Raw genomic sequence first — 113,720 nt, forward strand, 5'->3', positions numbered from 1 at the left:
AATCACCTCTGTTCAAGCGCGTCGTATGGGCGACAGCGACGCCGAAAACGTAACCGAGGATAAAGCTGCGATTATACTCGGCTTTGAAGATGGATCCTTTGGCACGATCCATTATCTGGCCAATGGCGGCTCTTCCTTTGCTAAAGAACGTATTGAGGTCTTTGCTGGCGATGGAACTCTCCAACTCGATAACTTCCTCACCCTGCGGGGGTTTAATTGGAATGGCTTCAAGAAAGACAAGCTTTGGCGTCAAGATAAAGGGCAGGATGCGTGCTCGGCGGCATTCTTGCGCGCTGTTGAGGAGGGTGCTCCAGCACCAATCCCAGCGGGGGAATTGTTCGAGGTTGCCAAAGTTTCCATCGATGTAGCTGAGCTTCTACGCGCCCAGATATGAGCAAACTCGCACTATTGCGGACATACGCGCGTCTGGGCGTTACCAACCTGGTCCGCGTAGGAGCGTACCGGATTGGATTGCGGACAGGTCTGCATCCGGTTCTAAAAATCAAAGCGGAAGTTGCAACTGGCCGGTTTTTTCGGACTTCCAAGCGAACCGAACTGGCGCCTGCCCCCAATCCAGATTGGGACGATGCAATTTTGCGATTTGGCTGGCATCGCGAGGCGTTGCCTGACGGGCCGCCAGCGTGGTTTCACAATCCGTTTGCGGAAGCGACTCAACCAGATGCCGCTGATAACTGGTGGGAAATCCCTGACTTTGCCGCGAACGATATCAAGGGTTTGTGGGAGTTATCCCGTTTTGATTGGGCGGTGGCATGGGCTACGAAGGTAACGAGCGGAGACGTGGCGGCGCTCACCAGGCTGAATGAGTGGCTTGCCGACTGGGCGTCATCGAATCCTCCTTACAGAGGCCCCAATTGGAAGTGTGCTCAGGAAGCTTCTATACGGGTCATGCATCTGATAACGGCGTCCATGGTGCTCGGTCAGACGGCGTCGCCTGAAGTAGGCTTGATCAGCCTTGTGAAAACACACCTTGAGAGGATCGCGAGAACAACCTCCTATGCCATTGGCCAGCAGAATAATCACGGCACGTCGGAGGCAGCTGCGCTCTTTTTGGGTGGTGGTTTCCTAAACGGTTATGACGAACGGGCGGCTCATTGGGAACAGCTGGGCCGGGAACTGCTCGAAGAGCGTGCTGTTAGCTTAGTCGCGCCAGACGGCAGTTTCAGCCAGTATTCAGTGACATACCACCGTGTGATGCTCGATACTTATTGTTTGGCTGAGGCGTGGAGGCGGCACCGTAGACTTCCAGAATTTTCAGATAGCCTGAAGACGAGGCTTAGCGCAGCGACGCGCTGGCTTGAGGCGATAACAGTCGCGGAAACGGGCGATGCACCCAACATCGGAGCCAATGATGGGGCCCGTCTAATCCCGCTCACGAATTGCGATTATCGCGATTTCAGGCCTAGTGTGCAGCTTGGTGCAGCTCTATTTGCGGGGCGTGATGCTTTTGGCGATGGACCTTGGAATGCAGCCCTAGATTGGCTCAATGTGAAGCGCGCTACAAATCGCGAAGCGCAGTCGAGCGTTACATTTGACGACGGCGGCTATCATGTACTTCGCGCTGGTGGTGCGCTCGCTGTGCTGCGCTATCCGCGCTTTCGATTCCGTCCGAGTCAGGCTGACGCCCTCCATTTGGACTTGTGGCACGGCGGACAGAATATTCTGCGGGATGCGGGTACCTTTAGCTACAACGCGAAAGGCTCTGAATGGTTTGGCAGCGCGGCTGCTCACAACACCATCACCTTTGATGCTCGTAATCAGATGCCTCGCCTGAGCCGCTTCTTGTTTGGCGATTGGCTTGAGACGGACAGCGTAGAGCCGGTATCGATAGGGTCTGATAGAACGGCGGCTGGTGCCAGTTACACTGACAAGTTTGGCGCGCATCATCGCCGGCAAGTGGAACTGACAGATAAAGGTCTAATCTGCCGCGACAATATTTCAGGAGATTTCGAAGAGGCTTGCCTACGCTGGCGCTTGCATCAGGCCGAGTGGCGCTTGGATGGTAATTGCGTATGCGTCGATGATACTTCGCTTTGTATTCGAGTTGAAGGCATACCGCACGTGCTTCCAAAGCTCGGAGTTACGCAAGAATCACGCTATTATCAGCTCAGCGAAGAGGTGCCGCAGCTCTCGATCACTGTTACTGGGCCAGCAACAATCACTACTGAAGTCTCTTTTTGACCATGCATATTTTGTATTTCCACCAGTATTTCACCACGCCTCAGGGGTCTGGCGGCACGCGCTCGTATGAAATGGCGCAAGCCATTCTGCGTGAGGGGCATAGTGTGACTATGGTTTGCGGCGGAGTCGCTGGAGGTAAAACCGGTTTGTCTGCCTCGTTTGAGGCTGGGCGTCGCCGCGGTGTGGTGGACGGTATTGATGTGATCGAGTTCGAGCTCGATTATGGCAATCATATGGGTTTTGCTCAGCGGGTCCGCGTATTCCTCAAGTTTGCATTTGCTTCGATCAAGGTCGCCTTGCGTGAACCTGCTGATCTTGTCTTCGCCACTTCCACCCCGTTGACGGCAGGAATTCCGGGAATTGTGGCGCGCTGGCTAAAGCGAAAGCCGTTTGTGTTTGAAGTCCGCGATCTTTGGCCGGAACTGCCAAAGGCTATGGGCGTGATCACTAATCCGATCGTTCTATGGCTGATGTCGATCCTTGAGTGGGTGTCCTACCGCAGCGCGGATCGCTGCGTTGGGCTGTCGCCAGGAATCGTCGAGGGCATTGCCGCGCGTGGCGTCGACAAATCAAAGATCGCGCTGGTACCGAATGGCTGCGATCTGGATTTGTTCAAAGGGCAAGTTGCCCCCTGGCGCCCCGAAGGTGTCGGTGACGATCAACTGCTCGCGATCTTCACGGGAACACATGGACCCGCCAACGGTCTCGACGCGATTCTGGATGCAGCAGTGGCACTAAAACAGCGCGGACGAAGCGATATCCGCGTCGCCTTAGTTGGGCAGGGCCGCGAAAAGGCTCGGTTGATGGAGCGTGCGAAACGAGAGCAGCTTGATAATGTGCTGTTTCTCGATCCGGTTCCAAAGACGCAGCTTACCGGCCTCATGGCTGGCGCTGATCTTGGGTTGCAGGTTCTGCGCAATGTGCCAGCTTTCTATTTTGGCACGTCGCCGAATAAGTTCTTTGATTACATATCTGCTGGCCTGCCGGTGCTCAACAATTACCCCGGTTGGCTAGCCGGTCTGATAGCCGAAAATGGATGCGGCTTTGCCTTGCCGCCAGAGCAACCTGAAGCGTTCGCGGAGGCGCTAATCAACGCCAGTGAAGATCGTGCAGCACTTAGAACTCAAGGTGAAAACGCAAGATCTCTGGCTGAGCGCGAGTTTTCGCGAGCACTGCTGTCGCGCAAATGGGTTGCTTGGGTTAGTGAAGAGCGCAGTCTTCCAGACCTGTCGTCTTGATTGTGGTGAAATGGAATCGGACATATGAAACGTTTTTTTGACATCATTGCGGCCCTTTCCGGGCTCCTTATTTTGTTGCCTGTGCTTTTCATTGTTGCCTTGCTGATTGCGCGTAAGATGGGGCGGCCAGTTTTGTTCCAGCAAGTGAGGCCAGGGCAAGGCGGAAAGCCGTTCAATATGGTCAAATTTCGCACGATGCGTGATGCGCTAGACCAGGGTGGCAGTCCGCTACCTGATGCCGAGCGATTGACTGGGTTTGGCCGGTTCCTGCGGTCGAGTTCGCTCGATGAGCTGCCAGAGCTTTGGAATGTGCTGCGCGGCGAAATGAGCCTGGTGGGGCCGCGCCCTCTACTTATGCAATATCTGCCGCTCTATTCACCCGAGCAAGCGCGCCGTCACGAAGTGAAACCGGGCGTGACGGGTTGGGCGCAGATCAATGGCCGCAACGCTTTATCGTGGGATGAGAAATTCGCCCTCGATGTATGGTATGTCGACAATCGAACGTTTTGGCTCGATCTCAAAATCATCTTTAGAACTATCGTGAAAGTTGTCCGAAAGGACGGCATTAGCGCTGCGGGCGAGGCAACGATGCCCCCATTTACTGGAGCATCCGAATGAGGATTTACCTTTCTCGGCCGCACATGTCTGGCCACGAAGAGACCCGTGTAGCGGAGGCATTCGCATCCAATTTCATTGCGCCAATCGGGCCCCAATTGGATGAGTTTGAGGCTGTGGTTTCTGATTATCTTGGCGGCGACAAGCACTGCGTTGCGCTTTCGTCTGGTTCAGCGGCGTTGCATCTCGCTCTGCGTCTGGCGGGCGTGGGCGAAGGCCATGAAGTTTGGGTTTCTTCCATGACTTTTGCTGGAGGGGTGTTCCCGGTGAACTATCTCGGCGCGCGGCCGCGGTTCTTCGATCTGAGTCCGCAAACTTGGACAATTGACTCCAAACTTTTGGCGCAAGAGCTTGAGCAGGCAGCGAACGAAGGACGATTGCCGAAAGCTATAGTACCTACAGATCTGTACGGCCAAAGTGTTGATCTAGAGGCGCTAGAGGCGCTGGCAGTCCAATATGATGTGCGGTTGGTGGTGGATTCTGCGGAGAGCCTGGGTGCATCCCATGGTGGCGGACGAAAAGCGGGAACAGGCGGGGATGCTGCGATCCTCTCGTTCAATGGAAATAAAATCATCACGACATCTGGCGGCGGTATGCTGGTCACTCGGCATAAAAGCTGGGCCGATGAAGCGCGCTTTTTGGCGACGCAAGCACGTGATCCTGCGCCTCATTATGAGCACTCGACCTTTGGCTATAATTACCGATTGTCGAATGTCTGCGCCGCAATTGGCCTGGGACAGATGCAAGTTCTGGGCGAACGGGCCGCACGGCGCAGGGATATTTGCCGGCGTTATGTCGATGCACTCAGCCGGCCTGGAATAGATTTTATGCCGGAGCCGGACGGCGCCTATTCGACCCGCTGGCTTACTGCACTGACTATCGACCCTGAGCTCGTGGGATTGACACGTGAGGACGTGCGTCTTGGCCTGTTAGAACATAAGATCGAGGCTCGCCCGCTTTGGAAACCGATGCATATGCAACCGCTCTATAGGGGCGCTACCTATCACGGTTCTGGAGTTGATGAGCGTTTGTTTGCCAATGGGCTATGCCTGCCCTCAGGCAGCGACATGACTGACGAACAGCAAGATGAGGTGATCGAACGTATTCTTGTAATGTTTGCGGCCAAGACCTAAGCTTAAGTTCAATTGAGCGCCCAAAAACCTTGGTCTACGCTACTCTGAATTGACTGCTTTTTTCGGCGCTGCTTCGCCGTCAGGCTGGTGATCGAACTCACTCACTAATTGGCCAAGCAGAGCGATGCAATCTCCGCTTGTGGTGGCTGTCTCGAGGCTCTCTAAATGCTGGTTGAATTCGGCCCACGGCAAAAAGTGCTCATGCGCCATCTTAATCCGGTCATGCCTGGTGCTTTGAGCATCGTTACCGATCAGTAGTTCTTCAAACAGTTTTTCACCCGGCCTGAGGCCAATTTCGGTGATTTCAATATCGCCAGTGGGATCGTCTTCGTCGCGGACCTTTAAACCCGACAGCTGGATCATCGTCTTTGCCAGATCAATGATCTTCACCGGTTTGCCCATGTCGAGTACGAACACTTCGCCTCCCTTTGCTAGACCGCCTGCTTGAATGACTAAATTGGCCGCCTCGGGGATAGTCATGAAATAGCGGGTGATGCGCTTGTCAGTCAGTGTAATGGGACCACCAGCAGCAATTTGACTGCGAAACAGTGGCACGACTGAACCGCTTGAGCCCAGCACATTGCCAAACCGGACCATTGAGAAACGCGTGTCGGTCCCTTTGGCTGCGTAGCTTTGTAGGATTTGTTCAGCGACCCGCTTCGTTGCACCCATGACATTGGTCGGGCGAACAGCTTTATCCGTACTAATCAGGATGAAATCGCGCACTTTGGCTGTGATAGCGGCTTTCACAACTTCGTGTGTGCCGAGCACATTATTACGTACGCCTTGTACAGCATTGGCCTCAACCAATGGCACGTGTTTGTATGCGGCTGCGTGATAGACGGTTTGCGGCCGGTGCTTCGTAAACACTTTGGAGAGTGCTTCCGGATCGCTTACCGAGCCTAGCACTGGCACAACCTCAAGTGATTTTCCAAGATCGGTTAGCAACCCACACAGTTCACGCTCAATTGCGTAGAGCGAATATTCGCTCATCTCGTAAAGCACGATTTTACTGGCGCTTTGAGCGACGATCTGACGGCACAGCTCGCTGCCGATTGAGCCTCCTGCACCTGTTACCATAACACTACGGCCAACAATAGTTCGACCGAGTAAGACTTCATTAGGGGCAACAGGTTCACGGCCCAACAAGTCCTCAATCTCAACGGGACGGGTATCGCTCAGCGAAACTTGCCCGCCGACAATATCCCGTGCTCGAGGAAGAATTTTCACTTCAACCGGATATTGCCGAAGTCGATGAAGGATTTCGCGTTGGCGGCGGCGCGAAACGCCTGGCAACGCGAGCAGGATGTCAGTGACGTCTCCCTTTGCGATGACGCGTTCCAAATCGCTACTGGCATATACGCGGTCACCGTCGAGGCGTTGACCGGCCAAGCGCGTGTCATCGTCAATATAGCCAACGGTTTGCATTTGCGGATCGGAGCGAATTGAACTTGCTAGCTGTTGGCCAGCTCGTCCTGCGCCATAAATCACCACTCGTCTGACCTCACCACTATTGGTTCTGCGATCAAGGATATCGATAAAGAAATAGCGAGCTGCGATGCGTGAACCGAGTAGCAACAAGAAAAAGGTAAGCGGTTGCAAGAGACCCATGGTACGCGGCACACCTGATAGGCCGTACACCATAAATACACCGAACATTGCCGCGGCATATGCGCTGAATGCCGGCACGATTGTGCGCATCATACCCACGCCAGCATAACGAAATATCTGATTATAGACGCCAGCAGACCAGAAGATCGGTACCATCAACACCAAGCCGCCAACCAGCAGAGTACGTATGGGTTGAGAGAATAGCTCCCACTGACCAATGCGCAAAGAATAGGCGATCAAAACCGAAGCAAGCAATAAGGTGAGATCCAGCCCAAATACGAGCATGCGCTTTCGGGCTCGCGACCAAGTCGAGAGCTGCTTCAATATGCCAACTAATAGGGCGATGAGTATTTTCATAGCTTTTGGACGCTCTATCTCGCAATTCTCAAGCCACCAAAAACGTCGCCTACACCTTGCTTATGACGCATGCAAGAAAGCGAACGCCCCAGCGAATTGGTAGACCGTAGGTCTTCTCCCCTTTCTTGTGCCTGCAATATCTGTAATGCGGACTCCATGATTTTCGCTCAACTTTGCAGGTCCATACCCAGGTGAATCGTTCTGTCGAAAAGAGCCGCTCATCCAAGTTGGGCCATACTGCTCCCTTAGTTTGGCTGGGCTTGTTCGCCTTTGTGGTGATTATGCTCGGCGGAAGCTCGCGCCCTGACGCGGTTCAAATTGCCGCGCTGCGTCCGTTGGCGGCGTTGTTTTTGATTCCAGCTCTGTTCGCGTTGAAATCTGAAGACTTGCGTGAAGCGAAAGCGCTTGTCGTTTTTGTTGGGCTAGCCGCGCTTTGGATCGCGTTTCAGCTTGTACCGCTGCCTCCCTCTTTGTGGGGGGCGTTGCCAGGTCGTGATTTGGTTGCGAACCTTGATCAACTAACCGGCACTGGGAGATGTTTGGCGTCCAATCGCATGGGTGCCAAGTCGAGGTTGGAACTCGCTTGCGAGCCTCATTGTGCCACTCTCTGCTTTGTTGCTCGCGTTGGCGATGCGGCCTACCTTGCGCATGCTATTGCTCATAGTCGCCTGCATCGGCCTGCTCGATGCCTTACTGGGTTTAGCGCAGGTTCTCACTGGGCGTTCGAGTCCGCTCTATTTTTACGCCATCACCAATCGCGGATCACCTGTAGGATTGTTTGCTAATGAAAACCATTCGGCGGTCTTTTCTGCTTTGGCACTTCTTGTCATAGCGCGGCTGTGGTCTTCTGCCGCAAAAGCAAGTGAACCGATCTGGCTACGCCTAGTTTATGCGCCTGCATTTATCGTGATCTTGCTATCAATTTTGGCGAGTGCTTCGCGAGCTGGTTTGATAACTGCCAGCCTTGCATTGCTTGCCTCATGCTTATTGGCGTGGTTGGCGATGTCGTCGAGACGTCCGACTAAACGCTCACATGAGATCGAAAAATGGCTGGCAAATCACCCTAGAACACTACTGGTATTGTTTGTTCTTCTGATCGTGGGGTTGTTGACGGCGTTTTATCAGCTTGATCGAGCGCCTAGTCTCGAGGGTGTGCTTGCCCAAGACAACTTTGGAGGCTTGCGAGCAAGTCTATGGCCGGTTCTCACCCTTATGATTCAAGAACATGGTGTTTTAGGTGTTGGATTTGGCTCGTTTGAAGAAGTCTATCATATCTATGAGCCTACAAAGATGCTGATGCCAAGTTATGTCAACCAAGCCCACAATGATTGGGCGCAGTTGATTATTGAGGGGGTGTTCCAGCAGTTCTGTTGTTGGTGGGGATCTTGGGTTGGTCAGCTTTGTCGGTGCTGCATTTTTTGCGTGGTGCAGAAATCTCGCTAGCAGCCGTCGTCTTCTGGGGGGCGTTGATTGCAATCTTAAGTGTTGCCTCGTTGGTCGATTATCCTGTTCGGACACCCATTTTTCAACTTCTCACAATCTGGCTTATGGTTTCGCTTATGATTGAAAGGCGTTCTCCTGACTAATTCCCTTTTTGGATGCCACGGGCCGCTCAACAGAGCAATAAAAGCGGTCAAAAGGTTAGAAAAACGGTTGGTAGGTAGTCAAAATGCGGTATGGCGATCGAGCAATCTTCGAAGGCAACCATGATTTCTTTTTTAAGCATGCATTTGCGGTAGGTGCGCTGGTTTTGCTCAGCGCTTGCGTAACTGATCGAACGTTTGGTGCCGCACCTGGGGTCGAAGTGACTGAACTTGAGCGATTGCCTGCTCCAACGCTCGACTTGTATTATACCATTGGACCGCAAGAGACATTGGAGATTCAGGTCGTTGGCGCAGAACCGTTAAGCGGTAGATTCCTCACCGATGAGCAAGGCGATCTGTCATATCCGCTGATCGGCAAAGTCAACGTTGGCGGTCTTCACCCGAGCGTCGCCTCAAAACTCATTGCGGACGGGCTACGCGACAAATTTTTACGTGACCCCCAAGTTCGTGTGATCCCTGAGGAGTTTACCCGTCCATCAATCTCGGTAGGCGGCCAAGTCGATAAACCGGGTAGCTATTCTGCAGTTGGTAAGCCAACTCTTTTGAGGGTCGTCAATCAAGCAGGTGGTCTTGCGCAATATGCTCGGCTCGACGATGTGCTGGTTATGCGTACCGTCGATGGGCAAAGGTATATTGGTGTATTCAATATCGCAGCTATTCAGCGCGGCAACTACGAAGATCCGCTGCTTTATGCGAATGACATTGTTATGGTTGGTGACAATCCAGAGCGCAGGAGACTGGATAACATTCTTCAGTTTGCGCCGCTTTTGACCTCCGCTGCTATCGTAATCGACCGATTGGGGCGTTGATCATGAACAACATGATAGATTCTGAGATGGCTGCGGCGCGGCCAGCGTCACATAACAGTTCTGGTTCTTATGAGGATCGCGAGAGTTTTCATCTCGACCTTGAGCGTTACCTGATTGAGGCGCGCGCGCTGAAGTTTTGGATTGTCGGAATCTTTGCCTTAGGCCTGTTGGTATGCCTGCTGGTGACTTTGCTCTCGACAAAGCTCTATCAAGCTAATGCTAGGATCGAAATCACTCAGGTTGCAGCCAATGTGACAGATATAGATCCACTTGAGAACGATGTTCAGGTCTCAGAACTTCAATACCTTAACACACAATACGAATTGCTTGAATCACGCTTTATGGCAGTTCGCGTTATGGAGGTTGGTAATCTGCTGCGCGATGAAGAATTTTTGGAAGTTTTCGACCTTCTAGAAGGAGACGAATTTTCGCAGAGCTTCGTTCAGGATCTTTTGCTCGAGAACATTAGTATCGAGCCAATCACACAGTCGAGCTTGGTTGATATCGGTTTTTCAAGCTCGTCAGAAGAGTTATCGGCACGTATAACCAACCTTTGGGCTCAAGAGTATATTGCTGCCAATTATGAAAAGCGCTTTGGGGCCAATATTGAGGCCCGTGATTTCTTGAGTGAGCAGATCGACGAGCTTCGTGAGCGACTTTCAGTCTCTGAGCAGGAACTGGTCGACTATGCGAATGCAAACCAGATTTTGGTCTTGGAAGGGGTGGATTCCGCGGCTGGTTCTGACACCGCTAGTCAGACACTTCTTGCGGCTGACCTGACGACTCTCAACCAAGCTCTAGCTGGCGCGGTCACGGATAGAATTGCTGCTCAAGCAGCCTTGACCTCTGGCGATTTTTCGGGACAGAATGTCAGCAATCAACTCAGATCAGAACTTGCCACCTCTGAGGCCGAATTGGCTCAGTTGCTTGCGATTTTTGGACCTGAGTACCCCCCGGTGCTTGAAAAGAAGGCGCAAGTTACCTCGTTGCGCGATTCGATCGCCTCAGGCGCGCACGCGGCTTTGCAGGCCGCTACCATTCGTGAACGAGATCTGCGCGCGCAGCTAGACCGTGCGAAGTCACGGTTTGTCGGACAACAGGATCAGGGTATACAATATGGCATCCTAAAACGTGAAGTTGAAACCAACCGCGAGCTTTATGATGCCTTGCTACAACGCTTTAAGGAGCTTGAGGCCTCGGGCGCAGGCCAAAATAATATCAAACTGATAGATATGGCAGGTGTTCCTGAGGAACCTTATGCGCCATCACCTGTGCGTAATGCCTTGATCGCGCTTCTAGCCAGTCTCGCCTTGGCGGCTGGACTCGTCTATCTTCGCGTGATCTTAAGCCAGACTCTGCGCGATCCACAAGATGTGCCGCGTCGCTTGGGTATTCCTGCGCTTGGTATCATTCCAAAGATTCGTACCGACGAAATCGCTGCTGAAATTCTGTCGCGTTCGTCGGAATTGAACGAGGCTTACAAATCGGTAAGAACCAATCTCACATTCTTGACGCCGCAAGGCGCCCCGCGCGCTTTAATGGTGACGTCTTCTGTGCCCGCCGAAGGTAAGAGCATCTCCTCAGCCGCCTTGGCAACGAGCTTTGCGCAATTGGGCAAGCGAACTTTGCTTATTGATGCCGATTTGCGGAACTCGAAGCTGGCAGATACGCTTGGCGTTACGGGCCATGGAAAAGGTGGTCTTGCGGCCTTGTTAACCAATGAGGCGTCTATCACGGAAGAGGCCATCGGATTAGAGGATTTTGGCTTCGACTACGTTCCAATAGGGCACAAGCCGCCCAATCCAGTCGAATTGCTTGCCGGTTCGCGCCTCAAGCAATTAATTGACCAGGCTCGCGATCAATATGAGCAAATTATTATTGATGGTGCACCAATGCTGTCGCTTGCTGATGCAATCGAGCTATCGCGTGCAGTCGATGGCGTAATCTACGCAATCGAATCTGATCGGGTAAAGATGCGTGCGATTGAAAGTTCACTCGACCGGCTACGCCGCACGGGTGCGCAAGTGTACGGTGCGTTGATTACCAAAGTTGATGAGAATAACGCGGCATACGGTTATGGCTACGGTTATGGCTACGGCTACGGTAGCACTGACGAAGCCGAGGGTACTGGTCAAAAAGCCTGATGGGCAAGCGGCCTATGAGCTCGAAGAAGTGGCCCAAGTTAATTGGTGTCTCAACGCTTGCACTCGCGCTTGCCGTCGCGCTTACTTTGCAGGCCGCCAGTGGTGTCTTGTCCAAACCCTCCCCAGAATTAGCAACGAAACTCTTTTCAGCGAATGGTCAAGCTACTGAAAGACTGGCTTTCCAAACCTTCAAAAACGGCATCACTGATCCGACAGAGACACACGCCGCCGCTACTGCTGCTGCAACGCAGGCTCTGGCCGCCTATCGCGCAGATGTTTTGACGCCGCGAGCACTCGCAATCCTGATCATGGCTGAAGCAGACGACCAGGCACGTCGAAAGATGCTAAGGAGCGCAGCTCAAATGAACAGACGCGAGGCATCTCTGCAGTCCTTGGTCATCCAAGATGCGCTGGCGAATGATGAATACTCACGCAGCATTGATGCGCTCGATCAAGTCCTTCGGGTTCACCCAGAGTTGAGAGAGGATTTCTTTCCAATTCTTGGAGATGCGCTGGCACAAGAGGAGACTATTCCGCTGTTTGCTGAAATGTTGGATGGCAGCTCAGACTGGCATGAGCGGTTCCTGTCGTATGCTATCACCCAGCCCACGCTGCTACCAAATGTGGCTGTGCTTCGGCCTCAGATCACTGTTGAAAATGAAAACCTCGACCGCCGGTTGATCTTTGGATTGGCAGGTCTTGGAGATTTGACCGCCGCTCAAGAGGTGCTGAAAGCTGCGACTGGGCGAAACAGCACTCTGGCCAGTCTTGGAACACTGGATTGGCGGGCGGATTTTGCGCCGTTTGATTGGAGTTTTACAGACAAAACAGGGCTGCGTGCCCAATTGAGTCGCAATAAAGCAGAACTCGAACTGTTTGCACGACCTGGCCGGGGTGGACCTTTGGCAACGCGCCTATTGGCTGCGCCCGACGCGCCGTTTTCGATCACAATTGATCACCGTGTCGCACAGAAAGAGCAGGCACGTGACGTCCGTTTGCAACTAATCTGTAGCGGAGAAACCACGCCCTTTCTTGACGAGCGCTTTGGCGATAGCCCGCAAACGTTCGAGATTAATGCTTTGGGTGAAGGATGCGACTATGTTGCCCTTGCGTTGGTTGGACGCGCTTGGTCAGGCCGAAGCCCCCTTAACGCTGCTATTCGCTCAATTGAGATCACTCAGTAGTAGCCGTTATCCTGCCGCTCGCCTCATGACACTGTAATATCAGGCGCATCTTCTTGTTTCATGCCGACCACGTGATAGCCGGCGTCCACGTGCTGGACCTCGCCGGTTACGCCGCTGGATAGGTCGGACAGGAAATAGAGCGCTGATCCGCCGACCTCGTCGATGGTGACGTTGCGGCGCAGCGGCGCATTATACTCATTCCATTTAAGGATATAGCGGAAATCACCAATCCCGCTTGCAGCCAGCGTTTTAATCGGTCCCGCACTGATCGCGTTCACCCGGATACCGGCTGGCCCCAGATCATTGGCGAGATATTGCACGCTGGTCTCCAGCGCCGCCTTGGCCACACCCATCACGTTGTAATGCGGGATGACCTTCTCCGCGCCATAATACGTCAGCGTCAGAATACTGCCGCCCCCAGAGCCGTCTTCTTGCAATGGTGGCATCATTTCTGCCGCGCGCTTGGTAACGGCGACCAGTGAATAGGCCGAGATGTTCATCGTCATCAGGAAGTTATCGAGGCTGGTGTCGACATATTTGCCGCGCAGTTCCGATTTGTCGGAAAAGCCGATTGCATGCACCACGAAATCCAGCGTGTCCCAGCGCTGTTTGAGTGTGTCGAAGGCGCTATCGAGCGAGGCCATATCCGACACATCGCACTCAAACACAAAGTCGCTGCCGAGCTGTTCAGCAAGCGGTATAACGCGTTTTGCCAGCGCATCACCCTGATAGGAAAATGCCAGCTCAGCGCCTTGCTCAGCCAGTTGCTTGGCGATGCCCCAGGCAATCGACTTGTCATTCGCCAGGCCCATAATCAGCCCGCGCTTGCCCTGCATCAGACCCTGACCAGCCGTTCCCATCGCATCCTCCTTGTCACTCTTTATCTGCGTCTTGCGCGCCGCCGTCCTCGCCCACAGGCCTGCTGTCACTGTCAGGCTCTGCGAGGGCCGCATTCAATTCCGCGCCGATCACCAGCCCTAGCCCCACCAGCCAGAAAAAGAAAAGCGCGATCATGATCCCGGCAAAACTGCCGTAGGTGAGATTGTAGGTGAAAAAGCTGCGTAGGATCGGTGGCAGCGCGCTGGAGACGCCCAGCCACCAGACAGCGGTGAACAAAGCGCCGGGCCATTTGGGATACGCCTTTGTGCGGTAGGCGGCGGGCGTCAGCGTGTAGAACAGCAAATAGAGCGAGCCGAACAGGCCAAAGGCGGGGATAATGCGCGACAGGCGCAAAGTGCCCACCGCCTCGGTCAATTGCGGGAAGCGCGCATCGATCACCTGTTGGGCCGCGCCAATTGCGACCTGCGCAAAGAGCGAAACCATCAGCAGCACGACCGCGCCCAGTATCAATCCGGCGGACAGCAGGCGGTATTTCCAAAATGCATGGCTGGCGACCGTGCCATAGGCGCGGCGCAGAATGTCGCGAATGGTTTCAACCAGGCTGGATACCGTCCACAGCGCAATCCCGGCGCCAATCCACAACAACCAGCCGCTGCGCGCGCCCATCGTATTGTTGGCGACCGGCGCGATAGTGTCAGCGACGATCGGCGGCATCGCGTTAAGGACGGTTGCGATCAGCCCAGCGCTGTTTCCCTCGCCGCCAACCAGCTCAAACAAAGCCGCGCCAAGGATAAAGAACGGGAAAATGGCCAGCATGGACAGATAGGCAAGATTCCCGGCGTGGATAAAGCCATCATTATATGTGCCGATTACGGTCCGTTTCACGACTGTGAATGCGCGTGAGCCCGGACCAAGCACGCCCAATACTTTGCCGCGCACTGATAGAGGTGCCTCGTCAGTGCTCATCAGCCCTTGAGTGTCAGCCTGAGCGTTGAGGCAGGCGCGGCGCGCCTCTGGAGAGAGCGAGCGCACCTCGCGTATGTTGTGATCGGGGAGGCCTGACTGCGCGCGCATGAGTTTACGACCTAATGATCACAGGCCAAATTTCTCACGCGGTTTGTCTGGATCGCTCCAATCGCCGATCTTGTCGGACAGGGCATCAAGATCTTCGGGCAATTGGATCTCCAGCGTCACCAATTGATCGCCTCGCTTGCCGCCTTTTTTGGTCCAGCCTTTACCGCCCAATCGCATAATTGTGCCGCCATTGGTGCCGGGCTTAATGGTCAGCATCACCGGACCATCGACCGTCGGGCATTTGACCTTTGCGCCGCGGATCGCCTCATCCAGAGTAAGCGGCAAGTCCATGCGGATATGATCGCCATCGCGGCGGAAGAACGGGTGGCTGCCGACCTCGACAATCACCAGACCGTCGCCTTTGCCGCCGGGGCCATCGTGACCCTTGCCCCTCAGGCGCATCTGTGTGCCGTCTTCGACGCCGGCGGGCAATTTCAGATCAATCGTCTTGCCATCGGCAAGGGTGATGCGTTGGTCCACGCCCGCGGCGGCATCAATGAAGGGAACAGCCAAGCGATATTGAATGTCTGCGCCTTTTTTGGGTGGAGGCGTGGGGCGTGCGCCAAATCCGCTACGCCTTTGCCCGCCGCCCATTCCGCCTCTAGGTCCGCCGCGCGGCTTTCCACCGCCAAACAGGCCTTCGAACAGATCGCCAAGGTCCATATCGTCTGGGCTGAACCCGCCAAGGTCATCCGCACTGTAGCTGCGCCGTGCGCCGCCGCCGCCAAATCCGCCTCCTGGGCTGCCACTGAACCCGCCAAAGGGGTTTGTGGGGTTGCCCTCCATATCAATTTCGCCGCGATCAAACTGGGCACGTTTGGCGCTGTCAGACAGCAGATCATACGCCTTGGTCGCATCGGAAAAGCGCTCCGAGGCTTTGGGATTGTCCTTGTTGCGGTCAGGATGAAGCTCTTTGGCGAGCTTGCGATATGCGCTCTTTATCTCCTTTTCGGAGGCGGTGCGGGCAATGCCAAGGGTGCTATACGGGTCAGCCATCGCGTATTAGCTAAGTGTAACAGTCCCCCGGCGCAAGCGTGCACGTGCGCTTGTCCTGAGTGATGCCAGAGGCGCATGGCGCTTGGCCTACCTTTTTGATGTAAGTTCTGAATTTCACTGGGCCGTGTATTTATTGCGATGAAAGGCAATAGAAAACGCGTCGACCAAGTGAATGTTAACCATCATTCACTATATTGTAATGTAAGCTGCACAATAGCGGTTTCGTTATTTCTAAATAAGGGTCACTCAGATGATTAAGAAGAATGTTTTTGCAGCTTTGGCTGTTCTCGGCCTGGCAAGCGCACCAGTGATGGCGCAGGTTGCTGCACCGGTAGAAGCTGAAAGCGAACTGGGCGGCGGCAGCGCTGGTATTGTGGCTGCTGGCTTGATTGCTGGTATTATCGCAATTGGTGTTTTCGCCTTTGCTGACGACGATGATGCGCCAGTTAGTCCATAACACGCTTTAGCGTTTTAAAGATTGTCGGCCCGGCCTCCATTGCGGAAGTCGGGCCGTTTTCATTTGCGTATGAGAAGCGCGTTTCGCGCCTTTGCGGCATTGCGCTTTCCTACTTGCGTGCGGGGCTGTAATTCTCGTTGCATGATGGCCCAAACATCCCACATGATTGCCATGCGAAGTGGTACTGTTTCTAGACTGGCGAGGCCGAGAGGTTTTTGCCTCTGGACAGTGTTCCAGGTGTTCCAAGCGTGGCTGAGGTGCGGTGAAGCGAGTGGGAAGTGCAATGAGTGATATGGCTTTGAATGCAGCGCAATTGGCGGATAGCGCGATCCCCTCTGGCGCGGATCCCTACGCCCTGTTCGACGAGTGGTTTGCGCTTGCCAAAGCGAGCGAGCCGAACGATCCCAATGCGGTGGCAATAGCGACTGCGAGCGCTGATGCTGCGCCATCGGTCCGGATGGTCTTGCTGAAAGAGCATGGGCCGCAGGATGCACCGGCCGAGATCGGAGGCGGCGGCTTCACCTTCTACACCAATACACAAAGCCGAAAAGGCAGCGAAATTCTCGCCAATGCTCAGGCGAGCATGCTGTTTCATTGGAAGAGCCAGCGCCGCCAAATCCGTATCGAAGGGCGCCTTTACGAGGTGACGCCTGAGCGCGCCGATGCCTACTTCCACTCGCGCCCGTTCAAGAGCCAGGTTGGCTCTGCCGCCAGTGAGCAGTCACGCCCGCTCGCCAATAGGCAGGCCTATGTTGATCGCGTTGAGCAATTGCGCGAGGAGCACGAGGCAGACGGAATAGTGCCGCGTCCGGCGCATTGGACTGGCTTTACGCTGGTGCCCAGCCGGATTGAGTTCTGGCTCGACCGCGACAATCGCCTGCATGACCGCCGCCTGTTTGAGCGCATGCCAGCGGGCGGCTGGTCCGACACACTGCTCTATCCGTAAGGGGCCACGTAATGACGCAGACAATACCCTATTGGCATGTTGACGCCTTCGCAGCTGACGCCTTTGGCGGCAATCAGGCTGCGGTCATGGTTCTGGATGAGTGGCTGCCCGACGATGTGCTCGTCAAAATTGGCGGTGAGAACATGTTTGCGGAAACCGCCTTTGTGGTGCGCGATGAGACTGGTGAAGCAGATTGGGAGCTGCGCTGGTGCACGCCAACCTATGAGATCGCGCTGTGCGGCCACGCGACCTTGGCGGCTGGTCACGTGCTGCTGTCTCATCACGAATGGGGAGGCGAGAACGGCGGGCGCGATGCCGTCACCTTCCGCACGCGCAAGTCAGGCATTCTTGAGGTTAAGCGGGCAGGCGAGGGCTACGAAGTGGCGCTACCCGCGATCCGGACCGAGCCTCGTCCGCATCCGGAGGCGGTCAGGATGCTCGGCGCAGAGCCGCTGCTCGTCCATCGTAATGACACGCTTTACAATATCTTCCTCTATGAAAATGAAGCGCAGGTCCGAGCACTGAAGCCTGACCTGAAAGCGTTGGGCGCTCTGGGCGTGGACCAGTTCGATTGCACAGCGCCGGGCGACAACAGCGACATTGTGAGCCGGGTGTTTGTGCCCGGTGCAGGCGTGGATGAGGACAGCGTAACCGGCTCGGCTCACGCAGCGCTGACGCCGTTCTGGGCCGAGCGGTTGGGCCGCGACAGCTTCACCGCGCATCAGGCATCGGAGCGCGGCGGTGACCTAACTTGTCGGCTTGATGGGGAGCGTGTCTGGCTGGGTGGGCCATGCGTAACCGTGGCGGAGGGTGTGTTCTACGTTTGAGTGTCTTGTCCGCGTGTTGTGCCACCCGCTACCTAGGCCAGCGTGACTAACGCACGGGATACAATGCCAGCACATCGGCGGCTTGTTCAAGCATCGGCGGGCGTTCCTCCGATGTGGAATGGCCGAGGCGGACCAGAGTCACTCGTTGCTCCGGTGATACAAGTACATATTGGCCCATATGCCCGATCAGCGAAAACAGGCTAGCGGGCGCGCGGTCTGGAAACAGCGGATGGGGAAGGCCGCCGCTTGCATCGCCCATCGGGCGGTTGAGCCAGGTTTGCAGGCCGTAATGCGGGCTCGCTGGGCTAGGGGTGACCATCGCCTCGACATAGCGGCGCGGGATCAAGCGCTCGCCATTGGGCGCGCGGCCCTTGGCGCGCAGGAACTCGCCAAACTTGGCCCAATCGCGCGCGGTGGCATGCATCAGGCTGCCGCCGATCATCGTGCCAGAGGCGTCGAACTCCAGCACCATTGAGTCCATGCCGAGCGGGTCAAACAAACGCTCACTCAAATACTCACTCACTGCCTTGCGCCGCATATCTGGATCATCGCTCTCGGTCAGCGCGCGGGTCGCGATATCGGCGAGGATCACGGTGGTGTTGGATGAATATTCGAAGGTCTCGCCCGGCTCCGCCTCAAGCGGTTGCTCTTTCGCCCATCGCGCCATGTCGTCGCGTCCATCGAGGAACAGCATGCGCACCTCAGAGGATTCGTACGGCGGATCGCCAGCCTCAGTATGGCGCAGTCCGCTGCGCATCTGGAGCAATTGCCGCAAGGTGATCTCCGCGCGCGGATCGCCGGGGCGCTGCCACATGGGCACTGGCGCGGCCTCGTCCAGGCGTAAACGTCCATCTGCGACCAGCATGCCGACCATTACTGCTGTTACAGTCTTGGCCATGGACCAGCTGATATGCCGGGTTTCTGCATCGTAACCCTCGCCATAGCGCTCTGCGGCGAGCTCTCCATCCGCCATAACTACGACGGCGCGGGTCTCGCCGATCCCTTCGGCATTGAACAATTCGTCGACCTCGCGGGCTAGCTCTTCGCGCGGGGCACCAGCTTGTTCAGTGACTGCAGCCAGGGCCTCGTCGCTGAGCGGTGCGGGTCCAGCTGGCGGAGCGTCGCCGCATGCGGAAAGCAGCATCAAAGGGGCTGACAGAAGCGCAAGAGCAGCGTTAGAGGGGATGTGACGCACAGACATTTGACACTCAATTCCCCAAGGATCACGGTTTAGCAATGGCAAATTCAACGCGCCCGCGCGCCAAGCGAACATCGCGAGTGGGACTGTGGCTTTTCCTCCTCATCATTGTCGCTTTGGCGGTCACGGCATGGATCTATCGCGAGCCTGTGCGCGGCTATGCGAACGCCGGTACGACCTACGCTGCGCGGATTGCCTGCTCATGCCGATTTGTGGCGGGGCGCAGCCTGGAGGATTGCAAGAAAGACAAGCTTGCCGGGATGGAGCTGATCACTCTGGTCGATAATGTTGAGGTGAAAAGCGTAACCGCGCGCTTCCCATTGATCACCGATGCAACTGCGACCCACCGTGAGGGCTATGGTTGTGTGTTGGAGAAGTGGGAGGGCTGAAAGCAGCTCACCTAATTCTAAGCTGCCGCGGTTGTCCCATCAATCCAGCCGCCGCCGACCACTCGCTCTCCGCAATAGATCACTGCGGCCTGGCCGGGCGCGACGCCAAATTCTGGCTCGGCAAATCGGATGGAGCAGGTCGCGCCATCGCCCAGCTCACCGATCAGCTCAATCGACACAGGTTTGGCAAGGCTGCGCACCTTCGCGGTCAGCGGAGCGTCTGGCAGCGGACCAATCCGGTTGGTCTCAATGACCTTTGCCTCGCTCACCGCCAGCATGACTTTCGGGCCGACGCGGACTTCGCGGCTGTCAGCGTCCAGGCCAACGACATAGAGCGGCTCTGGCTGTCCGCCGATATCCAGCCCCTTGCGCTGGCCAACAGTGAAATGGACGATCCCCTTGTGCATGCCCAGGGTCTCGCCAGTTTGTGCGTGCACAATGCCGCCCGGAATGCCGCCTTCTGGCCGCAGCGATTTCACGATCTTGGCGTAATTGCCATCCGGGACGAAGCAGATGTCTTGGCTGTCAGGCTTCGCCGCATTGCGCAACGCCGCCGCTTCCGCAAGCTCGCGCACCTGCGTCTTGGGCAGACCGCCCAGCGGAAAACGGATATAGTCCAATTGCTCCTGCGTGGTGGCATAGAGGAAATAGGATTGATCGCGTGAAGGATCGACCGCACGATAAAGCTCCGGCCCGCCGCCTTCCATTATCCGCCGGACATAGTGACCGGTGGCGAGGCAGTCAGCGCCCAGCTCGCGCGCCATGCGAAACAGATCGGTGAATTTGGGCCCCATATTGCAACGGATGCAGGGCACCGGAGTGCGGCCTGCCAGATATTCATCGGCGAACTGCTCGACGACGTCTTCGCGAAAGGCGCTTTCATGATCGAATACGTAATGGGCAATGCCCAGACGATCGCACACCGCTCGGGCATCTTGAATGTCATCACCAGCGCAGCATGCGCCTTTGCGGCCCGTCGCAGCGCCATAATCATAAAGCTGCAGTGTGATCCCAATCACTTCCGCGCCCGTATCCGCGGCCAATGCCGCGACCACAGAGGAATCGACTCCGCCGCTCATCGCCACGACGATGCGCGATTCGCTCGCTGGTTTCGGCAAGTCGAACAGGGCGGCGCTATCGAGCCCGAAGACCGGACCGGCATCAAGAATTGTGTTTTCAGTCATTGCAGAGGGCGCCTTTACACCCGCTTTGCTGCGGGTTCCAGTGCTTTGCGAGACCCGCTCCAGGGCCGGGCGACGGGCTGAAACGCGCACCGCGAGAACTTGCGAATACTTGAATGCGCACCCGCCAATAGTCCTAAGAGCAGGTAAATGTGAGTTTTACCTCATGTTGACATGCTTGCCTTAGAGACGAGCGAATGTTCGAAAACGTTTCACCGATTCACAGCGCTCAGATGCAGGCCGAGCTGGCTGCAGCTGGCATCGCCGTGCCGACATCGCTGACCCTGATCGACGCCGGTGCCAATGGCATGGACGATGATCGGGCTGGCGATGCTCTGCGTGCAATCGGATGGAATGAACTGACCGCACGGATCAACGCAGCGCATGACCTTCGCGCCGTATTGCGCCGTGATGCGGTTCATGGATCTGTTAGCGTCGCGAGCTTTGGAGATGCGGCAGCAAGTTATTTTGCTGCGATTGGAGAAAGCGAACGGCCCGTTAACCCTATTGATTTAGAGGGTTGCAAAGCCTCAGCCACTATAAGGCTTCAACACGAAGAGAACGCGGTAAGAGGCGATCGAGAGACTATAAATGATTGAAAATCAGGACATCCGCCCCGCGCAGGTCATTGGTCCACTTGGTGAACCATTGACAATTGATGACTTGCCTTCGCCCAAAACGAAGCGTTGGGTTGTGCGTCGCAAGGCTGAAGTCGTGGCTGCAGTTAACGGCGGTCTCTTGACCATTGACGAAGTGCTGGAGCGCTATGGGCTGACTCTGGAAGAGTTCGCATCTTGGCAGCGCGCGGTTGATCGTTCGGGCATGCAAGGCCTGCGGGTGACCCGCATTCAGCATTACCGCGACCTCTACGAGCGTCAGCTTAAATACTGACCTTTAGACGCGCGCTCCTGAGCCTTTTCCGGGGCCAGATTCGCACAAACTTGTAAAACCTCCTAGCATCCTGTCGTTCTCGCGCTTTAAATAGCGCGGGACGCAGTGGATTCGCGCCTTGGCCGGATCGCTGCTGATAAAGAAAACCTCAGGAGGGATCATTATGGGTTGGATTATTGCTCTTATCGTCGGCGGCGTGGCCGGTTGGCTCGCTAGCTTGGTTATGAACCGCGATGCTTCAATGGGCATCTTTTGGAACATTGTCGTGGGCTGTGTTGGCTCGGTGGTCGGCAATGCAATCGTTGGCCCGCTTTTGGGCATTAGCGGTAGCGTCCAAGAGTTCTCATTGATCGGTCTGGGCGTTGCTGTTGTCGGCGCCGTCGTGCTGCTCGGCATTGTTAACCTGATCAAGCGTGGCAGCGTGCGCTAAAAGAGCCACGGTCAAATAGCATTATTGGAGCGGGGTAGCGGTGGCTGCCTCGCTCTTTTTCGTGTGTGCTTAGGAACTTATGCGTCATGCCGCTCGTCTATGCTCAAAGTCATCAGTCGAACCGCGCATTGCCCGATAGCTTACAGCGGCGTATGAGGGATTGCACAAGGTGACTTATGAGTATAACACACCTGTGCGATACACTTGAGGTTTAGCCATGAATTACGAAAGTTCCATCACTGCAGAGGCTGCCGATAGCGTGCCGACGGACTTGTCTGGCGCCGCTGCGGATAAGTCGCGCGTGTCGCGCCCAGTGGTGCTGATCGGGATCGGGATCATTGGCTTGCTACTGGCCATTGCCGCCTATGTAGTGCTGACCTCTGACGACGGTGTGGGGGCGGGCGATGACAATGCTCAGGCGCCGGTCGTAACCGTGGTTGCGCCGGGCAAAACCACTGTAGAAGGTGTGATCTCTGCGCCCGGCACTTTGGCCGCGCGGCGCGAGATGCCGGTTGGTGTGGTTGGCGAAGGCGGCCGAGTTGTCTCCGTTCCAGTGGATGCGGGTGATTGGGTGCGTCAGGGCCAAGTGCTAGCCGTGATCGATCGTTCGGTCCAATCACAGCAGGCTCAGGCGCAATCGGCCCAGATCGGCGTTGCCAAGGCGGATGCGCAATTGGCCCAGGCCAATCTCGACCGTGCGTTGCAATTGGTTGAGCGCGGATTTGTTTCCAAGGCTGACGTAGATCGCCTTACCGCAACCCGCGATTCTGCAAATGCCAGGGTTCAAGTGGCTGAGGCGCAATTGCGCGAGCTGCGCGCGCGGGCCGCGCGTCTCAATATCGTCGCTCCGGCGGCGGGCCTGCTGCTTGAGCGCAATGTTGAACCGGGACAAACGGTTTCTGCTGGCACGCCAAGCCTGTTCCGGATCGCGCGTGGCGGCGAGATGGAAATGCTCGCTCAGCTGAGTCAGGAACAAATCGCAGTTTTGGGTCAGGGCGTAGCGGCCACTGTTGTTCCAACCGGATCGAGCAAGAGTTTCACGGGTCAAGTGTGGCAAGTCTCCCCGGTTATCGATCCGCAAAACCGCCAAGGCATCGCGCGCGTTGCGCTGTCTTATGCGCCGGAATTGCGGCCTGGCGGCTTTGCCACGGCGGAAATCAAAAGTGGCACTGTAGTCGCCACGATTTTGCCAGAGAGTTCGGTCTTGGCCGATAGCGAAGGCAGTTTTGTCTACATCGTCAGCGATGAGAAGAAGGCCGAGCGACGTTCAATCAAAACTGGCATGGTAACACCTGATGGTATTGTCGTGACTGAAGGATTGAATGGCAGTGAGCAGATTGTGCTGCGCGCCGGCGGCTTCCTGACCGAAGGCGAAGCGGTCTCGCCCAAAATGCTAGAGGATAGCTAATAGCCATGGGTTTTCGGAACATCTCTGCTTGGTCAATCCGCAATCCAGTGATTCCGCTGGTTGCGTTTACCGCAATGTTCTTGGCGGGCTTGCTCAGCTTTAACAAAATGGATGTGGTGAATAACCCGGACATTGAATTTCCGGGCGTGAACGTCACCATTTCTCAGCCCGGTGCAGCCCCGACTGAGATTGAAAACCAAATCACGCAGCAGGTCGAATCTGCGGTGCGGTCGCTTAGCGGTGTGCGCAACATTTCTTCTACTGCGCGCGAGGGAAGCTCGAACACTTTCGTCGAGTTCGAGCTTGGCATTGATCCCAATGTAGCTGTTGCTGAGGTTAAAAATGCGGTCGATAGCACGCGCGGGAACCTGCCCGATGGGATTTTAGAACCGCGGGTTAGCAAGGTCGACATTGCCGGCGGTTTCCTCGGCATTTACGCCGTTGAAGCGGACGATATGACGATTGAACAGCTCAGCTGGTTCATCGATGACACCGTTTCAAAACAATTGCTGTCTGTCGAAGGCATGGCTGAGGCTGGCCGCTGGGGCGGGGTAAACCGCGAAATTGAGGTCATTCTTGATCCGGCGCGGCTGTCCGCGCTCGGCGTCACAGCCAGCCAAATCAACCAAGTGCTACGTCTCGACAATGTTGATGCGGCTGGCGGCATGGCTGAGATTGGCGGCGCGCGGCAATCGGTGCGCGTATTGGGCAATACCGAAAGCGCGTTCGAATTGTCGCAGCGCCAGATCCGTCTGAACAATGGCACGTCGATCAAGCTGGCCGACGTGGCCCGCGTGCGTGATGGCTATTCTGAGCGGACCACGATCAGCAAGGTGCGTGATAAGGAGGTCGTGAACTTCTTCATGTCGCGCGCGAAAGGCGCATCTGACGTCACGGTCTACGAAGAAGCGCTGACCATCATCGATCAGATTGAGGCGGAGAACCCCGGGGTGAAATTCATCCCGCTGTTCAACACCGTCAAATACACGAAGGACCAATACACCAGCTCGATCTCCGCCATGGTGGAGGGGGCTGTATTGGCTGTTGTGGTGGTGTTCTTCTTCCTGCGCGATTGGCGCGCGACGATGATCTCATCGATTGCGATCCCGCTGTCGGCAATCCCGACCTTCTGGTTCATGGATCTGATCGGCTTCAACCTCAACCAAATGTCTTTGCTGGCGCTCGGCCTAGTCGCGGGGGTCTTGGTTGATGATGCCATTGTTGAAATTGAAAACATCGTCAGACACATGCGAATGGGCAAATCTGCCTATGAAGCATCGATTGATGCGGCGGATGAAATTGGCCTGCCGGTGGTCGCGACCAGCTTTTGCATCATCGCGGTGTTCTTCCCCGTTGGCTTGATGCCGGGCATTACAGGTCAGTTCTTCAAGAACTTCGGCCTGACAGTCGTGATCGCGGTCTTAATGAGCTTGGCCGTGGCGCGGATGATCACACCGATGCTTGCCGCCTATTTCCTGCGCGCAGAAGGGCACGCCGCGCATGGCGAGGGCAAGTGGATGGATCGCTATATGCGGGTCCTCAATTGGTCGCTCGATAAGACCAAGATGCTGGAGCGCCGTGAAGGCGTGGACGCTCCGCGTTATCGCTGGCTCTATGTGCTGTCCTTGCTGCTCACAGTCTTTGCATTGCTTGCGGCGTCGGCGGCCGGTTTGTTCATGAGCTTTAGCATCGTCTCGGGCCTCGACATTCCTGCCAAGGTTGGCGCGCTCGTTTCCAGCGATCCAAACTCCTTCGCATTCGGGCTGGTTTCGAAGGTCTTTGAGCTGCTGTTCCTGACCCTGGGTCTTGCCGTCGGCTTTTTGGCCGGTTGGGTGGTCTTCAAACTCATCCAATTGCTCAGCCGTTTCAGCAGCGGACAGTTTTCGCACAGCGTGAAGTACATGACCGCGCGTTTCTTCGACCACCGGGTTTGGATGCTGGGCGTTGGATATTTCGCGCTGCTGCTGACCATTTTGTTGATGCAGCAAACGCCGTTTCAGGCGTTTCCAGACATTGATGATGAGAATGTTCGGGTTGAGATCGAGATGGTCCCTGGCACGACGCTGGCGGATACCGAGCGCGTAACCGATCAGGTTTCTGCCTTGATGTATGCGCAAGATGATGTGGAGCTGGCGCTTGAGCGAGTGCGCGAAGGCCAAGCGACCATGTTCGTCACCTTGAAGGAAGATCGCTCAAAAACCTCGGTCGAATTCACCCGCGATCTGGCTCCCGAGCTTGCCCGTATTGCGGATGCGCGTGTGCGCTTCCAAAACGATAATGGGCCCGGTGGTGGCGGCAGCGGCCGCGACTTCACCATTATGTTGGCGGGTTCTGACCCGGCCTTGCTCAATGCCACTGCTGCGCAGGTCGTCGAGGATATGCAAAAGCTCGACTCGGTCGTTGCTCCGCGTATCAGTGCTGACATCCCTCGCCCGGAAATTATCATCCGTCCGCGCCAGGAACTGCTTGCGGATCTCGGTGTATCAACTGTTGCGCTCAGCCAAACCATCCGAATTGCAACGATGGGCGAGATTGAGCAGAACTCCGCGAAGTTCTCACTGTCTGATCGCCAAGTGCCGATTTCGGTTCGATTGCCGGCCTCTTCCCGCGAAGATTTGACAACACTTGAAAACCTGCCTGTTCCGACAGCGAGCGGCGGATCGGTGCCGCTTGGCACTATTGCTGATATCTCGTTTGGTTCGGGGCCAACCTCTATTCAACGCTACAATCAGAACCGCCGTGTTTTCATCGGCGCTGACTTGGCCTCTGGCTTTCTACGCGGCGATGTGAATGCGCAGATTGAACAGCTGCCAACCCTGCTTGATTTGCCAACTGGTGTCATCCGCGATTCCATTGGCGCAGCTGATGTAGAAAAAGAGCTTGCTGACAACTTCAAGATTGCCATTCTCGCAGGCGTTCTGCTTGTCTTTGCGGTTCTGGTACTGCTGTATAAACGTTTGATGAGCCCGCTGGTGAATATGACATCACTGGCCCTTGCGCCATTGGGCGGAATTTTCCTCGTCTGGATCGTGGGGCAGCCGCTCTCTATGCCGGTGATGATCGGTATCCTGCTCTTGCTTGGAATTGTGTCGAAAAACTCGATTCTCTTGATAGACTTTGCGATTGAGGAAATGGCCGACGGCACCGATCAATTCAAAGCGATCATGGAGGCGGGCCATAAGCGTGCGCAGCCGGTTGTGATGACGACAGTCGCAATGACCGCTGGCATGGTGCCAACGGCGCTGTCGCTGTCGGGTGATGGCGCATGGCGCCAACCCATGGGCGTTGTGGTGATTGGCGGCCTGATCCTGTCGACGGTCCTGACGCTGCTGATCGTTCCAGCTGGTTTCAGTCTGGCTGATAGCTTTGAGCGGCGCGCTGGGCCTTGGATGCGCCAACGCTTCCTTACCTATCGTCCCGGAGATGAAGATAGCAGCAACACCCAAGCGGTGTCTGATGTGCCTGAGGCGGGCGGCGAGCCTAAGCCTTCGGCGACTCCGGCAACCCGTTTGCCGCCCGGGGCAGAGCCTGCCGAGTGAGTGATCTCGCGCTAATGCCAGCCACAGTGTTGCAAATCCCAGCGGCATGCTAGGCGCGCGGCCATGTCTGATGCTCAGCCAATTCCACTAAAGTTCGGCGGTGAAGCGCTGACTGAGGACCGTGCGCGGCGTATGCGCTGGACAGCGACCGGGCTGCTTGCGGCGATGGCGCTGCTGTTTTTTACGACGCATCCCTATGTCGAACTGCATCCGGCATGGGGCTATGTGAATGCCTTTGCTGAGGCTGCAATGGTCGGCGGCTTGGCCGATTGGTTCGCGGTCACCGCTCTGTTTCGCCACCCGTTAGGCCTGCCGATCCCGCACACGGCGATTATCCCTGAAAACAAAGACCGCATTGCTGACACTATGGCGCAGTTTCTCCAGGAGAATTTCCTGACCCCGGCGGTTGTGGCGCGGCGCATGGCGGGCATGAATGTCGCGCGCGCGGTGGGCGATTTCCTGGTGGCTCCGGCGCGCACGGAGGATGGCCCTGACCCTCGCTCCCGCATTACGGGAGGGGCCGCCGAATTGCTGGCCGAAGTGCTCGAATCGCTCGATCCTGACCGGCTTGGCAACCAAGTGCGCAGCGGGCTGGGCAACCAATTTGCCAAGATTGATATCTCGCCGCTAGTGGGCCGAATGCTCGAAAGCGCAATCGCCGATGGGCGCCACATGCCTTTGATGGATGGCTTTATCCGATGGGCGGGTCTGACGCTGGAGGATAATGAAGAGACGGTGCGCGAGGTGATCCATGCCCGCGCCAATGCGGTGCTGCGCTGGACCGGCCTTGACGAGCGGATTTCTGGCTCTGTGCTGGATGGCCTCTATAAACTGCTGGCGGAGGTTCTGGTCGATCCCGAGCACCCACTGCGCAGTAAGATTGAAGAGGGGCTGGCGAAGCTTTCGCAAGACTTGCAGCATGATCCCGACACCCGTGAGCGCGTCGAGAGCATGAAGCGCGACCTCATCGAAAATCCGGCGGTGGCCGAATGGTGGATGGGCGTGTGGGAGCGCATTCGCAGGTCACTTATCCGCCGCGCGCGTGAAGCAGACAGCGAACTCGGCAATGAAATGCGTAAAGGTCTGTCCGAGCTTGGCAGCGCGCTTAAACAGGATGAGCGCTTACAACTTCAGATCAATCGTTTCGCGCGGCGCACTCTGGTGGGCGTTGCGACCCGCTATGGCGGTGAAATTGTGACTCTGGTGTCTGACACGGTGAAACGCTGGGATGCGACAACGATTACCGGGCGGATCGAAAGCGCGGTCGGGCGCGATCTTCAGTTCATCCGCATCAACGGCACTTTGGTGGGTGGGCTGGTCGGTATGACGATCCATTTCATCATCGGCTTTATGTAGTGGAAACTTTGCCTCCTGCGGGGAATTACGCAGGCCCCTCGCAGTTCTCAGTTTGGCAATAGGCGCTAGCAGCAGTGCATGCCTATCGAAGAACCAGCACCTGCCCCAAAAACGATCTCCCTCGCCGCCGGAGCGCAGGCGGTGATCAATGGCGCTTTGGTGACTGCGCAGCGGGCGTGCCAGCTTGAGGTTGGATCAGGTGCTTATGTGCTCACTGGCCGGGCGCTGTGGCGCAGTCAGCGTGAACGCTCTAGCAGTGCGGATGCGCTGTATTATGCGACGTTAGAGGCTTGCACGACACCGCAAGCCTTTGAGCTTGGGCGTTTCCAGTTGTTTGCCGCCCTTAGCGAGGTTGTAGCGCAGGATCGCACCCACCAGTCGCAGAAAGAATGCGCAGCCTGCGCCGCGGCTCTGGTCACTGGCGATGCAGAGGCCGCGCTGGCGAGCGCGCGCCGATTGGCAGAAGCGAATGTGGCTAAGGCAAAGTGCGCGGCCAGCTCTCGCAGGGCACCTGCTAAGCGGCGGGAGCAGATCGTATCGAACGGTGCGGTTTAGTTGTTCACTTTGTATGTGATCGAAGTCAGATAGTACGATGCCATCGGTGCACCATTGGCATCTAAGGCCGGCTCAAAACGCGCTTTGGTCATCTCTTTGCATGCGGGGGATTCGAGTGATTTGTTGAGCGTCGTCTCGTTGATGACACAACTGGTTACGCTCCCGCTCCGGTCGACATTTACACGCAGTCGGACAATGCCTTGCTCGCCTTTGCGCAACGCTGTTCTTGGATAATTATCGGCAATTCTCTGAACAACCACATCTTCGTTTATCCATTCAGGGGCCTTTGTAGCGCTCTTATGCTTTTCGACGTCCAGTCCCCATTCGCTGACAAGACTTTGCGTGCACTGGTTGAGCACTTTGAAGACTTCACCGAGTTCGCCCGTTTTGAACATCACGCTTCGGTTACGTTGCTTGAACTCCACGAATTCGACGGAACTTGCTTTTTCAGTGTTTAACTGTGGGAGGATGCCAAGCATGTAGCCTTGATCTTGGTCTTCAAGTGTCATCGTGGAGTAGATGATAGCGTCGCCCACGCTCTCGATTGTGCCCATGAATGGCTGCGTTTCACGCGGCTCTTGGGCGTTGGAGAATTTCACATCGACAGGCTTATAGGCACGGAAACGATCGAAGCCCGGTCCTGATGCGGTGAAGCCAAAGGTTGCCTTCGGTCCCCATTGCTCAAAAAACAGGACATGGCGGTTCTCCCCATCGCCAAACACGCGGGCAAGGCGGCATTTCTCGGCGGCAAAATCAACATTCCATTTGGAACTTGGCTCAAGCACGACCGGCTCTGCCTTGGCATACGCTGGACTCGCGGCGCCGATACCCAAAGCGGCCGCCACCAATACTTTCAATCCTAACCGCATATATGCCCTCACAAAGCAAAACCTCCGCCCCACAATAACGGGACGGAGGTTAGCTTCAACCTTAAGTCTTTATGCAGGGCGGCCGTTTAGCCGAGCTTTTGCGTCAACTCTGGTACTGCATTGAACAGATCGGCGACCAGACCGATGTCCGCCACTTGGAAGATCGGTGCATCTTCATCCTTGTTGATCGCGATGATCACTTTGGAGTCCTTCATGCCCGCAAGGTGCTGGATCGCGCCGGAGATACCGATCGCGATATAGACCTCTGGAGCGACGATCTTGCCGGTTTGGCCGACTTGATAATCGTTCGGGACATAGCCCGCATCCACCGCAGCGCGTGATGCGCCAATGGCCGCGCCAAGCTTGTCAGCCAGCGGGGTGATGACGCTTTCGAAGGTTTCGCTGTCTTTCAGCGCACGCCCCCCAGAAACGATCACGCCAGCGCTGGCGAGTTCTGGACGGTCGCCGCCATCAGCGATTTCGCTGCTGACAAAGCTGGAGATGCCCGCATCGCCAGGGCCGCTTGCGTCTTCAACCGAGGCTGATCCGCCGCTGGTCTCCGCCTTGTCAAAGGCCGTGCCGCGAACGGTGATCACCAGCTTGGGATCGGCGCTTTCGACAGTGGCGATGGCGTTGCCGGCATAGATCGGACGGGTGAATGTCTTGCCGCCTTCGACCGAGAGAATGTCGGAAATTTGCATTACATCAAGGTGCGCTGCAACGCGCGGAGCGATGTTCTTACCGCTCGTCGTCGCCGGGGCGAGGAAAGCGTCATAACCTTCCATCAGGCCAGCGACCAATGGTGCAACGTTTTCAGCGAGGCCATTCGCGTAAGCGGCATCATCCGCCTTCAGCACTTTTGAAACGCCCGCGATCTGCGCAGCGCCATCAGCAACGGCGCCGCAATTGTGGCCCGCGACCAGCGCGGTCACATCGCCCAGCTTGCCAGCGGCGGTAACGACAGCCAGTGTGGCGTCATTGACGGATGAATTGTCGTGTTCGACGAGAACCAGAGTGTTCATGGTCTTTGTTCCTTATCCTGCTCAGGCACGCGCTTCACGCGATGCCCAGAGCCTTGATCTTTTCAACCAGCGCATCGACGTCGGCGACCTTTTCACCGGCCTGACGAACGGGCGGCTCAGCGACATTGGTGGTCGTGAGGCGCGGGGTCACATCGACACCGAAATCGGCTGGGGTTTTGCTGTCGAGCGGCTTCTTCTTCGCCTTCATGATGTTCGGCAGCGAAGCGTAGCGCGGCTCGTTGAGACGCAGGTCAGTGGTGACAATCGCTGGCAGCGTCAGCTTGACGGTTTCCAGACCGCCATCGACTTCGCGCTTCACTTCTACGCTGTCGCCGTCAACTGCGACGGTGTTCGCAAACGTGCCTTGCGGGCGGCCCATTAAGGCAGCGAGCATTTGGCCAGTTTGGTTCGAGATCGTCGGAGATCGATTGCTTGCCGAGCAGCACGAGACCGGGCTGTTCTTCGTCAGCGATCGCTTTCAGAATTTTCGCAACGGCAAGCGGCTCAACTTCTTCATCGGTTTCGACCAGGATCGCGCGGTCTGCGCCCATGGCGAGCGCGGTGCGCAGCGTTTCCTGAGCCTTGGCCGGACCAATCGATACAGCGACGATTTCTTCGGCTTTGCCCGCCTCTTTGATGCGAATCGCCTCTTCGACAGCGATTTCATCAAATGGGTTCATGCTCATTTTGACATTGGCCAGATCAACGCCTGTGCCGTCGGCCTTAACGCGCGGTTTCACGTTATAATCAATCACCCGTTTGACGGGGACGAGGATTTTCATCGCAGTTCCTTCCTTATGGCGCCCAGGCGCAAATTTACTGAAAACCGCCCTATCTTGCGTTTACGTAAACGTCAAGCAGCGCCGGAGTCCCAAGTGCATATTTCGCAGGCAGTCCTTGCGTGCTGATCGCTCTAGGTCAAGCCTGCCTTTTTGAGAGCTTTGCAGGCTCTGTTGCGTGCTCTGAAACTGCCTTGGGTGGGGCGTGCAGTACAGGCGGGTTAGTGAGGCCGCTTATCCCAGCTCTGATAACTTTGAGAGAGCGTAAGAAATGCATCGATGTCCGGCGCGGTGGCAAAACTGTGCGGCGCGACATTCACGGCGGCTTCCAGGCCTTCATCAGTGTAAAGCTCAATAAAGGGAGGAAACTCACGGGCCTGCGTGAGCAACGAGGTGCGAATGTTGACCATATCGTGAAGTCCGGCTGGCCGAGTGAACATCCAGCTTAGGCATTCTGGCCAAAAGAAGTGCTGCGTGGCTTCCTTGAGACCACCGAGTGCCGTGCTACCTCCCGTTACGCGGAAGCGCTCTTCTTTGTAGAGCGCGTTCAAGGAATATGGACCGCCAGTCATGCGCTGACAGCCCTCTAGTGGCAGGCAGCGGTGAGAAGCGGAGGTCCGTCGACCTTGAACTGCACTCCGCCGCACCGGCGATGTCCACTAAAGGACCCTAACTCACGAGCGTTCCGCTCTTCCAAGAGCGGTTCTCCGACCTCTATCGCTTTCCCCGTGATAGAAACTTTGGTGGTTCCGAATAAATAATGGCTTCGGGCGCGACTTTACGGGCAATAGTGCAGCCAGCCCCAATGCGCGCCCATTGGCCAATTGTGTGGCCTGGCAACACACAAGAATGCGTGCCGAAGAACGCGCCTTCTTCGACCGTAACACCGCCGGTTATATCAACATGCGCACTGAGAGTGGCAAAGTCACCGACCGTTGCGTCATGACCCAACCCAGAATAGGCGTTGATGTGCACGTGGCGACCGGTTTTCGCAAATGGGTATACGCCGCCAGCAAAGGCGACAATCGTTCCAGCTCCTAATTCGGCCGATGCATCAATTTGGCTGACCGGATGTATGAGACGGGTAAACTTGGCATTGGCGCGCTCAAGCTTTTCGCAGACATACCTCTTGGTTAGTGGATTGCCGATGGCGCAAATATACAGTGCCTCTTGGTCGACAAAATGATCGGCGATCTTGCCGATTATCTCACCGCCCCGACCGCGTTCTTGCATGTAAGAAGGGTCGTCATCAATGAAGACTAAATCTTCAAATTGCGCCGTCCCAGCGGCCCGCATCGCGTCCGCGATCATGGCGACTTCCCCGCCAAAACCGCCAGCGCCGACAATGATCAGTTTTGTCATGCTGGCCTAAAACCTCCATCGAGCAAGATCGACTCGCCCGTCATCCAGCGACCGCCAGGAGACATCAAATATAGCGCCAAATTGGTCACGTCTTCCGGCTGCCCAAAGCCAAGTGGGTATTGTGCCTCGATACGCTCACTCGCGTTGTTCACTCCGCCATCAACGTATTTTTGGTGCATTTCTGTAACGACATTGCCAGCAGCAATTGTATTCACAGTGACTCCGCGTTTGGCACATTCAGGCGCTGAAATACTAGCCAGCTGCGCAATCGCTGCCTTTGCAGAGCCATAAAGCGCAAGGCCCTGGGCAGGCTTGAAGGCGCTGGCTGACGACATCAGTACAATGCGTCCTCCCTCTTCCATGACGGCCTTTCTGAGGGCGGTAGCAATAATCGCTGAGGCGCCCCGGACCGAGGCGTTGTAGAGTAGATCAAAAGTGCGGTCTGAACTGCCTTTCATAGACTGGATCGTATTGGCTCCAGCGCAGTGGTACATGCCATAAACTGGGCCGTGTTCTTTTGCGGCAGCACGAATGGCCAAAGCGAACGCATCAAGGCTTTCGATGGGATCAACGTACATTGCGTGTCCGCTGCCAGCACAGTCTGCAATCGTCTTGCTCAGACGTTCCTCGTCCCGGCCAAAGGCCAATATCTGCGCTCCATACAGAGATGCTGTGACCGCAAAGTCTCGCCCCAAACCAGAAGATGCGCCGGTTACGAGAATTGACTTACCTTGAAGAAAGTTGGCTTCAAACATTAAGCAGCCTCATCGACCAAATATCGCGGGATGGCGCCAAATTCGGCGACCAGCGCTGACCATGAAAGCCCAACGCCAAAACCGCACATTACTGCTTGATGAGGTTCCTCAGGTCCATCAGTGATGAATGCAAGGGGGATCGACGCGCTCGAAGTGTTGCCATAGCGATCAAGATTAACAACCACCTTCTCTGCATCAAATCCAGCTTTTCGGCCAATCGTCTTAAGGATAAGTTCGTTTGCCTGATGGAGGTAGAGCCGCTCAATCGTTTCTGGTGACGAACCAGAGTAATCTAGCAAATTTGTAATTGCATCCGGCACAACCGTGGTCGCGAAGCCAAAAACGCTTGCGCCGTCCATGAACAGACGGCCTTCTGATACCTCTCCAGAGAGTTCGTCGAGATCTGCACTTGCATCGCGCGAAGCACTGCCGGGCATAATGATTGCGCGGCTGCCTGAGCCATCAGATCCGACTAGAAAACGCCATTCGCTCGCCCCACTACGCTTACTAATAAGTGTTGCAGTGCCTCCGTCTCCGAAGATTGGCGCGGTTGATCGATGATTGGAATCTACGACTTGAGAGCTCGTATCTCCTGCGAGCAGCAGCACGCGATCAACGCCGCCACCCGATATGAGCGATGCTGCTAGCCACAAGCCATAGGTGTATCCCGAACAGCCGAGGTTTACGTCAAATGCTGCCGTTGAATGAGGCAGACCGAGACGATCTTGGGCGATTAATGCTGATGCGGGAAGGTCATAGTCCGGCGTCTGGGTGACAAGGATAACAGCGCCTACACCTTCAAATGAATGACCTGCCTCGTTTAGCCTTTCAGCTGCTCGAACGCAAAGGTCGAGTGTGGTCTCACTCTCCACCACCCGCCGTTCCAGTATTCCGGTTGACTTGCCGAAGCGGCGCGCGAATTTTTCGCCAAATCGTTCGACAAACGCATCATTGGTGACATTTTTCGAAGGCACTGCTGCTGCCATCGCATCAATAGCGATGCCGCTAAAACTTGATAGACCCTCGTTTTTCAACTCACTCGCCTTCGGCAATCTTAAGAACTTCGCCATAGGTTTTGCATTCTGCCAACGCTTCGCCTTCGGCAGTCTTGCCAAAATGCTCATCAATGAGAGCGATTACGGTAACGATCGTCATCGAATCCCACATCTCAGACTCTTCGAGCACATAGCCCTCAACCAACTCATCTTCTTCAACTTCTAGAGTATCAGCGAAGACTTCGCGGAATTCATCACTCATCAAACAATCCTTACAGAGTTACGGTGCAGCCAGCCCAAGATAATCCCACCCCAAAGCCGAGTAGGACGCCTGTCTGGCCGCGTTTCAAGGTACCTTTATCGATTGCTCTCGATAGTGCAATCGGGATGGTGCTGGATACGGTATTTCCAACGTCGGCGAAGTCGATTACCATTTGCTCGTCGGTCAATTCTAGTTTGCGCTGCAATTGCTTCAATATGAAGCTATTTGCCTGATGCAAGATCGCAAACTCGATCCCAGATCTTTCCAATCCAGATTTTTCCAGCATGGATTCGAACATTGGCGGTATTTCGCGCAAGGTGAAATTCAACACAGCGGGTCCATCCATGTATAGATCGGCTTGGCTTTTACCACCACTGCTGCGCATGCCGCTTTCTTTGACGATGAGTTTGTCTGCGCCGCTGCCATCGGAACCGAAGACAAAGTTTTCTAACGCAGCCTTGTTTGCGTCGTCACGCGTCACAAGCGTTGCCGTTCCTGCATCGCCGAAGATGGTTTTTACGCTCGCATCGTCCTTGCCTACAAGTTTGGAGTACCCGTCTGCGGTGAGCAGCAAGACCGTTTTGGCAACGCCCGCTTCGACCAGTGATTTTGCCAGGGCCAGTCCGTGCACGTAGCCTGAACATCCTTGGTTGATATCAATCGCGCCAATTGATTGCTTCAGCTCCAGCCTGTCCTGAATCACACACGCGCTGGTCGGCAAAATATAATCAGGGGATTGCGTGCAAAAGATCAGATAACCGAGCTCATCTCGCAGGTCGGGGCGTTTGGCGAACAGGTTTTTAGCCGCCTGTACTGCGATATCAACGGGCGTTTCATCGGGACCAAGCACGTGTCGTTGTTCGATCCCGAGCTTCTTGGATATCTTCTCTGCACTCCAGCCAGGAAAGCTAGCGGCCAACTCTTCGTTGGTTAGCAATTGATCTGGAAGCGCTATTGCGATGGCTTCGATCCGTGTGCTCATAGCACTTGTCCTTTTGCAAAGCACAAACGCGTGCCCGACTGACCTGTCAGGCCTGTCGCATCTAAAATTAAGCCGCCTGTTTAACCTCAGCGACGATCTTCTTCGCCGCATCGCCCAGATCATCCGCGGCCACAATTGGCAGTCCGGAATTGGCAAGAATGTCCTTACCCTGCTGAACATTGGTGCCTTCGAGGCGGACCACTAGCGGGACAGACAGGTTCACGTCTTTTGCCGCTTGCACGATGCCGTCGGCGATGATGTCGCATTTCATGATCCCGCCGAAGATATTGACGAGGATGCCCTCGACCGCGGGATCTTTCAGAATGATCTTGAACGCCGCGGTCACTTTCTCAGTGGTTGCGCCGCCGCCTACGTCGAGGAAGTTTGCCGGGAAGGCGCCGTTCAGCTTGATGATATCCATTGTCGCCATGGCGAGGCCCGCGCCATTGACCATGCAGCCGATGTTTCCATCGAGTTTAATGTAAGCAAGGTCATATTCTGACGCTTCAACTTCGGCTGGATCTTCCTCGGTCTCGTCGCGCATCGCCTCGATGTCTTTGTGACGATAGAGCGCATTGCCATCAAAACTCATCTTGGTGTCGAGTACGAGCAGATCGGCCTTGCCCTCGGCGTTCGGCTCGGTCTCAACCAGCGGATTGATTTCCAGCATTTCGCAATCGCTCGCCATAAAGGCGGCATAGAGCTTGGCCGCGAGCTTCTGGCACTGCTTGTTGAGATCGCCGGAGAGCTTCAGGGCGAATGCAACGGCGCGGCCATGATGCGGCATAAAGCCTTGCGCAGGGTCGATCGTGATCGTCGTGATCAGTTCCGGTGTGTTGTGCGCCACGTCTTCGATATCCATGCCGCCTTCGGTGGAGGCGACCATCGCGACCTGACCACTGGCCCGGTCGACCAGCATGGCGAGGTAATATTCGCTTTCGATATCAACGCCGTCGGTCACATAAAGGCGGTTGACCTGCTTGCCCTCGGCCCCGGTTTGAATGGTGACGAGCGTGTTGCCGAGCATTTCCTTCGCGTGGCTCTCCACTTCATCGAGCGAAAATGCCAGGCGTACGCCGCCCTTTGCATCTTCTGGCAGTTCCTTGAACTTGCCCTTGCCGCGTCCGCCAGCGTGAATTTGCGCCTTTACGACATAGAGTGGCCCGGGCAGCTCCTTCGCGCCATTGACGGCTTCTTCCACGCTCATCGCGGCATGGCCTGCTGGCACGGCGATCCCGTGTTCCTTAAGCAATTCCTTGGCCTGATACTCGTGAATGTTCATCGGTGGCTGTCCTTAATTCGTAAATTCGGGGAGATAATGTTGCTACGTGCCTAAGCATGGATTCACCGGCTTGAAAAGTGTGGTTTGTACGGCCACGACTAAACGCTCACATGATTGATCGAACTCGCCTTCAAGAAATCGTCCGCGAAGCGGGCCGGATCGCGCATTCGCGCTGGCCGGGTGATGGCCACGCGCTGAGCACGTGGGAGAAGACGCCGGGCGATCCCGTTAGCGAGGCTGACCTTGAGGTTGATGCCTTTTTAAAGCGAGAGCTGGGCGCGCTGTTGCCCTCGGCGGGCTGGCTGTCAGAGGAAACCGCCGATGATCCGGGGCGGCTCGACAATGATTTGATTTGGCTGGTGGACCCGATTGACGGCACGCGCGATTTCATTCGCGGACGGCCTGGATGGGCGGTGTCCGTGGCCCTGATCAGTGCTGGTCGGCCCTTGATTGGAATGCTGGCTGCGCCTTCGCGCGGGGAGGAATGGATCGCAGAGGCGGGCAAAGGCGCGACGCTTAATGACCAAGCGATCACCGCTTCACGGCGGACCGAATTTTCCGGTGCGCGCATTCCGATTGATCAATTGCCCGGTCCCGATTCTGATCTGGTGATTGTCGAGAAGCCCAATTCGATCGCTCTGCGCATTGCGATGGTGGCGGCAGATATGGCGGATTTGGTCGCGACATTGCGCTGGGGCTATGAGTGGGATGTCGGTGCAGCGACGCTGATCGCGCGTGAAGCGGGCGCGCAGGTCTCCGATGCGTTTGGCGTGCCGCTGGGCTATAATAAACGGGATCCGCGCGCCTTTGGCGTGCTGGTCAGCTCACCTGAAATTCACGGCGCAGCGGTTGAGCGGATTGCCGAGCGGGCCAGAGATTTGGCCAAGTAAGTTTTGTTTGTGTGAGACTTAGCCACTCGCGCTTGAGGCGAAAAAGAAAAGGGCCAGGTTTCCCCGGCCCTCCTCGTTACGCTGAAAGACGCGTGTTTATGAGCCAGCACGGGCCGCGTTCACGTCGTCTTGGCTGATCGGTACGATCTTGATCTCGACCCGGCGGTTCAGCGGCTCGTTGACATTGTCGCCGGTCTTCACGCGCAGATAATCATAGCTTTCACCAAAGCCCTGGGTGGCCATCCGGCTGCGCGCAACACCGCGCGACCCAAGGTAATCGGCAACCACCTGTGCGCGCTGTTCTGACAGGCGCTGGTTCAGAGCATTCGAGCCGGTGGTGTCGGTAAAGCCATAAACGTCGACCAGGCTGTTGGGATATTTGATCAGGCTGTCGGCCACGGTGTTGAGCGTGTCGTAGAACCCGGGATTGATATCGGCTGATCCGCTGGCGAAGGTGACACCATCTGGCAGGCGCACCAGAATTGCGTCTTGATCGCCGATCTCTTCGACATCAACGCCGCTGCCTGCGGTTTGCTCGTCAAGTTCCTTGATCTGGTCGTCAAATTGCTTGCCGAAAACCGCGCCGGCAGAACCGCCGATGCCTGCGCCAATGATGCGGGCCGTATCGCCGCCGACCACGCCGCCGAGCAAATAGCCCAAAGTGCCGCCCAGAACCGCGCCAATACCGGTCCGCGAGACCTTTTGCTGTCCGGTGTTAGGGTCCGTGACACAGGCGCTGGTGCCGAGCAGCGCGATGGCCGCTGTGCTCGATAGGAAAATTCTTGCTGTTTTCATTGTCGTTGTCCTCCTCGACGGCTCAAAGCTCGCACAGATCGTGCTTCGCGCGCAAGTGTCAGCGCCCAAAGCTGCGCTGATCTGGCGTGCATGTGCCTTGGCCTGCTTTTCGGCAAGCTGAATAAGGTTAATTCTTGTAAACCATAGATCGCGGCAGCGGTTTTTGAGTGCATGGATACGAGACCGGCTGGCAAGGCCGAACAATTGTGCTAGCGAATAGGGTGTGACCCCCTTTCCTTGGCCAGACCTGTTCATCATTTTTGGATTGATCGTGCTCAATGGCGTATTCGCCATGTCAGAGCTTGCGATTGTTTCGGCGAAGACCGCGCGCCTTAAGGCGAAGGCGGAGGACGGATCTTCGGCGGCCAAGACCGCGCTGGAGCTGGCGGCTGATCCGGGCAAATTCTTGTCCACCGTGCAGATCGGCATCACTTTGGTGGCGATTATCACCGGGGCGTATTCCGGAGCCAGTCTGGAGGAGCCTCTGGGTGAGCGTCTGGTCCCAATGGGTGTGCCCGCAGACATGGCCGGTGATGTCGGGTTTGGCATTGCGATTGCGGTGACCACCTATCTCAGCCTGGTGATCGGGGAGTTGGTGCCAAAGCAGCTGGCGCTGCGATCCTCGGTACCAATCGCGCTGGTTATGGCGCGGCCCATGGCCTTGATCGCTCAGATCGCCGCCCCGCTGGTGTGGTTGCTGGATAAATCGTCCGCCGGGATCATTCGCCTGTTCGGCATTCGCAAGGGCAGCTCCAATTCGGTGACCGCCGAGGAATTGCAGATGATTTTCGCTGATGCGACCCGGTCTGGCGTGATTGAGGCGGAGCAGCATCAGATCCTGACCGGCGTCGTCCGCCTGGCAGAACGGCCCGTGCGCGAGATGATGACGCCGCGTACAGAGCTCGACTGGATTGATATCGGCGCGGATGAAAAGGCGATCAAGGCCGCGATTGAAGACAGCCCGCACTCGCTGCTGCCGATCGCCGACGGCTCGCCCGACAATGTGCTGGGCGTGGTGAAAGTGCGCGAAGTTCTGGCCAAGATGGTGGCCGGAGAAGAGGTCTCGCTCAAGGATATGATGCGCAAGGCTGAGGTTGTGCCGGATCAGCTTGACGCAATGGATGCCCTGCGGGTTCTTCAGCAGGCCGATATTGCGCTCGCCATGGTGCATGACGAATATGGCCATCTCGACGGGGTCGTATCGCCGGTCGACTTGCTCACCGCAATGGCGGGTAATTTTGTGAGCGACAAGGACGAGGGCGATGAGCCTGATCTGATCGAGCGGCCCGATGGCTCTCTGATCATTTCCGGCGCGATCTCAGCGGATGCTTTGGCTGATCGGCTTGGCTTGGACTATGACGACAGCCGCGAATTCGGCACAGCCGCGGGCTATGTCCTGTCAGTGCTCAAACGCCTACCGGTCGCGGGCGACACGTTCAGCGACCAGGGCTGGCGTTTTGAAGTTGTGACAATGCACCGCCGCCGGATCAGCAAGATCCTGGTGCGTAAGGACGCGGAGGCTCAGCCCGGTACAACCGTCTGAGCCGACGCGCCGTCGCCCTCTGGCGCAGCGATAATATCCCGCGTCACGCGTCCCTTAGCGACTGTATTGGTGCCTTCATCGCCCACTTGTGAACGGATGCCCGGTGCGGCGGCTCCGGCGCGGTCAAGCGCGCTGGTTTCCACCTGGCTGCGTGCAGCAGGACCGCCAAAGATGGCTTCCAGCGCTTGCTCAGAGGCGGTGCCTTCGGCTGGACGCGGCGCGCCCGGCGCAGGCGGGGCAAGGTTGAAATCTGGCGGAACCACCAATGGTGCCTGGCGCTGAACGGCGAATTCATCAGGCCGATCGCGGTTGAAAATGCCCGAGCCTCCGCACGCGCCCAGCATGGCACTGGTCGAAATCAGAAGGATAGCAGTTTTGTAGGCACGCATTGCAAATCTCCGAGTCAATTCTCAGCTGGCCGCTCAGCGTTAAGCTCGCCGACTGGCTCTTCAGCGGTTTCTGTATCACTCTTATCGCTCGCAAAAAAGCTGCGAATAAGGATTAAGACCACGCCGATGGTGATAGCGGCATCGGCGACGTTGAAAACAAGGAAGGGGCGAAACGTGCCGATATGCAAATCGGCATAATCGATCACATAGCCAAATTCATAACGGTCGCGAATGTTTCCGATGGCTCCGCCGAGGATCATGGCAAGGCCGATGATGTCCCCCATCAGCCGCTCTCGCATGATCCAAACCAGCACGACCAGCGCGATCAGCGCGGTCATCCCGACCAGCGCCCAACGCATTTCCATACTGTCGGCCTGCAACATCCCGAGCGAGACGCCGCGGTTCTCGACATAGGTGAGGTCGAAAAACGGCAGCAGCTCGATATTGCGTACTTCGCGCAGGGCCAGCGGGCCGATCACATACCATTTGATTAGCTGATCCACACCCGCGATGATGATCGCCAGCACCAGGCCGATTATCCGGTTGCGAGTGAACAGGCCGCTCATGAGGCCGCATCCAGCTCAGCAATCACATCATCACAGCGTCCGCACAGCGCGCCTTCTTCAGGCACATCAGGCAGCAAGCGCCAGCAGCGCCCGCATTTCGCATGGGATGTTTTGAAGACGGTCACTTCGTCCCCTTGGCCGCGGCTGACTGTCGCAGTGATGAACAATTCGGCAAGCTGTTCGTCGCTCACGCCCTCTGGCACAGCGCTGGCGGGCACGGTTACCTCGGCTTCCAAGCTGGAGCGGATGGTTTTCTCGCGCCGCAAAGGCTCGATTGCTTCGGTCACGCGTTCGCGCAGAGCCCGCAAGGCCTCCCATTTCCCGGTGTCGGCGGGCACGGTCGGAATGCTCGGCCATTCGAGCAAATGCACGCTTCCGGCATTTCCGTCTTCATCTGGCTCGCCATCTTCGGGATAGCGGCTCTGCCACACTTCCTCAGCAGTGTAGACCAGCACTGGCGCGGCGTAGCGGACGAGCGCATGGAACAGTAGGTCGAGCACTGTGCGATAAGCCGTCCGGCTAACCGAGGTTTCGCCATCGCAATAGAGCGTGTCTTTGCGAATATCGAAGAAGAAGGCGGAGAGGTCTTCGTTGCAGAAATCGACCAGCAGGCGGGTGTAGCTGTTAAAGTCGTATTCTTCGGCGGCCTTGCGCAGCTTAGCGTCGAGATCACCCAGCAGCGAGAGGACATAGATCTCCAGCTCAGGGATTTCGCCGCCGTCTGACATATCGCCGACAAAGCCATCGAGCGCGCCGAGCATATAGCGGAATGTGTTGCGCAGGCGGCGGTATTGATCGCCCACGCCTTTCAGGATTTCATCGCCAATCCGGTGGTCTTCGGTGAAGTCCACGCTGAGCGCCCACAGCCGGATGATATCCGCGCCATATTGCTCCATGACCTTCAGCGGATCGATGGTGTTGCCGAGCGATTTCGACATTTTCTTGCCGGCCTTGTCCATGGTGAAGCCATGGGTCAGCACTTCGTCATAGGGCGCGCGGCCGCGTGTGGCGCAGCTTTCCAGCAAGGAGGATTGGAACCACCCGCGGTGCTGGTCGCTGCCTTCGAGATAGAGGTTCGCAGGCCAGGTCAGATCCGGCCAGCGGTCCGATTCCAGCACAAATGCATGGGTGCAGCCGCTGTCGAACCACACATCCAGAATATCGGTGACCATTTCATAGTCATCCGGGTTGTGATTGGCCCCGAGGAACTCGGCCTTGCGGGCCTCTTCCCAAGCATCGACGCCTTCTGCGGTGACAGCGGCGACAATGCGTGCGTTCACTTCCGGGTCTTGCAGATAGGTGCCATCGGGGCGCACGAAGAGCGTGATTGGCACACCCCAGGCGCGCTGGCGGCTGAGCACCCAATCTGGGCGCCCCTCGACCATGGAGCCGATGCGGTTCTGGCCCTTGGGGGGGACGAAGTTCACCCGCTCAATTTCCGACATGGCGCGGGCGCGCAAAGTGTCGCCTTCACCCTTGGGCAGTGCGCTGCCCACGGCGGCGTCCAAGTCTTCTAAAGGCGCAGAATGCAGTGAAGACAATGGCTCCAAAACCTTGTCCATCGGCACAAACCATTGCGGCGTGCAGCGATAGATCACCTTGGCTTTGGAGCGCCAGGAATGCGGATAGGAGTGCGCGTAATCGGCCGAAGCGCTAAGCAACGCGCCCGCTTCGCGCAGGTCGTTGCAGATCGGGCCATCGGGCGCATTGAACGGTTTGTTGATAACGGCGCGGCGTCGCGCCTTGCCATCCGCATCCAGGTCATCCGCGCCGAGCCACGGCCAATCGTCGCGGTACCGGCCATCGTCCATCACCGCGAAAACGGGGTTGATGCCGTTCGCTTTGCACAGGTCGAAATCGTCTTCACCATGGTCAGGCGACATATGGACAAGGCCGGTGCCGCTTTCAGTGGTGACGAAGTCACCTGCGAGGAACGGGCGGGGCGTGGCGAAGAAGCCCTCAGTGCCGACATTCACCTTTTTGAGTCCGTGCATCGGGTGACGAACTTTGGTTCCAGCCAAGTGGGAGCCCTTAAAGCTCGCACCCTCCTCGAAAGTTAGTTCGAGCCCTTGAGATCCAAGGGCAAGCTCAACCGATTTTCGAAGACGGTGAGTGAAATCGGCGACCAAATCCTTGGCGACGACAAAGGACACCCCGCCGTCCAACTGGCCATAAACGGGATGAGCGTTCAGTTGCTTACCCACCTCACGAACGGCGTCGTCCGCCAATTCGTCGAAGGCTAGCTCGATGCGTGGGTACAAGGCGACGTAGTCTATGTCCGGGCCGTAAGCGAGCGCCTGATTGACAGGTATCGTCCATGGCGTTGTCGTCCAGATGACTGCATAGGCAAACTCGCCCAATTCCGGCGGGCCGTCTACGAATTCAAACGCCACATCAATCTGTGGGCTGTCGGTCAGGTCCTCATATTCGACCTCCGCCTCGGCCAGAGCGGTCTTTTCAACCGGGCTCCACATGATCGGCTTCGACCCGCGATAGAGGTTGCCAGTCTCCACAAACTTCATCAGTTCGGCGACAATCGTGCCCTCTGCCTGAGGGTCCATAGTGAGGTACGGATTGTCCCAATCACCCATAATACCAAGGCGTTTCAGCTGCTCACGCTGGGCATCGACCCATTTCTGGGCATAGGCGCGGCATTCGGCGCGGAATTCCTTTGGTGGAACCTCGTCCTTGTTCTTCTTTTTCTTGCGGTACAGCTCTTCAACCTTCCACTCGATTGGAAGGCCGTGGCAATCCCAGCCCGGCACATAGGGCGCATCCTTGCCCATCAGGTTTTGCGTGCGGCACACCATGTCTTTCAGGATATGGTTCAGCGCATGGCCGATATGCATGTCGCCATTGGCATAGGGCGGGCCATCATGCAGGATGAACTTCTCGCGCCCCGCGCGGGTGTCGCGCATGGTGCGGTACAGGTTCGCATCCTGCCAACGCGCGAGAATGCCCGGCTCCTTCTGCGGCAGGCCGGCTTTCATCGGAAACGCGGTCTTCGGCAGGAAGACGGTGTCCTTGTAATCTCGCTGTTCAGTCATCGGCTTTGCACTATTTCCTAGCCAAGACCCGCTCGTGCTGAGCTTGTCGAAGTATGGGCGGGTCGTTCGATTAACCCTTCGACAGGCTCAGGGCGAACGGCCCGTGGGAATCTCGTGTTGGGCCTCTAGGCAAAAGCTCAACTTGCGGCAAGAAGCCTTCGCGCTTCCTCGCAATCCTTGTCCATCTGAGTGATGAGATCCTCTAGCGAGTCGAACTTCGCCTCTCCGCGCAGGAAGTGGCGAAAGGCGATTTCGATTTCTTGGCCATAAAGGTCGCCGGAGAAATCGAAGAAATGCGGCTCCAGCAATTCCTTGGGCGGCTCAAACTGAGGGCGAATGCCGATATTGGCGGCGCCTTTCAGCTCCTCGCCGGTTGCCAGCACTTTGCCGGTCACCGCGTAAATTCCGTATTTGGGGCGCAGATATTTGTCGATCGCCAGGTTCGCGGTGGGATAGCCAATCTCGCGCCCGCGTTTGTCGCCATGTTCGACAATGCCTCGAATTGAGAAAGGTCGGGTGAGCAACTCTGCGGCAAGCTCTGGTTGGCCCTCGCGCAAAGCTTCGCGAATGCGGCTGGAGGAGACAATCGCGCCTTCTCCCTCGACCGGGGATACGACCCGGCTTTTGAGGCCATGCTCGCCGCCAAAGCTGCGTAGCAGATCGACATTGCCCTTCGCGCCCTTGCCAAAGGTAAAGTCCCCGCCGGTCACCACGCCATGCGCGCCAAAGCGCTCAATCAGGATCTCCGTGATGAAGTCCTCTGCGCTGGTGCCGGACAGCTCGGCATCGAAATGAAACACCAGCATAGCGGTCGCGCCCGCGCCTAGGTACAGCTCTTGGCGCTGCTCCAGCGTGGTCAGGCGAAATGGCGGCACGTCTGGCTTGAAAAAGCGCACCGGATGCGGATCGAATGTGGCGATGATCGAGGGACGACCTTCGGCGTGCGCCCAGTCTATCGCCTCACCCGCCACGGCTTGATGCCCGCGATGGAAGCCGTCAAAGTTGCCCAGCGCGATGATCGCACCGCGCAGGGCCTTTGCCACAGGTTCACGGTGATCGAGCCAGCGCATTATGCCTCTGCATCCTGCGTGTCTTTGCGCCCTTGCCGGTGGTAGGTGAGGAAGGAGTAGGCGGGATGGTCGCCCTCGGCGGGGTAGTCTTCGCGGGCGGTGACTTCCCATTCCGCACCAATCGGTTTCATAAAGGTGTCGCCGGAATATTCCGCGTGGATCTCGGTCACTTCGATCCTGTCCGCCAGCGGGCGAAAGACGTCATAGATCGCTGCGCCGCCAACGACCGCGATCTCGCCGGTTTCATTGCCGTCGCGGGCCAGCTCCAGCGCTTCGTCGATCGAATGCACCACCTCTGCGCCGCTGCTGTCCCAGCGATCGCGCCGGGTCAAAACGATGTGGCGGCGGCCAGGCAGCAGGCCGGGCAGGCTCTCAAAGGTCTTGCGCCCCATGATCATCGGGCGGTTCATGGTCAGCGCCTTGAACCGCTTAAGGTCGGCGGGCAGGTGCCAGGGCAGCTTGCCATCCTTGCCAATCGTGCCGTTCCCAGCGCGGGCATAGATCAGGAATATCTCTTCGCTCACGCGCTGGCTTGTCCCGCATCATGGCTCACCCGGGTGACATGGCCCATCTTTCGGCCCTCGCGGGCCTCGGCCTTGCCATAGAGGTGCAAATGCGGCTCCCCCTCTTCGGCCAAGAGGCTGTGCGCCTCCAGCGCGTCTTTGCCGATGATGTTGCGCATTTCGATGCTGGCAAAGCGGGTTTCTGTGCCGCCCAGCGGCAGGCCGCAAATCGCGCGAATGTGGTTTTCAAACTGGCTGGTGGCCGCGCCCTCGATGCTCCAATGGCCGGAATTGTGCACGCGCGGGGCCATCTCGTTGAACACGGGGCCAGCCTTTGTGGCGAAAAATTCGAGCGTCAGGACGCCGACGTAATTCAGCGCATCGGCAACCTGCCCGGCGATGCCGCTCGCGGCCTCAACCTGAGCCTCGACCAGAGGGCCTGCGGGCAGGATAGAGCTGCTCAGCATGCCGCTGTCATGGATATTGGCGGTGGAATCCCAGAACCGCACTTCGCCATCATATCCGCGCACGAGGATCACCGAAAACTCGGTTTCGAAATCGACCATGCCCTCATAAACGCAGGCGACGCCGGGGAAGCGGATGCCATCCGCGTCATGCGCGGAGGCGACACGCCATTGGCCCTTGCCATCATAGCCATCGCGTGCGGTTTTAAGGATGCCGGGCGCGCCGACCATCTCAAGCGCTCTGGCAAAACCCGCATCATCTTCAACGCGTTTGTATGGGGCTGGTTGTGCGCCTAACCCTTCGACAAAGCTCTTTTCATTGAGGCGATCCTGCGCCACCTCCAGCGCCTTTGGGCTGGGGGCCAGCATCGTCTCTGGCAATGCGTGAACCGTGCTGAGCGGGACGTTCTCAAACTCCCACGTTATCACATCGCATTTTTCCGCAAAGGCGGCGAGCGCGGCGGTATCACTCCAATCGTTCTCGAAGAAATCCGTGCAGACATCGCGCGCGATATTGTCGCCTTTGGGCGCGTAGCCAATGCAGCGATAGCCAAGCTGGAGTGCGGCAACCGCCAGCATTCGGCCCAGCTGACCGCCGCCCAAAATGCCAATTGTCGAGCCGGAGGGAAGCGTTCTCATTTCGCTCTTTTAATCCTGCGGTGTTTCAGTGACGGCGGCGCTGCGCGCGGCACGCCAATCTTGCAGCCGCTGCGATAGGCCTTCGTCAGACAGCGCCAGAACGCTGGCGGCGAGCAGGCCAGAATTGGTTGCGCCTGCCTCGCCAATCGCCAGCGTTCCAGTGGGTACACCGGCGGGCATTTGCACGATTGAGAGCAGGCTGTCCCAGCCCGACAGAGCCTTGGACTGAACCGGCACGCCAAGCACCGGCAGATGGGTCATCGCCGCGATCATGCCGGGCAAATGGGCCGCTCCGCCCGCGCCGGCGATAATCACGTCAAAGCCTTCGCCTTCGGCGCCTTTGGCAAAAGCGGCCATCCGGTCAGGTGTGCGGTGGGCCGAGACGATCCGCGCCTCATGCTCCACTTCCAGCTCTTCGAGCACTTCGGCGGCGCGTTTCATGGTCGGCCAGTCAGACTGGCTGCCCATGACGATGGCGACTTTGCCGGTGGTTTCTTTGCCCATACGCCCTCAGCTGCCCTTCAAATAGTACCGCTCGCCCGGGACCATCGCATCATCAAAGTCATAGATGATCGGCTCACCCGTGGGAATCTCGAGGCCGGTGATGTCCTCATCTGAGATATTGGAAAGATGTTTCACCAGCGCGCGCAGCGAATTGCCATGCGCTGAAATGATCACCGTCTCGCCGCTGGCCAGCACCGGCAGGATCGCGCTTTCCCAATAGGGTAGCACGCGCTCAATCGTCAGCTTCAGGCTTTCGGTTTGAGGCACATCAATCCCGTCATAGCGCGGGTCTGCGCCGGGATCATATTCACTGCCCGGCTCGATCGGTGGGGGCGGTGTGTCAAAGCTGCGGCGCCAGATATGCACTTGCTCATCGCCATGCTTATCGCGCGTTTCTTGCTTGTTTAGGCCGGTTAGGCCGCCATAATGCCGCTCGTTGAGCTGCCAGTTCTTGGTCACCGGCAGCCACAACAGGCCCGCTTCTTCGAGTGCGAGGTTGAGCGTTTTGATTGCGCGGGTTTGCAGCGAGGTAAAGCAGGTGGTCGGCACCACGCCCTTTTCGCGCATCAGCGCGCCTGCGGCCTTGGCCTCGGCGATGCCTTGCTCGGTCAGGTCAACGTCCCACCATCCGGTGAAACGGTTCTCCAGGTTCCACTGGCTCTGGCCGTGGCGCACGAGAATAAGCTTAGGGATGGTGTTTCTCCGGATTTCCGCTTTGCTGTTCCGAGCCACGCGCTCCCTCCGCCCTTCCACCCGGACACTTTCGGATACGATCCGGGTGGAAGGGCGGAGGGAGCGGGTGGCCCCGGTTGCCCATAAATTTAAGTCAAACGCACTAGCCCCCGGCGTCGTCCTTGGAAACCCTGCTTTCGCCCGATTCGTCCACGCCACTCGCAAGATCACGGCCTTGCGCTTTGCGGCGGCGCAGATTCTCTCGCAATTTCGCGGCCAAACGCTCCTCGCGCGACAGATTATTGCTTTTGCTGTCATTCATGCGAAACGCCTTGCCGATATCGGGCCTCAGGTTCAAGCGCCGCTTGACATTGGCGCTGCACCCAACGATAGGCGCGCGTCTTGAACAGGCGCCGCGGTAGCTCAGTGGTAGAGCGCGTCATTGGTAATGACGAGGCCGAGAGTTCAATTCTCTCTCGTGGCACCATTTTCTTTGATTTGTGTTCCGCATCCCATCCGGGATCCGAGTGCACCGTTACAAACATTGCCCATCATCTAGCACGAAATCCGCGCCGGTGATAAACTTCGCCGCGTCAGAGCACAGCATCAACATCACGGCATCCAGCCCCTCGGCGCCCATCAGGCGCCTGCGCGGGAAGCCGTTCATTTGCCGCTTACCAGCTTCGGTCTCAAACCAGTCATTGTTGATATCGGTGCGGATATAGCCGGGCGAGATCGTATTCACGCAAATGCCAGTGCGCGCCCATTCACGGGCCATACTTCGCGCGGCCTGGACGACGCCTGCCTTGCTGGCGGCATAGGCGACGAGGCCCGGCGCTGGCTCAAAGGCGGTGATGGAGGCGATCATGACAATCCGGCCATTGGGCACGCCCGCCTCAATCATCCGCTTCGCCCCTTCGCGTGCGGTCAGGATCGCGCCCTTGAGATTGATTGAAAGCGTGCGTTCAATCTCTTCCTCAGGCATTTGCGTGGCTTTACCCAACCCATCGATACCGGCATTGGCGATGACCGTATCGACTGTGCCAAAGGCGGCCTCCGCCGCATCGTAACCAGCGATGATGTCCGCTTCCCTCGCCACATCCATCGTGATCGGCGCGGCCTTATCGCCGATCTCGCTGACCAAGGCCTCGAGCCGATCTTTGCGCCGTGCGCCGAGCGCAACATTCGCGCCGCTGGCCGCTAATATGTGGCCAAAGCGCATGCCCAAGCCTGAAGAGGCCCCTGTGATCAGCGCATTGCGCCCACTCAAATCTGCAGAAATACTCATGTAGCGGACTATGGCGATGAAGGCGGATGGCCGTCTACTGATTTCTTTATGGTGGCCGTGTGTTTGCGAGGCTCCTCTTGCGCAAGGCCCATTCACATGCGCTAGGATGCGGCAAACAGCGAACACCGCCTTTTGGGGACAGCCATGGATTTTAACCTGACCGATCAGCAGCGCGAGCTGCAGGAAACCGCGCGCAAATTTGCCCGTGCTGAACTGCCAGAACTTGCGCGCGATATGGAGACGAACGACTTTCCAGTGCCGCCCGATATGCTGCGGACCTATGGCGAGATGGGGTTTCTTGGCGTCAACCTGCCAGAGGAATATGGCGGCCTGGGTCTGGGCCATATCGAGGCGCTGATCGTGCTGGAGGAATTTGCCCAAGTTTCCAACGCGGTCGCCTTTCCTGTGTTTGAGGCGCTGACCGGACCAGTGCGCACCATTGACCGGTTCGGCTCCCCACAGATGAAAGCGCGCATTCTGCCAGAGGTCATTAAGGGCGAGAAGATTGTGGCCGTCTCAATGTCGGAGCCTGATGCTGGGACGGCTCTGACGGACCTTACGACAAAGGCGGTGGCAGACGGAAGTGACTACATTGTCAATGGTTACAAGCGGTGGACCAGCGGCGGCGGGCATTCTGATTATTACGTCACCTATTGCCGTTTCACCGACGATCCGGGCGCAAAAGGGATCGGTGCGATCCTTCTCGAGAAAGACATGCCGGGCATGCAATTTGGCAAGCGCGAGGAACTGATGGGCTTTCGCGGCATCCCCACCGCCGACTATGCCATCGAAGGCGTGAAAGTGCCGGGCGAGAATGTGATTATCGGCGCTGGCGGGTTCGGCAAACTGATGAGCGCTTTCGGGCTAGAGCGCTGCGGCAATGCGACCCAAAGCCTGGGCGTTGCGGCGGCGGCGCTGGAACAAGCGCTTGCTTATACGCAGGAGCGCGAGGCATTTGGTAAGCCAATCGTCGATTTTCAGGCGGTGCAGATGAAGCTGGCTGAGATGGCGATGAAGGTCGATGCCGCGCGTCTGCTGATCCACCGTGCGGCGGTGAATGCGTCCAGCAATCCTGATGGCCTGCCCAGTGTTTATGAGAGCAGTCTCGCCAAATGTTATGCTAATGAAATTGTGCGTGAGGTTGCGGCGCTCGGCATGCAAGTGATGGGCGGTTACGGCTATCACAAGGATTACGGGATGGAACAGCGGCTGCGCGATGCCTATGCTTGGGGGATCGCAGGCGGCGCAATCGATGTGCAGAAGACCAATATCGCCAGCGCCATGGTGGGGCGCAGATTTAACCAAAGGGCGTAATTGGGACTTGTGCGGCGCGGCTGTATTGCGCATCTAAGGCACTATGGACACACCCGAGACAAATCCGACCCCTGCCACGCCTGTACCGGGCAACAAGCCTGCTGCGCCTGCTGCCGCCCACGAGGTCGCTCCGCATGACGATGCGGCGCTGACGCAGCTGCATCCGAATTATGTCCATTCCTTGCGTTTGACCGCAATCCTCACAGCAATTCCCGTTCTGATCGGCGGCCTGGTGTTCGAGGCTGTGATTGTTGAGGAAACGCCAATCCCTGCTGGCGTGGTGATGAGCGTTTTGCTCGTCCTCTCGCTCATCTTCATCATTCGCGTGCCGATGCGCCGTTTCAACGCGCGCGGATACAATATGAGTGCAGACCGGCTGCGCGTGGTGCGCGGTATCTTGTGGAACTCCGACACGGTTGTGCCGTTTGGCCGGGTTCAGCATATTGATGTGGATCAGGGCCCGATTGAGCGGTTCTTCGATCTCGCCACTCTTACCGTGCACACGGCGGGCAGTCACAATGCCTCTGTGCATTTGCCAGGACTGAACAAGGCACTGGCCGACGACATGCGCGAAGATATTCGTGCGCATATCAAGCGGGATACGATGTGAGCATCGAGGTGGGCAACGAGGTGAGCGCTGAGGCCAGCGGAGCTTCTGCGACTGCGCCAAGCGCTGGGCTAGCGGATGCGCAATCTACCGAGATAGCGCCTCAACGCACGGCCCCGCTCAGCGTTGCTTTGGGCGTCGTTAGCGGGTTGAAAAACGCCGTCATACCGGCGGCCTTTGTCATGTTTAGCAGTCGCAGTGGCTACGCCATTGCCCTGGGCCTCGGGATCGCGGCGCTGATCATGGCGGTAAGTTTCGGCATTGGCTACATCCGCTGGCGCAAGCTGACGTACACGGTTGGCGCGGAGGACATTCGGGTGGAAAGCGGGCTGGTTTCGCGCACCGCCCGCTCGGTCCCGTTTGAGCGTATTCAAGACGTCAGTCTGGAGCAGAAATTGCTGCCCCGCCTGTTTGGCCTGGTCTCGGTCAAGTTTGAAACTGGTGCTGGCGGCGGTGAGGATCTGTCGCTTTCCTTTCTGACCGAAGATGAAGGCGAGCGATTGCGCCAGGTGGTGCGCGAACGCCGCGCCGCTGAAACCGCACAGCCAGCGGTGGAAGGTGCAAGCGAGGCCGTCGCCACGCAAGAGGTCTCACAAGACGAAACCGCTGAAGCGCTCTTCACCATGGGGCCGCGCCGCATTTTCATCTTCGGATTGTTCAGCTTCTCTCTCGCTGTCGTTGCCGTCCTATTCGGTTTGACCCAGCAGTTTGAGTTCTTCCTACCATTTGACCTGTGGGATTTTGAGGCTTGGGAAGAGCGTCTGATCGGGCAAAGCGATGCGCTCTCCAGTCTTGGCCGCAGTGCGCAAATCGTTGGCGGCATTATCGCAGTGCTTTCTCTGATCATCTTGGGGATTGCGACCGGCCTGATCCGTACAGCCCTGCGCGAATGGGATTTTCGGCTGGAAAAGACACCCCGCGGGTTTCGCCGTCGGCGCGGTCTGCTGACCAAGACTGACGTCGTGATGCCGGTTCACCGGGTGCAGGGCATCAAGATCGGCACGCGCTTCATACGTTATCGGTTCGGCTGGCATGGCCTCAAATTCATCAGCCTTGCGCAGGATGCGGGCGCTTCGAACCATGATGTTGCACCCTTTGCGCAGATGGACGAGATCGCGCCAATCGTTGAGGCTTCCGGCTTTCATTTGCCGCGCGAAGATGCGGACTGGCACCGGGCCGCGAAGAAATATCGCTTTGATGGCGCGCTGATCGATGGCGGCGCATTTCTGCTCATCGCTGTACCAGTGGCGATCTTTGCGCCGCCCTTTTTCGTGGCCATCCCCCTTGCGCTGGCGGTGCTTTTTGCTTTTGCTGCGCTGTATTCTTGGCAGTTTAAGCGCCACGCGCTGGACGCCAGTCAAATCATGTCGGTCAGCGGGCTATTCTCACCCAGCAGCATGATCGCCAACCGTGTGAAATTGCATTCGGTTGAAATCAGCCAAGGCCCGATTGCGCAAAGGCGCGGCTATGCGAGCCTTGATTTCGGATTGGCAGGTGGCAGCTTTTCGATTCCTGGCGTCCCATTGGAACGGGCCCTAGAAGTGCGCGCCGCTGTGCTCGAAACAATCGTCAGCAGAGACTTCTCCCAGCTCGAAAGTGCGTAGTTATTTGGTCCTAGCCACCTGCCGCACCCTCCACCCTTCGACCCGGATGGTATCCCGGTAGGCTCCGGGTGGAAGGGTGGAGGGTGCTACGGCTCGCTATGCAAAAAACGCCCAAAACTAAGCGAGTAAGTCGCTCCAATCGGGATTCTTCTCAAATTTTGCGGCGACATAGGAACATTGCGGCACAATCTTGAACCCTTGTGTCCGGGCATCAGCGACCAGGCGTTTCACCAATTCGCCCGCCACACCGCGGCCGCCAATGGCTCGCGGAACAACGGTGTGGGTCGCGATGCGTACGCCCTCTTCGCGCGGTTCCCATTCAAGGTATCCGGTTGCCGTCTCGCCCTCTAGCTTAGCGACATACTTCCCACCGGTATCTGTATCGTGGTGATTGACAGTAAGAATGTTTGTGATGTCAGTCATTTACCATGCTCCTTCTTGCCAAGAACGCTGCTCGCACTAAAGCCGCTTTGTAATGACGAGTCCTAAGCCTTTCCTGTCCGACAATGCCGCGCCGGTCCACCCCAATGTGTGGGAGGCGATGCGAGCGGCGGATCAGGCCGACAATCCCTATGATGGCGATGCGCTGTCGGCGCAATTAGACGAGCGTTTTAGCGACCTGTTTGGGCGCGAATGCTCGGCGGAATGGATCGCGACGGGCACTGCGGCCAATTGCCTGGCGCTTGCCACTATGGTTCAGCCGCATGGCGGCGTTGTATGCCATGAAGAGGCGCATATCGAAGTCGATGAGGGCGGCGCGCCCGGCTTTTACCTCCATGGCGCGAAGCTGATGCTGGCGGCGGGCGAAGGCGCGAAGCTGACGCCGGGGGGAATCGCCGCACTGATCGATCCGATCCGCGACGATGTCCACCAGGTGCAGGCGCATGCCATCGCGATCACGCAGGCGAGCGAGTATGGCACGACCTATTCCGGCGAAGAACTCGCCGCGCTCAGAGAATTCGCGACGGTGCGCAAGCTCGGCCTGCATATGGACGGGGCGCGCTTTGCCAATGCCGCGGCGAATGCTGGCGGCTCGGCTCGGGAGGCAGCGCGTGCGGCATGCGGCCCGGTTGATAGCCTTGCCTTTGGCTTCATCAAAAATGGCGGCATGGGCGCAGAGGCGGTGGTGCTGTTTGACCAGAGCCAAGCCGATCTGGTGCGCTATCGCCGCAAACGCGCAGGCCATTTGCAGTGCAAGGGCCGCTATCTCGCGGCGCAAATTCTCGCGATGCTCGAGGGTGATCTATGGCTGGCGATTGCGAGCCATGCAAACGCGGCGGCGGCTGAGATTGCCGGCGCTTGCGGCGATCGCTTGATGCACGCTGTTGAGGCCAATGAGCTGTTCGTGCGCCTGACCGAGGCCGAGCGTGAGACGCTGCGTGCGCAGCACTTTGCCTTTTACGATTGGGGTGCCGATGCAGCCCGGTTTGTGACCGCCTGGAACACCCGCGATGAGGATGCGAGCGCGCTGGCCAAGGCGATTGCTGCGCTATGAGCCTATTCCCTTGAGCGCGACTCAAACGCCGATGCTGAGCTGGCGTGTCATCCTACCGTTTGTGCTCACCGGATCGATCTGGGGATCGACCTGGTTTGTGATCACTGGGCAGATCGACGGCGTGCCTGCGGCATGGTCGGTCTTCTACCGCTTTGCTCTGGCAACTCCGGCCTTGTTTCTTGTCGCATTTCTGATGAAACGGCGGCTGAAGCTAACCCGGCCAGAACATATGCTGGCCGTAATTGTCGGCATTTTCCAATTCAGCGGCAATTTTCTGTTCGTCTATCACGCCGAGCTTTACGTGACCTCTGGCATTGTCGCGATGATGTTTGGCTTGCTGATGGTGCCCAACGCTTTGTTCGGCAGGTTATTTCTTGGCGAGAAGGTGCAGGTGGGGTTTGTGCTGGGCAGTATGATCGCGATCATCGGCGTCTCCTTCCTGCTCGTGCATGAATGGCGCGCAAACCCGGATGCAGGGGTTGTCGGCGGCAATGTCGGGCTAGGGATTGTGCTGGCCTTGTTTGGGATTCTGGCCGCCTCTGTGGCCAACGTGATCCAGGCGAACCCAACCGGCCGCGCGGTGCCAATGGTCAGCCTGCTTGCCTGGGCGATGCTGTACGGGACGGTGTTTGATCTTGGCTTTGCCGCGCTAACCTCAGGCCCGCCGCCATTCCCGACAAACGCCGGATATTGGCTGGGCATCGTTTATCTGGCTGTGGTCGGGTCGGTAGTGACTTTCCCGCTGCACTACAATCTGGTGCGCGAGATTGGGGCTGGGCGGGCTGCCTACAATTCGATCCTCACGATCTCGGTCGCGATGCTGATTTCGACTCTGTTCGAGGACTATCAGTGGACGTGGCTGACCGCTGGCGGAATGGTGCTGGCGGTGGTGGGGATGGTCTTGGCGTTAAGGGCCAAGCACACTTCCTAGTCCTTCCACAAAGGTTGGATATTGCGGCTGCCAGCCGAGCACGCGCTTGGCCTTGCCATTCGCAGCTCGGCGGTTCTCCGCGTAAAATCCGCGTGCCATTTCTGATAGGTTTGCCTCCTCCAGCGTTTCCAGTGGTGGAGGCTCGATCCCTAGCAATTGGCAGGCATGCTCGGTCACGGCATTGCCGCTCGCGGGCAGATCATCAGCAAGGTTGTAAGCCCCCGCTGGCGCGTCGCTGGTTAGCGCGGCAATCACGCCGCTGACGATGTCATCGACATGCACCCGGCTGAAGACTTGATCCGGCATATTGATCCGCCGCGCGCGGCCATCACGCACCCGGTCGAGTGCGCTGCGACCCGGCCCATAGATGCCGGGGAGGCGGAACACCCGTGCGCCCAGCTTCACCCATAAAGCATCGGCTTCGGCTCGCGCATTGCGGCGGCCTGCGCCCGTTTCGGCAATGGTGGGCGTGCTTTCATCGACCCATGCGCCCCGCTGATCGCCGTAAACGCCGGTGGATGAAAGATAGCCGTACCATCGTTGACCTGGGGCCTTGCCAAAATTGCGACCATAGATGTCCAGCACAGAATCAAGCCCGGCCTTGCGATCCGGCGGGACGGAGGACAGCACATGGCTCGCGCGGCCAAGCGCTGATTTTACAGCATCACTGTCAGCAAAATCCACATTGCCCGCGCTGCCCGTGGCATCCACTTGCCAGCCGCGCCTTCGCATTTCCTCAGCGATGCGTTTCGCGGTGTAGCCAAGGCCAAAGATCAGCAAATTTGTCATGCGCGCCACCTAATCGCTGGACGCTGAGGCAAATCAACCTAAATCTGAGCCCATGGATATTGCAACGACCCCCTCGACCCCGGATGGCAACCCTCAACTGGCGGATGCGCCGCCGGTCCCGGCCGAACCGCCGGTGATCCTGCGCGAGGATTATCAGCCGTTCCCTTGGCTGCTCCCTGAAACCAAGCTCGTGTTCAATCTTGGCCTCGAAAAGACACGGGTGCTGGCCAGCTTTAAGGTGGAGCGCAATCCTGCTGCCGAGGCCTCCAACGAGCTGCGGCTCAATGGTGACAGCCTGACACCAGCGCGCGTTACCGTCGATGATGTGACGGTCGACAATTTTGTGATGGACGGTCCCGACCTGATCCTGACGCTGCCGGGCGGCAGCCATCAGATCACAATCGAGACCGAAATCGATCCGAGTGCGAACACGACCCTTATGGGGTTGTACGCCTCGAATGGCATGCTTTGCACTCAATGCGAGGCAGAGGGTTTTCGCCGGATCACTTTCTTCCCGGATCGGCCCGATGTCCTTTCGACCTACCGCGTCCATATGAGCGGACCGAAAGACCTGTTTCCGGTTCTGCTGTGCAACGGCAACAAAGTGGCTGAGGGCGAAAGCGAGGGTGGCCAGCATTTCGCACAATGGCATGATCCATGGCCTAAGCCGAGCTATCTCTTCGCTCTTGTCGCGGGCGATCTAGTCGCCAATTCTGCGCCGTTCACGACGATGTCTGGCCGTGAGGTTGAGTGCAATATCTGGGTCCGCGCTGAAGATCTAAGCCGCTCGGACCATGCGCTCGCATCGCTTCACCATTCGATGAAATGGGACGAGGAGACCTTTGGCCGCGAGTATGATCTCGACCTCTACAACATCGTCGCCGTGTCAGATTTCAACATGGGCGCGATGGAGAACAAGGGCCTCAACGTCTTCAACACCAAATATGTGCTGGCCGATCCCGACACAGCAACCGATGCCGATTATGACGGCGTTGAGGGTGTGATCGCGCACGAATACTTCCACAATTGGTCGGGCAATCGCATCACCTGCCGCGACTGGTTCCAGCTGTCCTTGAAAGAGGGCTTTACCGTGCTGCGCGACCAGTTGTTCAGCCAGGATATGCGCGGAGAAGCGGTGAAGCGGATCGAAGACGTGCGTATTCTGCGCGCGGCGCAATTCCCGGAGGATGCAGGGCCACTCGCGCATCCAATCCGGCCAGACAGTTACCGCGAAATCAGCAATTTCTACACCGCCACCGTCTATAACAAAGGCGCCGAAGTCATCCGCATGATGCGCAGCATGGCAGGTTTGGACCAGTTCCGCGCAGGCACCGACCTGTACTTTGATCGCCATGATGGCGAGGCGGCGACCTGCGAGGATTTCATCAAATCCATCGAGGACGGAGCGGGCCTTGACCTTGAGCAGTTCCGCTTGTGGTACCGTCAAGCTGGCACGCCTCGCGTGAAAGTTCGCCAAGAGGTGGCAAGCGATGGCCTGACCCTAACGCTCTCTCAAACCGTGCCGCCTACGCCGGGTCAGCCGGAGAAGCAGGCGATGCCGATTCCGCTACGGATCGCTGTGCACAGCCGCAGGGCAGGTCAGCTCGGCGAGGAGCAGCTGATCGTGCTTACCGAGGGTGAGCAGAGCTTCACTTTGCCAATGGCCGGGCCAGACCCTGTGGTTTCGATCAATCGCGGCTACACCGCGCCCGTGGTGATTGAGCATGAGGTGCCGCTCGAAGACCTCGGTTTTCTTGCCGCGCATGATGATGATCCCTTTGCGCGGTATGAGGCGATGCAGCAGCTCAGCGTGGGCTATTTGGTCGCGGCGGCCTCTGGCGAGCTGGACGAGGCGCAGCGCGCAGCGGGCAAGGCCGCGATTGGCGATGCGCTGGCCGCGATCCTGACTGATGATGCGCTGGACGACAATATGCGCGGCGAGCTGATGATGTTGCCGAGTGAGACCTATCTGTTTGAGCAAATGGCAAGCGGCACTCGTTTGGCCGATCCGGGCGCGATCCATGCTGAGCGTGAGGCGCTGAAGGCCGCGCTGGGTACCGTACTCAAACGGGAGCTTGAAGGGCTCTACACGCGCACGGCCTCGGTTGGCTTTGACGATCTTGCTGGGCGCGGCGCGCGTAAAGTGAAGACTCAGGTCCTCGTGCTGCTGGCGGCGAGCGATCCAGAGCAAGCGGCGGAAACGGCGGCGCAGCAATTTGATGCGGCGAACAATATGACCGACCGCCAAGGCGCACTGATGGTGCTATGCGGTCTTGAAAGCCGGCAACGCGCCGATGCGCTTAGGGCTTTCTATGATCGCTACACCGGCAATGATCTGGTGATCGACAAGTGGTTCACGCTGCAGGCGCTCGCTCCGCACAAGGATGTGATCGAGCATGTAAAAGAGCTCGCCAAACATCCCGATTTTACGATCAAGAACCCGAACCGCGTTCGCTCGCTGTACATGGCCTTTGCTGGCAATCCCACGGCGTTCCACGCGGCAGATGGTTCCGGCTACGGCCTGATTGCGGACCTCATTTTGGCGCTTGACCCGATCAACCCGCAAACAGCGGCGCGGTTTGTCTCGCCGCTGGGCAAATGGCGGCGGATCGAACCTGGGCGGGCAGCCATGATGAAGGTCGAGCTGGAGCGCATTGCCGCGGCACCCGGCCTGTCACGCGACACATCCGAGCAGGTCACGCGCAGTCTGGAGGGCTGAGCGTGGGCGCGTTCGATATAACCCGGGCTGATGCGCTTGGGCGCATTCCGCACGGCTTTTTCGGGCATGCAAATGGGGTGCATCAATTCGGCTATGGCGGGGATGGTGATAGCGCATTGATCGCACGGGACCGTCAGGAAGCGGCGCAAGCTCTGGTGGATGGCGGCACGCTCGCCGCCCCGCATCAAGTCCATTCGCCTGATGTTGTAACCGTGGGCCAAGCCTGGACTGATGATCCCACTGGACGCCCGGTCGGTGATGCTGTCGTGACGTCAACGCCTGGCATCGTGCTCGGCATTGTGACGGCGGATTGTGCGCCGGTCCTGTTTGCGGACCAGCAGGCGGGGGTTGTTGGCGCGGCCCATGCGGGATGGCGCGGCGCGGTAGGCGGCGTGCTCGAAAACACGCTCACCGCGATGGAGGCTCTGGGTGCAGCGCGTCAGAATATCGCCGCCGCCATCGGACCCACGATTGCCCAGGCGAGTTACGAGGTGGATGCTCCCTTTAAGGCCAATTTCACGCATGAGGATGAGCGCCATTTTTCCGTGGGTCGCGACGAGCATTGGCAGTTTGATTTGCCCGGCTTTGTCGCCGCGCGGCTCGCCAAATCTGGGTTGAAGACGGTCCAATTGCTCGATCTGGATACTTTTTCGCTATCGCAGCGTTATTATTCCTATCGCCGTGCGTCCGGGCGCGGGCAGGCGAATTATGGGCGTCAAATCAGTATGATCGCGGCGCCCTGATGTGGTTTGGCCATAGGCTTGCAGGAAAGCGAACAGGCAATGCTGAAAACAGTGTTGGAATCCCCGGCCATTGGGGCTAGTAGCGCGCACGAGTTGTAATCCGGCATGGGGTGAATGCAGGTTTGGGCTTTTGCCGACTGCATAAATTCCCGCTGGACTGGCTAGACAAACAATCAACGTTGCCGCCGCATGGGCACATATCCAGAGCGGCAAAGAAGACAGGGTTTTGAACGATGGCTGATGCAAACGAAGCAAATGAGGGCGTAAGGCGGCGTGATTTCATTCACGTGGCAGCACTCTCGACCGCTGGCGTTGGTGCCGCGGCCAGCGCGCTGCCGCTGGTTTCCCAAATGGCTCCATCGGCCGATGTGCTCGCTGAAAGCACCACCGATGTGGACGTATCCGCAATCGAAGCGGGCCAGAGCATCAAGACAATCTTTCGCAAGCAGCCACTGTTTGTAAAGCGCCTCACCGCGGAAGAAATTGCCGCCGCGAATGAAGTCGATGTGGCCAGCCTGCGTGATCAGCAAACACTTGCTGAGCGTTTGGGCGAAGGCAATGAAGACATTCTCGTTACGATGGGCGTTTGCACCCATTTGGGCTGTGTGCCTCTGGGCGCGGCTGAGGGTGAGAATAAAGGGGAATATGGTGGCTATTTCTGTCCGTGCCATGGTTCCCACTACGATACCGCTGGCCGGATCCGTAAAGGCCCTGCGCCAACCAATATGATCGTGCCAGAATTTTCATTTACGTCTGAATCGGTCATCCGCGTCGGATAATCGATCTAGATAGATTACTGTTGAACACTCACGAGAGAACGCCATGAGCTTCGCCTGGGCAAAACAATACGAACCGAAGAACGACTTCACCAAATGGATTGATGAAAAGCTGCCATTGCCGCGGTTGGTCTACAATGCAGTTGGTGCGGGCTATCCGGTGCCGCGCAACCTCAACTATATGTGGAATTTTGGTGTTCTCGCCGGATTCTGTTTGATGATCCAGATCATCACCGGCGTGATTTTGGCAATGCACTATGCGGCCAATGCCGAAGTTGCCTTTGCCACGACAGAGCACATCATGCGCAACGTCAATTCCGGTTGGCTGATGCGTTATGCCCACGCCAACGGCGCGAGCTTCTTCTTCATCGTGATTTATCTGCATATCTTCCGCGGGTTCTACTATTCTTCTTACAAAGCGCCGCGTGAGATGATCTGGCTGCTGGGCGTGGTCATCTTCCTGTTGATGATGGCGACTGCCTTTATGGGATATGTGTTGCCGTGGGGCCAAATGAGCTTCTGGGGCGCGAAAGTGATTACCGGCCTGTTTGGTGCAATCCCGCTGGTCGGGGAATCGCTTCAAACATGGCTGTTGGGCGGTTTTGCGCCTGATAATGCTGCGCTGAACCGTTTCTTCTCGCTGCACTTCCTGCTGCCATTTGTGATTGCAGGCGTTGTTATCCTGCACATCTGGGCGCTTCACATTCCTGGCTCGTCGAACCCAACCGGGATCGAAGTGAAGAAGGAAAGCGACACAGTGCCGTTCCACCCGTATTACACGGCTAAGGATGGCTTTGGCCTGGGCATCTTCCTGCTGGCGTTCACTTTCATGGTGTTCTTCCTTCCGAACACGCTGGGTCACCCGGATAACTATATCGAGGCGAACCCGCTTTCGACACCTGCTCTGATCGTTCCGGAATGGTACTTCCTGCCGTTCTACGCGATCCTGCGCGCATTCACCTCTGATCTGACAATCCCGTTCACCGGCATCATTCTGGTCCCGGCGAAACTGCTCGGTGTGATCGCAATGTTCGGCTCAATCCTGATCTGGTTCATTCTGCCATGGCTCGATAAAAGCCCGGTTCGCTCCGGTCATTATCGTCCGATGTTCAAGAAGTTCTTCTGGTTCGGCCTTATCCCTTGCATGGCTTTGCTGACCTATTGCGGAGGTGCGCCGGCAGAGGAGCCTTACGTGCTGCTAAGCCAGATCGCGACGGCCTATTACTTCCTCCACTTCCTGGTGATCCTGCCGATCGTCAGTCAGATCGAAGTGCCAAAGCCGCTGCCTTATTCGATCACCGAATCGGTGCTTGGATCGGATGATGCGGCTCCTGAAAACTCCGCAAGTTCGGGTGCAAAGGGTGCTGGTGAAGCCGGCTCCTTGCAGCCGGCCGAATAGTCCGCCATTGGCAACGCTGCCCGTTTGGCCCAAGTTTAAGTTGAAAGTCTAAGCGTATGAGCATTCGTCTCGGAGCGATCATTGCAGGTTTAGGGATCGTGGGGATCCTGTTTTTCTGGTCCCTGCTGCCAGGTGCGATCAATTATGCGCCCGCTGAAAAACCTGACTATTATGCCTTCAAGGAAAAGCCCATCGCGCCTGAAGGTGGGTTCTCGTTTGAGGGTCCGTTCGGCAAATGGGATAATGCTCAACTGCAGCGCGGCTATCAGGTCTATAAAGAGGTCTGCGCGGCCTGCCACGGTCTGAAGTTTGTCGCATTCCGTAATTTGAGCGAGCTTGGCTATTCCGAAGCAGAAGTGCAGGCCGAGGCAGCCAATTGGATCGTTCCGGGTATCGATCCCAACACCGGTGAGGTGACCACGCGTCCGGGCAAACCAACCGATCAGTTCCCATCACCGTTCGCAAACGATGTTGCGGCCGCTGCGGCCAACAACAATGCGATCCCACCTGATCTCTCACTGATGACCAAGGCGCGCAAAGACGGCACAAATTACGTCTACTCGCTGCTTGCCGGTTACGGCGAACCAGATCCAGAGATCGCCGCGAGTGTGTCAGAGTTTGAGACCCCGACCGGCCTGTATTTCAACAAGTACTTCGCCAATGTGAACATTGCGATGGCTCCGCCTATCGCGGCCGACGGGCAGGTTACCTATGCAGACGGAACCGACGCGACGGTCGATCAGATGTCTGCTGATGTTGCCGCGTTCCTGACCTGGACCGCTGAGCCAACTTTGGTGAAGCGCAAGCAAACCGGTTGGCCAGTGCTTGGCTTCCTGCTGTTCGCAACGATCCTTGCTTATCTCTCAAAGAAGCAGATTTGGGCCGGGCTTAAGCCGAAGAAGAAATAGGCAGACGGGCATCTGCCCAATGTTTGAAACAGCGCCTCTCCATCCACATGCGATGGCGGGGCGCTTTTCGTTTGAGGTCTATGCCAAGTGGGCGCGGCCCGAGATGAGGAACTGGATATGACCCCTGAAGAACTGCGCGTGCTGATCCGTACGGTCCCAGACTTTCCCAAGCCAGGTATCCAGTTTCGCGACATCACGACATTGATCGGCCATCCTCAGGGCCTGGCGGCCAGCGTTCGCCATCTGGCCGAGATGGCGCGAGCCTGCGGCGCTCAAAAAATTGCCGGGATGGAGGCGCGCGGTTTTATCTTTGGCGCGGCGGTGGCGGTTGAACTGGGCATTGGCTTTGTGCCGGTGCGTAAGCCGGGCAAGCTGCCAATTGAGACCATCGGCGTCGACTACGCACTCGAATATGGCACCGATCGGTTGGAGATGGACCCTGCCGCCGTCAGCGATGGCGAGCATGTGGTGATCGTCGATGATCTGATCGCCACCGGCGGCACGGCCATTGCCGCGGCAGAGCTGCTGCGTATGGCCGGCGCGCGGATTGATCATGCGCTGTTTGTGATCGATTTGCCTGACCTTGGCGGAGCGGCGAAACTGACCTCGGCGGGCCTAGAAGTGCGTACATTGCTGGACTTTGAGGGCGATTGAGGCCGCTGCCCGCAAGCTCGCGGCGCTGTAAACGATTGTCTTAAGCCTTGATTTCGCCCCCGTAAGCGCGCACCCGAACGCGGGTATGGACTCGCAAGCTCTTGTAATCGCCACGGTCGGCGTGCTGGGTATCGGCGCGCAATGGGTCGCTTGGCGAACCGGTTGGCCTGCGATTGTCCTGATGCTGGCGGCGGGCTTTATCGCTGGCCCAATCACCGGACTGATCGATCCCGAGGCAGCCTTCGGCGATTTGCTCGACCCTATGGTCAGTATTGGTGTTGCGCTGATCCTGTTCGAAGGGGGCTTAGCCTCGACTACCGAGAGCTTAGGCATTCCGGTCAAGCGGTGATCCGCCTCGCTACCATTGGCGTGTTTATTGGTTGGGCGCTGGGTGCGGCGGCAGGGTATTATATTGCCGGTCTCGTGTGGCCGGTCGCGGTGCTGTTTGGCGGTATTTTGATCGTCACCGGGCCAACGGTTGTCATCCCGCTGCTGAGGCAATCCAAGATCCAGACGCGGCCCGCCTCGATCCTCAAATGGGAGGGGATTGTAAACGACCCCACTGGCGCGCTGTGCGCGGTGATCGCGTATGAATATTTTCGCAAGGTCGCCGATAGCCCCGGTGCTTCACTGATCGAAGTGGTGCCGCCGTTGATCATCGCTGCGATTATGGCGGGACTGATCGGCTATGCTGCTGCGCGCTTGATTGCCTTCCTGTTCCCGCGCGGCGCGATCCCGGAATATCTAAAAGTCCCCGTGCTGTTCAGCGCGGTGATCGGCGTGTTTGTCCTGTCGAATAATATCGAGCACGAAGCGGGTCTGGTCGCGGTTACGGTGATGGGCATTACTCTCGCCAACCTTGGCGTCTCCAGCTTGCGCTCGATCCACCCGTTCAAAGAGAATATTGCGGTGCTGCTCGTCTCGGGCATCTTTATCCTGCTTTCTGCCTCGCTGAAGTGGGAAGAACTAACCTATCTGCAGACGAGCTGGCGCCCGCTCGCATTCTTGGTCGCGCTGCTGTTCCTCGTGCGCCCGGCCACCGTTTTGCTCAGCCTGCTTGGCACCGCCGTGCCGTGGAACGAGCGCCTGTTCATCGCCTGGATTGCGCCGCGCGGTATTGTGCTGGTGGCGATCTCTGGTCTGTTTGCGCTGCGGCTTGATGAGCTTGGGATTGAAGGTGGGCAATTGCTCACCGGCCTCAGCTTCGCCGTCGTGGTCATTACCGTCATCGCCCACGGCTTTACGGTCGAATGGGCGGCCAAATTGCTGGGTGTGAAAGGCGAATCGCGACCCGGCCTGCTGATTGTTGGGGCGACCCCGTGGACCATTGCGCTCGCGCGCGAGATGCAGGCGCTCAAAACCCCGGTGATGATCGTTGATCCCAGTTGGCAGCGGCTTGGCGCGGCGCGGCGCGAAGGCTTACCGTTCTACCACGGTGAGATCTTGAACGAGGCGACTGAGCACAATCTCGACCTTACCCCATTCCAGGTGCTGGTCGCGGCCACTGATAACGAGGCTTACAATGCACTCGTCTGTAATGAATTTGCGCATGAGGTGGGGCGCGATTCCGTCTATCAACTGGGCGAAAGCGCGGATGAGGACGATAAGCACGCGCTGCCAGAGAGCATCCGGGGGCGCGCATTGTTCGAATCGGGTTTTGGCGTGTCCGACACCAACGAGCGCCAGGAGCAAGGCTGGGTATTCCGCAAGACCAAGCTGTCGGACGAGTTCAATTTTGAAGACGCGCAGGAGATCCTGCCGCAAACCGCAAACATGCTGATGCTGGTGCGCAAGAGCGGCACGCTGAGGTTCTTCACCCATGCCGCCCGGCCAGAACCGCGCGCGGGCGATACGATCATTTCCTTCACCCCGCCTTCATTGAAGAGCGCGGAAGATCACGCGGCAAAGCGCGCGAATAAAGAGAGCGGAAAAGAGCGGGCGAAGGAAAACTCCAAACCCAGCGACGAGGGCGACACAGGCCCGCAAACGGCCTGATCGAGGCGGGCAAAGGTAAACGAGGAAGTGATGAGAACGACGACAGTCTTGATCGCAGCATCATTGATGATGGGCCTATCCGCCTGCAGTGCCGAGCGCGATGCTGTGGATGCGGGCGAGGACGTCAGTATTGCGGATGGCGCTGATGGCGAGAATGCCGAAGACGGGGCGAGCGAAGAAGAAACCGTCTCAATCCTGCGCAGCGATATTGAGCAACCCGAAGTGGACGCTCCGCTGGAGCCGCTTAACGCCACGATTGGTTTTCCCGATGGTGGATCGGAGCTTAGCGGAGAGGCCTTGACGGCGCTCAAAGAAGTGCTCGCCTCAGAACAGGTGGCGCGTGGCCTGCCGATTGTCCTGCGCGCTCACAGCGATGCTGGTGGCAGCGATGCGGTGAATGCGCGAGCGTCCGAGGCGCGCGGTCTGGCGGTCGCCGCTTGGCTGATCGAGAACGGTATTGCTGATGACCGCATTCGTGTGATCGTCTTTGGGGAGCAAAACCCGATAGAGCCCAACGCTCTGCCCAATGGCGCGCCGAATGAGGCAGGGCGGGCGGCGAACCGCCGAGTGGAGGTGCTGGTCGGCTCCGCGCGACCTGCGTCATCGCAAGATGCCGCCGCAGACTGATCAGTCGAGGCTAGCAACTAGCTCAAGCGCGGACTGCGCATATTCCCGGCGGCAGATCAGCAGATCGGGCAGGTATGTGTCCGCTTGGTTATAGACCATTGGTGAGCCATCGATTCGGCTGCAATGCAGGCCGTGGGCCGCTGAGACCGCAATCGGCGCGCAGCTATCCCATTCATATTGCCCGCCGGAATGCAGGTAAATCTCAGCCTCGCCGCGCACGATCGCCATGGCCTTTGCGCCCGCGCTGCCCATGGGCAGCAATTCGCCGCCAATTGCGTCAGCTAATGCGACCGCTTCCTTAGCGGGCCGAGTGCGGCTGACGACCAGACGTGGTTTTGCCGCCGCTTCGGGCAGGGCGGCCGGTTGATCAGAGCGCAGCACTATGCCGCCGTCCAGACCGGGCAGAGCGACCGCGCCGACACTGGCTGTACCGTCGACTGATAGGCCGACATGCACCGCCCAATCGCTGCGCTCCTCGCCATATTCGCGTGTGCCATCCACTGGATCGACGATCCAGACGCGGCTCATGGAGCAGCGCGCCGTGTCGTCCTTTTCCTCTTCGGACAGCAGGCCGTCATCGGGACGTGCGGCGCGGATCGCATGGCATAGGAATTGGTTCGCCGTGGCATCGCCTGCCGCGCCCAGCGCCTTGCCAGTGAACATACCGCTGCTGCGGACATCCAGCAGGATGCGCCCTGCGACCTCTGCCAGGTGTGCGGCCAATTCCGCATCGGACATTGCGGCCGGATCAGCGCTCATTGTTTCACCTGTCATTTCAGCGGCAGGATCGCGGCAATGATGTGGTCGGCGGCTTCTTCAATCGTCATCTCCACCGTGTTCACGCGGATTTCCGGGTTCTCTGGCGCTTCATAAGGGCTGTCGATCCCGGTGAAGTTCTTAAGCTCCCCATCGCGCGCCTTTTTGTAAAGGCCCTTCACATCGCGTTGTTCGGCGACTTCCAATGGCGTGTCTACGAAGATTTCGATAAACTCGCCTTCCGGCATCATTTCGCGCACCATCTGGCGCTCAGCCCGGAATGGCGAGATAAACGCGGTCATGACGATCAGTCCGGCATCCGTCATCAGCTTCGCCACCTCGCCAATGCGGCGAATGTTCTCAATCCGGTCTGCCTCGGTAAAGCCCAGATCCTTGTTCAGCCCGTGGCGCACATTGTCCCCGTCGAGCAGGAAGGTGTGGCGGTTCATCAGCGCTAGGCGCTTCTCCACTTCATTGGCGATGGTCGATTTGCCAGAACCGGAAAGCCCCGTGAACCACAGCACGCGCGGTCGCTGGTTCTTCAGGCCAGAATGATCATCGCGGGTAATCGTGGTCGGTTGCCAATGCACGTTTTGCGCGCGGCGCAGGCTGAAATGCAGCATGCCCGCGCCCACGGTCGCATTGGTGAACTTGTCGATCAGGATGAACCCGCCAAGCGCGCGGCTGGTTTCATAGGATTCGAATGTGATTGGCCGATCCGTGCGCAGCTCCGCCACGCCGATGCCGTTGAGTTCCAGCGTTTTTGCCGCCAGATGCTCAAACCGGTTGATACAGATCTCATATTTCGGTTCAGCGATGGTCGCGCTGACCATCTGGCTGCCGATTTTGAGCCAATAGGCGCGGCCAGGTTTCAACGCGGCCTCGTCCATCCACACGAGCGTGGTTTCAAACTGGTCTGAGGCTTCAGGCGGATTGTCCGCCGCCGCGATCACATCGCCTCGGCTGCAATCTACCTCATCCGCTAGAGTGATGGTGACCGACTGGCCGGCGACGGCCTCATTCAGCTCTCCATCGAAGGTCAGGATCGATTTGACGGTGCTGGTCTTGCCCGCGGGGACAATGCGCACCTTATCGCCGGGTTTGATCGTGCCGCTCGCGATCAGGCCGGTAAACCCGCGAAAATCCAAGTTGGGCCGGTTCACCCATTGCACGGGCATGCGGAAGCTGCGCTCCTGCGCGGCAGTGTTCGCCAGCTCGACAGTTTCCAGATGCTGGATTAGGGAGGGGCCGCCATACCACGGCGTATTGACCGAAGGGGCGCCATCGGCTCTTGGGGTGATGTTGTCGCCCTTAAAGCCGGAGATCGGGATCGCGGTGAAGCCTTCAATGCCGATCTGCTCGGCAAACTGGCTGTAATCGGCGAGGATTTCCTCAAATCGGGCCTGATCGTAATCGACCAGATCCATCTTGTTCACCGCCAGGACCAAATGCTTGATGCCCAGCAGGTGGACGAGGAAGGAATGCCGCCGCGTTTGTTCGAGCACGCCTTTGCGCGCATCCACCAGGATCACCGCCAGATCGGCGGTCGAAGCCCCGGTGACCATATTGCGGGTGTATTGCTCGTGCCCCGGCGTGTCGGCGACAATGAATTTGCGTTTCTCTGTGGTGAAGAACCGGTAGGCAACGTCGATGGTGATGCCCTGTTCGCGTTCCGCCGCCAGGCCATCGACCAGCAACGCAAAATCGATCTCATCGCCCTGAGTGCCGACCTTCTTGCTGTCGCTTTCCAGTGCGGTCAGCTGATCTTCGAAGATCATCTTGGAATCGTACAGCAGTCGCCCGATCAGGGTCGATTTGCCATCATCTACGCTGCCGCAGGTGATGAACCGCAGCAGGCCCTTATGCTGATGCTGGTCGAGATAGGCGTCGATATCCTCCGCGATCAGTGCATCGGTTTGAAAACTTGAATCCTGAGTAGGGGCGTGCCCATCAGCCATCAGAAATACCCCTCTTGCTTCTTGTCTTCCATGCTGGCGGATTGTCCCTTGTCGATCGCGCGGCCTTGCCGTTCAGACCCGGTGGCGAGCAGCATTTCCTGAATGATCAGGTTCATATCGGTCGCATCGCTCTCCGTCGCGCCGGTCAGCGGATAGCATCCCAGCGTGCGGAAACGGACAGATCGCTCAACCGGCTCTTCGCCCGGCTCTAGGCGGAAACGGTCGTCATCCACGACCAGCAGCATCCCGTCACGCTCCACCGTGGGGCGCTTTTGGGACATATAAAGCGGCACGATATCGATCTTTTCCAGCGCGATGTATTGCCAGATGTCGAGCTCGGTCCAATTGCTGATCGGGAACACGCGAATGCTCTCATCATCGGCCTTTTTGGTGTTGTAGAGGTTCCACAGCTCAGGCCGCTGGTTTTTGGGGTCCCAGCGGTGTGATGCGGTGCGGAACGAAAACACGCGCTCTTTCGCGCGGGCCTTTTCCTCATCGCGCCGCCCGCCGCCAAAGGCCGCGTCGAACCCGTGCTTGGTCAGCGCTGCCTTCAAGGGATCGGTCAGCTGCGCCTGGGAATAGAGCGCGCTGCCGGTGTCGAACGGGTTGATACCTTGTTCTTCGGCATGCTCGTTCTCAGCCACGATCAGGTCGAGATCATATTCCTTCACCGTCCTGTCACGGTGATCGAGCAGAGCCTGAAAATCCCACCCACTGGCGACATGCAGCATCGGGAAGGGAGGCGGCGCAGGGTAAAAGGCTTTGCGCGCAAGGTGCAGCATGACCGAGGAATCCTTGCCGACCGAATACAGCATAACCGGTTTTTCAGTCTCGGCCACGACTTCGCGGAAGATATGGATGCTTTCGGCTTCGAGCCGCTCAAGATGGGTAAGGCTTTTCATGGTTCTGGGCAGCTAACGGTTCGGTGAGGCAAAACAAGCCTAGTTTTGTTTGTTGGGCAAGAAGCGCAGCCTGCAATGCTGCTCAGCTAACAGAGCATAGCGCCATTTTACGCACGAGCTATTCTTGAGGAAATCTGGAGCGGGTAAGGGGAATCGAACCCCTCTAGCTAGCTTGGAAGGCTAGAGCATTACCACTATGCTATACCCGCCCGCTCGGCAGCGCCATTGCCACGGCAAATGCGCATTCGTCAAATAAAACCTAGGTCCTGCCCCTAATCCACCGGCATATTGTCAATCAACCGGGTGCCGCCAATTCGCGCTGCGACCAGCAGGCGGGCAGAACCGCCATCCAGCGCGGTGATCTCTGCCAGAGTGCTTGCATCGGCCAGGGACGCATAATCAACGCTTGAGAAGCCGGCACCCAGCAGTGCTGATTTGAGCGCGCTGAGTGCCGCGTTAACCGGCGCGCCGCTTTCAATCTCTGTAATTGTCGCCTTCATCGCCGCCGGCAGGGTCGCAGCGGCCGCGCGGTCGCTGGGTGAGAGATAGCGGTTGCGGCTGCTCATCGCGAGGCCATCTGCCTCTCGCACGGTTGGCACGCCGATAATCTGCTCTGCAGGCGGCTGGGTCAGATCAAGATCGCGGGCCATAGTGCGGATCACCGCAAGTTGTTGAAAATCCTTCTCGCCGAAGAACGCCATGTCGGGTTGGACCTGATTGAAGAGTTTGCACACGACCGTGGCGACCCCGTCAAAATGACCCGGCCTGTCCGCGCCGCAAAGGCCTTCGCTCACCCCGCGTACGGAAATACTGCTGGCGAAATTTCGCGGCCCGCCGGGATACATAGCCTCGACTGTTGGTGCCCACAGCAGTGACACCCCAACGCTTTCCAGCATGGCGGAATCCTCGGTCAATTGCCGGGGATAAGCGTCCAAGTCTTCACCTTCGCCAAATTGGGTCGGGTTGACGAAGATCGAGGCTACCACATGGTCGCATTGATCACGCGCAGCTCGCATCAAAGTGAGATGCCCCTCGTGCAGCGCGCCCATGGTCGGGACCAGGCCAATGCTGGCGGGTGCGCTGATGCTACCCTCTGCCACCGGTTCCCGGCGCAGCGCCGCGATGGATTTTCTCAACATCTCGAGTGTGCTTACGGTTTGCAGTGGTTTGCCCTTTCGGTATGCGCTGTAACTCATCTTTAGCCGCGCTGGGCGAGCGGAGACAAGATCGCCCCGTTCGCACCGACGTTCGCAATGAAGGACACGGCCCATGGCCCAGAAAAGCGCGCACCGCATCGTCTTTGCGAATGAAAAAGGCGGTACGGGCAAATCCACTACCGCGGTGCATATTGCGGTTGCGCTGTCCTATCTGGGCGCGCGGGTGGTGGCGATTGACCTTGATCCGCGTCAGCGCACGATGGACCGCTATATGGAAAACCGCGCAGCCACCGCAGAGCGGCGCGGGATCAACCTACCCACGCCCCAGTGCCAGGTTTTCAGAGGGCGCAGCGATTCCGCACTGCTGGTGGCGATAGATCGGTTGGAGAAGGACGCCGATTTCCTGATCATAGACAATCCTGGGCGTGACGATCCCTTGGCCCGTACGGCGGCGGAAAACGCCGACACTTTGGTCACACCTATGAATGACAGCTTCGTCGATTTCGATTTGATCGGCCAGGTGGATTCGGAGACCTTTAAGGTCAAGAAATTGTCCTTCTTCGCAGAGCTGATCTGGGAGGCTCGGGTGAAGCGCAGCCGCGCCACTCTGGCTGACAAGCGTCCTGAGATGGATTGGATCGTGGTGCGCAACCGGACCGGCCACGTTGAGGCGCGTAATATGGCGCGGATTGAGCAGGCGCTTAACGAAATGTCGAAGCGCGTCGGTTTTCGGGTCGCCCACGGCCTTTCTGAGCGTGTGATTTATCGGGAACTGTTTCCCTCCGGGCTCACTTTGCTTGATAAGGGGCACTTGGGTGAGCTGGGCACCAGCCATCTGATCGCGCGGCAAGAGCTGCGTTCGCTTTTAAAGGCCCTCAACCTGCCCGATTTTGAACGCGGGCAATCGCAGATGGAGCTCGCCTGAGCCATGCTAAAGATCGCGGTTATTCTTGTGCTGATATGCGTCCTGTTCCGCTGGGCGCTGGGCAAATGGCCTTGGGATATGGCGAAGGGCCCCTCAAGCAGGAACCAGGAGCTGACGAAGGCGCGGCAATTGCTGCGCGTGCCTCAAGACGCAGATTATGCAGAGATTGCGGCGGCGCATAAGCGCCTGATTGCGGTCGTGCATCCCGATAAAGGCGGCTCGGCCGAGCAAGTGTATGAGGCGAATGCGGCGCGCGATCTGCTGTATGAAGAATTGCCCGGCCCCGCGCCTGTGAAGGCGCGCGATGATGATGACAATGCAGGCGCTCCGCCTGAGTGATGCGCGCTGATGATGGAGCCGCATATTAGGACGATAGGCTTTGGCGTGCGTCGCGGCCTTCCATTCAATCAACCACCCCAAACCCCATTCAGGATGATCTTATCATGAGTCACCAATTTCACTCCACGGTCCTGCGTGAATATGACATTCGCGGGATCATTGGTGAGACGCTGGGCGCGGATGATGCGCGGGCCATCGGGCGCAGTTTTGGCACCATGCTGCGTGAGGCAGGTGGCAAGACGGTGGCGGTGGGCTACGATGGGAGGGTCAGCTCACCCATGCTCGAACACGCCCTTTCCGAAGGGCTCACAGCCAGCGGCTGCGACGTCGTAAAGATCGGGATGAGCGCCACCCCAATGCTTTACTATGCTGAGGCGTCATCCGAACAGATTGATGGCGGCATACAGATAACTGGCAGCCACAATCCCGCCAATTACAATGGCTTCAAAATGGTATTTCAAGGGCGTCCGTTCTTTGGAAAGGACATCCTGGCGATCGGCGAAATGGCCGCCTCTGGCCGGTGGGCCGACGGCAACGGGGAGGTCAGCGAGCGCGACATCCTGAGTGAGTATGTCGAGCGCTTGCTCAAGGCTCTCACTGGGATTGAGGGGGAGGCCCTCGCCGACCTCAAGGTCGGATGGGACGCTGGCAATGGCGCCGCTGGACCTGCTTTGGAGGCGCTGGCCGCGCGGCTGCCCGGGGAACATCATCTGCTGTTTACTGACGTTGATGGACATTTTCCCAATCATCACCCTGATCCGACTGTGGAGGCCAATCTGGCTGATCTTCGCGCGCTGGTCGCGGAGAAGAACCTCGACTTTGGTGTGGCTTTCGATGGTGATGGGGATCGGATCGGCGCGATCGATGGCTCGGGCCGGGTGATTTGGGGCGATCAATTGCTAATGATCTATGCTGAGGATGTCCTCAAAACCCACCAAAACGCGACGATTATTGCCGATGTGAAGGCCAGCCGTGCTTTGTTTGATCACGTTGCGGCGCATGGCGGACAGCCGCTGATGTGGAAGACCGGGCACAGCTTGATTAAGTCCAAAATGAAGGAGACGGGTTCTCCCTTAGCCGGTGAAATGAGCGGCCATGTGTTCTTTGCTGACACATATTACGGCTTTGACGATGCTCTGTATGCTGGATTGCGGCTGATCGCGGCCTCTGCGCGACTCGGCAAATCGGTGACGGAGCTGCGCGGGGCGATGCCCGACATGCTGAATACGCCAGAGATGCGGTTCCAGGTCGATGAAGTGCGCAAATTTCCGGCTATGGCTGAAATCAGCGAGCGGATGACGACCAATCCCGGCCCCGGCGTCGAAGAGGTCAATGCGACCGACGGCGTGCGGGTGAACACCTCCGATGGCTGGTGGCTGCTGCGGGCTTCAAATACGCAGGACGTGCTGGTCGCGCGCGCAGAAAGCGATACCGCCGAAGGGTTGGAGCGCTTGATCGCACAAATCGACGAGCAATTGGCCCTGTCCGGCCTTGAGCGCGGCGAAAGTGTGGGGCATTAGAACTACGAGCACACGAATTTGCATCCGAATAATCGCACAAGGACAAAGAGATGAAGCATCCGTTTAAGCACATTGCTCTCTCACTCAGCGCGGCCGCCTTGGCGTTTTCCGCGCCGCTCGCGGCTCAGGATTCTGCCTCTTCAGAGCCGACGGCCGAAGAGTTGGAACAGGTCATGGGCGCGCTAACGGGCATGTTCCAGGCAGAGCCGCTGACGGCTGAGCAAGAGGCGCGTCTGCCCGCGGCTGAGGTGATTGTCGCCACCATGATGCCGGAGGGTTTCTACGCCGAGCTCATGGGCGAAATGATGGGCGATACCTTCACCCCGATTATGGCGATGTTTTCTGGCGAGACGGGTGCGCAAATGATGCTGTCCACCCGGCTGGCGACCGATCCGGCTAAGGTTGATGCCTTGAGCGCCGAGGAACGCAGCGAGCTGGTGGCCTTGCTCGATCCTGGATTTGAGCAGCGCGGTGAGGCGATGGGCGGCGTGTTTGGCGAGATGATGACCGAGGTTGCCACCTTGATCGAGCCGGGCTTTCGCCAAGGCATGGCGCGCGCTTACGCAGTGCGCTTCACAGCAGAGCAACTGACCGATATCGCGGCCTTTTATGCAACACCAACTGGCGAGATTTATGCGCAGCAGACCATGGCATTGTTCACTGATCCGCAAGTGATGTCCGCCAGTATGGAGGCGATGCCGGTGATGATGGGGCAGTTTGCCGACATGGAAACGCGCGTATCTGAAAAAATGGCGGAGTTGCCGGCGGAGCGCGCCTTTGAAGATTTGAGCGCGGATGAGCGGGCGCGCATGGCACAATTGCTCGGCCTGTCCGAAGGGGAGCTAGCGGATATTGTTCAACCTCCAAGCGGGGGCGGCGGTTCACCGTTCTGATCTACGCTTGCGAGAGGCTGTGCTGATCTCCATTGTGTGAGGCGTGACAGCCAGCGCGCCTTCCCCAAAGCTTCCATCTGAGATCCAGGCGTGGTTCGATGCGCGCGGCTGGCGCGTCCGGCGGCATCAGCTCGACATGCTGGCTCAGGCCGAGGCGGGCAATCACGCGCTGCTGGTGGCGGATACTGGCGCGGGCAAGACGCTGGCCGGGTTCTTGCCGACATTGGCCGCCTTCGCGCCTTCGACCCTGCAAGGTGCAAAGCCGCCAGAGGGCCTGCACACGCTCTATGTTTCGCCGCTAAAGGCGCTGGCCCATGATGTGCAGCGTAATCTGCTGACCCCGGTGGAGGAGATTGGCCTTGATATTCAGATCGAGACGCGCAGCGGCGATACGTCCTCTGACAAGAAGAAACACCAGCGAACCAAGCCACCACATGTGATGCTGACCACGCCAGAGAGCCTCTCTCTGCTGCTGTCCTATCCGGAAAGTCTGGAGCTGTTTCGCGGCCTAAAGCGGGTGGTGATTGACGAGGTCCATGCCTTCGCCACGGGCAAGCGCGGAGACCTGCTCGCATTGGCGCTCGCGCGGCTTCAGAAGCTCGCGCCCGATATGCAGCGGGTCGCTTTGTCAGCAACGCTCGCCAACCCGCTGGCCTTTCGCGAATGGCTCGCCCCGCAGGCCGATGATGGCACGGGCGAGATTGCTGCGGCGGAGCTGGTGCTGGGCGAAGATGGCGCACCGGCGGAGGTGGAAATCCTGCTGCCGATTGATGCGCGCGTGCCGTGGGGCGGGCATGCCGGGCGCTGGGCGGTGGATCAACTTTATGAGCAGATCAAAGCAAATAAAACGACGCTGATCTTCACCAACACCCGCTTTCTGGCGGAGTTCATTTTCCAATGCCTGTGGGATGTGAACGAGGACAATCTGCCCATCGGCGTCCACCACGGCAGCCTGTCGAAAGAGGCGCGGCGCAAGGTCGAGGATGCGATGGCACAGGGGCGTCTGCGCGGCCTCGTGTGCACGGCCAGCCTCGATCTGGGTGTTGATTGGGGCGATATTGACTGCGTGGTGCAAATGGGGGCGCCCAAGGGCAGCTCTCGCTTGCTGCAACGGATTGGCCGCGCCAATCACCGGCTCGATGCGCCCAGTCGTGCGATCCTGGTCCCAGGCAATCGCTTTGAATTTCTGGAGGCGACCGCGGCCAAGGATGCGGTGGATGAGGGGCAGCGTGATGGCGAGGATTTTCGTGGCGGCGGCCTCGATGTGCTGGCTCAACATGTGATGGCCTGCGCCTGTGCGGGCGATTTTCGCGAAGCCGAATTGCTGGCTGAGATTCGCAGTAGCCTGGCCTATGCCTGGGTTGATGAGGCGGCATTCCAGCGCGTGCTGAGCTTTGTCGAAAATGGCGGCTATGCGCTCAAGGCCTATGACAAGTTCAAGCGGATCACGCGCGATCGCGCTCCTGCAGGCAAGGGCATATGGCGGCTGACTCATCCCAGCCATGCGCAGCGTCACCGAATGAACGCCGGGATTATTGTCGATAGTGAAATGCTGATGGTGCGGTTCAAGAATGGCCGCAAGCTGGGCAAGGTGGAGGAACGCTTTGCCGCTCAGCTCTCGCCCGGTGACACGTTCTTTTTTGCGGGCATCAGCCTGGAGGTGGAGAGCCTCAAGGATATGGATGTGATCGTGCGCGCGGCGAAAAAATCGGCGACCATTCCGAGCTATGGAGGGCTGCGCCTGCCGCTGACCACCCATTTGGCGAGCCGGGTGCAGCAAATGCTGAGCGACCGGGTCAGCTGGGCGCGTTTTCCCGATGATGTGCGCGAATGGCTGGAGGTGCAGGATTGGCGCAGCGAAATGCCGGGGCCGGGCAAGCTGCTGGTCGAGAGCTTCCCCCACGCGAAGAAGCATTACAGCGTCTATTATACGTTTGAGGGATGGAACGCGAACCAATCGCTGGGTATGTTGATCACGCGGCGGATGGAGGATCTGGGCCTCGCGCCGGGCGGCTTTGTGGCGAATGATTATTCGCTTGGCGTGTGGGGATTAAAGCCGGTTGCGAACCCAGTGCCGCTGCTCTCGCCCGATATTCTGAATGATGAGTTCGTGGATTGGGTGCAGGAATCCCACCTGCTGCGCCGTGCCTTTCGCGAGGTTGCGGTGATTAGTGGGCTGGTGGAGCGGCAGCATCCCGGCAAGCGCAAGACCGGCAAACAGGTCACGTTCTCGACCGACCTCATTTACGATGTGCTGAAGAAATACGAGCCGGACCATGTGCTGCTGGAGGCGGCCTGGGCTGATGCCCGCGCGCGGATGACGGATGTCGGGCGTCTCGCTGATTTGCTGGAGCGCTCAGAACGAGAATTGGTGCATGTCCAGCTCGACCGGGTCAGTCCGCTGGCCGTGCCAGTGATGACGATGATCGGGCGCGAGGCTGTGCCGCAAGGCGCGGTGGATGATGAACTGCTGCTGGAGGCGGAGACGCTGGCAGGTGAGGCGATGCGGGTGGATGAGCCGCTGGAGGATTAGGGAGCGGGCGGGGCAGGGGCAGGCGGACCGTCCGATAGCGACCCACAAGCAATCGTTGATGGTGGACTAGAACAAGCGCTCCAAAAGCAGATCTATTGTCTCGTTTGCGTCCGACCATGGATATGCGCTGATAGTGATCTTGTTATGCGCAATGCCATGAAGCGCTCCCAGAATTAGGTCCGTATTTAGTTGGAGCGATTCCTTGGCAATACCGCCCGCAGCTAGGGCGATTGCCTGCGGAAATAGTTCAAAGTCAGCCAAAATCTCAGGGTTGTCGACGAACAGGCTGACGTCCGACTGGGTCACTCCGTCCGCCATAAATACGAGACGATAGTGTTCCGGGTTTGTCAGCCAATATCCGACATAGAGCTGGCAAGCGAGCCGAAGCCGCTCTTTGGGATCAGTGACTGACTCCAATCTCGCTCTGATTTCACCAAACACCGCTCGGAACACGACCGTCCATAGCGTCTGGAGTATCGCGAGTTTGCTGTCGTAATATTTGTAAAGCGTCATCGGAGAGCAGCCGACCTCGTTCGCCAATCGGCGGATCGAGACGTTGGCATAGCCTTCTTCCTGGAAAAGGCTCTCCGCGGTTTTGGCAATCAACTGCCGCGTCGCTTCGTTCTGGCCAGGCGTCTTGGACGGCCTTCCTCGTGGGCGGCGTTGGCTGCTCGGCAACTTAGTCATTGCCACGTTAGACTCCATTGACACGGCAATTGCAACTATATAATTAGAACGCGTATAATTAAATATCGCCCGATATGTTTTCTGCTCTCACTTGGGTGCAGATGCCAACGACGAGGATGCCGAAATGACGAACCTACTACGAATTGTCCTTGCGCTGTGCGGGATCGGAATTGTCGCGCTTGGCCTGAACGTCAGTCTTGGCGGAATTGTGACGATGGGTTGGCAGGGTTCGACCGACTTCATCTCGGTCACGGACGCTGCTGCTTTTAGGGTTCAAGACAACCATGTTCGCTTTATCGCTGGCGTTTGGACCGGAGTGGGATTGCTGTTCCTTGCAGGATCGGTTGCACTTGAGCGAATGCGATCAGTGCTGCTCGCTTGCATCGCGATGATAGTAATCGGCGCTTTTGCTCGGCTTGGTTCAGGTGATTGGGATCTTGTCGCAAGCGCAGCGATCCTGCCTTCCTTGCTGGCTGAGCTAATCGTTTTCCCAGCGATTGGCCTTTGGATTGTGCGCAACGGAAGGACATCGAATGCTTGAAACCTTGCACATTCTCACAGTCATTTCGCTTGGTATCTTTTCTGGTGCGCAATTGGCCGAAGCTTGCATCCTAGTACCGTTCTGGCGCCGAATACCGGCAACTGAATTTTTTAGTCTGCATCACGCTATGGGACCGCATCTGTTTCGGTTCTTCGCACCGATCACCGCCGTTGCCGTGCTGCTTGCGCTAGCATCTGCCTTAATCAGTAACGGCGATCCATGGCCAATCTCTGCCGGAGCGCTCTCGCTTATCGCGGTTGCGATGTTCTTCGCCTACTTTAAGGCCGCGAATGCCGCCTTCGCTGCACGTTCGATCACCGATGAGCGGCTGCCTATCGAATTGATGCGCTGGGCCAGATGGCATCAGGCCCGAACTGTGATCGTCATAGGTGCTTTCGTCAGCAGCGTGCTCGCCTTGTAGCCGTTCGCTCAACTCCCAGTATCGACCTATGAGTTGAAGGTCCGTTCCCACCCCCATCCTCAGACGCAGTCCCAATGCCGCTCACCGCACAAAGTCCTTGTGCCTCTCATTGCCGACAAAGGCGAATTTGGTCGCACCGCTATCCTTGATAAGCGCAATCGTGCGCGAGGATTGATCATAGCTTGCATAGGCATCTGGATCGAAGCGTAGTTGCGGTTCCTCGGGCATAGCGTTCGCCAGCTCCAGCGATGCGCGCAGCCTCTTGCGGTCGACCGCCTGACCGTTCCAGAACAATTGGTCCGATGCGTCGATATGGACGATGTTGATCCTGGGATCGGCGGTGCATTCCACACATGGCCCCGCGGGCAGATCGACCTCGGTGGTGTTGGTCTGAATCGGGATTGCGAGCATCAGCATGATGAGCAAGACCAAGAGCACATCGATGAAGGGAGTGACGTTCATCTCGCCCATGGTTTCCTTGCGGCTCGCAAATCCATTCGGGCGTCGCAGTGTCATAGGCATGGTCCAGTCTCCTTCGTGATGATGCTTGGTCGTGATGCGTGCGTTGCAGAGGGTGCTTTCCGCTAAATGTTAGCGTTATGATTAAGACTATATATCATAACAATTAAGTTGCCAAATGCATACCTTGTTTGGAGGGAGTGGAGCGCGGATTTGAGCCTCTATACCTGTACGCCAGCACATTTTGGGATTGACCCAACTGGCTCAGCGTGTGGTGCCGTGCGTTTTGGTATGCCTAGCCGCAAACTCAGGTCGCTGAAGGGCGGTGCGTGCGATATATTCGCCGCACCAGCCAAAGAAGTGCGGTCCAAAAGAAAAGGGCGGGTCCGCATATGCAGCCCGCCCTCTTCGAGTTTTTGTATGATCGTTTGACCGTTACTGAGATCCACCAACCGGCGGTCCGCCGGTGCCAAATGTGCGGTATTTCTCGTTGCCGACAAAACCGAATTTGGTGATCCCTGAGCCTTTGATGATCTGCAGCACGCGAGCTGTCAGATCATAGCCTGCAAGCGGTTCTGGTTCGAACTGCAATTCAGGCTCTACCGCAAAAGTCAGCGATTGCTGCAGATTGGATACCAATTCGCTCTGCGAGATCGGAATCGCATTCCAAAGAATTTCGCCGCCCTGGGTAAGGACCAGCTTGTTCTTCACCGGGTCGACCGGCGGCGGGGTATCGTTCTCAGAAGGTTGCGGCAGATCGATATCAACCGAATGGGTCGCCACCGGAATGGTGATGATGAACATAATCAGCAGCACGAGCAAAACGTCGATAAGTGGCGTCATGTTCATTGCGATCATCGGTTCGCCGTCGTCTGCGCCTCCAGACAATGCCATAGGTTTTCTCCTAGTTCTTTCTGGTCAGCTTAGCCGTTTGGATCGACCGGGTTCGAGATGAAGCCGACCGTTGGGTAACCAGCAGCCTGCACGTTATAGATCGCTCCTGCGATACAGCGCCAAGGTGCATTCACGTCACCGCGAATGTGAACCTGCGGGATCTGATCCGGGTCTTCCATGATCGCTTCCACGCCGCCAGCGCGCTGGACGATTGCGTCAAGGCGTTCAAACGCCCGGTCGTACAGCTCTTCTGAGGTCACTGGAGTGATGTTGTTGAAATAGACCCGGCACTCACCCTGACGGGCAGCGCCTTCAAATCCAGGCTCACCTGCACTGTTGCCAGCGCCATCGGTCGTGCTGACCGTCAGCAGCAGGTTTTCCACCTTGTCATCGGATTCGAGCGACTCGAAAACTGGAATTTCGAGTTTTTCGATCGTCTGAATCGCCACTGGAACCGCGATAAGGAAGATGATCAGAAGAACCAGCATCACGTCCACGAGGGGCGTGGTGTTGATCTCTGACATGGGGGTCTCACCCCCTCCCATCGAAATCGCCATTGTGTATTCCTATCCTAAACTTCGCCCGAAAATCCGGGCTGGTAATCGTATTGTGCCCTTAAGCAGAGCGGTTAGCGCGGGGCGGCCCATTCCTGGCGCATGGGCCAGTAGCAAGGCCGCCCGTCACGCAATACGATTAGGACCGGGCAGCGGCAGGCTTCGCAGCAGGCTTAGCCGCAGCAGCAGGCTTCTTAGCAGCCGGTGCAACACTTGGCTTAACCGCACCATCTGAGCTGATGTAGGCCAGAATGTCGGTTGAGAAGCTGTTGAGCAGCTCAGCAATGCGGCGGTTACGGCTCTGCAGCCAGTTAAACGCAAGCACGGCAGGCACAGCCACAAGCAGACCAATCGCGGTCATGATCAGGGCTTCACCAACTGGACCAGCAACCTTATCGATCGATGCCGAACCGGCGATGCCGATGTTGATCAGTGCGCGGTAAATACCGATCACCGTACCAAGCAGACCGATGAATGGTGCGGTTGCACCAACGGATGCGAGGAATGGCAGGCCGCCAGCAAGCTTTGAGTTGATCGAGATCTTCCGAGCGCTGAAGCGAACCGTGCATGTAATCATGCGCTTCAAGGCTGTCGGTCATCTTAGCGTGCTTTTCTTCGGCGGTGATCGCATCATCTGCAACCTGGCGCCATGCACTGTTCTTCTCAAGCTTGGTCGCGCCTTCTTTCAGCGAGTTGGTGCGCCAGAAGTTTTGCAGGCCTTTGGCTTGCTTCATCACCTTGTTCTGCTCCAGCAGCTTGGTGATGAGGATGTAGAATGAGCCAACGCTCATAATGATCATGACAGTCAGGATGAACCAAGCGACAGGGCCGCCTTCTTCCATGGCTTTGACAAAGCCAAACTGGTTTTCCGGAGCTGCTTCAGCGGCGCCAGCAAGAAGTTGAATAATCATTGCGAAAAGTCCTCTTTAAAAGTCCCCGAACCATGTCGATGCGTCGATCATGGCCGAATTATAAATCTTAGTTCAAACGGTAGGTAATCCGTGTCGAATAGCGGCCCGAAGTCGGATTGCCAGCAGCATCAAGTGCTGGATTGAAACGCGCATAGCGCTCCATTCCGCGGCAGGCAGCCTGATCAAGCACACTCGATCCGCTGGAAGCCGTTACAGAGCATCCGGTCGCCCGGCCCTTATCCGTAACAGTAACGCTCACACCAACAGTTCCTTCAACTTCCTCACGCAAAGCGCGTGAAGGGTAGTTCTCCTGGATCCGCCGTGCCCAGCGTCCTTCGTTCCGGGTCGTAGCTCCGCGCGCCTGTGAGGGCGGCGGTGGCGGCGCTGGAGGCGCAACCGGTGCTGGCGGCGGAATTACGCGCGCAGGCGGTGCTGGCGGCGGAATAGTCTGCTGCGTTTGAACGTCCGGCGGCGATGTTGCCACACTGATTGGTGGTGGCGGTGCTACCGGTGGAGGAGGCGCAACATCCTGAGGCTCAGGGGGTGGCGGCTCGTCTTCTGGTTCTGGGGGTGGTGGTTCCTCAATGTCGATTGTGGTCACACGCTCGACTACGTTCTTGACCGCCGAAATGGCCAAGCCCGTTACCAGCATGTAGCCGACAGCCACATGAATTATCGCCACGATGATCAGAGCAATAATCCTGTTATTGCTCATCTGTTGGTCAGCGTAGGCCATCCAGTTGCTTTCTCTCCGTCATTTCAACCGGCAAAAACCGGTCCGCTCCTCATGCGCAGTCTGCACTGCGAATGAAACTCGTTATCTCATGTCATCCCAAATTGGGAACAGGTTTTTTCACCTGACTGGCTGTCAATGTGAATTGTCCCGCACATTACAGTCATGACCAAAAGCGACTATGTCCCCATCCTCGCTTCGGGTAATCGCAGGCTTTAACGGTCATGCGTTGGGCAATCAAACCCTTTATCCATTCAGGGCCGATTCAGTGTCTCAAGGGTGGAACAGTTGAGCGCAAGTGGCTCGCGATTTAACGCGTTTTAGGTATACGGATTGAGCAAATGTTTAACCAATTTTTAACAAACAAAATCAGTGCTCTGGCGCTTTCCTTGGGTCTTTTAATAAACCCCCTTCCGGCGTTGGCGCAAGAAGCTGTCGCACCGCAAAGCGAAATTGCAACTTTTGCTGACCTAACCACGCTTGCAGACCGGTCTGACCTGGTCATTCGCGCAAAGATTCGTCGTCAAATCACTGTTGATGAGGAACGTGCGCCCGATCTCGAGTCTGGATTCGCGCGCCTCTATATCGAGGCGGATACAATGGCTTTGCTGTCTGGCCGCACTTCGATCGGCGAATCGCTTAATTATCTGGTGGATGTACCGCTCACCGCGAAAGGTAAGCCGCCAAAACTAAAAAAGCGCGAGATGCTGCTGTTTGCTCGCGGAGTGCCCGGGCGGCCCGGCACGGTGCAATTGGTGGGTCAGGGCGCGCAGCTCGATTACACTCCTGCATTGGAGGCGCGCCTGCGCCCCATCCTAACGCAATTGGTGGCGGCCGATGCACCCGCAACGGTCACCGGCGTGCGCGATGCGTTGGCGGTGGCTGGCAATCTTGTGGGCGAATCGGAAACACAGATATTCCTGGAGACCACTGATCGCTCGCCGGTCTCACTCACCGTTCTGCGCCGTCCGGGCCAGACTCCGGTCTGGGGCGTGTCCTGGGGTGAGATTATCGATTCGTCGGCGCGCGCGCCTCAGCCAAACACACTTCGTTGGTACCGGCTCGCCTGCGCTTTGCCGCGTGAACTGCCAAGCTCGGCCAATCTGTCGCGCGATCCCACCGCCCGGCGGCTGGCAGCGGCGGATTATGGTTTCGTCCTATCACAGCTCGGACCGTGCAACCGGGAAATCACGACCAGCTAAAGTCTAGGCTGACCCTGCCCAAGACAAACTGCTTTCAGCTTGCGTTTCGCGGCCGCTACGGCAATGCGCGACGCAAATGCTCACACGAACGGTTCGGTGAGCGCGCGAATTTTGAAGGGAAGCGTTGAGCATGGCGCAGACACAGCAGCCATTACGCATTGCAATTGCCGGTTTGGGCACAGTGGGCGCGGGCGTGATTCGCTTGCTTGAAACCAATCGCGATCTGATCGCAGCGCGAGCGGGACGCGGTATTGAAGTGACCAGCGTGAGCGCGAGGGACCGGCACAAGGACCGCGGCATTGATATGTCGCCCTACAGCTGGACCGATGACATGATGGCGATGAGCAGCGCTTCTGACGTTGACGTGGTGGTCGAATTGATCGGTGGTTCGGATGGTCCAGCCTTGGCGCTCGCCAAATCCGCTCTCGAAGGCGGTAAGCATTTTGTCACCGCGAACAAGGCTATGATCGCGCATCACGGCATGGCACTCGCAAATTTGGCCGATGGCAATGCGGCTGCGCTCAAGTTTGAGGCAGCCGTTGCGGGCGGCATTCCGGTGGTGAAGGGCCTGCGCGAAGGCGCGGCGGCCAATGCCATCACCCGGATTTACGGCATTCTCAACGGCACCTGCAATTACATCCTGTCGGAGATGGAGCAGACCGGCGCAGACTTTGGCGAGACCTTGGCCGAGGCGCAAAAGCTTGGTTATGCTGAGGCCGACCCGACCTTTGACATTGAAGGCGTCGACGCGGCGCACAAGCTTGCGATCCTGGCGGGCATTGGCTTTGGCGCAGAGGTTGATTTTGGCGCGGTGCGGACCACCGGCATCACTCAGGTGCGCAGCGCCGACATCGCTCAGGCCGATGCGCTTGGTTATGTCATCCGTTTGATCGCGCAGGCCGATGTGGATGGCGGCGAGGTGGATGCGCCGCATTTGCTCCAGCGGGTACGACCCTGCCTGGTGCCGAAGGATCACCCACTCGCCCCGGTGGATGGGCCGACCAATGCCGTGGTCGCGGAAGGTAATTTTTCGGGCCGGCTGCTGTTCCAGGGCGCAGGTGCGGGCGACGGCCCAACTGCAAGCGCGGTGGTGGCGGACCTTATCGATATTGCGCGCGGCGACACTGGCGCGCCGTTCTCTGTACCTGCCGGTCAGCTCAAAAAGCTGGCGCCTGCGGAGCCGGGCCACCGGATGGAGCGGACCTATTTGCGCTTCACCGTGGCCGACCGCCCCGGCGTGCTGGCAGAGATCACGGCGGCGATGCGCGACGGCGCTGTTTCAATTGAGAGCCTCATTCAAAAGGGACGTCCTTCACAGGGCGACGATGTGCTGGTCGCGATGGTCACGCATGAGGGGCAGGAGCGCTGCGTTCACAAAGCGCTCGATCTGCTCGAAGGGTCAGACAGCCTCACCGCTCCTCCATTGGTGATGCCGATCCTGAAGAGTTGATTTTGAGGTTTTGGGTTCCGCGCACCATCCGGTGCGCGATGTCCTCGCTCACGCGATCAGGATCGCATCGCTGTGGGCGGCCATGCGGCCTTGCGGTTGGCTAACGCCACCCGAGTTCTGCGGCTAATCCGCTGGCTGGCATTTGAGGGTCAAAACAAAACCCCCTACTCAGGTTCATCCAGGCTGGAGCTGGGAACGCCGAGCGCCGCACGCCGGGCCTTCTCTTCTTCCTCGGTCAGTTCGCGGTCGCCCAGCGGCGGTAGGCCGCGTGCAATCCGGTCTGCATCCGATCCCTCGGGAGCTTCGGGCAGGGCCTCGACATCGATGAGTAGCGCGGCCTCTGGCGGGCATGGCGGGATCAGGCATAGTCCGCCGACCGTCGCCGGCCCGCGAAAGATTCCTGCCCCCGCAACATCAGGCGGCGGCAGGGTGCCTGCGTTCTGCGTCTCTTGCGCATAGCGACGCTGCGCATCCTCGCGGCTGCCGCTGTAATAGTTGGAATTGTCTTCGCCGATCTGGCGGCAGACGATGATATCGCCAGAAATGCTGGCAGCATCGGCCTCTTCCTCGCAAGCGCGCACATTGCTCTGGTTCACCTCGCCGCGCGGTACGGTAACGGTGAGGTCGATCCGAAACGGCTCATCCTCGCCTTGCGGCTCCTCATCTGCCTGTTCGGTTTGAGAAACCTCCGGATCGGACACGGGGCTGCCATCTTGGGCATGCACGGGAGCACTGAAGAAAAACACAGCAGCAGCAGCGGCGGCAGGAGAAATTACCAAGAGAGGCGGGCAATTGCGCACAACCTTTGCCGGTTCGCTCGACCTGCTGCTCGACAAGGCTTGCTCCTATTGTCTAAGCGCTTGACCCAAGGCCAAAGCGCTCCACCTGCTTGGCGCTCACACACCCTGTAAGGAATGAATTCGTCATGAACACCCCCGCTGAAACAGATATGCTCGCCAGCAAAGATGAGGGTCAGGAAAACGCACTCGACCGGGTGTTGGTGCTGGAAATGGTGCGCGTGACAGAGTCGGCGGCTGTGGCCGCTGCGCAATTGGTTGGCCGGGGTGATGAGAAAGCCGCCGATGCCGCCGCGGTGGAGGCCATGCGGCGCGCGTTTGACACGCTGTACATGGACGGCACCGTGGTGATCGGTGAGGGCGAGCGTGACGAAGCCCCGATGCTCTATATTGGCGAGAAGGTGGGCGGCGCGCCGGGCAAAGGCCCCAAGATCGACATCGCGCTCGATCCGCTAGAAGGCACCACGATTACTGCAAAGGCTGGCCCCAACGCGCTGGCTGTTTTGGCAGCTGCAGAAGAAGGCTGTCTGCTCAATGCGCCTGACACCTATATGGACAAGATCGCGGTTGGTCCGGGCTATCCCGAGGGCGTGATTGATCTGGCCAAATCACCGACCGAGAACGTGAAGGCGGTCGCGGCGGCCAAAGGGGTGGCCCCGGGCGACATCGTTATCTGCGTGCTCGACCGTCCGCGCCATGCGGATATGATTGCAGAGCTGCGCGCGCTCGGATGCGGCGTCGTGCTGATCGGTGACGGCGACGTTGCGGGCGTGATCGCGGTGACGGATGAGGAAACCAATATCGACATGTATATGGGCCAAGGCGGCGCGCCAGAGGGCGTGCTTGCCGCTGCCGCATTGCGCTGTGTCGGCGGCCAATTCAACGGCCGTCTGGTGTTCCGCAATGAGGATGAAAAAGCCCGCGCGCGCAAATGGGGCATTACCGAGTTTGACCGCATTTATAAGCTGGAAGAATTGGCGAGCGGCGATTGTATCTTTGCCGCAACCGGCGTGACTCAGGGCTCGCTGCTCGACGGAGTAAAGCGCCGCCGCAAACCAACCGGCGAGACGATTATGACCACCGACAGCGTAGTGATGCGCGCCTCATCAGGCACTGTGCGCTGGATCCGGGGCGAGCATAAGGTCTGAGGCGGGTGACTGAGATGCCAAGATGAAAGCACTCAAACTCTGTTTACTTTTGAGTGTTTCAATTTGCTTCCTGATGGCGCTCTGGTCGAATGCGAACCCGATCGAGATCTATGTTGTCTCGCTGATCAAGCTTTTCGATGATCCGAGGATCGAGCTCTTATTGTTCAATCTCCTGCTGTGGTCGCCCTTGCTTTGTCTGATCGTGATGCTGCTTGTGAAACTTCGAGCAGACGGCGTCCCCAAGTGAGGTTGCGATAGCTGCGGATCGCCCCTTGCAGCTATCAGCCGCCCAGGTCGGGCAGCTTTGCAAAGTCGGGCGCTTCGACGACAATCCGCGCCGACTTGGCCGCTTCGCCGCGCATGAAGGCGTGCATTGCCTCGCCAACTTGCGGCGAGGTCATGAACAGATTGTGGCCCGCGTTCTCGACCATGATCTGTTCGACATTGCTTAAGCCTGCGGTCGCCTCGGCGTGCCCTTCGGGATAGGTTCTGCCGTCCAAAGTTCCGGTCAGCATCAGCACCGGCGTATCGCCAAACGGGCCATCTCGGAAATTGGGACCGGCGTCGATCTCTGGCAGCTCGCCCAGGATCTGCGGCATCGGAAAGTTGAGATAGGCACCGACGGGAGAGGCCGCAGCCTGCTGCTCAAATGCCTTTAGCCGGGCGGGCGTGATGCCCGATGCGCGGTCCATCGCCATTGACATGGCCGACAATGCAATCGGTTCGTCCGGTGTCCAGAAACGTTGCAGCACAAAGGTGATCAGAGTCGGATCGCCCGCGTCGATCTGCCGGTACATCATCAGCATCACAGCCGCGAATTGCGGATCAGAAATCAGGCCGCTCATAAATTGCTGCAAATGCCGCCTTTGCAGGAGCAGATCATAGGTCGTGCCATCACGCTTTGGCACGGTGACCGTCATCGGTTCGGCGTCGAGCTTGGCGTGAACGCGGCTGATCAGGCCCAATATATCGGGATAGAGCTGCGCTGCTTCAGGTTGCTGATCGACGGCGGCTTGCAAGCGCTCAAAATAGCTAAGCGTGCGCGTGGGCAGCTTCACCGTTTGATCAAGCCCTTCGGTTGCCGCCATGATCACGCGGTCCAGTTCGTCTGGAATTGCGGTAAGTGCGGCCAGCGCCAGATGGCTTCCATAGGAAATCGACCACAGCGAAATTTGATCCGCGCGAAGGTGTTTGCGGAGCTCGGAAAGGTCCTGCGCGCTTTCGGCGGTGCTGAAACCGCGTAGGTCAACGCCGGCTTCGCCCCAGCGCGCCGCACATTCGCGCACCGCCAGCCGGTAACGCATGGCATGCTCCGCATCGCTGATCCGCTCCATTTCGCCGATCGTGACGCTTGAGGTGCAGCGCTCTGGCTGCTGAGATTGGCCGGTGCCGCGCTGGTCAAATGCGATGACATCACCGTGCTGGCGCATCGCCATAAACAGCGGGAAACGCGGCCCTGTGGCGGTGCCAATTCCAGAGCCGCCGGGGCCGCCTGATAGATAGACGATCGGGCTGCCCGGCGTGTCTGTTGTTGCTGGAAAGCGGACATAGGCGAGCTCTGTTGAGCCGCTGGCCGGATCGCTGCGGTTCATCGGGACGGTCAGTGTGCCGCGAAATGCTTCCACCGCCTCGCCGCTGCGCGCCTCAAAGGTGATGGCTTCTTCATTGGGTGCGGCGTGTGCGGCGCTAGGTGCGAAAGTGAGGGCAGGGGCAGCCAGCACGAGGGCAAGGGCGCTGATTAGGTGCGGTTTTTTCATTGCGGCTCTTTCCGATTGTTGATCATGGATTGAGCCTGAAACTGATGGAAATCGGTGCTTTGAATAGGGGCTGATCTGTTAGCGGGGGTTCTGATCGGTGAACGGGGGGACTTCCCGTTCATCGGAAGCTATAGGAATCCCGGTGCTGCGTTTTGCCATCTTCTTACTGTCATTTCTGACGTTTTCTGCCCCTGCGCAGGCACAGGTTCAGGCGCAGGATTATCAGAGCTTTATCGATCATCCCGCGCGGGTTTGCGATGCGGATCTGACCTCTGAAATGGTCCCGGATTTTGCGGCTACGAATTGCCGATCCGTCCTGTTTTATCAGGCCGACCCGCAGGATCGGATGCTGTGGGCTGAGGTCGTGTTTGAGGCAGAACCAGCCTTGCTCGAAGGTGGCAAACCGCTTGGCCTGTTCGTGAGCGCAAAGGCCTCTAGCGAGGCAAGCCTCAACGGAGTGCCGATTGGCACGAACGGCAGGCCGGGCGCATCGCAAAGCAGCGAGGAACCCGGCGATATGGATGCGGTTTTCTTCGTGCCGGAAGGAACGCTGAAGCCCGGCAAGAACCGCCTTGTGATGCGGCTGTCCTCTATGAACGGCGGCATCACGCTGAATTCGCCGATCCACAATATTGCCCTCGCGCCCTACCGTGATCCGCGCAAGCCTGGGCCCGCGACATGGTTTGCGCTGATCACCCTGGGGCTGTTTGTCGCAGGCTTTGTGTTTTTCGGCGTGCGCTCGCTGCGCGGCGATGACCGTGAGGGTTCGGCTCTGATCGCTGCCCTATCGCTCGCCGCTGCCTTGCAGCTCGCGGCTGAGGCGGCGCGCGATGTCATGCCTTACCCCTATCCCCTGCATGATTTGCGGTTGTCGCTGATCCTGACCTTTGCGATTGGTCTGGGTCTGAGCTTTACCGCCTATGTGCTGCTGCGGCTGTTCAGAGCGTATCCCCGGCGGCGTCTGCTGGCCTTGGCTGCTGTGCTTGCTATAATGCTGGCGATCAGCGCGCTTCAGCCCGGCTTTGACCTAAAAACCAGCTTTGTCCTTATCGCCGCTTCGCTAGCGGCGGGAATAGCGGGCACCACCGCATATTCCGGGCAAGGCAATCGCGGCGGCGCATGGCTCGCACTGGCCAGCGCGGCACTGGCGGCGGCGATCTATTGGCTTGGGGGGTTCTTTCTCGACACCGTGCTCTATCTGGTGGTCGCGGCAGGCCTGCTGTGGCTGTTTTTCAAGCAGGCGCGCGGCGGCGTCCTGACTGAGACCCTGGTGGCCGAAGACAGCGCGCCAAAGCGGATAGAGCTGACCAGCAATGGTAAGGTCGAATTTGTCGATGCAAGCGACATCGTGCGCTTTAGCGGGGCGGGCGATTATGTCGAAGTGTTCTTGGCCAGCGGACGCAGCGCCTTGCACAATGCTAGCCTCGCCGCGCTGGAGCGAGAGCTGTCAGACGGCTTTATCCGGGTTCACCGCTCCCACATAGTCAACGCGTCCTGCGTCAAATCGCTGACCCGCGAGAGCGCGGGCACAGGAAATCTGGAAATGTCCGACGGCAGCATGGTGCCCGTCAGCCGCCGCAACATGGCCAGCGTGCGGGACGCATTGACGCTGGCGTAAACAGAGAGCTCCAGGGCCCTGGTCCGTAACTTGGCCCGTACGAGACGCTCAGAATCTCCGCCTACCAAACCCAATTGCGGACAAATGGGCGGCGGCCTCTGTTGCGTCCCTATGAGTCTGGGCTAGGTGAACCGCCATCAACTTCACTCGGGGATTCGCATCCATGAAAATCATGTCCGGCAATTCAAACCTGCCGCTCGCCCGGGCGATCGCCGCCTATCTCGAAATCCCTTTGACCGATGCCAGCGTGCGCCGGTTTGCCGATGAAGAAATCTTCGTCGAGATCCACGAGAATGTGCGCGGCGAGGATGTGTTCGTTGTCCAGTCGACCGGCTTTCCAGCGAATGACAATCTGATGGAGCTGCTGATCTGCATCGACGCGCTGAAACGCGCCTCGGCCAAGCGGATCACCGCAGTTGTGCCTTACTTCGGCTATGCCCGGCAGGACCGTAAACCCGGCCCGCGCACGCCGATCTCGGCCAAGCTGGTGGCGAACCTTATCACTGAGGCGGGCGCTGACCGCGTGCTGGCGGTGGATTTGCACGCCGGGCAGATCCAGGGCTTCTTCGATATCCCGACCGACAACCTGTATGCCGCCCCGGTCATGGCGGCCGATATTCAAGCGCGCTACGGCGATCAGGATTTGATGGTTGTTTCCCCCGATGTTGGCGGCGTGGTGCGCGCCCGCGCGCTGGCCAAGCGGCTCGACAATGCGCCACTGGCGATCGTCGATAAGCGCCGCGATCGTCCCGGAGAATCGGAAGTCATGAACATAATCGGCGATGTTCAGGGGCGCCATTGCATCATGATCGATGACATCGTCGATTCCGGCGGCACGCTGTGCAACGCGGCGGAGGCCTTGCTGGCGGGCGGAGCAAAGAGCGTCGCGGCCTATATCACTCACGGTGTTCTGTCGGGCGGCGCAGTGGCGCGGATTGACGGGTCGAAGCTGAAAGAGCTGGTGATCACTGATTCGATCCTGCCGACGGAGGCCTGCGCGGCTTCTGACCGGATCCGAGTGCTGACCATGGCGCCGCTGGTCGGCGAAGCAATCCGCCGGATTGCGGATGAAAGCAGCGTTTCGAGCCTGTTTGATTAGTGGATGTATCGGTCGCGAAGCGACCGCAAGGCCAAGCGGCCGCCCGCCTCACTCACCGCGCCAGGGTGGCTCCGCCCCAGGCTTCAACCGGTCGAGTTCGGCCAGGCGCCGGGCTTGGCGCGTTTCCACATTGATCCGCAAGAATAAGCGCGGCTCAGAGCGGAATGCGGCCGGAGTTGTCCCGAAAAACGCCTTAAAATCGCGGATCAAATGCGATTGGTCGAAATAGCGCAGCAATAGCTCGCTTTCTTCCTCTTCATCCGCCACCCCGCACAGCTGCGCCGCCAGATCGAGCGCTTTTGCCCGGCGCAGAACCGTGCTCGCCGTCATCCCGAAATCGCGCCGCACCAACCGCTCCAGCTTGCGCGAGGACATGCCGTGCTCGGCGGCGAAATCGCCCGGTGTAATCGTCGGATCGGCAAAGCTGGCATGCTCAAAGGCGGCGGCCAGCGGATCGGGCTTTTCCGGCTGGGTTCGGGCGATAAAGGCGCGCATCGCCTCCTCGACCGTTTGCAACCATTCCTCTGGTTCGGCATCAACTGGATAATCCTGCGCCGCGCCATTGGTGATCAGGCCAAAGGGGTCGTCCCTTTCAATCTGGTTGACCAGCGATGCGAGCTCACGCCCCAGTAAACACGGGATCGCGCCTGGGCGAAAGCCAATTCCAATCGCGATCACATTGCCGCTGCACCCCACCGGCATATGGCGCGATTGCGGGCCAAACAGGATGGCCTCATCGCGAAATTCCATCGGCCCATCGGCCGTCTGCGCGTCCCACGTGCCGCCTATGACAATGCGAGCGAAGGCCAGATCATTGCAAATACCGCAGGCGATATGAGAGTTGCCTTCCACCTCCAGCGTCGAGGCGACCAATCGGCCAATCCAAGGGTCCAAGTCTTTGGCAGGCGCGCGGCTGGCGGCGAGTGGCATGCCGCTGCGATTGACCCCAGAGCGGGATGCAAAATGTACCGGCGCATTCGCGCTTGCCTGTTCGCCCATATCCGACCCGTTCAAAAAGACTTGCGACTGTCAAAATGGGCCGCGGTTTGAACCTATTCAACCCGCACCGCTCCCACGGCATGTAACCCACCCTTTTGGCTATGCCTTTGCAGGACAGCCGTTTAACCTTAACCATAAGGCACCGCTCGAAGCTTGTGTCAATTGCAACATACCCGATCAGCGGTCAGCTAAGCCGGTGCCAACACGCCCCTTGCATTGCCGCGCCTGTGATGAGACTGCGCGCGGATTATGACTAACAAAGACGTAGCAATCGCTCAGCGCCTGGCCGATGCGGCTGGCAACGCCATCCGCCCCCTGTTTCGCGGGGACTGGTCGCAAGAGCGCAAGGCCGATGCCTCGCCCGTGACAGAGGCCGACCGTGCGGCAGAGGCCGCGATGCGCGCGATTATCGAGGCGGAATGTCCCGATGACGGGATCATTGGCGAGGAGTACGGCACCCATAATGAGGGCGCGGGCCGGCAATGGGTGCTCGATCCAATCGACGGCACGATCAGCTTTATGGCGGGCCGCCCGATCTTTGGCACGCTGATCGCATTGCTGCAGGATGGCTGGCCAGTGCTGGGCGTGATTGATCAGCCTATCGCCGCAGAACGCTGGGTCGGCCGCATTGGCGAGGGCACGACCTTCAACGGTCTGCCGGTGCGCACGCGGTCTTGCAAGGAACTGTCAGAGGCGACCATCGCCTCCTCCGGTCCGCAATATTTCACCGACGATCAAGGCGGTGCGTTCATGTCGCTCGCCGCGCAAACCTCGCAAATCGTGGTGTGGGGCGGGGATTGCTACAATTACGGCCTGCTGGCGAGCGGCCATTTGGACGTCGTGTGCGAGGCGGGGCTGAAACTTTATGATTACGCCGCGCTGGTGCCAATTGTAGAGGGTGCAGGCGGGATGATGAGCGACTGGCAAGGCAACCCGCTGGACGCGAATTCCGATGGCACCGTGCTGGCGCTGGGCGAGCCCGCGCGTCTGGAAGAAGCGCTCGAGGCGATGGGGTAGGGGTTTGGTATGGCAGTTTATCTGTCTTGCGCGCTTGCATGAGCGAGCGCGATATCCTCGCTCATGCGATCAAAGATCGCGTCGCTGCGGGCGGGCATACGCCCCCTCCGGCTGGCTGGACAAGCCAGCCGCTCAGGACAGGCTTTCGGCGCTGCGCGCCGAGCTCCGCCACCAAGCCAGCTGCAAAGCTCCAAGGGGCTTGGTGCCAAACTGATGGCTTGGAATGGTTCGGACCCGTTAGGGTCCGCAAGGGGCTTGTCCCCGCCCGCAGCGATGCGGCTGCAAGCCGTATGAGCGAGGACATCGCACATCGGATGATGTGCGGAATAAAAAGACCCACGTCACCCTGAACTCGTTTCAGGGTCCATCCCCTGCGCGACATACTTGGAATTGAACTGGCGATGGATGCTGAACTGAATTCAGCATGACGAGTCAGTAACGTGAGCACTTAAACTCCCAAACGAAACAGTAAGAAAGCCGGTATATCATTCGCGCGATCGCTGGAGCCTTCCAATCCACCTGATTGGGGCGCGCAGTGTCGATCCAGAAGTTCTGGAGAAAATGCGGGTGAAGGGCGAGTAGGTTGATGGTTTTGAGCTTGGTGGTGAAAAACGGCGCGCGCAAACATGCGCAGGAGATGGTTTGATGGTTTGGAGTTTGAGGCGTGCCAATCGGGGGTGCTGGATCGATAGCCAGGAATTCGACGGCGGCCTCTCCAAAATCGGATGCGAAGACACGTTAGATGATGGAGTGGCAGCAATACGAGATGGCTCCGCAAGTCTGTTTGCGGGCTGTCGCCTCAAAAAGAACCGCATTCCTGCCAATCTTGAACGGCGCAATGAAAGAGCAGTGTCGGGCCATAAGAGTCCCATTGGCCTTTCAATCATGTCAGATCGTTTCAAGCAAGTTTTCGAAAGGCTTGAGTCTGATGTTCACCAGTTCTTGCCACTCGAGGTGGTGAGATGAAAAAAGTAACAGTTCGAAAACGCTTTCTTCTTGGGTTGTTTGTTCTTTTTTTTGGGGCTGCAGGTGCATTCATATTGGCAGTTTCGGTACATGTTGTCCGCTTACTTTGATCAATCTGGTGACGCCTCTCATTCAAGCGGTGGCGTAGCTTATCCTCTAATTGAACCATTCTTCTATGTTTTCGAGGTGGCAGCAGTCAGGATCTACCATCAATACAGATTGACGTCTGGTGGATACTCTCGGTCAGGGGAAAACTGGGAGACAATTTCAGCTGATGAGGTCCATAAAACCGTCAGTGGTGTTCACCTTAAGAGCGGAAATTCAAATAGCGTAGGTGATGAATATTTTTCTGTAAATCAAGTTCACAGTCAAAGTTGTTCTTTAGCATATTACTCTATTGAAAGTTGTGAAAGGCGCTATGTGATTTTCGATAATATACTTTGTTCATTCCCGGCCGACATTTATATTTCGTTCAATCATATTCGATGTCGGCAGTTTTTCGTCGGCGGTTCTGAGGTGTATTCTGATTTTGGCGGCATGAAATTCACAATTTTTCAAAAAATCAGATAGTTAGTAATGTTGGGGGGCGGTGACAGCATGGAGCGGGATATACCTTTTGCTGATATTTGGTCGGCAATAGAATTACGGTGACAGTGCACTTAATTGATGTTTGTCGTCCTGCTAGATAGCCACAGGCCAATGAGTTTGCATGATAGCTCGGTGGTAGTCGTCGCTTGCCAGTTTTCCTACTCAGTGCGCTCTCGCTATGAGCTGGCACATGCTTCTGCTCCCCGTCCCCCAGCTTCCCACTAATCGAGTATATCGATCAATCACCGCCTCTGTGATCGATTGGTTTTTTGGCTTTGGACTGTGTTCCAGCCGTTCCAGGCGTGCTTCAGTAGCGATGAGTGGAGTGGGGAAGGGAGAGGAGTTGTTTGTGGTTCCGCACGCTATCCAGCGTGCGATGTTCTCGGCCCTGGCGGGCCTGCGGGCGGCCAGTCGGCCTTGCGGTCGGCTGATTGCCGACCGTGCTCCGCGACCAAGCCAGATGCAAAGCTCCAAGACGCTTGGTGCTGGATTGCTGGCTTGTAATGGCTCGAGACCGCAGGTCTCGCAAAGGCGCACGCCCGCCCGCAGCGACGCGATCGCCAGATCGCATGAGCGAGGATAGCCAAGTGAGCGGATGCGAACGCCGGCGCTTGAGGCCCAACAAACCAGCCGAGGACATCGCGCTCGCGGATGCGAGTGCGCAAGACAAGAACGCACACCGGATGGTGTGCGGAACACAAAGGCTCCCTTCCAAACCCACCAAAACGCTTGCCTACACGCGCCTTGGCCCTTATGTGGCGCGACTTCAACGACACGAATCAAGCGATTGGCCTGGCTCATCAGGGCTGCCAGGGCCGATTAGAACGTGTCTCTGATCAAGGAGAACGAAATGCCCAAGCTGAAGACCAAAAGCGGTGTGAAGAAACGCTTCAAAATCACCGCAACTGGCAAGGTCAAGCACGGCGTCGCTGGTAAGCGTCACCGTCTGATGAGCCACAATGCGAAGTATATCCGCCAAAACCGCGGCACCTCGGTCGCTTCAGACCCGGATGCGCGGACGATCAAGAAATGGGCGCCTTACGGGCTCGATTGATTTGATGAGCTAGACCGCCCACTCGCTCCACCCTTCCGCCCGGAACCTACCGGGTGATCATCCGGGTGGAAGGGTGGAGGGAGCGGGCTGGCGCAGAACTCTACAAAGGATACTACATATGCCTCGCATTAAACGCGGCGTCACCACACGCCAAAAGCACAAGCGTCTACTCGAACAAGCCAAGGGCTATCGCGGTCGCCGCAAGAACACCATTCGCGTTGCGCGCCAGGCGGTCGAGAAGGCCGGTCAATACGCCTACCGCGACCGTAAAGCGAAGAAGCGCAGCTTCCGCGCGATCTGGATCCAGCGCATCAACGCGGCTGTCCGCGCTGAAGGCCTGACCTACTCTCAGTTCATGCACGGCGTGAAGCTGGCGGGTATTGAGCTTGACCGCAAAGTCATGGCGGACCTCGCTATGAACGAAGAAGCGGCGTTCAAGTCGATCATCACTCAGGCGAAGGCGGCATTGCCAGCTTAAGCCTGCGCTCTCAGCATGGGATGCGCAACCGCGCGGCACCATGTAGGAAACGCAAAACGGATAGGGCGCTGGCCGAAGAGGCTGGCGCCCTTTCGCTTGTAAAAACGCGACACATCGGCCAAACCGAGCGAATGGGTGGGCAGAGGACGAAACGCGTAGGCAATAAGGATGCGGACTTCACCGTTCGCAGCCAATTCTACTCGCCTTCGCCAGAGTTCGATGGCTGCTTCACGACCTTCTACCAATTGGTGCTGGAGGTTGAAGATGGCAAAACTGTCAAAGACCACTTGCAGCCGGAATGGGCCAATATCCGCTTCTTCAGCGGCAGCCGTCCGAATGCCAGCATTGGCACATCGCAGCTCTCTGGCTCGCGCTTCACGGCGACCGGGCCAAGCTCCTTGCCCTGCGAATTTGAGCTGGGCGAATCGCGGATGTGGGGCATTGGCCTCTTGCCGCTCGGATGGGCAAGGTTCATCGATGTCGATGCACGGGAGCTTGCCAATGTCGGCTGTGATGGCGCGACGCATCCCGCATTTGCGAAGTTTGCAGGGCTTGCTGACGCCTTGTGCGATGAAGGCGTGAGCGACGATCAGCAATTGGCCGCGATTGAAGACACCATGCGTGAACTGATGCGGCCCAACCGCGATGAGCCCAAGATTGCCCGCGTTCACAAGGCGCTGGTCGAACCAGCGCTCAACACGGTTGATGACCTGGCGCAGGCTAGCGGGATCAGTGTGCGGACACTTGAGCGCGTGTGCCGGCGGTATTTCGGCTTTGCTCCAAAGCTCCTGATCCGGCGCCAGCGTTTCATGCGCAGCCTGTCGGACTGGATGCTGCACGACAAGCGGCTGTGGACCGAGGCGATGGACGATCACTATCACGACCAAGCCCAGTTTACCCGCGAATTCCGCGAGTTTATGACGATGAACCCGAGCGATTATGCGGCTCTTGAGCATCCCATTCTGGCCTCTTTCATGGAGGCCCGAGCACGGGTTTGGGGCAGCGCCGCGCAGACGCTGGACAAGCCTTTGCGATAAGGGCTTAGCCAGTAGCGCGCTGATCTTCGCATCAAGGCGCAATTCGCGCTTTGCCAAGGCGGCGAAATCCCGCTAGCGGACCGGCTCAAACCTTTGGGCTAGACCATGACTGAATTGACATCACAAAAAGACGCCGCGCTGGCGGCAATCTCTGGAGCTGATACGCTCGATGCGCTGGAGGAACAGCGCGTGGGCGCGCTTGGGAAAAAGGGCTGGGTGAGCCTAGCGCTCAAGACGCTGGGCCAGATGAGCTCGGAAGAGCGCAGCGAAGCAGCGCCTGCGATCCAGGCGATCCGCGCCGAGGTGGCCGATGCGATTGCGGCGAAAAGGCAAGCGCTGGAGGCCGCCGAGCTCGAAGCGCAGTTGGCCAGTGAAACCCTTGACCTCACTCTGCCTGCGCCAGACATGCTGAGCGGTTCGGTTCACCCGGTGAGCCAGGTGATGGACGAGCTGGCAGAGATCTTTGCTGATCTCGGCTTCGCGGTCGCAACCGGTCCAGAGATCGAAGACGATTGGCACAACTTCACCGCGCTCAACATGGATGAGAGCCATCCTGCGCGCGCGATGCACGATACGTTCTACTTCCCTGATAAGGCGGCGGATGGCGGCCAAACGGCCTCAAGTAGTGAAGCGGTAGGCCAGAAAAGAATGCTGCTCAGGACGCACACCTCGCCCGTGCAGATCCGCAGCATGAAAGAACAAGGCGCGCCGATCCGCCTGATCGCGCCGGGCCGTGTCTATCGCAGCGATAGTGACGCGACCCACACGCCGATGTTCCATCAGGTCGAAGGCCTGGTGATCGACAAGGACATTCACCTCGGTCATCTCAAATGGACGCTGGAGACGTTCTTCAAGGCGTTCTTTGAGCGCGAGGACATCACCTTGCGCCTGCGCCCATCCTATTTCCCCTTCACCGAGCCCAGCGTCGAGGTCGATGTTGGTTACTCAAACGAAGGCGACCGCCGTGTCGTTGGCGGCCACGGTGATGAGCAGGGCTATGACTGGATGGAGCTGGGCGGTAGCGGGATGGTGAACCGCCGTGTGCTCGAGTTTGCCGGCATCGATCCGGACGAATATCAAGGCTTTGCCTTTGGCCTCGGGATCGACCGTATCGCCATGCTCAAATACGGCATGAACGATCTGCGCGCCTTCTTCGATGGCGATCCGCGCTGGCTTGCGCATTATGGCTTCTCGCCTTTTGATCAACCGACCCTGTCCGCCGGTGTGGGAGCGCGCGCATGAAGTTCTCCGTTACATGGCTCAAAGACCATCTCGAAACCGATGCAACGCTTGGTGAGATCACCGACGCGCTGAACGCGATGGGGCTTGAGGTTGAAGGCGTTGAAGACCCGGCTGAGAGGCTTGCTGGCTTCAAGGTCGCCAAAGTTTTGACCGCTGAGAAGCACCCCGATGCAGACAAGCTGCAAGTGCTGAGCGTTGACACGGGCGAGGGCGATCCACTGCAGGTTGTATGCGGTGCGCCCAATGCGCGTGCGGGAATGAAGGGCGTGCTGGGTCTGCCCGGTGCGGTGGTGCCAGCCAATGGGATGCAGCTTCGCAAGAGCGCGATCCGCGGCGTGGAGAGCAACGGCATGATGTGCTCCGTGCGCGAGCTGGAGCTGGGCGATGAGCACGACGGCATTATCGAATTGCCGGATGATGCGAGCGTGGGCCACGCCTTTGCTGCCTATCAGGGGTCTTCACCCATCATTGATGTCGCGATCACCCCCAACCGCCCCGATTGCATGGGCGTTTACGGGATTGCGCGCGATCTCGCCGCGGCGGGTCTTGGCACGCTGAAGCCAATTGCCTTTCCGAAATTTGAGGCCTCTGGCGCTTGTCCGGTGGAAATCCGCACGGATGATCCAGAAGGGTGCCCCGCATTCTATGGCCGGGTGATCAAGGGCGTGAAAAACGGCCCGTCGCCAGACTGGCTGCAACAGCGCCTGATCAGTGCGGGCCAGCGCCCGATCTCGCTGCTGGTTGATCTCACCAATTACCTGATGCTGGCCTTGGGCCGCCCGGCGCACGCCTATGATCTGGCGAAGCTCTCTGGCGCGGTTGTGGCGCGCCGTGCGAAGGCGGGTGAGCAAGTGTTGGCGCTCAACGAGAAAACCTACACGCTTGATGAAAGCATGGTCGTGATCGCCGATGACGCGCAAGTTCATGACATTGCCGGCATTATGGGCGGTGAGCATTCCGGCGTTTCAGATAGCACCACTGACTTGCTGCTCGAAATTGCCTATTTCGATCCGGCCCGTATCGGTGTCACCGGACGCAAGCTGGGTCTGGCATCGGATGCGCGCACCCGCTTTGAGCGCGGCGTCGATCCGGAGTTTCTGGATGATGGTCTCGACCTGCTTACAGGCCTGATTGTCGAGCTGGCGGGCGGCGAAGCAAGCGAGAGCGTGCGTGCAGGTGCGGTGCCCAGCGAACCTCTGGTCGTTGTATTCGATACGGGTCTCACCTCCCGGCTTGGCGGCGTCGACGTGCCTGATGATGAGCAGCGCCGTATCCTCGAAAGCCTTGGGTTCGTTGTGGCAGAAGACTGGCAAGTTACCTGTCCCTTGCGCCGCAATGATATCGAAGGCGCAGCCGATCTTGTGGAAGAAGTCGTGCGTATCCACGGCCTCGACAAGGTGGAAAGTGTGGCCTTGCCGCGCATGGATGGGGTGGCCAGTGCCAACTGCCACACCGGCGCAGCAGCTCGAGCGCAAATTGCGCCGTGCAGCAGCTGGTAACGGGTTGAATGAAGCGATCACATGGTCGTTTATCTCTGAGGCAGAGGCCAATGTGGTTGGCGGCGGGCATTGGTCGCTCGACAATCCGATCAGCGAAGACTTGAAAGTGATGCGCCCCTCGCTTTTGCCCGGCCTCTTGTCGGCGGTGCGACGCAGTTTTGATCGAGGGTCTGCCAGCGTGCGCTTGTTCGAGATCGGCCGGCGTTACCTCGCAGATGGAGAGTATCCAGCGCTTGTCGCTGTTATGGCGGGCGATGCGGCGCCACGTTCATGGCAACATGGCAAGGCGAGGAGTTTCGATGCCTATGATGCCAAGGCTCAGTGTTTGGCCTTGCTCAAAGCAGCCGGTGCACCGGTCGACAGATTGCAAGTCATGGGCGAAGCGGGCGATATCTATCACCCCGGGCAATCTGCGACTTTGCGTCTGGGACCAAAGAACCGCATCGCGAGTTTTGGAATGGTCCACCCCACCGTTCTTAAGGCGTTCGAGATTGGCGTTCCTGTTGCCGCCTTGGGCATTCATCTTGATGCGATCCCGGCAAAGAAGGCAGGCAAAGGCCCGGTCAGTTTTGCACGGCCGAGCTTTACCCCGCCTGCTTTGCAATCGGTGACGCGCGATTTTGCGTTTCTAGTGCCAGAGACGCTTGCGGCGGGCGATCTGCTGCGCGCGGTTCAGGGCGCGGATAAGGCGAACATCGTGGGCGCGAGAGTGTTTGACCTGTTCACCGGCGGCAATGTTCCAGAGGGCCAAAAGTCACTTGCGATCGAGGTGACTTTGCAGCCGGGCGAGAAGAGCTTCAAGGACGCAGAGCTGACCGAGATTTCAGACAAAATTGTTGCAGCCGCGGCCAAGCATGGAGCGGAGCTGCGCGGCTAAGCCCCGCGCGCTCCAAACTGGGCGGCTGAGCAATAGTGGCGGGGTCTAATTACCCCAGCCGTCATCTGCAGCTGAGCCGCTTGCGCCCCAGTCTTCGCCGTATTCCTTCTCGAACTTCTCACGCTTTTCTTGTGCGGCCATCTCGCGTTCCATCTCACTGAACGCGACCATGGTCTCATTGGCAGCGTTGATCCGTTCTTGAACTTTTCCGCCCTGCGCGCTGAGTACGGCTTTGGCGGCAGGGGAGGTGGCGAACATCATATCGAATGCGCGCCCCTCGATGGTCGAGGCGATCTGTTCGTCGGCCGCTTTCTGGGCCATCGATGTATCTTGGCTTCCTAAAGTTTTGTGGAGCTGCTCAAACTTCGAAGTAACGCGCGTGCCATTGCCATCAGGGGCAATTATTGCGACGATCCGAAAGATATCGCCGCCCAGCTCGTCGTTTGCAGTGATCACAAACGTATTGGGGCTAGGGTTCGTGACTGTCTCGCCAACGATATCGCGCCCGAGGATAGCTATTGGTAGCTTCGCGCCTTTCAAAGCCTTTGTCACTTCTTCGGGAGATTTTTCGAAGTATTGACCCGATGCGCCGCATGCAGACAGCAAGACGGCAAAGAATCCGGAAAGAAAAATTCTGTAAATCGACATTAATGCCCCCTATTCGCGACCCTGATTTCGCAGATCGATCTTACCAGTCGGTAAATTGGAGGCACAGCGCTGTGCGCGCTGCGGGGGCTGTAGACGGGTTCAGCGCTTGCGGCTAAGGCGCGCGCTCCATGTCCAACGGTGCTTTAAGCTAGACCTATGTCCAATCGCCGCACATTCGCGATCATCTCTCACCCTGATGCGGGTAAGACCACGCTGACGGAGAAGCTGCTGCTGCAAGGCGGCGCGATCCATTTGGCGGGCGAGGTGAAGGCGCGCGGTCAAGCGCGGCGGGCGCGCTCTGACTGGATGAAGATTGAGCAGCAACGCGGCATCTCGGTCACCTCGTCTGTGATGACTTTTGAAAAAGAGTATGAGGGCGAGAAAATCACCTTCAACTTGCTTGATACGCCGGGGCATGAGGACTTTTCTGAGGACACCTATCGGACGCTGACTGCTGTCGATAGCGCGGTGATGGTGATCGATGCGGCCAAGGGTATTGAGCCACAGACCCGCAAATTGTTCGAGGTTTGCCGGTTGCGCAGTGTGCCGATCATCACCTTCATCAACAAGGTCGACCGCGAAGGACGCCCGGGCTTTGAATTGATGGATGAGGTCGCAGAGATGTTGGCGCTGGATGTCAGCCCGCAAGGCTGGCCGATTGGCATGGGCGGACAATTTGAAGGCGTGCTTGATTTTGAAAGTGGCGCTGTCAGCCGCCCAGAAGGCCCATCGAAGGAATTTCTCGGCACCCGCGACACCGATCCAGACATTCCCGCTGAATGGGCCGAAGAGGCTGAACTGGCGCAAGTGGGCTATCCGGAATTTGACCTCGAGGCCTATCGCAATGGCGATTTGACCCCGGTCTATTTCGGATCGGCACTCAAGAATTTCGGCGTCACCGAACTGATCGACGCAATTGCCAAGCACGCGCCGCCGCCGCGTCCGCAGCCAGCGGGCGATGATCAGATCACGCCCGAGCATGACGAGGTCACCGGCTTCATCTTCAAGGTGCAGGCCAATATGGACCCCAATCACCGGGACCGGATCGCCTTTATGCGCCAGGTTTCCGGCACCTTTAAACGCGGGATGAAGCTGACGCCTTCTGGGCTGGGCAAGCCAATTGCGATCCATTCCCCGATCCTCTTTTTCGCTCAGGATCGCGAGATTGCCGACACTGCCGAGGCGGGCGATATTATTGGCATTCCAAACCACGGCACTTTGCGCGTGGGCGACACGCTGAGCGAGCAGAACAAGGTTCGCTTCACCGGCCTGCCCAATTTTGCTCCGGAAATTCTGCGCCGGGTCCAACTCAAAGATCCGACCAAGACCAAGCAGCTGCGCAAAGCGCTTGACGATCTGAGTGAAGAGGGCGTGATCCAGGTGTTCTACCCTGAGCTTGGCGCGCAGCATATTGTTGGCGTGGTCGGTCAACTCCAGCTGGAGGTGCTGATCTCGCGGCTGTCTGCGGAATATAAGGTTGAGGCCGGACTTGAGGCTGCGCCCTTTGCCACCGCCCGCTGGGTTAAAGGTGAAGGCCAGGCTCTCGCTGATTTTGAAAGCTTCAACCGAGCTAACCTGGCGAAAGACCGCGACGGCGATCTGGTGTTCATGGCCAAGAGTCCGTGGGACGTGAATTACCAGGAAGAAAAGAACCCGGAGCTGAAGTTCTCGGCCACTAAAGAGCGCTAAGCGCTCACGCGAGTGTTGCGGCGCGGCAATGTTCGCGGCATGGGACACTGCATGACCGTATCAGGCCCAACCTCTCAGACGTTTTTCTCTCAGCGCATCAAGCTCAATTATTTCGATTGGGCGCAAAGTGATGCGGACCGCGCAAAGCCCAAGCTGGTTCTGGTGCATGGCGGGCGCGATCACGCGCGCAGTTGGGACTGGACGGCGGAGCAATTGTGCGCCGACTACCACGTGGTTGCGATGGATCACCGCGGGCACGGCGACAGCGACTGGGTGTCTGATGGCAATTACCAGTCGGGCGATATGGTCTATGATCTGGCGCAGTTGATCCACCAATTGGGCAGCGGCCCTGTTACCATTGTCAGCCATTCCATGGGTGGCAATGTTGCGCTGCGCTATGCTGGCACCTTTCCCGACATGGTGACGAAGCTGGTTGCGATTGAGGGCCTTGGCCCAAGCCCTACGCGCCGCGAAGAAATGCGCGCCACGCCCTATCCAGAGCGCATGGCCAAATGGATCGTGAAGAAGCGCAAGGCGGCTGGCCGGAGCCCGCGCAAATATGAAAGCATTGAGGCCGCCTTTGCGCGCATGATCGAGGAAAACTCTTACCTCACCGAAGAGCAGGCTCGGCACCTCACCATCCACGGGGTCAACCGGAATGAGGACGGCACCTACAGCTGGAAATTTGACCCCCACCTCAATGTCTGGGGCGTGGAAGACGTGGCGGATGAGTTCATCAAGCAAACCTGGGGCGCGATCACATGCCCGACTTTGCTGCTCTATGGTGCAGATAGCTGGGCCTCAAATCCCGAGAAGGATGGCCGGCTTAAGTATTTCAATACAGCCGAAGTGATCGAATTTGAGCAGGCCGGGCATTGGCTACACCATGACCAATTCGACAAGTTTATGAGTGTGCTCAGAGACTTTCTTTGAAGGGCACAAGGCCAATAGAGCGCCATTTAGGCAGTTGCCATTGCGGCGCCGTGCAGTTCGCGATCAAAACGGATTTTCCCGAACTCACCACATGCGATTGTTCAATTTGCATCCGCAAGAACGCGTTAATGGTGAAGGTGCACGAAAGCGATTTTGAACTGCTCACAGGCACACAGGCGCTTAACGAATATCAATTCCACACGCATACAGCGCGGCACTTCTTTTGCGGAACCTGCGGCATCTACCCGTTCCATAGAAAACGGGTGACACCCGACTTCATTGGGATCAATGTCTATTGTCTGGATAATTTTGATCCGGCGGGCATTCCGGTGCGCGCGACCATAGGCAAGGATATGGATTGATGGCTGAGTTTTTTGATGCGTTGATTGATAAGCATGTTGCTATGATCGAAGCGCAGCCGGTTTTCTTTGTGGCGACCTCAGCTCCAGTTGGGCGGATTAACCTCAGTCCAAAAGGCTATGATGCTTTCCGAATTCTCAGCCCTAAACGTGTCGCCTATCTCGACCTTGGCGGGTCAGGCAATGAGACGCACGCGCATCTCGGTGCTGACGGCCGGATCACCTTGATGTTTTGCAATTTTCAGCAACCCGCCAATATCCTGCGCATTTATGGCCGCGGTGCTCCTGTGCTGCCTCAGGATGATGGCTGGGACAAACTGGCGAGCCATTTCACGATGTTGCCGGGCACGCGCCAAATCTTTGCGATTGACATTGAAAGTGTGCAGACAAGCTGCGGTTGGGGTGTTCCGTTGATGACGCTGGAGGCGGAACGTGAGACGCTGAAGAAGGCGCATCGGCAATCTGATCCGGCGGAATGGGAAGCAAAGATGGCGACCCGCATCAGCAGCATTGATGGCCTGCCAGCGCGTCCGACCGACCGTTATATTGCAGGCGAATAACTTGCACTGCATCACAGCGACTGCCTAAAAAATAAACAATGGGTTAAAAATTAGGCAAATCTCTCTAGGTGGTTAACCTTAGAAGCCGCACTTTTGCGCGATTCCACTCTCTTGTCAAAACTGGCACGCCTTTTGCTGCTCTATGCGAGCCGGGGCTGACCGGCGGAAATTGAGGGGGCACGGATGAAGTTCATCATCGCCATCATAAAACCATTCAAACTCGATGAAGTCCGCGAAGCGCTGGGCGGCATCGGTGTCGCCGGTATGACCGTTTCTGAGGTCAAGGGATTTGGCCGCCAAAAAGGCCAAACCGAGATTTATCGCGGCGCAGAATATTCGACCAACATGCTGCCAAAGGTGAAGCTCGAGATTGCAGCCAGCGATGAAATCGCTGCGCAAGTTGTCGAGACCATCCAGCAAACCGCCAACACCGACGCGATCGGTGACGGCAAGATTTTCGTGCTCGATCTCGCATCGGCAACCCGGATTCGCACAGGCGAAGCCGGTGAAACAGCGCTCTGACGGGGGACAAGGACAATGAAAAACACCCTTTTGAAATGTGCCGTGCTCGGTGGCGCCGGCTTGCTTGCCACACAGCCTGCACTCGCAGCGCCTGCAGCAGAGGCCGCCGCCGCTGTACCTAAGGCTGGTAACAACGCCTGGATGATGACCTCAACGGTACTTGTGCTGCTTATGATCCTTCCGGGCCTTGCGCTGTTTTATGGCGGTTTGACCCGCTCGAAGAACATGCTCTCGACCATGACTCAGATCGGCGCCACCGCCGCTCTGGCGATGCTCGTGTGGGTGATGTGGGGCTTCTCACTCGCCTTTGGCTCAACACCCATCGAGGGTTTTCTGGGCCAGTTCATCAGCGGGGGTAGTTACTTCCTTGCGGGCATGAGTGCAGAAACAACGGCGGCAACATTCACGGACGAAGTGATCAGTGAATATGTGTTCGTCAGTTTCCAAATGACCTTCGCGGCGATTACGGCTGCGCTGATCCTCGGTGCGACTGCTGAACGGATGAAGTTCAACGCCGTCATGATGTTTGTGCCGATCTGGCTGACCATCGTGTACTTCCCAATTGCACACATGGTTTGGGCCGGTGACGGACTGCTGTTTGAAGCTGGCGCGTTGGATTTTGCCGGCGGCACCGTTGTTCACATTAACGCCGGTGTGTCTGGTCTCGTCCTGGCATATCTGTTGGGCAAACGCCGCGGCTATCCGCAAGAGCCTATGCCTCCGCACTCACTGGTAATGACCATGATCGGGACAGGCCTGCTCTGGGTTGGCTGGTTCGGTTTCAACGCTGGTTCTGCATTGGAAGCTGACGGATTCGCTGGTCTTGCAATGATCAACACCTTCGTTGCCACCGCCGCTGGTGCGCTAACCTGGATGGTGATTGAGCGCATGGCTGGGCATAAGGGTTCGGCGCTGGGCTTCTGCTCAGGTGTTATCGCTGGCCTTGTTGCTGTTACCCCGGCAGCGGGTAACAGTGGGCCATTCGGCGCTATCCTACTCGGCATTGTCTCATCTGTTGTCTGCTACTTCTTTGTAGCGAAGGTGAAGACCAAATTCGGCTATGACGACTCGCTCGATGCATTCGGCATTCACGGCGTGGGCGGCATCGTTGGTGCGATCGGTACGGGCATTGTCTATCAGCCATTCCTTGGTGGTCCTGGCGACGGTTCGACCGGTCTGGGCGCTCAGCTCTGGATCCAAACTGAAGGCGTGCTCGTAACCATCGCTTGGGCCGGTATCGGCACTCTGATCGCCGCTTACATTGTTAAGATGATCATTGGCCTTCGTGTTGATGAAGAAACCGAAGTCGACGGGCTCGACATCTCTGAACACGGAGAGCGTGCCTACAATTAATCACCCAGTTTAGCGGGGGAAGTACTCTCCTCTCCCACTTCCTCCGCTAACCTTTGTTCCTCCTGCGAACATACAACTCTTAATAGGCCGGGGCGTTCAAAGCGCTCCGGCCTCTTTTTTGCAATTTCTATGTGTGTCTAGTGTGTTACAGTTTTTCAGTAACTTACTCAGATCAAATGTGAGCGCCTTGCAATTGATGTATCTGAGGAGTTGTCTTCGTCTCTTCTGGTATCAAACCCAGCAAATAGGAGAGAGATGATGCGTTCCCCCAAGCTTCTTTCGCTTCCCAAATGTCGCGCCGCGTTGTTAGTCGGCTGCGCGTTTACATTTGGCGCCGCCCCTGCATTCGCCCAAGACACTGACCAAGATGAAAATGCCGACAGTCCCGCCAGCGGCAATGTGATTGTGGTGACCGCGACCAAACGCGACACGACAATCCAGGATGTCCCCTTTTCGATCAACGCCCAGACACAGGAAGATATTCAAAGATCAGGAGCGGTAACGCTCGAAGATTTGTCGCGTAATGTTGCTGGCTTGTCGGTCCAAAATTTGGGCCCTGGTCAAAGCCAAGTTTCCGTTCGCGGCGTTTCCGCCGGTCAGGTCGTTCGCGACCAACCTGGTGTGAAAGAGCAAGTCGGGGTGTATCTCGACGAATCCGTGATCTCACTGTCGCTGTTCACACCGGACCTTGATCTGTTTGACCTCAACCGTGTCGAAACGCTGCGCGGCCCGCAAGGCACTTTGTTTGGGTCAGGCTCGGTCGGCGGCACCATCCGCTATATCACCAATCAGCCAAATACCGATGCGGTCGAAGGCCTGATCGAGGGCAATGTCAATCTGGTTGATGGCGATGATCTGGGCTGGCACCTAAAGGGCGCGGTCAACCTACCGTTGAGTGAAAATACGGCCGTCAGGGCAGTCGGATACTATACCCAATATGCCGGCTTTATCGACGCTCAGGGGCCAGCCGGCGGTGAGGATGTGAACGGCGGCGAGCGTTATGGCGGCCGCATTGCGCTGCGTGTCGATACCGGCGAAGGTTTCAGCATTACCCCGCGTCTTGTCTATCAAAAGGTCACGGCAGACGGCTTCAACAGGCAGGAAATATTCAGCCTCTTCGCCAATCCCTTCACGACCACGCGTCCCCCGACGCAGCTGGGCGAACGCGAGCAGTTCTTGCTGCTGCGTGAGGCATTTGAGGACGAAACACTGATTGCGGATCTTGTGGTGGAGGCCGATCTGGGCCCGATCACAATGACCTCGGTCAGCTCGTTTACTAGCCGTGATATCTTGGTCAGCCGCGATGCCAGCGCCCTGACAGGATCGGTGTCGGTCGATCTTGGATTTCCGGAGGCCGGGGTACTGCTCCCATCTAATCTACGTGACACGACTGATGTCGAATCCCTAACGCAGGAACTGCGTTTTGCATCGGATTATGACGGACCGATCCAGTGGGTGATTGGCGGCTTCTATTCAGAGACTGATCGGTTCTATCGCCAGCGCTTGCCCACACCGGGCTATGCTGCTTTTACCGATGCGACGCTGGGTGCAGGCACGTCGGCGGCGGTTGTCAATGGGTTTGAAGATCTCGATTCGCCGTTCAATTCCGATCTGCCGTACAACATCGAGCAATTGGCGATCTTTGGTGAGGCGACCTGGGAAATCACCGATGCGCTGACCTTCACGGCTGGCGGTCGCTATTACGACTTTGAGGAAACCCGCACGATCACCACCGGCGGCTTGTTCGCCAATGGCGACGCGGGTGTGGTCGATGAAACGGCGTCTGACGGTTTCACCCCGCGCTTTCTACTCAGTTATGAACTCAACCCCAATGTGACGATCAATGCACAAGCCTCTCAAGGATTCCGCTTGGGCGGGGTCAATGATCCGCTCAATGTGCCGCTCTGCAATGCCAATGATCTCGCATTGTTCGGTGGGTTTCAGGACTATGATGACGAAACGCTGTGGAACTATGAGCTGGGTGTAAAGGCGCAGGGCAATGGTTTCACGTTCAACGCTGCCGGCTTCTACAATGACATCAGCGACCTGCAGGTTACGCTGGATGCTGGCAGTTGTTCTTCACGCATTGTCTTCAATGTGCCTGATGCGCATTCGGCGGGGATTGAGGCGGAACTGGGCTACAGTCCATTTGCTGGTCTGAATCTGAATCTGTCGGGAAGCTGGATTGAGGCAGAGTTCGATACGACGCTGCCTGGCCCTCTGACTGAGGCCACTGGTATCCGTGAAGGCAATCGATTGCCTTCGGTGCCAGAGCTGCAATTCTCGGCCAGTGGTAGTTATGAATGGCCGATCTCTGACAGTGCAAAGGCGTATTTATCAGCGTCTGTAACCCATGTGGGTTCGCGCTTCACTCAGCCTGCGGATCAGGAAAACAATCCGCGTACTTTTGTCCATGGCCTACCCTTCGGCGGCGCACCCGCTGATGCGGCAACCACCGTTGACCTCCTGCTTGACGACTATCAACTGGTAAACCTCAGCGCCGGGGTCGATTTCGACAGTGGGCTCAGCCTGGTGGTCTATGCCAACAATGTGTTTGACGAGAACGCGCTACTCTCTTTTGACCGCGAACGCGGCGGTAGAGCGCGGCTAGGATTCCGGGTTGGCAATCCGCGTACATTTGGGGTGACTGCGCGCCAATCATTCTGATCTCGCCGATCTGAGAAATCAGGAAAGCCGGGGCGTTTGGAGCGCTCCGGCCCTGATTCCCTGGAGATAAGACTATCTTGTCGCGGCCTTCACAAAGTCAGCGCAGCGTTCGCCGATCATAATGCTCGGCGCATTGGTGTTGCCGCTGACGATTTTGGGCATCACGCTGGCATCGGCGATCCATAGTCCGTCGAGCCCGCGCACTTTCAGCGTTGGGTCAACCACGCTGTCCTTGTCACCGCCCATGCGGCAGGTGCCAACCGGGTGATAGACGGTGTCAGCGCGTTCTCTGATGAGATTGTCGAGTTCGCCATCATTTTCGAGATGGATCGGATGCCGATCAGTCGGGCCATATTCCTGCAAAGCAGGTGCTTCCGCAATCCGGTGAGAGAGGCGCACGCCTGCTCTGAGAACCGCAAGATCGCGCTCATCATCCAGGAAATTCGGGTCGATCACTGGCGCATCAGTTGCCCGGCGCGATCCGAGCCGCACCGTGCCGCGACTTTCCGGGCGCAGGACGCAGGCATGCAAAGAGAAGCCGTGCTCTTTGATCTTCTCACGACCGTGATCCTCCAGAACGGCGGGCACGAAATGCCACTGTACGTCAGGCGCGGGCGCGTCCGGCATAACCTTCCAGAACCCGCCCGCCTCGGCATAGCATGTGGTCATCGCGCCAGTGCGGCTGCGGCGATGCTCCAATATGGCGGCGGCCATTCGCAATGTACCTTTCAACGTCCCGCCAATCGGCACATCGCTCTCGGTTTCCCATCCGGATACATAGTCCAGATGATCTTGCAGGTTGCCGCCAACCTCGGGCCGATCTAGCGCCACTGGGATGCCGCGCTCTTGCAAATGCGCACCGGGGCCAACGCCTGACAGCATCAGGATTTGCGGGCTGTTAAAGGCGCCCGCGGACAGGATCACACCGCGTTTTGCATAAAGCATTTCGCTGCGCCGACCGCGCTTGACTCGAACGCCCGTGACCCGGCCTTGCTCGATCACTAGTTTTTCAACGACTGTGTCGGTGCGGATCGCAAAATTGCCCTGCTCGCGAATGGGCTCGACATAGGCGCGAGCAGCGGACCAGCGCTCGCCATCACGCTGGGTCACCTGGTAGAACCCAAAGCCGTCCTGGATGTCGTCGTTGAAATCATCATTGCGGCGCAGCTGCATCTCGCTAGCGGCCTCGATAAAAGCATGGCTGGCTGGATTGGGAGATATCAGGTCAGATACAAACAGCGGCCCGCCGGTTCCATGATAATCATCCGCGCCGCGCTGGTTCGCTTCTGCTTTTTTGAAATATGGCAGCACGTCATCATAGGCCCAGCCGGTGCAGCCCATCGCCGCCCAATTGTTATAATCCCATGCGTTACCACGAATATAGACCATGGCGTTGATCGCTGAAGATCCGCCCAGTCCCTTGCCGCGCGGTTGGTAACCGATCCGGCCATTCAGTCCCTCTTGCGGGACCGTGTTGAATTTATAATTCGACGAATTGCGGATGAAGGGCATGAAGCCGGGCGTCTTGATCAGGACGTTGTCATTGCGCCCGCCTGCCTCGATCAAGCACACACGCTTGGTCCCATCGACGGCGAGCCGTCCCGCCGCTGCGCTGCCGCCGCTACCGCCGCCGATGACGATGTAATCGAAGCTTTCCATGATCTCTCCTCTTGGAAGTGACAGGCTTAAGCAGCTTCGTGCGGGCTTTCAATCGAGTTTCGATCCGCCACCGGATTTTGTACAGATTGGCCAATGCGCTTGCGCCAACGCGCACGGATCATATCGGAGGTCTCGCGGCTGCCATCATGGGTCCAACCAGGCTCGCGCAGCAGGTAAGACAGCTTATGCCGCCAAGGCGCGCGGGCAATATCGCTCAGCATGCCGATCCATTCATGGAACACCGCCCACAGCAGGTTGAAGCTGCCAAGCTGTTTGATGATGCCATAGCGGATTGGCTCATCGTCTTGCTCGGCCTCAAATGTGCCGAACATCCTGTCCCAGATAATGAAAACGCCTGCGTAGTTGCGATCAAGATAGCGCGGGTTGGTGGCGTGATGAACCCGGTGGTGGCTGGGGGTGTTCATCACGGCCTCGAACCAGCGCGGCATTTTGCCGATCGCCTCGGTGTGGATCCAGAATTGGTAGACCAGGTTGATCCCGCCGCACACGGCAATCATGCCGGGGTGAAACCCGATCAGCACCAATGGCAAAGCGAACACGAAGCCGAGCGTGAAGGATCCCGTCCAGCTCTGCCGTAGTGCGGTTGAGAGGTTGTAGTGTTGGCTAGAGTGGTGGTTGACATGCGCGGCCCAAAACCAGCGGATGCGGTGTCCCGCGCGGTGGACCCAGTAATACTTTAAATCATCGAGTACGAACACCACTGGCCATGCCCAAATCGGGTCCCACCAATTCTCACTGATATCGAACAAGCGGTAATCATAGGCGGCGATGAAGATGGCGAGGAAGAAGCCGCCGAACAGCGCGCCTGCAACCGTGGAGCCGAGTCCAAAGCCAAGGCTGACGAGCGTGTCCTTGGGTTCATAGGCGCTTTGCCTGCGCAGCCTTGCCCAGGTCATTTCGGCGAGAATCGCCGCGATAAACAGCGGTACGGCCAGCTCAGTGACAGAAAAATCGGGCAGGTCGATCATGCTAACGCCTACCTAGCTGATTGATGGCAGCGACCCAAGTTTCTGCATCATTAAGCGCTAGCTGAACCGAGCCGAATCGTGCTTCACCCGGGTCGATGATAACCATGTCGCGGCGAGTGGTGGCGCTGGCCTCTTCGCTGAGAATACGTCCGGCAAAATGTGCACCGTGCGGCTTGAGTAGCATGATCTGCCCTGCTGCGTCCCTCAGGAGTGCCCCGGCCCCATCGCGCGCTATCGCGCTTTCAATGGGCGCAAAACCGTCTGCCACCTCACCAGCCGCGTGTGCGGCCTCGTTATGGCTCGTTAATTTGGGTCTGCCGCCCAGCTTCAATGCAAAGGCGAGCCACGCCAGCAGCATTATTGCCACTAGCGAGCCGCCAGTTTGCAAAAGGAGCGGATGAATTTCCATCTGCAAAGGATTGGCACGGCCTCGGCTTTGCGGCAAGCAGGGCGCAAGGGAGATTGCTAATGAAGTTTGTTGCTCGCACTGTTTTGGCTGGATTGCTGCTTGGCGCAGCGCCGCTCAGCGCTCAGACTCAAGATCCTGCCGCTAATGTGGACGCGCAGCAAGAGCGCACCGTTAGAGTGGCGCAGCAATTGTGGGATCTGGCCGAAGTTGGCTATCTTGAAACGCAATCGAGTGGGCTTTTGCAATCCGAGCTTGCGGGCGAAGGGTTTGAGATAAAGGCGGGCATCGCCGAAATCCCGACTGCGTTCGTTGCCGAATGGGGTGAGGGTGGTCCGATCATCGCGATCCTTGCCGAGATGGACGCTCTGCCCGGTATCAATCAGTCTGCACTGGCCACCCGCGATATAGTCGAAGGCAAACATGCAGGGCATGCCTGCGGGCACAATCTGTTTGGCGCCGCGTCACTCACGGCTGCTATTGCGGTTAAGCAATGGCTTGAGGCCACCGGTACACCCGGCCGCATCCGTTTCTATGGTACGCCAGCTGAGGAAGGCGGCTCTGGCAAGGTCTATATGACGCGAGCTGGATTGTTCGATGATGTCGACATTGCGATCCACTGGCATGCCGATGACGAAAACAGCGCAGCGGCCCGGACCAGTCTTGCCAATCGTTCAGCCAAGTTTCGTTTCACGGGAATTTCT

106 protein-coding genes, 2 tRNA genes and 4 pseudogenes (2 of these 112 only partly in view) are annotated in these 113,720 nt (G+C 57.9%); 65 read left to right on the forward strand and 47 right to left on the reverse strand.

Annotated features, from left to right (window positions below):
• The 5 genes in view from AC0V6O_RS00280 to AC0V6O_RS00300 are tightly spaced (at most 24 nt apart) and all read left to right on the forward strand, a layout consistent with a single transcriptional unit that may run on beyond the window.
• On the forward strand, window positions 1-394 hold the end of the coding sequence (locus AC0V6O_RS00280) for a bi-domain-containing oxidoreductase (RefSeq protein ID WP_486141009.1). The gene continues 1,727 nt to the left of window position 1, outside the view; the window shows 394 of its 2,121 coding nt (coding positions 1,728-2,121); its start codon lies off the left edge, out of view; it ends in the stop codon at window positions 392-394.
• Entirely contained in the window at window positions 391-2,199 is a 1,809-nt protein-coding gene (locus AC0V6O_RS00285; RefSeq protein WP_486141010.1) for a heparinase II/III family protein, read from the forward strand. Before AC0V6O_RS00280 ends, AC0V6O_RS00285 begins: the two co-directional genes overlap by 4 nt.
• Before the next feature lie 2 nt (window positions 2,200-2,201).
• Window positions 2,202-3,437, forward strand: a complete 1,236-nt coding sequence (locus AC0V6O_RS00290; protein ID WP_486141011.1) for a glycosyltransferase family 4 protein — start codon at window positions 2,202-2,204, stop codon at window positions 3,435-3,437.
• Window positions 3,438-3,461: 24 nt separating this feature from the next.
• Window positions 3,462-4,055 (forward strand): sugar transferase, encoded by a 594-nt coding sequence (locus tag AC0V6O_RS00295; RefSeq protein ID WP_486141012.1) that lies wholly within the window; start codon window positions 3,462-3,464, stop codon window positions 4,053-4,055.
• Window positions 4,052-5,185: a DegT/DnrJ/EryC1/StrS family aminotransferase gene (locus tag AC0V6O_RS00300; protein WP_486141013.1), complete on the forward strand. Its 1,134-nt coding sequence runs from the start codon at window positions 4,052-4,054 to the stop codon at window positions 5,183-5,185. Before AC0V6O_RS00295 ends, AC0V6O_RS00300 begins: the two co-directional genes overlap by 4 nt.
• 39 nt (window positions 5,186-5,224) lie before the next feature.
• On the opposite strand, the gene AC0V6O_RS00305 is transcribed toward AC0V6O_RS00300, so the two are convergent.
• Window positions 5,225-7,081 (reverse strand): polysaccharide biosynthesis protein, encoded by a 1,857-nt coding sequence (locus tag AC0V6O_RS00305; RefSeq protein WP_486141014.1) that lies wholly within the window; start codon window positions 7,079-7,081, stop codon window positions 5,225-5,227.
• Between the two features lie 720 nt (window positions 7,082-7,801).
• On the opposite strand from AC0V6O_RS00305, the gene AC0V6O_RS00310 reads away from it, so the two are divergent.
• The 4 genes from AC0V6O_RS00310 (at window position 7,802) to AC0V6O_RS00325 (ending at window position 12,894) form a co-directional block, all read left to right on the forward strand.
• Entirely contained in the window at window positions 7,802-8,596 is a 795-nt protein-coding gene (locus tag AC0V6O_RS00310) for an O-antigen ligase family protein (protein WP_486141015.1), read from the forward strand.
• 361 nt (window positions 8,597-8,957) lie between these two features.
• Complete coding sequence (locus tag AC0V6O_RS00315; RefSeq protein ID WP_486141016.1) at window positions 8,958-9,566, forward strand: polysaccharide biosynthesis/export family protein; 609 nt, start codon at window positions 8,958-8,960, stop codon at window positions 9,564-9,566.
• Window positions 9,567-9,568: 2 nt separating this feature from the next.
• Window positions 9,569-11,710 carry a GumC family protein gene (locus AC0V6O_RS00320; RefSeq protein ID WP_486141017.1) on the forward strand — a complete coding sequence of 714 codons (2,142 nt, stop codon included), beginning with the start codon at window positions 9,569-9,571 and terminating at the stop codon, window positions 11,708-11,710.
• A gap of 14 nt (window positions 11,711-11,724) precedes the next feature.
• A complete protein-coding gene (locus tag AC0V6O_RS00325; protein WP_486141018.1) occupies window positions 11,725-12,894 on the forward strand; it encodes a hypothetical protein in 1,170 nt (389 codons plus the stop codon).
• A 23-nt stretch (window positions 12,895-12,917) separates the two neighbouring features.
• Here the strand turns inward: AC0V6O_RS00325 and fabI are convergent, their stop codons facing one another.
• From fabI to AC0V6O_RS00340, 3 genes are read right to left on the reverse strand one after another with little or no spacing between them, the layout of a single operon-like run.
• Window positions 12,918-13,754, reverse strand: a complete 837-nt coding sequence (fabI, locus tag AC0V6O_RS00330) for an enoyl-ACP reductase FabI (RefSeq protein WP_486141019.1) — start codon at window positions 13,752-13,754, stop codon at window positions 12,918-12,920.
• Between the two features lie 13 nt (window positions 13,755-13,767).
• Window positions 13,768-14,808, reverse strand: coding sequence for a YihY/virulence factor BrkB family protein (locus AC0V6O_RS00335; RefSeq protein ID WP_486141020.1), 1,041 nt, complete (start codon window positions 14,806-14,808; stop codon window positions 13,768-13,770).
• A gap of 18 nt (window positions 14,809-14,826) precedes the next feature.
• Window positions 14,827-15,804, reverse strand: coding sequence for a DnaJ C-terminal domain-containing protein (locus tag AC0V6O_RS00340; protein ID WP_486141021.1), 978 nt, complete (start codon window positions 15,802-15,804; stop codon window positions 14,827-14,829).
• 250 nt (window positions 15,805-16,054) lie between these two features.
• On the opposite strand from AC0V6O_RS00340, the gene AC0V6O_RS00345 reads away from it, so the two are divergent.
• The 3 genes from AC0V6O_RS00345 (at window position 16,055) to AC0V6O_RS00355 (ending at window position 18,034) form a co-directional block, all read left to right on the forward strand.
• The gene (locus AC0V6O_RS00345) at window positions 16,055-16,261 is read left to right on the forward strand and encodes a hypothetical protein (protein WP_486141022.1); all 207 of its coding nucleotides are present in this window, start codon (window positions 16,055-16,057) and stop codon (window positions 16,259-16,261) included.
• 283 nt (window positions 16,262-16,544) lie between these two features.
• The gene (pdxH, locus tag AC0V6O_RS00350) at window positions 16,545-17,207 is read left to right on the forward strand and encodes a pyridoxamine 5'-phosphate oxidase (RefSeq protein ID WP_486141023.1); all 663 of its coding nucleotides are present in this window, start codon (window positions 16,545-16,547) and stop codon (window positions 17,205-17,207) included.
• An 11-nt stretch (window positions 17,208-17,218) separates the two neighbouring features.
• Window positions 17,219-18,034, forward strand: a complete 816-nt coding sequence (locus tag AC0V6O_RS00355) for a PhzF family phenazine biosynthesis protein (protein WP_472640287.1) — start codon at window positions 17,219-17,221, stop codon at window positions 18,032-18,034.
• Between the two features lie 46 nt (window positions 18,035-18,080).
• Here the strand turns inward: AC0V6O_RS00355 and AC0V6O_RS00360 are convergent, their stop codons facing one another.
• Complete coding sequence (locus tag AC0V6O_RS00360) at window positions 18,081-19,178, reverse strand: serine hydrolase domain-containing protein (RefSeq protein WP_486141024.1); 1,098 nt, start codon at window positions 19,176-19,178, stop codon at window positions 18,081-18,083.
• Window positions 19,179-19,270: 92 nt separating this feature from the next.
• Between AC0V6O_RS00360 and AC0V6O_RS00365 the strand changes: the two genes are divergently transcribed.
• Window positions 19,271-19,621 (forward strand): hypothetical protein, encoded by a 351-nt coding sequence (locus AC0V6O_RS00365; protein WP_486141025.1) that lies wholly within the window; start codon window positions 19,271-19,273, stop codon window positions 19,619-19,621.
• Between the two features lie 17 nt (window positions 19,622-19,638).
• Here AC0V6O_RS00365 and mnmA read toward each other — a convergent pair whose 3' ends face one another.
• Entirely contained in the window at window positions 19,639-20,805 is a 1,167-nt protein-coding gene (gene mnmA, locus AC0V6O_RS00370; protein WP_486141026.1) for a tRNA 2-thiouridine(34) synthase MnmA, read from the reverse strand.
• Window positions 20,806-20,999: 194 nt separating this feature from the next.
• Here mnmA and AC0V6O_RS00375 point away from each other — a divergent pair, with 194 nt between their 5' ends.
• The 7 genes from AC0V6O_RS00375 (at window position 21,000) to AC0V6O_RS00405 (ending at window position 28,981) form a co-directional block, all read left to right on the forward strand.
• Complete coding sequence (locus AC0V6O_RS00375) at window positions 21,000-21,401, forward strand: hypothetical protein (RefSeq protein WP_472640290.1); 402 nt, start codon at window positions 21,000-21,002, stop codon at window positions 21,399-21,401.
• Entirely contained in the window at window positions 21,394-21,693 is a 300-nt protein-coding gene (sciP, locus tag AC0V6O_RS00380; RefSeq protein WP_218316081.1) for a CtrA inhibitor SciP, read from the forward strand. The genes AC0V6O_RS00375 and sciP overlap by 8 nt, the downstream gene beginning before the upstream one ends.
• 163 nt (window positions 21,694-21,856) lie before the next feature.
• Window positions 21,857-22,123, forward strand: coding sequence for a GlsB/YeaQ/YmgE family stress response membrane protein (locus AC0V6O_RS00385; protein WP_472640291.1), 267 nt, complete (start codon window positions 21,857-21,859; stop codon window positions 22,121-22,123).
• 217 nt (window positions 22,124-22,340) lie between these two features.
• Entirely contained in the window at window positions 22,341-23,531 is a 1,191-nt protein-coding gene (locus AC0V6O_RS00390) for an efflux RND transporter periplasmic adaptor subunit (protein ID WP_486141027.1), read from the forward strand.
• A 5-nt stretch (window positions 23,532-23,536) separates the two neighbouring features.
• A complete protein-coding gene (locus AC0V6O_RS00395) occupies window positions 23,537-27,070 on the forward strand; it encodes an efflux RND transporter permease subunit (RefSeq protein ID WP_486141028.1) in 3,534 nt (1,177 codons plus the stop codon).
• A gap of 132 nt (window positions 27,071-27,202) precedes the next feature.
• The gene (locus AC0V6O_RS00400) at window positions 27,203-28,426 is read left to right on the forward strand and encodes a DUF445 domain-containing protein (RefSeq protein ID WP_486145433.1); all 1,224 of its coding nucleotides are present in this window, start codon (window positions 27,203-27,205) and stop codon (window positions 28,424-28,426) included.
• A gap of 78 nt (window positions 28,427-28,504) precedes the next feature.
• Window positions 28,505-28,981 carry a flagellar biosynthesis repressor FlbT gene (locus AC0V6O_RS00405; RefSeq protein WP_486141029.1) on the forward strand — a complete coding sequence of 159 codons (477 nt, stop codon included), beginning with the start codon at window positions 28,505-28,507 and terminating at the stop codon, window positions 28,979-28,981.
• Here the strand turns inward: AC0V6O_RS00405 and AC0V6O_RS00410 are convergent.
• The 10 genes and pseudogenes from AC0V6O_RS00410 to sucC all read right to left on the reverse strand — a co-directional run bounded on the left by AC0V6O_RS00410 (window position 28,978) and on the right by sucC (window position 37,289).
• Entirely contained in the window at window positions 28,978-29,826 is an 849-nt protein-coding gene (locus AC0V6O_RS00410) for an energy transducer TonB (protein ID WP_486145435.1), read from the reverse strand. The two genes, AC0V6O_RS00405 and AC0V6O_RS00410, sit on opposite strands and share 4 nt — an antisense overlap.
• Window positions 29,827-29,936: 110 nt before the next feature.
• Entirely contained in the window at window positions 29,937-30,872 is a 936-nt protein-coding gene (locus tag AC0V6O_RS00415) for an electron transfer flavoprotein subunit alpha/FixB family protein (RefSeq protein ID WP_486141030.1), read from the reverse strand.
• A gap of 34 nt (window positions 30,873-30,906) precedes the next feature.
• Window positions 30,907-31,654: pseudogene (locus AC0V6O_RS00420) on the reverse strand (electron transfer flavoprotein subunit beta/FixA family protein).
• A gap of 218 nt (window positions 31,655-31,872) precedes the next feature.
• Window positions 31,873-32,298 (reverse strand): GFA family protein, encoded by a 426-nt coding sequence (locus AC0V6O_RS00425; RefSeq protein ID WP_486141031.1) that lies wholly within the window; start codon window positions 32,296-32,298, stop codon window positions 31,873-31,875.
• Between the two features lie 67 nt (window positions 32,299-32,365).
• Window positions 32,366-33,013 (reverse strand): PglD-related sugar-binding protein, encoded by a 648-nt coding sequence (locus tag AC0V6O_RS00430; RefSeq protein ID WP_486141032.1) that lies wholly within the window; start codon window positions 33,011-33,013, stop codon window positions 32,366-32,368.
• Complete coding sequence (locus AC0V6O_RS00435; RefSeq protein ID WP_486141033.1) at window positions 33,010-33,768, reverse strand: SDR family NAD(P)-dependent oxidoreductase; 759 nt, start codon at window positions 33,766-33,768, stop codon at window positions 33,010-33,012. The genes AC0V6O_RS00430 and AC0V6O_RS00435 overlap by 4 nt, the downstream gene beginning before the upstream one ends.
• On the reverse strand, window positions 33,768-34,802 hold the full coding sequence (locus AC0V6O_RS00440) for a ketoacyl-ACP synthase III (RefSeq protein WP_486141034.1): 1,035 nt from the start codon (window positions 34,800-34,802) through the stop codon (window positions 33,768-33,770). Before AC0V6O_RS00440 ends, AC0V6O_RS00435 begins: the two co-directional genes overlap by 1 nt.
• A 1-nt stretch (window position 34,803) precedes the next feature.
• On the reverse strand, window positions 34,804-35,025 hold the full coding sequence (locus AC0V6O_RS00445; protein ID WP_486141035.1) for a phosphopantetheine-binding protein: 222 nt from the start codon (window positions 35,023-35,025) through the stop codon (window positions 34,804-34,806).
• Window positions 35,026-35,035: 10 nt separating this feature from the next.
• Window positions 35,036-36,007 (reverse strand): ketoacyl-ACP synthase III, encoded by a 972-nt coding sequence (locus AC0V6O_RS00450; protein WP_486141036.1) that lies wholly within the window; start codon window positions 36,005-36,007, stop codon window positions 35,036-35,038.
• A gap of 67 nt (window positions 36,008-36,074) precedes the next feature.
• Window positions 36,075-37,289 (reverse strand): ADP-forming succinate--CoA ligase subunit beta, encoded by a 1,215-nt coding sequence (gene sucC, locus AC0V6O_RS00455; protein WP_486141037.1) that lies wholly within the window; start codon window positions 37,287-37,289, stop codon window positions 36,075-36,077.
• A gap of 110 nt (window positions 37,290-37,399) precedes the next feature.
• Between sucC and AC0V6O_RS00460 the strand changes: the two genes are divergently transcribed.
• Window positions 37,400-38,179: a 3'(2'),5'-bisphosphate nucleotidase CysQ gene (locus tag AC0V6O_RS00460; RefSeq protein WP_486141038.1), complete on the forward strand. Its 780-nt coding sequence runs from the start codon at window positions 37,400-37,402 to the stop codon at window positions 38,177-38,179.
• A 96-nt stretch (window positions 38,180-38,275) separates the two neighbouring features.
• On the opposite strand, the gene AC0V6O_RS00465 is transcribed toward AC0V6O_RS00460, so the two are convergent.
• Entirely contained in the window at window positions 38,276-38,974 is a 699-nt protein-coding gene (locus AC0V6O_RS00465) for a YiaD family glycine zipper/OmpA-like lipoprotein (RefSeq protein WP_472640300.1), read from the reverse strand.
• Between the two features lie 223 nt (window positions 38,975-39,197).
• Between AC0V6O_RS00465 and AC0V6O_RS00470 the strand changes: the two genes are divergently transcribed.
• Window positions 39,198-40,517: a hemolysin family protein gene (locus tag AC0V6O_RS00470; protein WP_486141039.1), complete on the forward strand. Its 1,320-nt coding sequence runs from the start codon at window positions 39,198-39,200 to the stop codon at window positions 40,515-40,517.
• On the opposite strand, the gene AC0V6O_RS00475 is transcribed toward AC0V6O_RS00470, so the two are convergent.
• From AC0V6O_RS00475 to AC0V6O_RS00515, 9 genes are all read right to left on the reverse strand, one after another.
• Window positions 40,496-40,906, reverse strand: coding sequence for a DUF3035 domain-containing protein (locus tag AC0V6O_RS00475; RefSeq protein WP_472640302.1), 411 nt, complete (start codon window positions 40,904-40,906; stop codon window positions 40,496-40,498). The two genes, AC0V6O_RS00470 and AC0V6O_RS00475, sit on opposite strands and share 22 nt — an antisense overlap.
• 14 nt (window positions 40,907-40,920) lie before the next feature.
• Window positions 40,921-41,472 (reverse strand): signal peptidase II, encoded by a 552-nt coding sequence (gene lspA / locus AC0V6O_RS00480; RefSeq protein ID WP_472640303.1) that lies wholly within the window; start codon window positions 41,470-41,472, stop codon window positions 40,921-40,923.
• Window positions 41,469-44,519, reverse strand: coding sequence for an isoleucine--tRNA ligase (ileS, locus tag AC0V6O_RS00485; RefSeq protein WP_486141040.1), 3,051 nt, complete (start codon window positions 44,517-44,519; stop codon window positions 41,469-41,471). Before ileS ends, lspA begins: the two co-directional genes overlap by 4 nt.
• A 137-nt stretch (window positions 44,520-44,656) precedes the next feature.
• Complete coding sequence (locus AC0V6O_RS00490) at window positions 44,657-45,589, reverse strand: bifunctional riboflavin kinase/FAD synthetase (RefSeq protein ID WP_486141041.1); 933 nt, start codon at window positions 45,587-45,589, stop codon at window positions 44,657-44,659.
• Entirely contained in the window at window positions 45,589-46,113 is a 525-nt protein-coding gene (locus AC0V6O_RS00495) for a dihydrofolate reductase (RefSeq protein ID WP_486141042.1), read from the reverse strand. The genes AC0V6O_RS00490 and AC0V6O_RS00495 overlap by 1 nt, the downstream gene beginning before the upstream one ends.
• Window positions 46,110-47,195, reverse strand: coding sequence for a 5-(carboxyamino)imidazole ribonucleotide synthase (locus AC0V6O_RS00500; RefSeq protein WP_486141043.1), 1,086 nt, complete (start codon window positions 47,193-47,195; stop codon window positions 46,110-46,112). The genes AC0V6O_RS00495 and AC0V6O_RS00500 overlap by 4 nt, the downstream gene beginning before the upstream one ends.
• A gap of 9 nt (window positions 47,196-47,204) precedes the next feature.
• Window positions 47,205-47,699, reverse strand: a complete 495-nt coding sequence (purE, locus tag AC0V6O_RS00505; RefSeq protein WP_486141044.1) for a 5-(carboxyamino)imidazole ribonucleotide mutase — start codon at window positions 47,697-47,699, stop codon at window positions 47,205-47,207.
• 6 nt (window positions 47,700-47,705) lie between these two features.
• The gene (gene gpmA / locus AC0V6O_RS00510; RefSeq protein ID WP_486145437.1) at window positions 47,706-48,392 is read right to left on the reverse strand and encodes a 2,3-diphosphoglycerate-dependent phosphoglycerate mutase; all 687 of its coding nucleotides are present in this window, start codon (window positions 48,390-48,392) and stop codon (window positions 47,706-47,708) included.
• A 142-nt stretch (window positions 48,393-48,534) separates the two neighbouring features.
• Complete coding sequence (locus tag AC0V6O_RS00515; protein WP_472640309.1) at window positions 48,535-48,693, reverse strand: hypothetical protein; 159 nt, start codon at window positions 48,691-48,693, stop codon at window positions 48,535-48,537.
• Between the two features lie 90 nt (window positions 48,694-48,783).
• On the opposite strand from AC0V6O_RS00515, the gene AC0V6O_RS00520 reads away from it, so the two are divergent.
• Window positions 48,784-48,858: transfer RNA gene (locus AC0V6O_RS00520), tRNA-Thr, on the forward strand.
• A gap of 48 nt (window positions 48,859-48,906) precedes the next feature.
• On the opposite strand, the gene AC0V6O_RS00525 is transcribed toward AC0V6O_RS00520, so the two are convergent.
• Complete coding sequence (locus tag AC0V6O_RS00525; RefSeq protein WP_486141045.1) at window positions 48,907-49,659, reverse strand: SDR family NAD(P)-dependent oxidoreductase; 753 nt, start codon at window positions 49,657-49,659, stop codon at window positions 48,907-48,909.
• A 144-nt stretch (window positions 49,660-49,803) separates the two neighbouring features.
• On the opposite strand from AC0V6O_RS00525, the gene AC0V6O_RS00530 reads away from it, so the two are divergent.
• The 3 genes from AC0V6O_RS00530 to AC0V6O_RS00540 are packed head-to-tail and all read left to right on the forward strand — an operon-like array spanning window position 49,804 to window position 53,184.
• Entirely contained in the window at window positions 49,804-50,973 is a 1,170-nt protein-coding gene (locus AC0V6O_RS00530) for an acyl-CoA dehydrogenase family protein (RefSeq protein ID WP_486141046.1), read from the forward strand.
• A gap of 43 nt (window positions 50,974-51,016) precedes the next feature.
• Entirely contained in the window at window positions 51,017-51,583 is a 567-nt protein-coding gene (locus AC0V6O_RS00535; protein WP_486141047.1) for a PH domain-containing protein, read from the forward strand.
• Window positions 51,580-53,184 (forward strand): PH domain-containing protein, encoded by a 1,605-nt coding sequence (locus tag AC0V6O_RS00540; protein ID WP_486141048.1) that lies wholly within the window; start codon window positions 51,580-51,582, stop codon window positions 53,182-53,184. Before AC0V6O_RS00535 ends, AC0V6O_RS00540 begins: the two co-directional genes overlap by 4 nt.
• A gap of 117 nt (window positions 53,185-53,301) precedes the next feature.
• Here the strand turns inward: AC0V6O_RS00540 and AC0V6O_RS00545 are convergent, their stop codons facing one another.
• Entirely contained in the window at window positions 53,302-53,607 is a 306-nt protein-coding gene (locus tag AC0V6O_RS00545; RefSeq protein ID WP_486141049.1) for a GNAT family N-acetyltransferase, read from the reverse strand.
• A gap of 52 nt (window positions 53,608-53,659) precedes the next feature.
• Here AC0V6O_RS00545 and AC0V6O_RS00550 point away from each other — a divergent pair, with 52 nt between their 5' ends.
• Together AC0V6O_RS00550 and AC0V6O_RS00555 are read left to right on the forward strand one after the other, a co-directional pair.
• Window positions 53,660-54,679 (forward strand): threonine aldolase family protein, encoded by a 1,020-nt coding sequence (locus AC0V6O_RS00550; protein WP_486141050.1) that lies wholly within the window; start codon window positions 53,660-53,662, stop codon window positions 54,677-54,679.
• A gap of 31 nt (window positions 54,680-54,710) precedes the next feature.
• Window positions 54,711-55,610: a DMT family transporter gene (locus tag AC0V6O_RS00555; RefSeq protein WP_486145439.1), complete on the forward strand. Its 900-nt coding sequence runs from the start codon at window positions 54,711-54,713 to the stop codon at window positions 55,608-55,610.
• On the opposite strand, the gene AC0V6O_RS00560 is transcribed toward AC0V6O_RS00555, so the two are convergent.
• Entirely contained in the window at window positions 55,587-56,399 is an 813-nt protein-coding gene (locus AC0V6O_RS00560; RefSeq protein ID WP_486141051.1) for a Rossmann-fold NAD(P)-binding domain-containing protein, read from the reverse strand. The two genes, AC0V6O_RS00555 and AC0V6O_RS00560, sit on opposite strands and share 24 nt — an antisense overlap.
• Window positions 56,400-56,451: 52 nt before the next feature.
• On the opposite strand from AC0V6O_RS00560, the gene pepN reads away from it, so the two are divergent.
• The 8 genes and pseudogenes from pepN (at window position 56,452) to AC0V6O_RS00600 (ending at window position 66,220) form a co-directional block, all read left to right on the forward strand.
• The gene (pepN, locus tag AC0V6O_RS00565) at window positions 56,452-59,118 is read left to right on the forward strand and encodes an aminopeptidase N (RefSeq protein WP_486141052.1); all 2,667 of its coding nucleotides are present in this window, start codon (window positions 56,452-56,454) and stop codon (window positions 59,116-59,118) included.
• Between the two features lie 2 nt (window positions 59,119-59,120).
• Window positions 59,121-59,861 carry a peptidoglycan editing factor PgeF gene (gene pgeF / locus AC0V6O_RS00570; protein WP_486141053.1) on the forward strand — a complete coding sequence of 247 codons (741 nt, stop codon included), beginning with the start codon at window positions 59,121-59,123 and terminating at the stop codon, window positions 59,859-59,861.
• Between the two features lie 233 nt (window positions 59,862-60,094).
• Window positions 60,095-60,640: a ubiquinol-cytochrome c reductase iron-sulfur subunit gene (gene petA / locus AC0V6O_RS00575; RefSeq protein WP_472640319.1), complete on the forward strand. Its 546-nt coding sequence runs from the start codon at window positions 60,095-60,097 to the stop codon at window positions 60,638-60,640.
• 43 nt (window positions 60,641-60,683) lie between these two features.
• Entirely contained in the window at window positions 60,684-62,036 is a 1,353-nt protein-coding gene (locus tag AC0V6O_RS00580; RefSeq protein WP_486141054.1) for a cytochrome b, read from the forward strand.
• A 56-nt stretch (window positions 62,037-62,092) separates the two neighbouring features.
• The gene (locus AC0V6O_RS00585) at window positions 62,093-62,944 is read left to right on the forward strand and encodes a cytochrome c1 (RefSeq protein WP_486141055.1); all 852 of its coding nucleotides are present in this window, start codon (window positions 62,093-62,095) and stop codon (window positions 62,942-62,944) included.
• Window positions 62,945-63,061: 117 nt separating this feature from the next.
• On the forward strand, window positions 63,062-63,598 hold the full coding sequence (locus AC0V6O_RS00590) for an adenine phosphoribosyltransferase (RefSeq protein ID WP_486141056.1): 537 nt from the start codon (window positions 63,062-63,064) through the stop codon (window positions 63,596-63,598).
• A gap of 85 nt (window positions 63,599-63,683) precedes the next feature.
• A pseudogene (locus tag AC0V6O_RS00595) lies at window positions 63,684-65,593 on the forward strand (cation:proton antiporter).
• Window positions 65,594-65,623: 30 nt separating this feature from the next.
• Complete coding sequence (locus tag AC0V6O_RS00600) at window positions 65,624-66,220, forward strand: OmpA family protein (protein ID WP_486141057.1); 597 nt, start codon at window positions 65,624-65,626, stop codon at window positions 66,218-66,220.
• Here the strand turns inward: AC0V6O_RS00600 and AC0V6O_RS00605 are convergent, their stop codons facing one another.
• The 5 genes from AC0V6O_RS00605 to panC form a co-directional block, all read right to left on the reverse strand.
• Window positions 66,221-66,979 carry a 3'(2'),5'-bisphosphate nucleotidase CysQ gene (locus tag AC0V6O_RS00605; protein WP_486141058.1) on the reverse strand — a complete coding sequence of 253 codons (759 nt, stop codon included), beginning with the start codon at window positions 66,977-66,979 and terminating at the stop codon, window positions 66,221-66,223.
• Window positions 66,980-66,990: 11 nt separating this feature from the next.
• The gene (cysN, locus tag AC0V6O_RS00610; protein WP_486141059.1) at window positions 66,991-68,934 is read right to left on the reverse strand and encodes a sulfate adenylyltransferase subunit CysN; all 1,944 of its coding nucleotides are present in this window, start codon (window positions 68,932-68,934) and stop codon (window positions 66,991-66,993) included.
• Window positions 68,934-69,836, reverse strand: a complete 903-nt coding sequence (cysD, locus tag AC0V6O_RS00615; protein WP_486141060.1) for a sulfate adenylyltransferase subunit CysD — start codon at window positions 69,834-69,836, stop codon at window positions 68,934-68,936. The genes cysN and cysD overlap by 1 nt, the downstream gene beginning before the upstream one ends.
• A 135-nt stretch (window positions 69,837-69,971) precedes the next feature.
• Window positions 69,972-70,045, reverse strand: a tRNA-Gly gene (locus AC0V6O_RS00620).
• A 63-nt stretch (window positions 70,046-70,108) separates the two neighbouring features.
• Complete coding sequence (panC, locus tag AC0V6O_RS00625; RefSeq protein ID WP_486145441.1) at window positions 70,109-70,999, reverse strand: pantoate--beta-alanine ligase; 891 nt, start codon at window positions 70,997-70,999, stop codon at window positions 70,109-70,111.
• A 106-nt stretch (window positions 71,000-71,105) separates the two neighbouring features.
• On the opposite strand from panC, the gene AC0V6O_RS00630 reads away from it, so the two are divergent.
• The 5 genes from AC0V6O_RS00630 (at window position 71,106) to AC0V6O_RS00650 (ending at window position 77,203) form a co-directional block, all read left to right on the forward strand.
• Window positions 71,106-71,918, forward strand: coding sequence for a division plane positioning ATPase MipZ (locus AC0V6O_RS00630; RefSeq protein WP_472640325.1), 813 nt, complete (start codon window positions 71,106-71,108; stop codon window positions 71,916-71,918).
• Between the two features lie 3 nt (window positions 71,919-71,921).
• Entirely contained in the window at window positions 71,922-72,257 is a 336-nt protein-coding gene (locus AC0V6O_RS00635; RefSeq protein ID WP_486141061.1) for a J domain-containing protein, read from the forward strand.
• A gap of 104 nt (window positions 72,258-72,361) precedes the next feature.
• Entirely contained in the window at window positions 72,362-73,777 is a 1,416-nt protein-coding gene (gene pgmG / locus AC0V6O_RS00640) for a phosphoglucomutase/phosphomannomutase PgmG (protein ID WP_486141062.1), read from the forward strand.
• 50 nt (window positions 73,778-73,827) lie between these two features.
• Complete coding sequence (locus AC0V6O_RS00645; RefSeq protein ID WP_486141063.1) at window positions 73,828-74,670, forward strand: DUF2059 domain-containing protein; 843 nt, start codon at window positions 73,828-73,830, stop codon at window positions 74,668-74,670.
• 43 nt (window positions 74,671-74,713) lie between these two features.
• On the forward strand, window positions 74,714-77,203 hold the full coding sequence (locus AC0V6O_RS00650; protein ID WP_486141064.1) for a ligase-associated DNA damage response DEXH box helicase: 2,490 nt from the start codon (window positions 74,714-74,716) through the stop codon (window positions 77,201-77,203).
• A 66-nt stretch (window positions 77,204-77,269) separates the two neighbouring features.
• On the opposite strand, the gene AC0V6O_RS00655 is transcribed toward AC0V6O_RS00650, so the two are convergent.
• Complete coding sequence (locus AC0V6O_RS00655) at window positions 77,270-77,890, reverse strand: TetR/AcrR family transcriptional regulator (RefSeq protein ID WP_486141065.1); 621 nt, start codon at window positions 77,888-77,890, stop codon at window positions 77,270-77,272.
• 124 nt (window positions 77,891-78,014) lie between these two features.
• Here AC0V6O_RS00655 and AC0V6O_RS00660 point away from each other — a divergent pair, with 124 nt between their 5' ends.
• Complete coding sequence (locus AC0V6O_RS00660; RefSeq protein ID WP_486141066.1) at window positions 78,015-78,431, forward strand: DUF4345 domain-containing protein; 417 nt, start codon at window positions 78,015-78,017, stop codon at window positions 78,429-78,431.
• Window positions 78,424-78,852 (forward strand): hypothetical protein, encoded by a 429-nt coding sequence (locus tag AC0V6O_RS00665; protein WP_486141067.1) that lies wholly within the window; start codon window positions 78,424-78,426, stop codon window positions 78,850-78,852. Before AC0V6O_RS00660 ends, AC0V6O_RS00665 begins: the two co-directional genes overlap by 8 nt.
• A gap of 81 nt (window positions 78,853-78,933) precedes the next feature.
• Here the strand turns inward: AC0V6O_RS00665 and AC0V6O_RS00670 are convergent, their stop codons facing one another.
• The 5 genes and pseudogenes from AC0V6O_RS00670 to AC0V6O_RS00690 all read right to left on the reverse strand — a co-directional run bounded on the left by AC0V6O_RS00670 (window position 78,934) and on the right by AC0V6O_RS00690 (window position 82,406).
• Window positions 78,934-79,374: an ExbD/TolR family protein gene (locus AC0V6O_RS00670; RefSeq protein ID WP_486141068.1), complete on the reverse strand. Its 441-nt coding sequence runs from the start codon at window positions 79,372-79,374 to the stop codon at window positions 78,934-78,936.
• 372 nt (window positions 79,375-79,746) lie between these two features.
• Window positions 79,747-80,205, reverse strand: a complete 459-nt coding sequence (locus tag AC0V6O_RS00675; protein ID WP_486141069.1) for an ExbD/TolR family protein — start codon at window positions 80,203-80,205, stop codon at window positions 79,747-79,749.
• 29 nt (window positions 80,206-80,234) lie between these two features.
• Window positions 80,235-80,762 (reverse strand): ExbD/TolR family protein, encoded by a 528-nt coding sequence (locus tag AC0V6O_RS00680; RefSeq protein ID WP_472640337.1) that lies wholly within the window; start codon window positions 80,760-80,762, stop codon window positions 80,235-80,237.
• Between the two features lie 136 nt (window positions 80,763-80,898).
• A pseudogene (locus tag AC0V6O_RS00685) lies at window positions 80,899-81,670 on the reverse strand (MotA/TolQ/ExbB proton channel family protein).
• Window positions 81,671-81,737: 67 nt separating this feature from the next.
• The gene (locus AC0V6O_RS00690) at window positions 81,738-82,406 is read right to left on the reverse strand and encodes an energy transducer TonB (protein WP_472640339.1); all 669 of its coding nucleotides are present in this window, start codon (window positions 82,404-82,406) and stop codon (window positions 81,738-81,740) included.
• 416 nt (window positions 82,407-82,822) lie between these two features.
• On the opposite strand from AC0V6O_RS00690, the gene AC0V6O_RS00695 reads away from it, so the two are divergent.
• On the forward strand, window positions 82,823-83,605 hold the full coding sequence (locus AC0V6O_RS00695) for a hypothetical protein (protein WP_486141070.1): 783 nt from the start codon (window positions 82,823-82,825) through the stop codon (window positions 83,603-83,605).
• A 130-nt stretch (window positions 83,606-83,735) separates the two neighbouring features.
• Window positions 83,736-85,055 carry a homoserine dehydrogenase gene (locus tag AC0V6O_RS00700; RefSeq protein WP_486141071.1) on the forward strand — a complete coding sequence of 440 codons (1,320 nt, stop codon included), beginning with the start codon at window positions 83,736-83,738 and terminating at the stop codon, window positions 85,053-85,055.
• A gap of 164 nt (window positions 85,056-85,219) precedes the next feature.
• Here AC0V6O_RS00700 and AC0V6O_RS00705 read toward each other — a convergent pair whose 3' ends face one another.
• Window positions 85,220-85,834, reverse strand: a complete 615-nt coding sequence (locus AC0V6O_RS00705; RefSeq protein WP_486141072.1) for a hypothetical protein — start codon at window positions 85,832-85,834, stop codon at window positions 85,220-85,222.
• A gap of 146 nt (window positions 85,835-85,980) precedes the next feature.
• On the opposite strand from AC0V6O_RS00705, the gene glpX reads away from it, so the two are divergent.
• Together glpX and AC0V6O_RS00715 are read left to right on the forward strand one after the other, a co-directional pair.
• Complete coding sequence (gene glpX, locus AC0V6O_RS00710; RefSeq protein ID WP_486141073.1) at window positions 85,981-87,000, forward strand: class II fructose-bisphosphatase; 1,020 nt, start codon at window positions 85,981-85,983, stop codon at window positions 86,998-87,000.
• Between the two features lie 22 nt (window positions 87,001-87,022).
• The gene (locus tag AC0V6O_RS00715; RefSeq protein WP_486141074.1) at window positions 87,023-87,247 is read left to right on the forward strand and encodes a hypothetical protein; all 225 of its coding nucleotides are present in this window, start codon (window positions 87,023-87,025) and stop codon (window positions 87,245-87,247) included.
• A gap of 34 nt (window positions 87,248-87,281) precedes the next feature.
• Here the strand turns inward: AC0V6O_RS00715 and AC0V6O_RS00720 are convergent, their stop codons facing one another.
• Window positions 87,282-88,757: an alpha/beta hydrolase gene (locus tag AC0V6O_RS00720; RefSeq protein WP_486141075.1), complete on the reverse strand. Its 1,476-nt coding sequence runs from the start codon at window positions 88,755-88,757 to the stop codon at window positions 87,282-87,284.
• Window positions 88,758-88,899: 142 nt separating this feature from the next.
• On the opposite strand from AC0V6O_RS00720, the gene AC0V6O_RS00725 reads away from it, so the two are divergent.
• Both AC0V6O_RS00725 and AC0V6O_RS00730 read left to right on the forward strand, forming a co-directional pair.
• Window positions 88,900-90,375 carry a LytR/AlgR family response regulator transcription factor gene (locus AC0V6O_RS00725; protein ID WP_486141076.1) on the forward strand — a complete coding sequence of 492 codons (1,476 nt, stop codon included), beginning with the start codon at window positions 88,900-88,902 and terminating at the stop codon, window positions 90,373-90,375.
• A gap of 163 nt (window positions 90,376-90,538) precedes the next feature.
• A complete protein-coding gene (locus AC0V6O_RS00730; protein ID WP_472640348.1) occupies window positions 90,539-91,474 on the forward strand; it encodes a ribose-phosphate pyrophosphokinase in 936 nt (311 codons plus the stop codon).
• A 48-nt stretch (window positions 91,475-91,522) separates the two neighbouring features.
• Here AC0V6O_RS00730 and AC0V6O_RS00735 read toward each other — a convergent pair whose 3' ends face one another.
• Window positions 91,523-92,473 (reverse strand): helix-turn-helix domain-containing protein, encoded by a 951-nt coding sequence (locus AC0V6O_RS00735; protein ID WP_486141077.1) that lies wholly within the window; start codon window positions 92,471-92,473, stop codon window positions 91,523-91,525.
• A gap of 249 nt (window positions 92,474-92,722) precedes the next feature.
• On the opposite strand from AC0V6O_RS00735, the gene hisN reads away from it, so the two are divergent.
• The 8 genes and pseudogenes from hisN (at window position 92,723) to pheT (ending at window position 101,231) form a co-directional block, all read left to right on the forward strand.
• Complete coding sequence (hisN, locus tag AC0V6O_RS00740) at window positions 92,723-93,490, forward strand: histidinol-phosphatase (protein WP_486141078.1); 768 nt, start codon at window positions 92,723-92,725, stop codon at window positions 93,488-93,490.
• A gap of 645 nt (window positions 93,491-94,135) precedes the next feature.
• Entirely contained in the window at window positions 94,136-94,456 is a 321-nt protein-coding gene (locus AC0V6O_RS00745; RefSeq protein ID WP_486141079.1) for an imm11 family protein, read from the forward strand.
• A gap of 90 nt (window positions 94,457-94,546) precedes the next feature.
• Window positions 94,547-95,026, forward strand: coding sequence for a hypothetical protein (locus AC0V6O_RS00750; protein WP_486141080.1), 480 nt, complete (start codon window positions 94,547-94,549; stop codon window positions 95,024-95,026).
• Window positions 95,027-95,894: 868 nt separating this feature from the next.
• A complete protein-coding gene (gene rpmI / locus AC0V6O_RS00755) occupies window positions 95,895-96,098 on the forward strand; it encodes a 50S ribosomal protein L35 (protein WP_472640352.1) in 204 nt (67 codons plus the stop codon).
• A gap of 118 nt (window positions 96,099-96,216) precedes the next feature.
• Window positions 96,217-96,576, forward strand: coding sequence for a 50S ribosomal protein L20 (gene rplT, locus AC0V6O_RS00760; RefSeq protein WP_472640353.1), 360 nt, complete (start codon window positions 96,217-96,219; stop codon window positions 96,574-96,576).
• A 131-nt stretch (window positions 96,577-96,707) separates the two neighbouring features.
• The gene (locus AC0V6O_RS00765; protein ID WP_486141081.1) at window positions 96,708-97,613 is read left to right on the forward strand and encodes a helix-turn-helix domain-containing protein; all 906 of its coding nucleotides are present in this window, start codon (window positions 96,708-96,710) and stop codon (window positions 97,611-97,613) included.
• Between the two features lie 105 nt (window positions 97,614-97,718).
• Window positions 97,719-98,855: a phenylalanine--tRNA ligase subunit alpha gene (gene pheS, locus AC0V6O_RS00770; RefSeq protein ID WP_486141082.1), complete on the forward strand. Its 1,137-nt coding sequence runs from the start codon at window positions 97,719-97,721 to the stop codon at window positions 98,853-98,855.
• Window positions 98,852-101,231 (forward strand): annotated as a pseudogene (gene pheT, locus AC0V6O_RS00775) (phenylalanine--tRNA ligase subunit beta). Before pheS ends, pheT begins: the two are co-directional and overlap by 4 nt.
• A 45-nt stretch (window positions 101,232-101,276) precedes the next feature.
• On the opposite strand, the gene AC0V6O_RS00780 reads toward pheT, so the two are convergent.
• Complete coding sequence (locus AC0V6O_RS00780; RefSeq protein ID WP_486141083.1) at window positions 101,277-101,879, reverse strand: hypothetical protein; 603 nt, start codon at window positions 101,877-101,879, stop codon at window positions 101,277-101,279.
• A gap of 156 nt (window positions 101,880-102,035) precedes the next feature.
• On the opposite strand from AC0V6O_RS00780, the gene AC0V6O_RS00785 reads away from it, so the two are divergent.
• The 7 genes from AC0V6O_RS00785 (at window position 102,036) to AC0V6O_RS00815 (ending at window position 109,962) form a co-directional block, all read left to right on the forward strand.
• A complete protein-coding gene (locus AC0V6O_RS00785; protein ID WP_486141084.1) occupies window positions 102,036-103,568 on the forward strand; it encodes a peptide chain release factor 3 in 1,533 nt (510 codons plus the stop codon).
• A 51-nt stretch (window positions 103,569-103,619) separates the two neighbouring features.
• Entirely contained in the window at window positions 103,620-104,501 is an 882-nt protein-coding gene (locus AC0V6O_RS00790; protein ID WP_486141085.1) for an alpha/beta fold hydrolase, read from the forward strand.
• Window positions 104,498-104,863: a GFA family protein gene (locus AC0V6O_RS00795; protein ID WP_486141086.1), complete on the forward strand. Its 366-nt coding sequence runs from the start codon at window positions 104,498-104,500 to the stop codon at window positions 104,861-104,863. The genes AC0V6O_RS00790 and AC0V6O_RS00795 overlap by 4 nt, the downstream gene beginning before the upstream one ends.
• Complete coding sequence (locus tag AC0V6O_RS00800) at window positions 104,863-105,420, forward strand: pyridoxamine 5'-phosphate oxidase family protein (RefSeq protein ID WP_486141087.1); 558 nt, start codon at window positions 104,863-104,865, stop codon at window positions 105,418-105,420. Before AC0V6O_RS00795 ends, AC0V6O_RS00800 begins: the two co-directional genes overlap by 1 nt.
• A 183-nt stretch (window positions 105,421-105,603) precedes the next feature.
• Window positions 105,604-105,942 (forward strand): P-II family nitrogen regulator, encoded by a 339-nt coding sequence (locus tag AC0V6O_RS00805; RefSeq protein WP_472640366.1) that lies wholly within the window; start codon window positions 105,604-105,606, stop codon window positions 105,940-105,942.
• Window positions 105,943-105,957: 15 nt separating this feature from the next.
• The gene (locus tag AC0V6O_RS00810; protein ID WP_486141088.1) at window positions 105,958-107,295 is read left to right on the forward strand and encodes an ammonium transporter; all 1,338 of its coding nucleotides are present in this window, start codon (window positions 105,958-105,960) and stop codon (window positions 107,293-107,295) included.
• Between the two features lie 255 nt (window positions 107,296-107,550).
• Window positions 107,551-109,962: a TonB-dependent receptor gene (locus tag AC0V6O_RS00815; protein ID WP_486141089.1), complete on the forward strand. Its 2,412-nt coding sequence runs from the start codon at window positions 107,551-107,553 to the stop codon at window positions 109,960-109,962.
• A gap of 72 nt (window positions 109,963-110,034) precedes the next feature.
• Here the strand turns inward: AC0V6O_RS00815 and AC0V6O_RS00820 are convergent, their stop codons facing one another.
• From AC0V6O_RS00820 to AC0V6O_RS00830, 3 genes are read right to left on the reverse strand one after another with little or no spacing between them, the layout of a single operon-like run.
• The gene (locus tag AC0V6O_RS00820) at window positions 110,035-111,621 is read right to left on the reverse strand and encodes a GMC family oxidoreductase (RefSeq protein ID WP_486141090.1); all 1,587 of its coding nucleotides are present in this window, start codon (window positions 111,619-111,621) and stop codon (window positions 110,035-110,037) included.
• Window positions 111,622-111,647: 26 nt separating this feature from the next.
• Window positions 111,648-112,601: a sterol desaturase family protein gene (locus AC0V6O_RS00825; RefSeq protein ID WP_486145443.1), complete on the reverse strand. Its 954-nt coding sequence runs from the start codon at window positions 112,599-112,601 to the stop codon at window positions 111,648-111,650.
• A gap of 10 nt (window positions 112,602-112,611) precedes the next feature.
• Entirely contained in the window at window positions 112,612-113,019 is a 408-nt protein-coding gene (locus AC0V6O_RS00830) for a hypothetical protein (RefSeq protein ID WP_486141091.1), read from the reverse strand.
• A 59-nt stretch (window positions 113,020-113,078) separates the two neighbouring features.
• Here AC0V6O_RS00830 and AC0V6O_RS00835 point away from each other — a divergent pair, with 59 nt between their 5' ends.
• Window positions 113,079-113,720 carry the 5' end (the start) of an amidohydrolase gene (locus tag AC0V6O_RS00835; protein WP_486141092.1) on the forward strand. 783 nt of this gene lie beyond the right edge of the window, so the window shows 642 of its 1,425 coding nt (coding positions 1-642); the start codon lies at window positions 113,079-113,081; its stop codon lies off the right edge, out of view.

This window comes from Erythrobacter sp. JB2-19 (assembly GCF_057365005.1).

Bases quoted from the DNA above. Each gene is read 5' to 3' on its own strand.
- petA (WP_472640319.1), top strand. From the start codon at position 60,095: ATGGCTGATGCAAACGAAGCAAATGAGGGCGTAAGGCGGCGTGATTTC.
- AC0V6O_RS00325 (WP_486141018.1), top strand. From the start codon at position 11,725: ATGAGCTCGAAGAAGTGGCCCAAGTTAATTGGTGTCTCAACGCTTGCA.
- AC0V6O_RS00800 (WP_486141087.1), top strand. From the start codon at position 104,863: ATGGCTGAGTTTTTTGATGCGTTGATTGATAAGCATGTTGCTATGATC.
- AC0V6O_RS00590 (WP_486141056.1), top strand. From the start codon at position 63,062: ATGACCCCTGAAGAACTGCGCGTGCTGATCCGTACGGTCCCAGACTTT.
- AC0V6O_RS00355 (WP_472640287.1), top strand. From the start codon at position 17,219: ATGACGCAGACAATACCCTATTGGCATGTTGACGCCTTCGCAGCTGAC.
- AC0V6O_RS00765 (WP_486141081.1), top strand. From the start codon at position 96,708: ATGGGTGGGCAGAGGACGAAACGCGTAGGCAATAAGGATGCGGACTTC.
- AC0V6O_RS00545 (WP_486141049.1), bottom strand. From the start codon at position 53,607: ATGACTGACATCACAAACATTCTTACTGTCAATCACCACGATACAGAT.
- AC0V6O_RS00665 (WP_486141067.1), top strand. From the start codon at position 78,424: ATGCTTGAAACCTTGCACATTCTCACAGTCATTTCGCTTGGTATCTTT.
- AC0V6O_RS00340 (WP_486141021.1), bottom strand. From the start codon at position 15,804: ATGGCTGACCCGTATAGCACCCTTGGCATTGCCCGCACCGCCTCCGAA.
- AC0V6O_RS00335 (WP_486141020.1), bottom strand. From the start codon at position 14,808: ATGCGCGCGCAGTCAGGCCTCCCCGATCACAACATACGCGAGGTGCGC.
- purE (WP_486141044.1), bottom strand. From the start codon at position 47,699: ATGGGCAAAGAAACCACCGGCAAAGTCGCCATCGTCATGGGCAGCCAG.
- AC0V6O_RS00780 (WP_486141083.1), bottom strand. From the start codon at position 101,879: ATGTCGATTTACAGAATTTTTCTTTCCGGATTCTTTGCCGTCTTGCTG.
- pgmG (WP_486141062.1), top strand. From the start codon at position 72,362: ATGAGTCACCAATTTCACTCCACGGTCCTGCGTGAATATGACATTCGC.
- AC0V6O_RS00320 (WP_486141017.1), top strand. From the start codon at position 9,569: ATGAACAACATGATAGATTCTGAGATGGCTGCGGCGCGGCCAGCGTCA.
- glpX (WP_486141073.1), top strand. From the start codon at position 85,981: ATGAACACCCCCGCTGAAACAGATATGCTCGCCAGCAAAGATGAGGGT.
- AC0V6O_RS00550 (WP_486141050.1), top strand. From the start codon at position 53,660: ATGACGAGTCCTAAGCCTTTCCTGTCCGACAATGCCGCGCCGGTCCAC.
- AC0V6O_RS00560 (WP_486141051.1), bottom strand. From the start codon at position 56,399: ATGACAAATTTGCTGATCTTTGGCCTTGGCTACACCGCGAAACGCATC.
- AC0V6O_RS00415 (WP_486141030.1), bottom strand. From the start codon at position 30,872: ATGAACACTCTGGTTCTCGTCGAACACGACAATTCATCCGTCAATGAC.
- AC0V6O_RS00435 (WP_486141033.1), bottom strand. From the start codon at position 33,768: ATGTTTGAAGCCAACTTTCTTCAAGGTAAGTCAATTCTCGTAACCGGC.
- AC0V6O_RS00345 (WP_486141022.1), top strand. From the start codon at position 16,055: ATGATTAAGAAGAATGTTTTTGCAGCTTTGGCTGTTCTCGGCCTGGCA.
- AC0V6O_RS00805 (WP_472640366.1), top strand. From the start codon at position 105,604: ATGAAGTTCATCATCGCCATCATAAAACCATTCAAACTCGATGAAGTC.
- AC0V6O_RS00660 (WP_486141066.1), top strand. From the start codon at position 78,015: ATGACGAACCTACTACGAATTGTCCTTGCGCTGTGCGGGATCGGAATT.
- AC0V6O_RS00490 (WP_486141041.1), bottom strand. From the start codon at position 45,589: ATGCGCTGGCTCGATCACCGTGAACCTGTGGCAAAGGCCCTGCGCGGT.
- pdxH (WP_486141023.1), top strand. From the start codon at position 16,545: ATGAGTGATATGGCTTTGAATGCAGCGCAATTGGCGGATAGCGCGATC.
- AC0V6O_RS00300 (WP_486141013.1), top strand. From the start codon at position 4,052: ATGAGGATTTACCTTTCTCGGCCGCACATGTCTGGCCACGAAGAGACC.
- AC0V6O_RS00400 (WP_486145433.1), top strand. From the start codon at position 27,203: ATGCGCTGGACAGCGACCGGGCTGCTTGCGGCGATGGCGCTGCTGTTT.
- AC0V6O_RS00785 (WP_486141084.1), top strand. From the start codon at position 102,036: ATGTCCAATCGCCGCACATTCGCGATCATCTCTCACCCTGATGCGGGT.
- AC0V6O_RS00675 (WP_486141069.1), bottom strand. From the start codon at position 80,205: ATGGCATTGTCTGGAGGCGCAGACGACGGCGAACCGATGATCGCAATG.
- AC0V6O_RS00655 (WP_486141065.1), bottom strand. From the start codon at position 77,890: ATGACTAAGTTGCCGAGCAGCCAACGCCGCCCACGAGGAAGGCCGTCC.
- AC0V6O_RS00535 (WP_486141047.1), top strand. From the start codon at position 51,017: ATGGACACACCCGAGACAAATCCGACCCCTGCCACGCCTGTACCGGGC.
- AC0V6O_RS00600 (WP_486141057.1), top strand. From the start codon at position 65,624: ATGAGAACGACGACAGTCTTGATCGCAGCATCATTGATGATGGGCCTA.
- AC0V6O_RS00450 (WP_486141036.1), bottom strand. From the start codon at position 36,007: ATGAGCACACGGATCGAAGCCATCGCAATAGCGCTTCCAGATCAATTG.
- AC0V6O_RS00305 (WP_486141014.1), bottom strand. From the start codon at position 7,081: ATGCTCGTATTTGGGCTGGATCTCACCTTATTGCTTGCTTCGGTTTTG.
- AC0V6O_RS00670 (WP_486141068.1), bottom strand. From the start codon at position 79,374: ATGCCTATGACACTGCGACGCCCGAATGGATTTGCGAGCCGCAAGGAA.
- AC0V6O_RS00720 (WP_486141075.1), bottom strand. From the start codon at position 88,757: ATGAAAAAACCGCACCTAATCAGCGCCCTTGCCCTCGTGCTGGCTGCC.
- cysD (WP_486141060.1), bottom strand. From the start codon at position 69,836: ATGAAAAGCCTTACCCATCTTGAGCGGCTCGAAGCCGAAAGCATCCAT.
- AC0V6O_RS00605 (WP_486141058.1), bottom strand. From the start codon at position 66,979: ATGAGCGCTGATCCGGCCGCAATGTCCGATGCGGAATTGGCCGCACAC.
- AC0V6O_RS00745 (WP_486141079.1), top strand. From the start codon at position 94,136: ATGGTTTGGAGTTTGAGGCGTGCCAATCGGGGGTGCTGGATCGATAGC.
- AC0V6O_RS00365 (WP_486141025.1), top strand. From the start codon at position 19,271: ATGGCAAATTCAACGCGCCCGCGCGCCAAGCGAACATCGCGAGTGGGA.
- AC0V6O_RS00290 (WP_486141011.1), top strand. From the start codon at position 2,202: ATGCATATTTTGTATTTCCACCAGTATTTCACCACGCCTCAGGGGTCT.
- rplT (WP_472640353.1), top strand. From the start codon at position 96,217: ATGCCTCGCATTAAACGCGGCGTCACCACACGCCAAAAGCACAAGCGT.
- AC0V6O_RS00645 (WP_486141063.1), top strand. From the start codon at position 73,828: ATGAAGCATCCGTTTAAGCACATTGCTCTCTCACTCAGCGCGGCCGCC.
- AC0V6O_RS00585 (WP_486141055.1), top strand. From the start codon at position 62,093: ATGAGCATTCGTCTCGGAGCGATCATTGCAGGTTTAGGGATCGTGGGG.
- AC0V6O_RS00700 (WP_486141071.1), top strand. From the start codon at position 83,736: ATGGCGCAGACACAGCAGCCATTACGCATTGCAATTGCCGGTTTGGGC.
- AC0V6O_RS00815 (WP_486141089.1), top strand. From the start codon at position 107,551: ATGATGCGTTCCCCCAAGCTTCTTTCGCTTCCCAAATGTCGCGCCGCG.
- AC0V6O_RS00810 (WP_486141088.1), top strand. From the start codon at position 105,958: ATGAAAAACACCCTTTTGAAATGTGCCGTGCTCGGTGGCGCCGGCTTG.
- AC0V6O_RS00630 (WP_472640325.1), top strand. From the start codon at position 71,106: ATGGCCCAGAAAAGCGCGCACCGCATCGTCTTTGCGAATGAAAAAGGC.
- sucC (WP_486141037.1), bottom strand. From the start codon at position 37,289: ATGAACATTCACGAGTATCAGGCCAAGGAATTGCTTAAGGAACACGGG.
- sciP (WP_218316081.1), top strand. From the start codon at position 21,394: ATGATTGAAAATCAGGACATCCGCCCCGCGCAGGTCATTGGTCCACTT.
- AC0V6O_RS00525 (WP_486141045.1), bottom strand. From the start codon at position 49,659: ATGAGTATTTCTGCAGATTTGAGTGGGCGCAATGCGCTGATCACAGGG.
- AC0V6O_RS00515 (WP_472640309.1), bottom strand. From the start codon at position 48,693: ATGAATGACAGCAAAAGCAATAATCTGTCGCGCGAGGAGCGTTTGGCC.
- ileS (WP_486141040.1), bottom strand. From the start codon at position 44,519: ATGACTGAACAGCGAGATTACAAGGACACCGTCTTCCTGCCGAAGACC.
- mnmA (WP_486141026.1), bottom strand. From the start codon at position 20,805: ATGACTGAAAACACAATTCTTGATGCCGGTCCGGTCTTCGGGCTCGAT.
- AC0V6O_RS00530 (WP_486141046.1), top strand. From the start codon at position 49,804: ATGGATTTTAACCTGACCGATCAGCAGCGCGAGCTGCAGGAAACCGCG.
- AC0V6O_RS00715 (WP_486141074.1), top strand. From the start codon at position 87,023: ATGAAAGCACTCAAACTCTGTTTACTTTTGAGTGTTTCAATTTGCTTC.
- AC0V6O_RS00390 (WP_486141027.1), top strand. From the start codon at position 22,341: ATGAATTACGAAAGTTCCATCACTGCAGAGGCTGCCGATAGCGTGCCG.
- AC0V6O_RS00475 (WP_472640302.1), bottom strand. From the start codon at position 40,906: ATGCGTGCCTACAAAACTGCTATCCTTCTGATTTCGACCAGTGCCATG.
- AC0V6O_RS00375 (WP_472640290.1), top strand. From the start codon at position 21,000: ATGTTCGAAAACGTTTCACCGATTCACAGCGCTCAGATGCAGGCCGAG.
- AC0V6O_RS00310 (WP_486141015.1), top strand. From the start codon at position 7,802: ATGCTATTGCTCATAGTCGCCTGCATCGGCCTGCTCGATGCCTTACTG.
- AC0V6O_RS00445 (WP_486141035.1), bottom strand. From the start codon at position 35,025: ATGAGTGATGAATTCCGCGAAGTCTTCGCTGATACTCTAGAAGTTGAA.
- AC0V6O_RS00405 (WP_486141029.1), top strand. From the start codon at position 28,505: ATGCCTATCGAAGAACCAGCACCTGCCCCAAAAACGATCTCCCTCGCC.
- AC0V6O_RS00730 (WP_472640348.1), top strand. From the start codon at position 90,539: ATGAAAATCATGTCCGGCAATTCAAACCTGCCGCTCGCCCGGGCGATC.
- AC0V6O_RS00680 (WP_472640337.1), bottom strand. From the start codon at position 80,762: ATGGCGATTTCGATGGGAGGGGGTGAGACCCCCATGTCAGAGATCAAC.
- AC0V6O_RS00750 (WP_486141080.1), top strand. From the start codon at position 94,547: ATGTTGTCCGCTTACTTTGATCAATCTGGTGACGCCTCTCATTCAAGC.
- AC0V6O_RS00295 (WP_486141012.1), top strand. From the start codon at position 3,462: ATGAAACGTTTTTTTGACATCATTGCGGCCCTTTCCGGGCTCCTTATT.
- AC0V6O_RS00360 (WP_486141024.1), bottom strand. From the start codon at position 19,178: ATGCTGCTTTCCGCATGCGGCGACGCTCCGCCAGCTGGACCCGCACCG.
- AC0V6O_RS00830 (WP_486141091.1), bottom strand. From the start codon at position 113,019: ATGGAAATTCATCCGCTCCTTTTGCAAACTGGCGGCTCGCTAGTGGCA.
- AC0V6O_RS00465 (WP_472640300.1), bottom strand. From the start codon at position 38,974: ATGAAAACAGCAAGAATTTTCCTATCGAGCACAGCGGCCATCGCGCTG.
- cysN (WP_486141059.1), bottom strand. From the start codon at position 68,934: ATGGCTGATGGGCACGCCCCTACTCAGGATTCAAGTTTTCAAACCGAT.
- lspA (WP_472640303.1), bottom strand. From the start codon at position 41,472: ATGAGCGGCCTGTTCACTCGCAACCGGATAATCGGCCTGGTGCTGGCG.
- AC0V6O_RS00790 (WP_486141085.1), top strand. From the start codon at position 103,620: ATGACCGTATCAGGCCCAACCTCTCAGACGTTTTTCTCTCAGCGCATC.
- AC0V6O_RS00690 (WP_472640339.1), bottom strand. From the start codon at position 82,406: ATGGCCTACGCTGACCAACAGATGAGCAATAACAGGATTATTGCTCTG.
- hisN (WP_486141078.1), top strand. From the start codon at position 92,723: ATGACTAACAAAGACGTAGCAATCGCTCAGCGCCTGGCCGATGCGGCT.
- AC0V6O_RS00580 (WP_486141054.1), top strand. From the start codon at position 60,684: ATGAGCTTCGCCTGGGCAAAACAATACGAACCGAAGAACGACTTCACC.
- pepN (WP_486141052.1), top strand. From the start codon at position 56,452: ATGGATATTGCAACGACCCCCTCGACCCCGGATGGCAACCCTCAACTG.
- AC0V6O_RS00430 (WP_486141032.1), bottom strand. From the start codon at position 33,013: ATGACAAAACTGATCATTGTCGGCGCTGGCGGTTTTGGCGGGGAAGTC.
- AC0V6O_RS00460 (WP_486141038.1), top strand. From the start codon at position 37,400: ATGATTGATCGAACTCGCCTTCAAGAAATCGTCCGCGAAGCGGGCCGG.
- AC0V6O_RS00635 (WP_486141061.1), top strand. From the start codon at position 71,922: ATGCTAAAGATCGCGGTTATTCTTGTGCTGATATGCGTCCTGTTCCGC.
- AC0V6O_RS00500 (WP_486141043.1), bottom strand. From the start codon at position 47,195: ATGAGAACGCTTCCCTCCGGCTCGACAATTGGCATTTTGGGCGGCGGT.
- pheS (WP_486141082.1), top strand. From the start codon at position 97,719: ATGACTGAATTGACATCACAAAAAGACGCCGCGCTGGCGGCAATCTCT.
- AC0V6O_RS00820 (WP_486141090.1), bottom strand. From the start codon at position 111,621: ATGGAAAGCTTCGATTACATCGTCATCGGCGGCGGTAGCGGCGGCAGC.
- AC0V6O_RS00395 (WP_486141028.1), top strand. From the start codon at position 23,537: ATGGGTTTTCGGAACATCTCTGCTTGGTCAATCCGCAATCCAGTGATT.
- AC0V6O_RS00285 (WP_486141010.1), top strand. From the start codon at position 391: ATGAGCAAACTCGCACTATTGCGGACATACGCGCGTCTGGGCGTTACC.
- rpmI (WP_472640352.1), top strand. From the start codon at position 95,895: ATGCCCAAGCTGAAGACCAAAAGCGGTGTGAAGAAACGCTTCAAAATC.
- fabI (WP_486141019.1), bottom strand. From the start codon at position 13,754: ATGGGAACGGCTGGTCAGGGTCTGATGCAGGGCAAGCGCGGGCTGATT.
- AC0V6O_RS00735 (WP_486141077.1), bottom strand. From the start codon at position 92,473: ATGGGCGAACAGGCAAGCGCGAATGCGCCGGTACATTTTGCATCCCGC.
- AC0V6O_RS00555 (WP_486145439.1), top strand. From the start codon at position 54,711: ATGCTGAGCTGGCGTGTCATCCTACCGTTTGTGCTCACCGGATCGATC.
- AC0V6O_RS00385 (WP_472640291.1), top strand. From the start codon at position 21,857: ATGGGTTGGATTATTGCTCTTATCGTCGGCGGCGTGGCCGGTTGGCTC.